General features: G+C 54.6%; 83 protein-coding genes, 7 tRNA genes, 1 other RNA gene and 4 pseudogenes (1 of these 95 cut by a window edge). 38 read left to right on the top strand and 57 right to left on the bottom strand.

Going from position 1 to position 115,343, the window contains the following annotated elements:
- The 3 genes from sixA to fadI all read right to left on the bottom strand — a co-directional run.
- A protein-coding gene (sixA, locus tag EPYR_RS06160) for a phosphohistidine phosphatase SixA (RefSeq protein WP_012667537.1) crosses the window boundary here: on the bottom strand, positions 1-222 show its 5' end (the start). Its footprint begins 261 nt before the window's first position; 222 of the gene's 483 nt are visible here — the first part of the coding sequence; its start codon is at positions 220-222; its stop codon lies off the left edge, out of view.
- Between the two features lie 169 nt (positions 223-391).
- Positions 392-2,539, bottom strand: coding sequence for a fatty acid oxidation complex subunit alpha FadJ (gene fadJ / locus EPYR_RS06155; protein WP_012667536.1), 2,148 nt, complete (start codon positions 2,537-2,539; stop codon positions 392-394).
- Positions 2,539-3,849 (bottom strand): acetyl-CoA C-acyltransferase FadI, encoded by a 1,311-nt coding sequence (gene fadI / locus EPYR_RS06150; RefSeq protein WP_012667535.1) that lies wholly within the window; start codon positions 3,847-3,849, stop codon positions 2,539-2,541. The genes fadJ and fadI overlap by 1 nt, the downstream gene beginning before the upstream one ends.
- A gap of 466 nt (positions 3,850-4,315) precedes the next feature.
- Here fadI and fadL point away from each other — a divergent pair, with 466 nt between their 5' ends.
- Positions 4,316-5,650, top strand: a complete 1,335-nt coding sequence (gene fadL / locus EPYR_RS06145; protein ID WP_012667534.1) for a long-chain fatty acid transporter FadL — start codon at positions 4,316-4,318, stop codon at positions 5,648-5,650.
- A 75-nt stretch (positions 5,651-5,725) separates the two neighbouring features.
- Here fadL and mlaA read toward each other — a convergent pair whose 3' ends face one another.
- From mlaA to EPYR_RS06085, 12 genes are all read right to left on the bottom strand, one after another.
- A complete protein-coding gene (mlaA, locus tag EPYR_RS06140; RefSeq protein ID WP_012667533.1) occupies positions 5,726-6,487 on the bottom strand; it encodes a phospholipid-binding lipoprotein MlaA in 762 nt (253 codons plus the stop codon).
- Between the two features lie 39 nt (positions 6,488-6,526).
- Positions 6,527-7,732 (bottom strand): c-type cytochrome biogenesis protein CcmI, encoded by a 1,206-nt coding sequence (ccmI, locus tag EPYR_RS06135; RefSeq protein ID WP_012667532.1) that lies wholly within the window; start codon positions 7,730-7,732, stop codon positions 6,527-6,529.
- The gene (locus EPYR_RS06130; RefSeq protein WP_012667531.1) at positions 7,729-8,190 is read right to left on the bottom strand and encodes a cytochrome c-type biogenesis protein; all 462 of its coding nucleotides are present in this window, start codon (positions 8,188-8,190) and stop codon (positions 7,729-7,731) included. Before EPYR_RS06130 ends, ccmI begins: the two co-directional genes overlap by 4 nt.
- A complete protein-coding gene (locus EPYR_RS06125; protein ID WP_012667530.1) occupies positions 8,187-8,744 on the bottom strand; it encodes a DsbE family thiol:disulfide interchange protein in 558 nt (185 codons plus the stop codon). Before EPYR_RS06125 ends, EPYR_RS06130 begins: the two co-directional genes overlap by 4 nt.
- On the bottom strand, positions 8,741-10,696 hold the full coding sequence (locus tag EPYR_RS06120) for a heme lyase CcmF/NrfE family subunit (protein WP_012667529.1): 1,956 nt from the start codon (positions 10,694-10,696) through the stop codon (positions 8,741-8,743). The genes EPYR_RS06125 and EPYR_RS06120 overlap by 4 nt, the downstream gene beginning before the upstream one ends.
- Positions 10,693-11,175: a cytochrome c maturation protein CcmE gene (ccmE, locus tag EPYR_RS06115; protein WP_012667528.1), complete on the bottom strand. Its 483-nt coding sequence runs from the start codon at positions 11,173-11,175 to the stop codon at positions 10,693-10,695. The genes EPYR_RS06120 and ccmE overlap by 4 nt, the downstream gene beginning before the upstream one ends.
- Positions 11,172-11,405 (bottom strand): heme exporter protein CcmD, encoded by a 234-nt coding sequence (ccmD, locus tag EPYR_RS06110; protein ID WP_012667527.1) that lies wholly within the window; start codon positions 11,403-11,405, stop codon positions 11,172-11,174. The genes ccmE and ccmD overlap by 4 nt, the downstream gene beginning before the upstream one ends.
- Positions 11,402-12,145, bottom strand: a complete 744-nt coding sequence (locus tag EPYR_RS06105; RefSeq protein WP_012667526.1) for a heme ABC transporter permease — start codon at positions 12,143-12,145, stop codon at positions 11,402-11,404. The genes ccmD and EPYR_RS06105 overlap by 4 nt, the downstream gene beginning before the upstream one ends.
- A gap of 90 nt (positions 12,146-12,235) precedes the next feature.
- Positions 12,236-12,895, bottom strand: coding sequence for a heme exporter protein CcmB (gene ccmB, locus EPYR_RS06100; RefSeq protein ID WP_012667525.1), 660 nt, complete (start codon positions 12,893-12,895; stop codon positions 12,236-12,238).
- On the bottom strand, positions 12,895-13,509 hold the full coding sequence (gene ccmA, locus EPYR_RS06095) for a cytochrome c biogenesis heme-transporting ATPase CcmA (protein ID WP_012667524.1): 615 nt from the start codon (positions 13,507-13,509) through the stop codon (positions 12,895-12,897). The genes ccmB and ccmA overlap by 1 nt, the downstream gene beginning before the upstream one ends.
- A 553-nt stretch (positions 13,510-14,062) precedes the next feature.
- Positions 14,063-15,271 carry an IS256 family transposase gene (locus tag EPYR_RS06090; RefSeq protein WP_014538728.1) on the bottom strand — a complete coding sequence of 403 codons (1,209 nt, stop codon included), beginning with the start codon at positions 15,269-15,271 and terminating at the stop codon, positions 14,063-14,065.
- Between the two features lie 261 nt (positions 15,272-15,532).
- A complete protein-coding gene (locus EPYR_RS06085; RefSeq protein ID WP_012667522.1) occupies positions 15,533-16,324 on the bottom strand; it encodes a Cthe_2314 family HEPN domain-containing protein in 792 nt (263 codons plus the stop codon).
- Positions 16,325-16,470: 146 nt separating this feature from the next.
- On the opposite strand from EPYR_RS06085, the gene EPYR_RS06075 reads away from it, so the two are divergent.
- A protein-coding gene (locus EPYR_RS06075) for an IS3 family transposase (RefSeq protein WP_104945024.1) occupies positions 16,471-17,606 on the top strand; the annotation gives its coding sequence in 2 pieces (ribosomal slippage) (positions 16,471-16,717 and positions 16,717-17,606; 1,137 coding nt in all).
- A gap of 33 nt (positions 17,607-17,639) precedes the next feature.
- Here EPYR_RS06075 and EPYR_RS06070 read toward each other — a convergent pair.
- The 6 genes and pseudogenes from EPYR_RS06070 to EPYR_RS06045 form a co-directional block, all read right to left on the bottom strand.
- Positions 17,640-17,981, bottom strand: a pseudogene (locus EPYR_RS06070) (helix-turn-helix domain-containing protein); the annotation flags it as partial.
- Between the two features lie 188 nt (positions 17,982-18,169).
- Positions 18,170-18,244 (bottom strand) — tRNA-Arg (locus EPYR_RS06065).
- Positions 18,245-18,354: 110 nt separating this feature from the next.
- Positions 18,355-19,614: a sensor histidine kinase gene (locus EPYR_RS06060; protein WP_012667520.1), complete on the bottom strand. Its 1,260-nt coding sequence runs from the start codon at positions 19,612-19,614 to the stop codon at positions 18,355-18,357.
- Positions 19,614-20,066, bottom strand: a complete 453-nt coding sequence (locus tag EPYR_RS06055) for a putative pterin-binding protein (protein WP_012667519.1) — start codon at positions 20,064-20,066, stop codon at positions 19,614-19,616. The genes EPYR_RS06060 and EPYR_RS06055 overlap by 1 nt, the downstream gene beginning before the upstream one ends.
- A gap of 5 nt (positions 20,067-20,071) precedes the next feature.
- The gene (locus EPYR_RS06050; protein WP_012667518.1) at positions 20,072-20,503 is read right to left on the bottom strand and encodes a GNAT family N-acetyltransferase; all 432 of its coding nucleotides are present in this window, start codon (positions 20,501-20,503) and stop codon (positions 20,072-20,074) included.
- A 9-nt stretch (positions 20,504-20,512) separates the two neighbouring features.
- A complete protein-coding gene (locus tag EPYR_RS06045; RefSeq protein WP_049779070.1) occupies positions 20,513-21,292 on the bottom strand; it encodes a response regulator in 780 nt (259 codons plus the stop codon).
- Between the two features lie 412 nt (positions 21,293-21,704).
- On the opposite strand from EPYR_RS06045, the gene EPYR_RS21010 reads away from it, so the two are divergent.
- On the top strand, positions 21,705-22,004 hold the full coding sequence (locus EPYR_RS21010; protein ID WP_011078074.1) for a transposase: 300 nt from the start codon (positions 21,705-21,707) through the stop codon (positions 22,002-22,004).
- A 3-nt stretch (positions 22,005-22,007) separates the two neighbouring features.
- On the top strand, positions 22,008-22,856 hold the full coding sequence (locus tag EPYR_RS21005; protein ID WP_331387094.1) for an IS3 family transposase: 849 nt from the start codon (positions 22,008-22,010) through the stop codon (positions 22,854-22,856).
- A gap of 17 nt (positions 22,857-22,873) precedes the next feature.
- On the opposite strand, the gene EPYR_RS06030 is transcribed toward EPYR_RS21005, so the two are convergent.
- The 3 genes from EPYR_RS06030 to EPYR_RS20995 form a co-directional block, all read right to left on the bottom strand.
- Positions 22,874-24,042 (bottom strand): IS3 family transposase gene (locus EPYR_RS06030; protein ID WP_104945030.1). Its coding sequence is split into 2 segments (ribosomal slippage): positions 22,874-23,793 and positions 23,793-24,042, totalling 1,170 coding nucleotides; the frame shifts between segments, so codons are not numbered across the junction.
- Between the two features lie 56 nt (positions 24,043-24,098).
- A complete protein-coding gene (locus EPYR_RS21000) occupies positions 24,099-24,638 on the bottom strand; it encodes an IS3 family transposase (protein WP_014538725.1) in 540 nt (179 codons plus the stop codon).
- Positions 24,639-24,824: 186 nt separating this feature from the next.
- Positions 24,825-25,124, bottom strand: coding sequence for a transposase (locus tag EPYR_RS20995; RefSeq protein WP_011078074.1), 300 nt, complete (start codon positions 25,122-25,124; stop codon positions 24,825-24,827).
- Between the two features lie 278 nt (positions 25,125-25,402).
- Here EPYR_RS20995 and EPYR_RS20250 point away from each other — a divergent pair.
- Positions 25,403-25,657: pseudogene (locus EPYR_RS20250) on the top strand (transposase); the annotation flags it as partial.
- A gap of 85 nt (positions 25,658-25,742) precedes the next feature.
- On the opposite strand, the gene EPYR_RS06005 reads toward EPYR_RS20250, so the two are convergent.
- Positions 25,743-31,544, bottom strand: coding sequence for a hypothetical protein (locus EPYR_RS06005; RefSeq protein WP_014538721.1), 5,802 nt, complete (start codon positions 31,542-31,544; stop codon positions 25,743-25,745).
- A 795-nt stretch (positions 31,545-32,339) separates the two neighbouring features.
- The gene (locus tag EPYR_RS06000) at positions 32,340-33,584 is read right to left on the bottom strand and encodes a mechanosensitive ion channel family protein (protein WP_012667510.1); all 1,245 of its coding nucleotides are present in this window, start codon (positions 33,582-33,584) and stop codon (positions 32,340-32,342) included.
- Between the two features lie 128 nt (positions 33,585-33,712).
- Between EPYR_RS06000 and EPYR_RS20990 the strand changes: the two are divergent.
- Positions 33,713-33,952: pseudogene (locus EPYR_RS20990) on the top strand (oxalate/formate antiport family MFS transporter); the annotation flags it as partial.
- A 121-nt stretch (positions 33,953-34,073) separates the two neighbouring features.
- Here EPYR_RS20990 and EPYR_RS05995 read toward each other — a convergent pair.
- The 4 genes from EPYR_RS05995 to EPYR_RS05980 all read right to left on the bottom strand — a co-directional run bounded on the left by EPYR_RS05995 (position 34,074) and on the right by EPYR_RS05980 (position 37,280).
- Entirely contained in the window at positions 34,074-34,958 is an 885-nt protein-coding gene (locus tag EPYR_RS05995) for an SMP-30/gluconolactonase/LRE family protein (protein WP_012667509.1), read from the bottom strand.
- Positions 34,959-35,442: 484 nt separating this feature from the next.
- Positions 35,443-35,724, bottom strand: coding sequence for a hypothetical protein (locus tag EPYR_RS05990; protein ID WP_012667507.1), 282 nt, complete (start codon positions 35,722-35,724; stop codon positions 35,443-35,445).
- A gap of 255 nt (positions 35,725-35,979) precedes the next feature.
- Positions 35,980-36,789, bottom strand: a complete 810-nt coding sequence (locus EPYR_RS05985; RefSeq protein ID WP_014538719.1) for a hypothetical protein — start codon at positions 36,787-36,789, stop codon at positions 35,980-35,982.
- A gap of 44 nt (positions 36,790-36,833) precedes the next feature.
- Positions 36,834-37,280, bottom strand: a complete 447-nt coding sequence (locus EPYR_RS05980; RefSeq protein WP_012667505.1) for a universal stress protein — start codon at positions 37,278-37,280, stop codon at positions 36,834-36,836.
- A 502-nt stretch (positions 37,281-37,782) separates the two neighbouring features.
- Here EPYR_RS05980 and EPYR_RS05975 point away from each other — a divergent pair.
- Positions 37,783-39,798: a pentapeptide repeat-containing protein gene (locus EPYR_RS05975; protein WP_226060726.1), complete on the top strand. Its 2,016-nt coding sequence runs from the start codon at positions 37,783-37,785 to the stop codon at positions 39,796-39,798.
- A gap of 135 nt (positions 39,799-39,933) precedes the next feature.
- On the opposite strand, the gene alaC is transcribed toward EPYR_RS05975, so the two are convergent.
- Entirely contained in the window at positions 39,934-41,169 is a 1,236-nt protein-coding gene (alaC, locus tag EPYR_RS05970) for an alanine transaminase (protein ID WP_012667503.1), read from the bottom strand.
- Between the two features lie 221 nt (positions 41,170-41,390).
- Here alaC and EPYR_RS05965 point away from each other — a divergent pair.
- A pseudogene (locus tag EPYR_RS05965) lies at positions 41,391-41,681 on the top strand (LytTR family DNA-binding domain-containing protein); the annotation flags it as partial.
- Positions 41,682-41,708: 27 nt separating this feature from the next.
- Here the strand turns inward: EPYR_RS05965 and glk are convergent.
- Both glk and EPYR_RS05955 read right to left on the bottom strand, forming a co-directional pair.
- Positions 41,709-42,674: a glucokinase gene (glk, locus tag EPYR_RS05960; RefSeq protein ID WP_012667501.1), complete on the bottom strand. Its 966-nt coding sequence runs from the start codon at positions 42,672-42,674 to the stop codon at positions 41,709-41,711.
- 165 nt (positions 42,675-42,839) lie between these two features.
- A complete protein-coding gene (locus tag EPYR_RS05955) occupies positions 42,840-44,492 on the bottom strand; it encodes an alpha-keto acid decarboxylase family protein (protein ID WP_012667500.1) in 1,653 nt (550 codons plus the stop codon).
- A gap of 195 nt (positions 44,493-44,687) precedes the next feature.
- Here EPYR_RS05955 and EPYR_RS05950 point away from each other — a divergent pair, with 195 nt between their 5' ends.
- A complete protein-coding gene (locus EPYR_RS05950) occupies positions 44,688-45,677 on the top strand; it encodes an aldo/keto reductase (protein WP_012667499.1) in 990 nt (329 codons plus the stop codon).
- A 227-nt stretch (positions 45,678-45,904) separates the two neighbouring features.
- A complete protein-coding gene (locus tag EPYR_RS05945) occupies positions 45,905-46,273 on the top strand; it encodes a DUF2502 domain-containing protein (RefSeq protein ID WP_012667497.1) in 369 nt (122 codons plus the stop codon).
- Positions 46,274-46,309: 36 nt separating this feature from the next.
- Here EPYR_RS05945 and EPYR_RS05940 read toward each other — a convergent pair whose 3' ends face one another.
- Positions 46,310-47,551, bottom strand: a complete 1,242-nt coding sequence (locus tag EPYR_RS05940) for an Nramp family divalent metal transporter (protein ID WP_012667496.1) — start codon at positions 47,549-47,551, stop codon at positions 46,310-46,312.
- A gap of 439 nt (positions 47,552-47,990) precedes the next feature.
- Here EPYR_RS05940 and EPYR_RS05935 point away from each other — a divergent pair, with 439 nt between their 5' ends.
- Positions 47,991-49,175, top strand: coding sequence for a NupC/NupG family nucleoside CNT transporter (locus EPYR_RS05935; RefSeq protein ID WP_012667495.1), 1,185 nt, complete (start codon positions 47,991-47,993; stop codon positions 49,173-49,175).
- Positions 49,176-49,417: 242 nt separating this feature from the next.
- On the opposite strand, the gene EPYR_RS05930 is transcribed toward EPYR_RS05935, so the two are convergent.
- Together EPYR_RS05930 and EPYR_RS05925 are read right to left on the bottom strand one after the other, a co-directional pair.
- Positions 49,418-49,493: transfer RNA gene (locus EPYR_RS05930), tRNA-Ala, on the bottom strand.
- 51 nt (positions 49,494-49,544) lie between these two features.
- Positions 49,545-49,620 (bottom strand) — tRNA-Ala (locus EPYR_RS05925).
- A 348-nt stretch (positions 49,621-49,968) separates the two neighbouring features.
- Here EPYR_RS05925 and EPYR_RS05920 point away from each other — a divergent pair.
- Positions 49,969-50,757 carry a formate/nitrite transporter family protein gene (locus EPYR_RS05920; RefSeq protein WP_012667494.1) on the top strand — a complete coding sequence of 263 codons (789 nt, stop codon included), beginning with the start codon at positions 49,969-49,971 and terminating at the stop codon, positions 50,755-50,757.
- A 152-nt stretch (positions 50,758-50,909) separates the two neighbouring features.
- Positions 50,910-51,260, top strand: coding sequence for a YfeC-like transcriptional regulator (locus EPYR_RS05915; protein ID WP_012667493.1), 351 nt, complete (start codon positions 50,910-50,912; stop codon positions 51,258-51,260).
- A gap of 47 nt (positions 51,261-51,307) precedes the next feature.
- Here the strand turns inward: EPYR_RS05915 and gltX are convergent, their stop codons facing one another.
- Positions 51,308-52,717, bottom strand: a complete 1,410-nt coding sequence (gene gltX, locus EPYR_RS05910) for a glutamate--tRNA ligase (protein ID WP_012667492.1) — start codon at positions 52,715-52,717, stop codon at positions 51,308-51,310.
- Between the two features lie 258 nt (positions 52,718-52,975).
- Between gltX and EPYR_RS05905 the strand changes: the two genes are divergently transcribed.
- The 6 genes from EPYR_RS05905 (at position 52,976) to EPYR_RS05885 (ending at position 54,061) form a co-directional block, all read left to right on the top strand.
- Positions 52,976-53,051: transfer RNA gene (locus EPYR_RS05905), tRNA-Val, on the top strand.
- Positions 53,052-53,108: 57 nt separating this feature from the next.
- Positions 53,109-53,184 (top strand) — tRNA-Val (locus EPYR_RS05900).
- 31 nt (positions 53,185-53,215) lie between these two features.
- Positions 53,216-53,291, top strand: a tRNA-Val gene (locus EPYR_RS05895).
- Between the two features lie 4 nt (positions 53,292-53,295).
- Positions 53,296-53,371: transfer RNA gene (locus EPYR_RS05890), tRNA-Lys, on the top strand.
- A gap of 30 nt (positions 53,372-53,401) precedes the next feature.
- Positions 53,402-53,526: non-coding RNA, RtT sRNA (locus EPYR_RS18995), on the top strand.
- 199 nt (positions 53,527-53,725) lie between these two features.
- Positions 53,726-54,061: a FlxA-like family protein gene (locus EPYR_RS05885; protein ID WP_012667491.1), complete on the top strand. Its 336-nt coding sequence runs from the start codon at positions 53,726-53,728 to the stop codon at positions 54,059-54,061.
- Here the strand turns inward: EPYR_RS05885 and EPYR_RS05880 are convergent.
- Complete coding sequence (locus EPYR_RS05880) at positions 54,058-54,978, bottom strand: LysR family transcriptional regulator (RefSeq protein ID WP_012667490.1); 921 nt, start codon at positions 54,976-54,978, stop codon at positions 54,058-54,060. The genes EPYR_RS05885 and EPYR_RS05880 overlap by 4 nt on opposite strands.
- Positions 54,979-55,072: 94 nt before the next feature.
- On the opposite strand from EPYR_RS05880, the gene EPYR_RS05875 reads away from it, so the two are divergent.
- Positions 55,073-56,098: a bile acid:sodium symporter family protein gene (locus tag EPYR_RS05875; protein ID WP_012667489.1), complete on the top strand. Its 1,026-nt coding sequence runs from the start codon at positions 55,073-55,075 to the stop codon at positions 56,096-56,098.
- Positions 56,099-56,172: 74 nt separating this feature from the next.
- Here EPYR_RS05875 and EPYR_RS05870 read toward each other — a convergent pair whose 3' ends face one another.
- The 3 genes from EPYR_RS05870 to zipA all read right to left on the bottom strand — a co-directional run bounded on the left by EPYR_RS05870 (position 56,173) and on the right by zipA (position 59,400).
- Positions 56,173-56,391, bottom strand: a complete 219-nt coding sequence (locus tag EPYR_RS05870; protein WP_014538713.1) for a DUF3820 family protein — start codon at positions 56,389-56,391, stop codon at positions 56,173-56,175.
- Entirely contained in the window at positions 56,369-58,405 is a 2,037-nt protein-coding gene (gene ligA, locus EPYR_RS05865; protein ID WP_012667487.1) for an NAD-dependent DNA ligase LigA, read from the bottom strand. Before ligA ends, EPYR_RS05870 begins: the two co-directional genes overlap by 23 nt.
- 65 nt (positions 58,406-58,470) lie before the next feature.
- The gene (zipA, locus tag EPYR_RS05860) at positions 58,471-59,400 is read right to left on the bottom strand and encodes a cell division protein ZipA (protein WP_012667486.1); all 930 of its coding nucleotides are present in this window, start codon (positions 59,398-59,400) and stop codon (positions 58,471-58,473) included.
- A gap of 220 nt (positions 59,401-59,620) precedes the next feature.
- On the opposite strand from zipA, the gene cysZ reads away from it, so the two are divergent.
- Both cysZ and cysK read left to right on the top strand, forming a co-directional pair.
- Positions 59,621-60,382, top strand: coding sequence for a sulfate transporter CysZ (cysZ, locus tag EPYR_RS05855; protein ID WP_014538712.1), 762 nt, complete (start codon positions 59,621-59,623; stop codon positions 60,380-60,382).
- A 217-nt stretch (positions 60,383-60,599) separates the two neighbouring features.
- On the top strand, positions 60,600-61,571 hold the full coding sequence (gene cysK / locus EPYR_RS05850) for a cysteine synthase A (RefSeq protein WP_012667484.1): 972 nt from the start codon (positions 60,600-60,602) through the stop codon (positions 61,569-61,571).
- 34 nt (positions 61,572-61,605) lie between these two features.
- Here the strand turns inward: cysK and EPYR_RS20590 are convergent, their stop codons facing one another.
- Positions 61,606-61,890 (bottom strand): BTB/POZ domain-containing protein, encoded by a 285-nt coding sequence (locus EPYR_RS20590; RefSeq protein ID WP_041473983.1) that lies wholly within the window; start codon positions 61,888-61,890, stop codon positions 61,606-61,608.
- 73 nt (positions 61,891-61,963) lie between these two features.
- Here EPYR_RS20590 and ptsH point away from each other — a divergent pair, with 73 nt between their 5' ends.
- From ptsH to crr, 3 genes are all read left to right on the top strand, one after another.
- Positions 61,964-62,221: a phosphocarrier protein Hpr gene (gene ptsH / locus EPYR_RS05840; RefSeq protein WP_004158914.1), complete on the top strand. Its 258-nt coding sequence runs from the start codon at positions 61,964-61,966 to the stop codon at positions 62,219-62,221.
- Positions 62,222-62,426: 205 nt separating this feature from the next.
- Positions 62,427-64,154, top strand: a complete 1,728-nt coding sequence (gene ptsI, locus EPYR_RS05835) for a phosphoenolpyruvate-protein phosphotransferase PtsI (RefSeq protein ID WP_012667483.1) — start codon at positions 62,427-62,429, stop codon at positions 64,152-64,154.
- Positions 64,155-64,197: 43 nt separating this feature from the next.
- On the top strand, positions 64,198-64,701 hold the full coding sequence (crr, locus tag EPYR_RS05830; protein WP_004158920.1) for a PTS glucose transporter subunit IIA: 504 nt from the start codon (positions 64,198-64,200) through the stop codon (positions 64,699-64,701).
- Positions 64,702-64,815: 114 nt separating this feature from the next.
- Here the strand turns inward: crr and EPYR_RS05825 are convergent, their stop codons facing one another.
- From EPYR_RS05825 to EPYR_RS05780, 10 genes are all read right to left on the bottom strand, one after another.
- On the bottom strand, positions 64,816-66,177 hold the full coding sequence (locus EPYR_RS05825; protein ID WP_012667482.1) for an ATP-binding protein: 1,362 nt from the start codon (positions 66,175-66,177) through the stop codon (positions 64,816-64,818).
- Positions 66,174-66,854, bottom strand: coding sequence for a response regulator transcription factor (locus tag EPYR_RS05820; protein WP_014538710.1), 681 nt, complete (start codon positions 66,852-66,854; stop codon positions 66,174-66,176). Before EPYR_RS05820 ends, EPYR_RS05825 begins: the two co-directional genes overlap by 4 nt.
- Positions 66,855-67,036: 182 nt before the next feature.
- A complete protein-coding gene (gene cysM / locus EPYR_RS05815) occupies positions 67,037-67,915 on the bottom strand; it encodes a cysteine synthase CysM (RefSeq protein ID WP_012667480.1) in 879 nt (292 codons plus the stop codon).
- A gap of 79 nt (positions 67,916-67,994) precedes the next feature.
- Positions 67,995-69,083 carry a sulfate/thiosulfate ABC transporter ATP-binding protein CysA gene (cysA, locus tag EPYR_RS05810; protein WP_012667479.1) on the bottom strand — a complete coding sequence of 363 codons (1,089 nt, stop codon included), beginning with the start codon at positions 69,081-69,083 and terminating at the stop codon, positions 67,995-67,997.
- The gene (gene cysW, locus EPYR_RS05805) at positions 69,073-69,948 is read right to left on the bottom strand and encodes a sulfate/thiosulfate ABC transporter permease CysW (RefSeq protein ID WP_012667478.1); all 876 of its coding nucleotides are present in this window, start codon (positions 69,946-69,948) and stop codon (positions 69,073-69,075) included. Before cysW ends, cysA begins: the two co-directional genes overlap by 11 nt.
- Positions 69,948-70,781, bottom strand: coding sequence for a sulfate/thiosulfate ABC transporter permease CysT (gene cysT / locus EPYR_RS05800; protein ID WP_012667477.1), 834 nt, complete (start codon positions 70,779-70,781; stop codon positions 69,948-69,950). The genes cysW and cysT overlap by 1 nt, the downstream gene beginning before the upstream one ends.
- Positions 70,781-71,797: a sulfate ABC transporter substrate-binding protein gene (locus EPYR_RS05795; RefSeq protein ID WP_012667476.1), complete on the bottom strand. Its 1,017-nt coding sequence runs from the start codon at positions 71,795-71,797 to the stop codon at positions 70,781-70,783. The genes cysT and EPYR_RS05795 overlap by 1 nt, the downstream gene beginning before the upstream one ends.
- 287 nt (positions 71,798-72,084) lie before the next feature.
- Positions 72,085-72,705 carry an RpoE-regulated lipoprotein gene (locus EPYR_RS05790; protein ID WP_012667475.1) on the bottom strand — a complete coding sequence of 207 codons (621 nt, stop codon included), beginning with the start codon at positions 72,703-72,705 and terminating at the stop codon, positions 72,085-72,087.
- A gap of 72 nt (positions 72,706-72,777) precedes the next feature.
- Positions 72,778-73,233 (bottom strand): DUF2919 domain-containing protein, encoded by a 456-nt coding sequence (locus EPYR_RS05785; protein WP_012667474.1) that lies wholly within the window; start codon positions 73,231-73,233, stop codon positions 72,778-72,780.
- An 84-nt stretch (positions 73,234-73,317) separates the two neighbouring features.
- Complete coding sequence (locus EPYR_RS05780; protein ID WP_012667473.1) at positions 73,318-73,743, bottom strand: GNAT family acetyltransferase; 426 nt, start codon at positions 73,741-73,743, stop codon at positions 73,318-73,320.
- Between the two features lie 196 nt (positions 73,744-73,939).
- Here EPYR_RS05780 and amiA point away from each other — a divergent pair, with 196 nt between their 5' ends.
- The 4 genes from amiA (at position 73,940) to tkt (ending at position 79,124) form a co-directional block, all read left to right on the top strand.
- Entirely contained in the window at positions 73,940-74,818 is an 879-nt protein-coding gene (gene amiA, locus EPYR_RS05775) for an N-acetylmuramoyl-L-alanine amidase AmiA (protein WP_014538709.1), read from the top strand.
- A gap of 46 nt (positions 74,819-74,864) precedes the next feature.
- Positions 74,865-75,773 (top strand): oxygen-dependent coproporphyrinogen oxidase, encoded by a 909-nt coding sequence (gene hemF / locus EPYR_RS05770; RefSeq protein ID WP_012667471.1) that lies wholly within the window; start codon positions 74,865-74,867, stop codon positions 75,771-75,773.
- A gap of 328 nt (positions 75,774-76,101) precedes the next feature.
- On the top strand, positions 76,102-77,052 hold the full coding sequence (tal, locus tag EPYR_RS05765; RefSeq protein WP_012667470.1) for a transaldolase: 951 nt from the start codon (positions 76,102-76,104) through the stop codon (positions 77,050-77,052).
- Between the two features lie 71 nt (positions 77,053-77,123).
- Positions 77,124-79,124 (top strand): transketolase, encoded by a 2,001-nt coding sequence (gene tkt / locus EPYR_RS05760; protein ID WP_012667469.1) that lies wholly within the window; start codon positions 77,124-77,126, stop codon positions 79,122-79,124.
- Positions 79,125-79,201: 77 nt separating this feature from the next.
- On the opposite strand, the gene nudK is transcribed toward tkt, so the two are convergent.
- From nudK to EPYR_RS05745, 3 genes are all read right to left on the bottom strand, one after another.
- Entirely contained in the window at positions 79,202-79,783 is a 582-nt protein-coding gene (nudK, locus tag EPYR_RS05755; protein ID WP_012667468.1) for a GDP-mannose pyrophosphatase NudK, read from the bottom strand.
- 111 nt (positions 79,784-79,894) lie between these two features.
- Positions 79,895-81,343, bottom strand: a complete 1,449-nt coding sequence (gene ansP / locus EPYR_RS05750) for an L-asparagine permease (protein WP_012667467.1) — start codon at positions 81,341-81,343, stop codon at positions 79,895-79,897.
- 328 nt (positions 81,344-81,671) lie between these two features.
- Positions 81,672-81,947, bottom strand: coding sequence for a YdgH/BhsA/McbA family protein (locus EPYR_RS05745; RefSeq protein WP_012667466.1), 276 nt, complete (start codon positions 81,945-81,947; stop codon positions 81,672-81,674).
- 356 nt (positions 81,948-82,303) lie between these two features.
- Between EPYR_RS05745 and EPYR_RS05740 the strand changes: the two genes are divergently transcribed.
- The 3 genes from EPYR_RS05740 to acrD all read left to right on the top strand — a co-directional run bounded on the left by EPYR_RS05740 (position 82,304) and on the right by acrD (position 87,263).
- Positions 82,304-83,284 (top strand): histidine kinase, encoded by a 981-nt coding sequence (locus EPYR_RS05740; protein ID WP_012667465.1) that lies wholly within the window; start codon positions 82,304-82,306, stop codon positions 83,282-83,284.
- A gap of 17 nt (positions 83,285-83,301) precedes the next feature.
- Positions 83,302-83,931: a response regulator gene (locus EPYR_RS05735; protein ID WP_012667464.1), complete on the top strand. Its 630-nt coding sequence runs from the start codon at positions 83,302-83,304 to the stop codon at positions 83,929-83,931.
- Between the two features lie 218 nt (positions 83,932-84,149).
- Entirely contained in the window at positions 84,150-87,263 is a 3,114-nt protein-coding gene (gene acrD, locus EPYR_RS05730; protein ID WP_012667463.1) for a multidrug efflux RND transporter permease AcrD, read from the top strand.
- Positions 87,264-87,359: 96 nt separating this feature from the next.
- Here the strand turns inward: acrD and ypfM are convergent, their stop codons facing one another.
- On the bottom strand, positions 87,360-87,419 hold the full coding sequence (ypfM, locus tag EPYR_RS20245; RefSeq protein ID WP_004158969.1) for a protein YpfM: 60 nt from the start codon (positions 87,417-87,419) through the stop codon (positions 87,360-87,362).
- A gap of 842 nt (positions 87,420-88,261) precedes the next feature.
- Between ypfM and EPYR_RS05725 the strand changes: the two genes are divergently transcribed.
- Positions 88,262-89,863 (top strand): colicin-like pore-forming protein, encoded by a 1,602-nt coding sequence (locus tag EPYR_RS05725; protein ID WP_012667462.1) that lies wholly within the window; start codon positions 88,262-88,264, stop codon positions 89,861-89,863.
- Between the two features lie 171 nt (positions 89,864-90,034).
- On the opposite strand, the gene EPYR_RS05720 is transcribed toward EPYR_RS05725, so the two are convergent.
- Positions 90,035-90,229: a hypothetical protein gene (locus EPYR_RS05720; RefSeq protein WP_012667461.1), complete on the bottom strand. Its 195-nt coding sequence runs from the start codon at positions 90,227-90,229 to the stop codon at positions 90,035-90,037.
- Positions 90,230-91,146: 917 nt separating this feature from the next.
- Between EPYR_RS05720 and EPYR_RS05715 the strand changes: the two genes are divergently transcribed.
- The 5 genes from EPYR_RS05715 to EPYR_RS05695 all read left to right on the top strand — a co-directional run bounded on the left by EPYR_RS05715 (position 91,147) and on the right by EPYR_RS05695 (position 115,270).
- Complete coding sequence (locus EPYR_RS05715) at positions 91,147-91,527, top strand: ArsC family reductase (RefSeq protein ID WP_012667460.1); 381 nt, start codon at positions 91,147-91,149, stop codon at positions 91,525-91,527.
- Positions 91,528-91,529: 2 nt separating this feature from the next.
- Positions 91,530-92,657, top strand: a complete 1,128-nt coding sequence (gene dapE, locus EPYR_RS05710) for a succinyl-diaminopimelate desuccinylase (RefSeq protein WP_012667459.1) — start codon at positions 91,530-91,532, stop codon at positions 92,655-92,657.
- A 10-nt stretch (positions 92,658-92,667) separates the two neighbouring features.
- Positions 92,668-92,856 carry a YpfN family protein gene (locus tag EPYR_RS05705; RefSeq protein WP_012667458.1) on the top strand — a complete coding sequence of 63 codons (189 nt, stop codon included), beginning with the start codon at positions 92,668-92,670 and terminating at the stop codon, positions 92,854-92,856.
- Between the two features lie 589 nt (positions 92,857-93,445).
- The gene (locus tag EPYR_RS05700; RefSeq protein WP_041474171.1) at positions 93,446-114,532 is read left to right on the top strand and encodes a non-ribosomal peptide synthase/polyketide synthase; all 21,087 of its coding nucleotides are present in this window, start codon (positions 93,446-93,448) and stop codon (positions 114,530-114,532) included.
- Positions 114,533-114,820: 288 nt separating this feature from the next.
- The gene (locus EPYR_RS05695; protein WP_012667204.1) at positions 114,821-115,270 is read left to right on the top strand and encodes a DcrB-related protein; all 450 of its coding nucleotides are present in this window, start codon (positions 114,821-114,823) and stop codon (positions 115,268-115,270) included.
- The last annotated feature ends 73 nt before the right edge of the window (positions 115,271-115,343 follow it).

Here is a 115,343-nt window from a genome sequence, read left to right as displayed (position 1 = left end):
GTCCTCTCCGTCAGGCAGGGGCAGCGCCTCACGCACTGCGCTCAGCGTCTGCTGTGCACGTAGATAAGGGCTGACTAAAACCCGCTCGATGTCCACGGACTGGCCGTTAAGCCATGTCGCCATCTGACGAGTTTCATCACTGCCGCAGTGGGTCAGAGGCCTAACCGAATCACTCGCTGCTTCTAAGGCAGCATCGCCGTGACGCATTATAAAAACTTGCATATAGCACCGATGTTGTTAAACAAAAACGCCGGGGGCAACGCCTTCCGACTCTTCATTCTGAGAATGAACGCTGTGTTGTACCCCAATGCCTTGACGTGAGTCAACCGATTGTTTACTTAATGAGCGCCAGACATCACCGCACTCCCCCCCACTTGCCGCAGCGGTGAGTCTAACCAGCTGAATCGGCGGGTTTGTCAGATTTAACATCGCTTTGATAAAAGGTTTTGCCTTCAACCGCCATTTTTTCCAGCAGTGAACAAGGCGCAAAACGCGAACCGTGCTGCTGCACAAGCAGCGTTAAACGATTGACCACTTCACCGATACCCAACTGGTCCATATAGCGGAACGGCCCGCCAAGAAAAGGCGGAAAGCCAATGCCCAATACCGCGCCGATATCACCATCGCGCGCGCTGGCGATCCCCTGCTCATCCAGCGTTCGTGCTGCCTCATTCAACAACATCATCACACAGCGTTGGGCGATATGCGCCGCGCTAAGATGCTGTTTTACCTTGACGGGCAGCAGGCGGTACAGCGTGCTGTCGACGCGTTTTTTTCTGCCTTTCTGTTGATACAAATAGAACCCGCGCCCGTTTTTCCGTCCTTTGCGCCCATCCTGCCATAGCGCTTCCAGTCCCGCTGGCAGCGCGAAACGTTCGCCCCATGCATGTTGAAGGATCGGCATAATCTGTGTACCCACATCCAGCCCGACCTCGTCCAGCAGCTGTAACGGGCCAAGCGGGAAACCGAACTGCACCAGCGACCGGTCGATATATTCAACCGGCTCCCCCTCCAGCAGGCAGTGCAGCGCTTCGATAATATAGGGGGCAAGAATACGGTTAACGTAGAAGCCCGCCCGGTCGGCGACGACGATTGGCGTCTTGCCCTGTTTTCGTGCCAGCATCACCGCTGTGGCGAGGGTTTCTCTGGAGGTGCCCGCATGCGGGATCACCTCCACCAGCGGCATTTTCTCCGGTGGGCTGAAGTAATGCAGGCCGATAACGTTCTCTGGCCGCTGCGCGGCGGCGGCAATATCCGCTATCGGCAACGAAGAGGTATTGGAGGCAAACAGCGTTTGTACGCTACAGTTCGCTTCGATTTCCGCCACCATTTTCTGCTTCAGCGCCAGGTCTTCAAATACCGCTTCGATGACCATATCGCACTGCCGGAAGCCCTGGTAATCGGTGCTGCCGGTGATTAATGCCATCTGCTGCTGGCGCTGTGCCGCACTCAGGCGGCGGCGCTCCACCGCGCGGGTCAGCACCTGCCAGCTGGTTTTCAGCGCATGGTTAATGCCGTTGGCATTGACGTCTTTGATGCGCACCGGCAACCCGGCACGCGTCGCAGTAACGCAGGCAATCCCCCCGCCCATCAGGCCACCGCCCAGTATGCCAATGCGTTTCAGTTCATGGGGTTCAACACCAAAATGCGCTTTTTTTAGCGCAGTGTTGGCAAAAAACAGGCTGCGCAGCGCGGCAGACTGCGGGGTCATCACCAGTTCACCAAAGGCCTGTGCTTCGGCTAAATAGCCGTTGCTGCCTGGCGTCAGCCCGCAGCGCACCACGCTGAGAATTTTTTCCGTAGCCGGATAGTTGCCGTGGGTTTTCGACCGCGTCCGGCGCTGTGCGAGCATAAACAGCAGCGAGCGGCCGGGCGCGCGGGTTAACAGCCGTTCGCTAAAGGGTAAAGGCTTCGCTGCCGCAAGCGGTTGTAGCACCCGCTGTACCGCCGCTTCCAGCAGAATAGCGTGATCCACCGTCTCGTCCACCAGCCCGCAGCGTAATGCGGCACGCGCCCCCAGCGTTTTGCCCGTCAATATCATATCCAGTGCCACCCGGATGCCCGTCACGCCCGGCAGGCGCTGCGTCCCGCCGGAACCCGGCAGCAGGCCCAGCTGAACTTCCGGTAAGCCAAGCCGGGTTTTGTCATCCTGCGTACAGATGCGGCGATGGCAGGCCAGCGCCAGTTCAAGCCCGCCGCCAAGGCAGGCACCGTGGATCGCCGCGACGACCGGAAACGGCAGTGCGGCTATCTCCGCCATCGCCTTTTGACCGGCCTGAGCCAATGCGGTCGCCTGCTGTACGCTATGACAGGCGGCGATCATGTTGATATCCGCCCCGGCGATAAAACTGTCGGGCTTACCGGAAATCAGTACCAGCCCGGCCAGATGCGGGTTGGCCCGCGCCTGCTGGACAAGCGCCAGAATATCTGCGGCAAATTCAGCTTTCAGGGTGTTAACCTTCTCATACGGTACATCGATGGTGATGACGCCGACCCGATCCGGGCGCAGAGTAAGAGTCAATGCAGATGGCAGATCCATTATGCAACCTCCAGAACCATCGCCGCACCCAGCCCACCGGCCGCGCAAGCGGTCACCAGCCCCAGCCCGCCACCGCGACGACCCAGTTCGTTTAGCGTCTGGGTAATCATTCGCGCCCCGGTAGCGGCAAACGGATGGCCATAGGCGATAGAGCCGCCCAGCACATTGAACCGCTCCGGATCTACCTCTCCCAGAGCCTGCGGACGATTCAGCACCTCACGGGCGAAGCGCCGATCGGTAAACATCTTCAGGTTGGCAAGGGTTTGCGCCGCGAAGGCTTCGTGCATGTCGATCAGACTCAAATCGGCGAGAGTGATGCCAGCGCGATCCAGCGCCAGCGGCGAGGCATACGACGGCCCCAGCAGCATGTCTCTGGTCACGTCTATGGCGCAGAAAGCATAGCTGCGCAGATAGCCAAGTGGCGTGATATCCAGCGCCCTGGCGCGCGATTCCGTCATCATGATCACCGCCGCCGCGCCGTCGGTAAGCGGCGTACTGTTAGCGGCGGTCACCGTGCCGTGGCGGCGGTCAAACGCCGGGCGCAAACGTGCATAATCTTGCAGCGTTGAATCAGCACGCACATTGTTATCCTGTTCGAACGGCTGTTCCCACGGCGGGACACAGGCCATCATCACCTCATCATTCAGCAAGCCCTGCTGCCAGGCGCTTGCGGCGCGCTGATGAGAACGCCAGGCCAGCGCGTCCTGCTGTTCACGCGTGATGCCATGACTTTTCGCCATCTGTTCGGCGCTGTCGCCCATGCGCAACCCGGTGGAGTATTCGGCCACCGCTGGCGCTACCGGCAGCAGGTCGCGTGGGCGCAGCTGGCTGAACAACTTTAGCTTTTGTGCAAGGCTACGCGCTTTATTGACATCCAGCAGCAGCCGCGCCAGTTTTTTGCTGACGCCTATCGGCAGCACCGATGACGAATCCGCGCCGCCGGCAATCCCCGCCTGAATAGTGCCGGCCATCAGGCTTTCCGCCACGTTGACCACCGCCTGAAAACTGGTGGCACAGGCGCGGCTGACGCTGTAAGCGTCGGTGTGGGCGCTCATGGCGCTGGCAAGCACGATTTCACGGGCAATATTGGGCGCTTCCGGCATCTGTACCACCTGACCGAAAACCAGTTGTTCAATCACTTCGGGAGGGATTTCGCTACGCGCCAACAGTTCACTGACCACCATGCGCCCCAGCTCCAGTGCCGGGATGCCGTGGAAGGCCGTCGCCTGGCGGGCAAACGGGGTGCGTAGCCCGTGGGTGATAGCGATGCGGTCGGCCTGACGCGCCAGCAAAGGGAATGCCTTACTCATGTTTATCACCTGTATCCTGTTGCCATCACTGTCAGAGAGGTCTGGTCCGGTCAGTGTTAACCAAAATAACAGCGCACGCTACGGCGGGATGATAAAAGTGCGGGAACGCACACAGTTGAGGCGGCAGCGTAATTTGTAAAGGTGACCGTTTAGACCCGGCATAATTTCGTCTCCGGCACTGAGCGGTCATCAGGCACTTGAGTGACAGAAATCACACTCTTATTTGATGCAAAACAATTCTGTAGGAAAGGAACTGCTATCAGATGTCAGTTTTTTGTTAAGCAGATCTCTTTTTCAACATCATTTTGCCTTAATGAAAAAAACCATATTGCAACTTGCTTACTGGTCATACCTATACTGGCAGCACTGGTCTGATTTGTTCGCCGTGTTCCAGTCCCTACAATCCCTTTTCTTTGTTACTTATGGTAACAGATCTTAATAATAATCAAATAATGAGGTTGTGGTTATGAACCATAAAAACCTGCTTGCTAAATCTGCCCTCACAGCAGCAGTGGCGTTAGTTTCTTCCCATGCTCTGGCGGCTGGCTTCCAGCTTAACGAATTCTCAACCGTTGGTTTAGGCCGTGCTTACTCTGGCGAAGGCGCAATGGGAGATACTGCGGCTTCCGCCAGCCGCAACCCGGCCACCATGGCATTAATGGATCGCCCGATGTTTTCCATCGGCGCGGTGTTTATCGATCCGGATGTCAACGTTGACGGGCAGTCCGGTTCCGGTAATAGCCTGAGAGCCAATAACATCGCCCCTACGCAGTGGGTTCCCAATATCCACTATGTGCAACCTCTTAATGACCGCTGGTGGGTGGGTGCTTCTGCTACCAGCAATTATGGTCTGGCGACAGAATTTAACGATGGTTATGCGGGCGGTCCGTTTGCCGGCAAAACCGATCTGATGACCATGAACCTTAATCTGAGCACCGCTTATCGTCTCAATCAGCACTTTAGCTTCGGCATCGGCTTTGACGCCGTGTATGCCCGGGCAAAAATCGAACGCACTATCGGTGAACTGGGGGGGTTATTGCCCGCTTACGGCCTGCCTGCTGCGCCAGCAGATACCCAGGTTGCCCATCTGAAAGGCGATGAATGGGGATACGGCTGGAACGCCGGAGTGCTGTACGAAGTTGACGATAATAACCGCTTTGGCCTGAGCTACCGCTCGGAAGTTAAAATTGATTTTGACGGTAATTACCGCAGCGCTGTTCCGGTAGCGTATAACGCGATTGGCTCGCAGTTTGGCTTACCGACGGGAACCGGCGGCAATACCATCCCCGGCTCCCTGTCGCTGCATCTGCCGGAAATGTGGGAAGTCTCCGGTTACCATAAGGTCGCACCTCAGTGGGCGGTACATTACAGTATGGCCTATACCAGCTGGAGCCAGTTCCAGGAGTTGAAAGCCACCGGCAGCAATGGCCAGGAACTGTTCTATAAAGATGAGAGCTACCACGATGCCTGGCGCATTGCGTTGGGCACCAGTTACTTCTACGATGAAAACTGGACCTTCCGCACCGGTATTGCATTCGATGACAGCCCGGTTCCGGCAGATAAACGCTCCATTTCCATTCCCGATCAGGATCGTCTGTGGCTAAGCGCCGGCACCTCCTATGCATTTAATGAAAATGCCTCGGTAGATGTCGGCGTCTCTTATATGCATGGTCAGAAGGTAACGATTAAAGAAGGCAACGATCCGGTTGCCAGCCGCCTGAATGGTCAGCCGACCCCTTATGTCTTTAATTCCAGCGGCAAAGCCTGGTTATATGGTGCAAGCTTTAACTATAAGTTCTGATTCAGCCCAACATAGCAGACAGAAAACCCCGCATTTCGCGGGGCTTTTTATGGCGCATCATTTACTGCGCATCAATTACTGAGCATCAATATCGCCAATATCGCTTTGGATCGCCGCCGCGTTAGGGTTTTCCTGCGGGATTAACTTGCCGTCACTGGCAAGGAAATCATGATGCTGGAAGTAGGCGGCGCGTATAAACGCATAGGGATCGTTTGAGTTTTTGACGATGGCATCCGAGTCCAACAGCCGGGCGCGGGTTTCAATCCCTTCCACCACCCACTTACCGGCAGACATCCACCATGTCATCCAGCTAAACGGCGGATAAACATAATCCACCAAGCCACCCACGTTTTCACGCGGCGTAAAGCCACCGTAGCCTGGGATTTCGACATAGGTGCCGTAACCCACGCCGTAATGACCAAGGGTACTACCGAAAGCGCGGTTCTCTTCTTTCGCCAGTTTCGGGTTGGCCATGCTCGCTACGTCAATCAGTCCGCCCATCCCTAACAGGGTATTAAGGAAGAAGCGATTGAAGTGAACCATCGCCTTATACGGGTTACCTTCAATGAAATAGTTGACCATTGAGGCGGGTTCACCAAGGTTACTGGTGAAATTGCTCAGCCCGTTGCGGGCAGGGAGCGGTAAATAATCACGCCATGCAACGGCAACCGGACGCACAACATACGGATCCAGTACATTGTAGTTGAAGTTGAACATGGTGCGGTTGAAGCCTTCCAGCGGATCGGCATGACCTGCTGGTTCATCCGCCGTTGGCGAACTGGCACAGCCCACCATCAGTATGCTTGCCAGTGCTAAGCCCGTCAGGCGATAGTTCATAGTTGTCTCCCCGTACTGCTTTTTGTGTATTCTCGCCCGCTACTGCCGGTTTATGTCAACGGCAAGCTGCTGCTGCCCCGTGAATGGTGTTACCGCACTCAGACCGTACCAGTCACCCGGTTGCGGATGAGCGCTACCGTCGCGTGAAATGCGGACGCGCACCTGCAACTGACGCTGCGCGGATAACAGCCGATCCGGCATCATGGCGTTACTGTCGTCCAACGTGAGTGATAAAGGAAAATGACTCAGCGGCACTTCTTTTACCGCTACCGGGATCGGCGAGTTGCCGTCAGTAACAGAAATATACAACACTCCGCGCAACGGCAACATTTTTTCTGCCGCATCTGACAATCTCACCGTTAATGCCAGCCGGTTTTCCTGCCCTCCCAGGGCGCTTTTGGCTTCGGCAATACTGCGCTGGATCAGGGCAACCCGTCCATCGTCAGCCGCTAACAGCTGCAGCATTTTCTGCCAGATATCCATCGCCTGGGCGTAGTTTTGCAGGCTGAAGTTATTAAATGCCAATAATCCCAGCAGCTGTAGATTACGCCGATCGTGGCTGACCATCTCGTTTAGTATGGCGCTCGCCTCGCGGTTATCCTGCGGGTCGCCGGAACGGGCCAGCACCTCTGCATAGCTCATCCTCGCGCCGGTATCGTTAGGTGACAGCTGCAATGCGCGACGAAAGGCCTGCGAGGCAGTGGAGGCATTATTCAGCACCATGCCGAGGCGTCCGAGCAGCATCCAGTCGTTAAAATTATCCGGAGACTGCTGTAACTCACTGCGAACCCCAAGAGCCAGCCTTGCCAGCTGCTCCATCGTCAGCGGACGAGCATTGGGGTTCATCGCCCGGGCGCGCAGTACGGGCAGCTCGTTTTGCACCTGCTGCCAGGCCAGCAGCTGTTGCAGACCACCTGCTTTAAAGTAGACGCCGCAGCAGACTAACAGCAATACCAGCACCCCGGGCAGCAATACCCAGCGGCTAATCTGGCGCCGTTGGGCGGCTGGCTGTTCGGGTATGTCCATCAGCAGGGCTTGTTGCAGTTCGTGTATTATTTCCGGCCGGCCATCGACCACGCCCTGTGCTTCATCGTCTTCCAGTTCGCGCAGACGCTGATGATAAAAGCGCTGGTTTAACGTGTCGCGATCGGGAGCGCTGCCGGTGCTGCTACGGCTGCCTGCCAGCACGACCAGTGTGCAGCTCGCCAGCAGCAGCAGCGCAATAAGGAGCCAAAACCCGCTCATGATTGCTTCCCGTTTTTGTGCAACAGCGCATTAAGCCGCCGTTGCTGCTCTGCATCCAGTACAGGCGCTGTCCGCCGCTGGCGGCTGCGCAGAACGATCGCCAGCGCGCCGATGAGGACAAACAGCGCCGGGCCAGCCCAGAGGATCAGCGTTGATGGGGTGAGCGGCGGCTGGTAGGAGACAAAATGACCATAGCGCGCCACCATATAGGCTTTGATTTGCTCTGGCGTCTGCCCGGCGCGCAGCAGCTGATACACCTTAAGCCGCATATCCCCGGCGATCATCGCGTTAGAATCGGCAATGCTGTTGTTCTGACATTTCGGGCAGCGCAGCGATTCGGTCAGATGACGGTACTGCTGCTCCTGGGCAACGGAGTCAAACGGGTAAATATCACCGTTATCGGCCTGAGCCAGGCTGCTGAACAACAGCGTGACCAGCAGGATCAGGTAACGCTTCATGCTGCGCCCTCCTGACTGTACTTTTGCCACAGCGGCTTCACTTCCTGGTTCCACACCCGCTCATTCAGGTAACCGGCATGGCGATAGCGGATTATGCCGCGACCGTCGATAAGGAAAGTTTCCGGTGCGCCGTACACGCCGAGATCCAGCCCGAGCATGCCGTCCCCGTCATACAGGCTTAAGCCATAAGGATTTCCCAGCGTGTTGAGCCAGTGAATGGCTTTCTGACGATCGTCCTTATAGTTCAGCCCCACCACGCGCACTCCCTGGGCGGCCAGCGAGTTGAGATACTGATGTTCCGCACGGCAGGTCGGGCACCAGGTGGCCCAGACGTTCAGCAGCAGCGGCTTACCGTCCTTCAGCACCGACTGGTCAAAGGTTTTCCCTGGCTCCCCCAGCGATTCCAGCTTAAATACCGGCACCGGCTTTCCCAGCAGCGCCGATTCCAGACGCGTCGGATCGTCGCCGTCGGCATTACGATTGAGCTGCCACAGCAGCGCGGCGGCCAGCAGCAAAAATAGCACCAGCGGAATAGAGAGAACTTTCTTGCTCATTGCGGCTCCATTAGCGTTTGTTTACGCGTGCGGTAGCGCGGGTCCAGCAGGCATAAAACGCCACCCAGCGCCATAAATACGCCGCCAAACCAAATCCAGCGTACGAAAGGTTTGTAATAGAGGCGTACTGCCCATGAGTTACCGTCCAGCTCTTCGCCCAGTGCGGCATAGAGATCGCGGGTAAAACCGCCGTCAATCGCCGCCTCTGTCATCATGGTGCGCGCCACGCTGTAGTAGCGTTTTTCTGCGCGCAGCGTGGCTTCGTAATGGCCGTTGCGCGTGACGTCAATCAGGCCAACGCCGCCGGAATAGTTTGGCCCCTGTAAGCGATCGACATCGCGAAACGTGAAGTGATAATTGTTGATATCCACGCTGTCCCCTGTCTTCATACGCACATCGCGCTCCACGCTGTAGTTCTGGCTGAAGGCAATGCCAATCACCGTCACCGCCACGCCGAGATGGCCCAGCACCATGCCCCAGTGACTGCGCGACAGATGGCGCAAACCGCTGACGAAGCGATGACGGTGGGTGGCGCGTTCGTGCAGCTCCATCAGCGTCAGGATAATCACCCACAGCGCCATCAACAGCCCGACTACCGTCATCGCCTCAATGCGATCCTGCATCAGCCACGGCAGCAGAACCGACAGCAGCAGCGTCACCACCAGCGCCAGCGACAGCCGTTTCCACAGTTTCTGCGGCTCGTCACGCCGCCAGCGCACCAGTGGCCCGATGCCCAGCAGCAGCGCCAGCGGGGCCATCAGCCAGGTAAACAGCGTATTAAAGAACGGTGCGCCGATGGATATAGTGCCCAAACCAAGCTGTTTATGCACCAGCGGCAACAGCGTGCCGAGCAGCACCACCAGCATGGCGGCAATCAGCAGCACGTTATTCCCCAGCAGGAAGGATTCACGCGACCAGACTTCATTCTGCACCCGGCTGCGCACCTTGCCGCCTTTGATAGCGTACAGCAGGAGCGACCCGCCGATGAAGATGATCAGCAAAGCGAGAATAAACATGCCGCGCGCCGGATCGGAGGCAAAGGCATGCACCGACACCAGCACCCCGGAGCGCACCAGGAAGGTGCCCAGCAGGCTGAGGGAAAAAGCGGTAATCGCCAGCAGCACGGTCCAGGCTTTGAAAGTGCCGCGTTTTTCAGTAACGGCCAGCGAGTGGATCAGCGCTGTACCGGCCAGCCACGGCATAAACGAGGCGTTTTCTACCGGATCCCAGAACCACCAGCCGCCCCAGCCGAGTTCGTAGTAAGCCCACGCTGAACCCAACACAATGCCAATAGTGAGAAAGACCCAGGCTGCCGTGGTCCACGGACGCGACCAGCGCGCCCAGGCCGTATCCAGCCGCCCGGACATCAGCGAAGCAATGGCAAAGGCAAATGCCACGGAGAAACCGACGTAGCCCATATACAGCAGCGGCGGATGGAAGATCAGTCCGATATCCTGCAGCATCGGATTAAGATCGCTGCCCTCGATCGGAAAATCCGGCAGCGTGCGGCTAAACGGATTAGAGGTAAGCGTGATAAACAACAGGAAACCGAGGTTGATGATACCCATCACCGCCAACACGCGGGCAACCGCTTCCAGCGGCATAGTGCGGCTGAGCAGCGCCACCGCCAGCGTCCAGCCGCTGAGCAGTAGGACCCATAGCAACAGCGAGCCTTCATGCGCCCCCCAGGTAGCAGCCATGCGGTAATAAACCGGCAGCAGCGTGTTGGAGTGCGTCGCCACATAGGTGACGCTAAAATCATTCACCACAAAAGCATGCACGAGGATCAAAAAGGCGGCGGCGATACAGGCAAACAGCGCGTATGACAGTGGCCGTGCCATGCCCATCAGCCGCAAATCCTGGCGCGCCGCGCCCCATAGCGGATAAACGCTAAGCAGTAATGACAGCGCCAGCGCCAGACACAGCAGGAAACTTCCAATCTCAGGGATCATGACGGCCTCGCGCTGTTATCGCCGGCCACTTTGGCTGGAAGGGGCGGCTTCATCGCATCTTTTATTTCCGGCGGGGTGTATTTTTCATCATGCTTCGCCAACACCTCTTTGGCGATAACGAGAGTTGCGTCCTGTAACACGCCCTGTGCCACCACGCCCTGCCCTTCCCGAAACAAGTCCGGCAGGATGCCATCGTAGCTGACACTAATCACCCCGCTGGCATCATACAGTTTAAATGCCACCTGCAGCGTATTCGGATCCCGCTTAACGCTGCCCGGCATCACCACCCCCCCCACGCGCAGACGCTGGCCCGCTTCCGGCTTCAGCTGCTGCTGCCCTTTGCCATTAATCATTTCGCCTGGGGTATAAAACAGATCGATGTTGGAACGCAGCGCGTACATCACCAGCGCCGTTGCCAGCCCCAGTCCGGCCAGTACCACCATCACCAGTACCAGGCGATTTTTACGACGGGGATTCATGCTTGCTCTCCGCTAACGGCCTGTGTCGCTTTTTTCACTTTTGCCGCCTGAATGCGCTGCTCACGCGCCCGACGCTGACGGATATCGTCCAGCAGACGACGGCGCTGCCAGCAGGTATGCACAACCAGGGCTGCGAGAGGGATAAGGGTAAAGGCGACGGCCAGCCAGACGTAGAGAGCATAGCCCCCCATGGCGAAGAAATCTTGCCAGGAAGAGAAAGCAGGCGTCATATTTTACGCCCTCCCTTTGCGGCCAGTTCCCATACCCACGGGCGGTGGCGTTCAGCCTGCAACAGCAGATTGCGCAGACGCATCAGCGTCAGGGCGATCAACACCAGCAGATAGCCGAGGATAGACCAGCGCAGCGGCATGCGCATGCTGGGATCGATAGCCTGCTGTAAAACGCCGGAAGAGCCTTGATGCAGCGTATTCCACCACTGCACCGAGTAGTGGATCACCGGCAAATTGACCACGCCGACCAGGATCAGAATACCCGCCGCACGCCCTGCCATACGACGATCGTCAACCGCGTGATAGAGCGCTATCGCTCCCATATAAAGGAACAGCAGCACCAGTTCGGAGGTCAGACGCGCATCCCAGATCCACCAGGTTCCCCACATCGGTTTTCCCCAGGCGGAGCCGGTTACCAGCGCGATAAAGGTCAACACGGCTCCTACCGGGGCCATCGCCATTGCAGCGAGGTCGGCGGTTTTCCACTGCCAGACCAGCCCGATCAGCGCGGCTATCGCCATTGAGGCATAAATACCCATCGACCATATCGCGGCAGGCACATGGATATAGATAATACGATAGCTGTTGCCCTGCTGATAATCAGGAGGAGCAAAGCCGAATCCCCACGCCCAGCCAAGCAGCAATGCCGCTACGCCGGGAACGGCAAACCACGGCAAAAAACGGCCGCATAACGAGTAAAGCCGCTCCGGCTTACCCAGTTGATGTATCCATTTCCACATTGTTTTTATTGCTCACCATAAAGGTTGATACGTGCTGATTAACCAACGCTACTAACCGCATGCGATGTCGCATACTTCGTTATCGGCCAGTTAGTTTAAGCTCACGCGCAATGCTGCTGCAGTGGCAAAAGGCGCAATCGCGGCGCTGCCTGCCAAGATAGCTCCGAGAATTGCAAGATAGCCGTTTATCGCCAGCCCCTGCGCTGCGGCATCAATGGCCGCGCTGGAAAAAATCAGCACCGGTACCGCCAGCGGCAGCACCAGAAGGCTGAGTAAAACTCCACCGCGATGCAGCCCCACCGTCAGGCCGACGCCAATCGCGCCCAGCAGGCTGAGCGTTGGCGTACCGAGTAATAATGTTAGCGCCACCGCACGCCAGCTGGCGAAATCCAGCGCCAGAAACAGCGCAATCAGCGGCGACAGCAGCAGCAGGGGCAGTCCGGTAACCAGCCAGTGGGCGGTGACTTTACTTATTACCGTCAAGGGGAGCGGCAGGGGAAGCAGCAGCAGCTGTTCCAGCGACCCATCGAGAAAATCATCGCGGAACATCCGTTCCAGCGCCAGCAGTGAGGAGAGCAGCGCCGCTACCCAGACGATACCAGGAGCGATACGCGCCAGCAGCTGCGGTTCCGCCCCCAATCCCAGGGGAAACAGCGTTATTACAATCAGAAAAAACCACAGCGGGTGAAGGATTTCCGCAGAGCTGCGAAAAGCAATCCGCAACTCCCGTTTCAGCACGGGCAGGAACATCAATAGCCCCCCGCGCTGAGGCAGATGCGGCGCATATCGCGTACCGATGCGGGCAGCTCCTGGTGGGTAGTCAGAACCACGGCACCGCCCAGCTGCGTATGGCGCACAAACAGCGCCATCAGCTTTTCCACCCCGGATTTATCTATCGCCGTAAACGGCTCATCAAGGATCCACAACGGCACCTGGCTTAGCCAGAGCCGGGCCAACGCTACACGACGCTGCTGACCGGCCGAAAGTTGTGCTGCGGGCAGTTCTTCATAACCGGTCAGGTTTACCTGCTCCAGCGCGTGCCACAGTTCATGCTGCGGACGCTGTGCATACCAGAAACTCAGGTTTTCGAAGGGGGTCAGCAGCGCTTTAATTCCGGGCCGGTGGCCAAGGTACAACAGGCTGGCATAATAATTCTCACGCTGGCGCTGAATAAGCTGCCGTTGCCAGAGCACCTGGCCCTGTTCGGTACGGCTCAGGCCAGCGAGAATACGCAGAAGAGAGGTTTTCCCCACGCCATTAGGCCCTTCAACCTGCACAATATCGCCCGGCGATACGGTGAAACTGAGGTCGCTAAACAGGGCTCGCTCGTCGCGCAGACATGTCAGATTTCGGGCTGCCAGCATAGAAGGTAAGTCGTATCTTGTTAAATTTATTGGTGGATAGTAGCACAAACATTGTGATTACTGCATCAGGCCAGACACAGGCTCAGCACGCTTTAACCCTTACCCATTAGATTAACGCCGCATTCCACCGCCACGTTATCACCCTTCTGGCTTTAAGCGCTGACAGCTTAGCGAGCGGCATATTACCCGCTACGCTGAGATGCAAACCCATTGCTTTAGAGTAGAAAAATGCATAGCACACAGAACGATAACAACCAGGTAGAAAGCGAAGGCAGAAGCAAAGCAAAACCCTGAAAAGGCAACAGGTGAGGATGATTAAGTTGTGAGCGGCATGTTAAGCAGATGTAAGCAGTGCCATTAGATGCAGAGAAGGCTAAAAGGACGCTGCTCTAAGGCGTTCTGTCGGGTGAAAGCACCCCGGAGCTGGGTGGCATGGGGCTGTTAAATCCTCTGACTTACCGCCCCCGTGCGACATGGGTGGTGTGATCCTACCCACGTAATGTGGACACAGCCCTAAGGANCCTGTAAATAATTCTGTGTAACTGCCACCGTATTAAAGGTGATCGCTCAGGCGNTCACCGAACTCGATAATAAAACGNCTCATTGCCAGCCGCCAGTTCTGGATCGGCATATTCCATTTTTTTGACGCCGACTGGATCGCCAGATAAATGACCTTTCTCACCGAGTCATCTGTCGGGAACACCTTTCGCTTTTTGATGGCTGCGCGGATCACGCTGTTCAGTGATTCGATGGCGTTCGTGGTGTAGATAGCCTTACGGATATCGGGCGGATAGCCGAAGAACGTATTAAGATTTTCCCAGTGTGCACGCCAGCTTTTGCTGATTTGCGGGTATTTGTCATCCCAGACGTCCGCGAACGCATCCAGCGCCATCAGCGCGGCTTCTTCCGTCGGAGNCTGATACACCGTTTTCAGCCCGCCGGTGACGGCCTTGTAGTCCTTACATGACACGTACTTCAGGCTGTTGCGCACCTTATGGATGATGCAGAGCTGGATATGCGTCTGAGGATAAACGCTGTTTATCGCATCCGGGAAGCCCTTCAGTCCGTCCACACAGGCAATCAGGATGTCCTGAAGGCCCCGNTTTTTAAGCTCTGTCAGCACGCTGAGCCAGAACTTCGCGCCTTCGTTTTCTGCCAGCCACATGCCCAACAGCTCTTTCTGGCCTTCGGTATTAATGCCCAGAGCGAGGAAGACGGCCTTGTTAATCACGCTGCCATCGTGACGAACTTTCACCACGATACAGTCAAGATAAACAATGGGATAAAGTGCATCCAACGGGCGGTTCTGCCATTCAGCAACCTGCTCTTTAACGGCATCCGTGACTTTTGAAATCAGCGTGGGCGACACGTCCGCATCGTACATTTCCCTGAACGTGGCGACGATGTCTCGGGTCGTCATGCCTTTGGCGTACAGGGACAAAATCTGGCTGTCCATCTGCGTGATACGCGTCTGGTTTTTCTTTATCAGCAGAGGTTCAAAGGTGTTTTCACGGTCACGCGGTGTGCTGAGTTCAATCTCGCCGTCATCGCACAGCAGAGTTTTTGACGAATAGCCGTTGCGGGTATTGGAGCCTGCTTTTGGGGCGTTTTTCTCGTGCCCGAGGTGGTCAGTCAGCTCAGCATTGAGTGCTGTTTCAACGGTAAGCTTCGTCAGCATGCGGGAAAACGCATTGAGNTCGGCTTCGGTTTTAAGGCCTTTAGCCAGTTCAGCCGCAAGGGCCTTGAGTTTCTTTTCGTCCATAATGTGCCTGTCTCCGTTGTTGGAATGAACATATCAAAAACAGGCAGATACACAATTTAAATTACAGGNTCGCAACATACATTCCCATTGTTGGATTATTTTCGAATGGAACAGAAATGAAAACTAAAACATTAAGCATAATCTTTAAAAATGGAAGGGTGGCGACTTGGTCCTTATCAGAGGGAAATAATTCTGTACATAATGGACTGTGAATCAAGTAGAGCGGCCAACCGCTCTATTTATTAATCACAATATATTTAACTATTGTTTTTTCCTATGATAATCATGAAAATGTCCTGAAACGCCACTTCTGGAGTTCTTAGATAGAAAGTCATGATGGTCACGATAATAGTCATAAAGCTCATTGACTAAGCTTATACAAGATTTAAGAGCAGTTTCGACTTCATTAATTACAATGGAGCTTATTTTATCTCTCGCTGAATTGAAAACTGATATTAAGTCATAACCTTCCATGACTTGCCCAGGTTTTTCCATCCAGGCTGCGGTTTTAAAAAAATCATCATCTTCTGTATACAATTTACAAAAGCCTTTATGAGCTCTTTCATTTCTATCTTCGCGTAATGGTAGGCCAGAAGAATCCAAGACCTTTAAATTCATCAAAACATTAGGATGAGAATCTCTTAGTCTAGATTTGAGTTTTTTTATATTTAACTCATGGTCTTTAATTTTTAACTCAAGAACTTCATTTACAAAGTGAAAACAAATATCTCTTAGGCTTGAAAATCTGAATAGCGTTAAATCAACAATAGATTTCAGCCACTCATACCTATTAATGTCTTTGACAATGGATTTTATAGGTAAGTCTTGAACTCCAAGCATTTGTGGAATAACTCTTAAATCAACAAATTGTTGCTCTAACGCCTCAAATCTTACATAAGTTAAATGTGCGTAAGCCATATGAGGATCTGCTTCAGAAAACTCTTTCCAGTTCTTATAAGGATGATCATGTAAAAAATAAGTATTTATTGAATCATAAAGGACTCCTTTAAAGATAGACTCTTCTAAGCCCCACCAATAATAACTATCATTCATAGATCCCACCTAAAAATATTATTCATGTCATCCTGCCTTAATCATTNTGGACTGCCCCTATGCCAGTAGACGATCCTACCGTATATTTGGACTGCCCCTATGCCAGTAGACGATCCTACCGTATATTTTGAGCATAGGAGGAACGTATGGGCACACCACGATTTACACCTGAATTTAAAGAAGAAGCCGTCCGTCAAATAACGGAACGCGGCTATTCCGTCGCTGAAGTTTCNGACCGTCTGGGCGTCTCTGCACACAGTCTCTACAAGTGGCTTCGGGCTGTCAAACCTGATAACAGCGAACAGCATGCCCGGGATTTACTGGAAGCCAAAAGCGAGATCCTGAAACTACGGGCGCAGCTAAAACGCACCGAAGAAGAACGGGATATCCTGAAAAAGGCCGCGCGGTACTTTGCAAGGGAGCCCGACTGAAGTACCGCTTTATCAATGAGCACCGCACTGTATGGGGTGTGATGACGATGTGTCGGGTACTTCATGTCGCCCGGGCCGGGTTCTATGCGTGGCTGCACAACCCGGTCTCGGCGCGTGATAAAGATAACCAGCGTCTGCTGACGCTTATCCGTGACTCATATTCACTGAGCGGAGGCGTATACGGTTACCGGCGGGTTCATGGCGACCTGAACGAAATCGGGGAAACCTGCGGTAAAAACCGGGTGGGCCGTATTATGCAACTGAACCGGATTAAAGCCGTGCGCGGCTATAAAGCTCCGCGTCGTATTGCTGGCAGACCTTCAGTGGTTGCCCCTAATCGCGTGCAGCGGCAGTTTACTGTTGTCCGGGCCAATCAGGTCTGGGTGACCGATATCACCTACATCCGCACCTGGCAGGGCTGGTTGTATCTGGCGGTGGTTATCGACCTCTTTGCCCGTAACGTGGTGGGGTGGTCGATGAAGCCCACCCTCTCACGCGAACTGGCACTGGATGCGCTCATGATGGCGGTCTGGCGACGAAAACCGGACGGCGAGGTGATTGTGCATAGCGATCAGGGCAGCCAGTACGGCAGCGACGACTGGCAACGGTTTTGCCGGGCCAATAACCTGGTCCCGAGTATGAGCCGGCGTGGTAACTGCTGGGATAATGCCGTGGCCGAATCGTTCTTCAGTTCACTGAAAAAAGAACGGATCAGAAAGCGGATGTATAAAACACGGGATCTGGCCCGCGCGGATATCTTCGATTACATTGAAGTGTTCTACAACCGGGCCCGGCGTCACAGCCATCTCGGTGGCGTCAGCCCGGAGGCCTTTGAACAGGCCTCGTCGTGAGGACAGAATTTGTCTACCGTTGTGGGGTCAGTCCAGTTCGGTACTCCAGCGNGAACGCTGATAACCAAAATCGCCGGGAGAATGCTTAACAAGCTCACGCAGCAATGCGCAAATATGCTCGAACGGCCAGCGCCTCCCACGTCCTGACGGCAATGACTTCAGTCCTTCAGCGCCAGACAGCGTGAACCAGTTAATCCAGCGACCAATCGACGAACGGGCACAGCAGAGCGTTCTGGCAACATGACTGACGGTGTCACCACGATGCAGCATCAGCATGGCGGTGAGCCGCCGGGCGTGGTTTTTGTCCTTTGTTTTATGGATCGTTTTCTGCATGAAGCGTCGTTCAGTTCTGGGTATTGGTGCTATGATCGGCATTGCTCAGTCCGGNTGGTGATTTGAGATATTCAGCGATTGATCAGATCGCATAATCCGGACTGAGTTCCCCATAAGTGATCTACTATTCCGAACAGTTATTTAGAGACGCAGGAATACTATAGAAAGGATCTAACTTATTGAAATAGATAGTGCTAATAGACTTTGAGATACTTTGGGAGGTTAACAAATGGTGTCCCCTGCAGGAATCGAACCTGCAACTAGCCCTTAGGAGGGGCTCGTTATATCCATTTAACTAAGGAGACGTTGAGCTACGGTGAGTTGCTTACTCAACCGGGACGATATCTTAGCGTAAAAGCTCATGTTTTTTCAAGCTTAACCTTTTATCGCCCACATATCTGTCACAGATGTAAAGCTATTCAGGTTCTACAGCAATGCGCACCAGAAATGTTGAACCCGTATTCAGGCGCGATCTGGCTCTGATTTTGCCATTAAAAATTTTGACGTAATTCTTAATAATGGTCAGTCCCAAACCCAGTCCTTGCCGGGTCTCTTTTTCAGCACCCTGATTGAAAGGGCGATAAAGCGTGTTGATATTCTTTATATCAAAACCACATCCGTTATCCTTCACGTACAGATAAAGGAAGGAATTAACGAGTTTCAGCGATAGGTAAATAGTGCCATTTTTAGTGTTTTTGTTAGCATTATCCATTAAGTTTATGATAATCGACAGCAGCTTCTGTTTATCAGAGCGGATTCGCCCGTTTTTTGATGTGCAATTGATGGTTATCGCGTTGCCATTGGTATTATCAAAGGACGATGTCACTTCATGAATCAGATCCTTCAAATAAAAGGTGGATTCGTTGAGTTGTATATTACCTATCTCAATTTTTGAGTATTCAAGGATTTCTCTGGTCTGATGAAATATTTTATTTGAATGCAGCTTGATATTGTTGATGTATCTGGTAGCACCGAATACATCGTTGTGAATGTCTATCATTTCTGAAGATAGCTGTATTTTTTGAATGGAACTGGATAGTTCATGATATATTGCTGAAATGAATACATTTTTCTTTAGCAGCGTTTCTTTCAATTTAGTAATGTATCGCCACAAAAGCATAATCAGTATAAAAGAGAGAAATATACATAACAAAGCATAGTATTTAGTGTAGGACGAGTTATCTTTAATAATGTCTTTAGTTGCGTTGAAGTGACTTATTTGAATTTTGTAAATAATCTCCTGCAGGTCTGTCAGGGTCGGTTGCATATCATTCATAAAAGCAAGGATCTTTGCTTTTTCAATTGCGCCCGTTGAATATTCAGAATAGAGAGTGCCTAACAGGTTACTTTGGTTTTTTAGTTTTTTTAATAAAATAAGAAATTCGTCATCGTAGAAAAAATCTTCGGGTTCATTAGATTTGTTTTCAATAATCTTTAATTTAGAATCAAAAATTTTCTTTTTAATCAAAAATTCATCACCGTTATCAGTACCCAGTAATGCCACTTTCATGCGTTCAAATGCAAGGATCGTAATTTCGGCAGTTGAATAGTTATCCAGATTAGGCTCGATAGTTTTATACTGTTCTCTTACGCCATTAAATTTATTGATCGTGCTGAAAATCATTACGGTAAAGATCAATGCAAGGATAATGACATAAAGATACGTTCTTTTCATTAGAAACCCTCGATGGTTTTAACCTGCCAAACGGTTTTTGCGTTAACTTCTAAGGTTTTCAGCTCATGGTAAATGTCTCTTGGATAGATAATTGCATAGGGTCCCATTTCAGACATATCCATATATTCATTATTTTTTTTATAGGCAAGTATGACTTGATATTTAAGAAGCTCCGCAACAGGCAATGTGTAGCTATAATCATCCCATGCGAACACGCGTATCACGTCTGAGCTAACGTGATAGTTTTTTAGCAGATCGCTGAGTTTTACCCCGGTAAATATGCTCTGTGGCGTGAAGTTGGTTGAAGTCTTGATTTTCAAAGACGGTAATTTCTCTAGATCAGCGGTAGTGATGTTAATTTTAGTACCCTGATTGATTAATACCAACGTGTCTTCTTCAGCTAACCCGAAGCTGCTGAATAATATTGAAAGTATGAAAAAAATATATTTCATTATTTTCACCGGTGTTTTTTTAAAATTAGCTGACCAAACTCATCCGTTCCCGATGGTTGCCATCCTCTTTGCTGATAGAAAATTTCAGCTTTTGATCCACGATCGGTTGTTAAACTGATCTCTGCCGTTTCCTGGTCAAAAAACCATTGGGTAACCAGTAATAAAAGCTGCGATCCTATGCCCTTATTGTGATATTCAGGCTTAACAAAAAGCCCGCCCACCAAAGGATCTGGAACAAATATGCCAAGTGCGTATCCGACATATTCATCACCTGCTTTGCAGATCCACCCGCCACCCTGGTTGATGTCTTCCAGAACCTGTTGCCTCTGCATATAGCCGATTTGATGGTCGTGCAGCTGATTTTCATGCACTGAAAATCTGATTTCGTAGATGTCTTTCAGATGCTGCTCAGTTAACTTATGAAAAGTGATGCTCATTAACGTGCCTCAGTCTTTGAAAAATAAGTTGTTCAAAAGGATGGAAGAAATAATAAAGGTTCTGGTTGGCTTCTCTATTATTTCTACGCCATATTTCATTATAGCTTTACCAATGTCTTTTTCATGCTGATTTAACTGGCCGGTAAGCAGGATAATAGTACACTTTTCATTCTTTTCTCTGATAGCTTCAATCACCTGTTCTGAGTTTTCTCCGTAATCCAATAGCCAGTCAATAATGAAGCAGTCAAAAGTCTGTTTCGACATGACTTTCAGAATTTCATCTTTGGTCTGAAACGTCTCTGCTTCAATACCAAATCTGCTGCAAACTGACTGTAATAATTCAAGGATATCCGCATCGTTATCGAGTATTGCTATTTTAGGCGCGGGCAAGAATTCAAGTTTTTTTACCCGGTGCGTATTGGCGTTTTTTCTTTTTTGGCTGGCGTCAATAACATAATTTTGGCCATCTTTGACAGCATAGTTTTCGTCAGTACTGACCGTTACTGCGACTTCTGGATCGACATCAACATTGCATCTTACATGCATATCGTTCATGACAAAAACACAGTTATAATCCCTGCTGCCATCAAATGAGTCGTTGAAATATCGATATATTTTCTTTATCTCCGTAATCGATATACTTCTTTTTTCATCGAGCTTCTGCTTGGCACTGTTGTATTTGATGCCGAGTATTTCTGCCAGGGTTGAAGATTGTTTTCTTTTATCCACACCTTTTTTTTCAAGCAAATCGCGGACTTTTTCAAGGTTTGTTGTTTTTTTGTCCATTATCGTCATCAGTTGAAGGGTTATGAGTGTGAGTGCAGTTGAGTGTCTACCGCAATGCATTAGCAAATCTTACAGGATTGGCCTGTGAGAATAAATTTTTTTTACTAACCTATCTCATTGATTTTATTGCATATTGATATTATCACTCAAAAAGAACACAAAATGACACTCAAATCCTACTCGATTCATTCTCTTTTTTGATGTTAGTATGCGTTCGAAACATCATAATAATTCTTAGAATATACCAGAAAACAAGGGAAGCCAGACGGCAACAGGGTAGTGCATAATTGTTGACACCAGGGATACCATCCAATGATATGTCTTACTTTACTCAGCGTTGACACGGTCACCTGATCCTACCCGCCAATAGTGGACACGCGACTAAGTGAGTAAACTCTCAAGCAAGAGGTGACTCATGACAAAACCAGCATCAACCAGCAAAAAGCCACGCAAACAACATACGCCTGAATTTCGCAACGAAGCCCTGAAACTTGCTGAGCGTATCGGTGTGGCTCCAGCTGCCCGTGAACTCCGTCTGTATGAATCGCAGCTTTATGCCTGGCGCAGCAAGCTCAAAAATGCACATTCCTCTTCTGAACGTGAGCAGGAAATGTCTGTTGAAATTGCCCGCCTTAAGCGGCAACTGGCGGAGCAGGCTGAGGAGCTGGCCATTCTCCAAAAGGCCGCGACATACTTCGCGAAGCGCCTGAAATGAAGTATGTCTTTATCGAAAAAAATCGGGCTGAGTTCAGTATCAAGGCCATGTGTCGTGTGCTTAGAATTGCCCGAAGCGGCTGGTATGTCTGGTGCCTGCGTCGCCATCAAATCAGCCCGCGCCAGCAGTTCCGCCTCATCTGCGATAAGGCCGTCGGTAAGGCATTTACTGAGGCAAAACAGCGTTATGGCGCACCTCGTCTTGCTGACGAGCTGCCGGAGTACAACATCAAAAACCATTGCCGCCAGCCTGCGACGTCAGGGGCTGCGGGCGAAAGCGGCCCGCAAGTTCAGTCCGGTCAGTTATCGTGAACACGGCCTGCCCGTGTCAGAGAACCTGCTGAAACAGGATTTTTACGCCAGCGGCGCAAACCAGAAGTGGGCAGGTGACATCACCTACTTACGTACAGATGAGGGCTGGCTGTATCTGGCGGTGGTCATTGACCTGTGGTCGCGTTCCGTCATTGGCTGGTCGATGTCGCCGCGTATGACCGCACAACTGGCCTGCGACGCACTGCAGATGGCGTTGTGGCGGCGAAAACGTCCTGAAAAAGTGATTGTTCACACTGACCGTGGTGGGCAGTACTGTTCATCGGATTATCAGAGCTTGCTGAAATGTCATAATCTGCGCGGGAGCATGAGCGCAAAAGGCTGCTGTTATGACAATGCCTGCGTGGAAAGCTTCTTTCATTCGCTGAAGGTGGAATGTATCCACGGAGAACGCTTTGCCAGCCGGGAAATAATGCGGACAACGGTGTTTAATTATATCGAGTGTGATTACAATCGGTGGCGTCGTCACAGTGCCTGTGGCGGCCTTAGTCCTGAACAATTTGAAAACCAGAACCTCGCTTAGGGCTGTGTCNGAAGTGGTCAACAAAAACTGGCCACCGCGTTAGAGTTTTTCCAGTATCGATTTTCTGATTCGTTTGGTGGCAACCCACCATTATATTCGTGCGGCCTGAGTGCGCTGTAATATCCAACGATGTAGTCCGTTATGGCGTGAGTCGCATCGCTGAAGCTTACGTAACCTGTCACTGGCACCCATTCGTTTTTCAGACTCCGAAAGAAGCGTTCCATTGGGCTATTATCCCAACAGTTTCCACGCCGGCTCATACTCTGCCTGATCCGGTAGCGCCACAGTAACTGCCGGAACTGCCTGCTCGTATAATGACTGCCCTGATCGCTGTGGAACATCACTCCTGCGGGCTTACCGCGAGTTTCCCATGCCATTTCCAGTGCTTTCATGGTGAGTCTACTGTCCGGCGAGAACGACATTGCCCAGCCCACTGGCTTTCTTGCAAACAGGTCGAGAACAACAGCGAGGTATACCCAGCGTTTGCCTGTCCAGATATAGGTCACATCACCGCACCACACCTGGTTTGGCTCTGTTACGGCGAACTGTCGCTCAAGGTGATTCGGGATAGCAACGTGTTCATGACCGCCACGCTTATACCGGTGAGTCGGCTGCTGGCGACTGACCAGCCCCAGTTCTTTCATGAGCCGGCCAGCAAGCCAGCGCCCCATCTGATAGCCTCTCTGGGTTGCCATTGTGGCGATGCTTCTTGCTCCGGCCGAACCGTGGCTGATGCCATGTAGCTCAAGTACCTGACTTCGTAACACAGCCCGTCTGCCGTCTGGTTTTTCAGGACGATTTTTCCAGTATTTATAGCTGCTGCGATGAACCCCAAACACATGGCAGAGAGTGGCCACAGGATAACGCGCCCTGAGTTTCCCGATTATCGAGAACCGTTCAGGGAGTCTGACATCAAGAGCGCGGTAGCCTTTTTTAATATTTCGTTTTCCATTTCAATACGTTGTAGCTTTTTCTTCAGCTCACGTATTTCGATTTGTTCCGGTGTTATCGGAGAGGCTTTTGGTGTTTTGCCCTGCCGCTCATCACGCAGTTGCTTGACCCATTTTGTCATCGTGGAAAGACCGACATCCATAGCCTTAGCGGCATCAGAGACGGTGTAGTTTTGATCAACAACCAACTGAGCGGATTCACGTTTGAATTCAGGACTAAAATTTCTTCTTTTCATTGGAGCACCTGTGTTGTTCTGAGGTGAGCATATCACCTCTGTTCAGATGGCCAAATTCAGTAAACCACTTCAATACATTCCACCTTCAGCGAATGAAAGAAGCTTTCCACGCAGGCATTGTCATAACAGCAGCCTTTTGCGCTCATGCTCCCGCGCAGATTATGACATTTCAGCAAGCTCTGATAATCCGATGAACAGTACTGCCCACCACGGTCAGTGTGAACAATCACTTTTTCAGGACGTTTTCGCCGCCACAACGCCATCTGCAGTGCGTCGCAGGCCAGTTGTGCGGTCATACGCGGCGACATCGACCAGCCAATGACGGAACGCGACCACAGGTCAATGACCACCGCCAGATACAGCCAGCCCTCATCTGTACGTAAGTAGGTGATGTCACCTGCCCACTTCTGGTTTGCGCCGCTGGCGTAAAAATCCTGTTTCAGCAGGTTCTCTGACACGGGCAGGCCGTGTTCACGATAACTGACCGGACTGAACTTGCGGGCCGCTTTCGCCCGCAGCCCCTGACGTCGCAGGCTGGCGGCAATGGTTTTTGATGTTGTACTCCGGCAGCTCGTCAGCAAGACGAGGTGCGCCATAACGCTGTTTTGCCTCAGTAAATGCCTTACCGACGGCCTTATCGCAGATGAGGCGGAACTGCTGGCGCGGGCTGATTTGATGGCGACGCAGGCACCAGACATACCAGCCGCTTCGGGCAATTCTAAGCACACGACACATGGCCTTGATACTGAACTCAGCCCGATTTTTTTCGATAAAGACATACTTCATTTCAGGCGCTTCGCGAAGTATGTCGCGGCCTTTTGGAGAATGGCCAGCTCCTCAGCCTGCTCCGCCAGTTGCCGCTTAAGGCGGGCAATTTCAACAGACATTTCCTGCTCACGTTCAGAAGAGGAATGTGCATTTTTGAGCTTGCTGCGCCAGGCATAAAGCTGCGATTCATACAGACGGAGTTCACGGGCAGCTGGAGCCACACCGATACGCTCAGCAAGTTTCAGGGCTTCGTTGCGAAATTCAGGCGTATGTTGTTTGCGTGGCTTTTTGCTGGTTGATGCTGGTTTTGTCATGAGTCACCTCTTGCTTGAGAGTTTACTCACTTAGTCGCGTGTCCACTATTGGCGGGTAGGATCAGTTCACGTCATTGCAAAAAACCAGAGAGTTGGCGTGGCTGGCAAGAAAAGATGCCTCGGGAGGTACAGACCCAAGCGAGAAGAAAAAGTAGGTTGTTAGCAACTTTACTTTTGCAACAATCTACACTGAATGGTATGAGCATAAAAAGCAGGTTTGGTCTGCCTCCTATGCAGATGAGATTTCGCGCATGTTTAGGGATGACAACTGTGAAAGTCTTCATAAGTTCTTCGGCTATCCGCCAGATATCCGCAAGGCTATCTACACCACAAACGCCATTTAATCGCTGAACAGCGTGATCCGCGCAGCCATNAAAAAGCGAAAGGTGTTTCCGACAGACGACTCGGTGTGAAAGGTTATTTATCTGGCGATCAAGGGTGCTTAAAAATGGANTATGCCGATCCAGAACTGGCGGCTGGCNATGAGCCGTTTTATTATCGAGTNCGGTGACCGCCTGAGCGATCGCTTTTAACAGGGTGGCATTTACAGGATCCGTCAGACGTATCGATGGCGGTGTGGCTTTAATATTTCCCTGCCGCGTGCGCGCCAGCATCCACTCATCGCTTAATATAAAGCCAGTGGACATTTGAACCGCCGTTAAGCGGAAAATACCATTTGTTGACTGAGGGGATCCCTTCAGTTTGCAGAAGAAAGTGGCCATTTCCAGCAATATAATAAACCGATCCCACTTTTCCATACTCAGACCAATTTTTAGGGTTAGCCAGGGTTCCCCGGTTTTCCCCACCGTACAGCCAGTACCAGTTGTCCATCTTGCCAGAAGGGAAGTCCCAACCGTTGGACGAAGGTATTCCTTCTTTTCTTAAAATATAAAACAGATTGCTGGCGGAAGAATAATAGACTTCACCAGCAACGCCTTTGTCATCAAGACCTTTAGAAGCGGTGTAGCTACCCGCTTCGAAAGAGATAAAGTTCCAGTGTCCATCAGACTTACCGACAGCTGGGAAAAGCCAGTGATTGTCCGGGGGCCTGCCCTCAGCTTTCAGAGTCAAAAACCCATACCCGGGCTGATAATATACCGAGCCAGCTTTTCCATATTCATTCCACTTTTTAGGCGATTGCAGGGTTCCTTTATGATCCCCGGCGTAGATCCAGTAAGCGTTATCTGCCCTGTCAGCAGGAAAATACCAGCCGAGTTTCGCGGGTTTCCCCGCTTTTTTCAGGATATAAAATAAACTATTTTTGTCGGAATAGTAGACTTCCCCCGCCATACCTTCGTCACTCTGCCGCTTGGGGGCGATCCAGGAACCGGCTTCCCAGGAAATAAATTGCCAGTGTTCGTCAGACTGACCGTCAGGCGGGTAATACCATTTATTGTCGGATGGACGGCCTTCTGTTTGCAGAATCAGATAGCCGTGTCTGAAACTATGATATACAGATCCCCGTTTTCCATACTCACCCCATGCTTTGGGAGAGTGCAGAATACCTTTGTTCTCCCCGCCGTAAATCCAGCGGGCGTTATCCGTCTTGTCGTGAGGGAAAGACCAGCCGGCGGCTGAAGGAGTTCCTTCTGTTTTCAAGATGTAAAAAGACAATTTTTCATCATCGTAATAAATTTCTCCAACCGTACCTTTATCATTCTGACATTTGGGGGTGCTGAAGGATCCAGACTGATGGGATATGAATTCCCAATACTCGTTCGACTTTCCTTCACTTGGCAAAGTCCAGTGATAATCTGACGGCCTGCCATCATTTTTCAGGGTCAGATAGCCATACTCAGGTTGATAATAGACCGAGCCGACTTTTCCGTAATCGGTCCAGGCTTTAGGTGAGTCCGGAGTTCCCCTGTTTACCCCGGCGCAGATCCAGTTAGCATTATCTTCTTCATCAGGCGGGAATTGCCATCCTTCGATGGAGGGCTTACCCGCTTTTTTCAGGATATAAAACGGCTGGTTTTTATCTGAATGATAAACTTCGCCAGCAATGCCTTCTTCATACAAATGTTTAGGGGCAATGAAGGATCCCATCTTCAGGGAAATGAATTTCCAATAGTCGTTGGACTTACCTGGATGTGGAAAGCTCCAATTATATTTGGACGGGCGACCTTCTTTTTTTAGCGTTAGATAACCATATTCAGCCTGATAGTATACTGAACCTACTTTTCCATATTCGTTCCATGCTTTAGGTGAGTCGAGGGTTCCCCTGTTTTCTCCTGCGTAGAACCAGTTAGCGTTATCTTCCTTGCCAGAAGGGAAAGACCAGCTGTTGGCGGAATCAGTAATCTCATTTCTTAGGATATAAAACGACTCTGTTTCTACAGAAAAATAGACCTCTCCGGCCTTGCCTTGCAAATTCCGATTTTTGGGGGCGATAAAGGAACCCCGATCAAAAGATATGAATTTCCAGTGTTTATCAGACTGGCCGCCATTAGGCAAATTCCATTGACTTGATGACGGCCGACCTTCCGTTTTGAGGGCCAAATAGCCATATCCAGGTTGGTAGTATAAAGAACCCGCTTTGCCATACTCGTTCAATGCCTTAGGTGATTGCGGGGTTCCTCTGTTTTTCCCGGCACAAATCCAGTTCTCGTCATCTTGTCCATTCGCAGGAAAAGGCCAGTTTTGCAAAGATGGATTACCACTGGCTCTCAAAATATAAAACAGCTGGTATTTATGAGAGTAATAAACTTCTCCGGCCCTGCCCGGGGTATCGGGTTGCCTGGGGGCATTAAAGCTACCTTGTTCCCAGGATATCAGCTTCCAGTGTTTATTGGACTTGCCGCCATTGGGGAATTTCCATTTATTTTCAGATGGCCGACCTTCGGTTTTAAGGCTGAAATAGCCATAGCCGGGTTGATGATAAACTGAACCGGCTTTACCGTACTCGCCCCAGTTTTTGGGGAATTCTGCCGTTCCGGCGTTTTCCCCGCCGTAAATCCAGTTCTCATCATCGGTTTTATCGGGAGGGAAATGCCAGCCGTGTCGAGCTGGCTTGCCATCTTTTCTCAGAATGTAATATAATTTTTTTTCGGTGGAGTAATAGACTTCTCCAGCAGAGCCCTCAACACCCGGCAGTTTAGGTGCTTTGAATGAACCCACTTCGTAGCATATAAAATTCCAGTGTTCATTGGAGTGCCCCACATTAGGGTATGACCAGTTATTGCTCAAAGGGTTGCCATCGGCTTTGAGTGAAAAATAGCCATTTTTATCTTCATAATATACTGAACCCGCCTTCCCATACTCATTCCAGTGCTTGGGGGAGTCAAGTGTACCCTGATTATTTCCGGCGTATATCCAGTAAGCATTATCCGTCTTGCCAATTGGAAAGAGCCAGCCCTGACTCGGTGGATTACCCTCTTTTCTCAATATATAGAAAGACTCACTATCGGCTAAGAAATAGACGTCACCGGCATCGCCGTTATCATTCCATTTTCTGGGCGTTTTGAAGGTGCCAGCCTCACGGGTGATAAATTCCCAGTGTTTATCAGACTGGGCGTTCATCGGAAAGTACCATTGAAGGTCGGAAGGTCTGCCGTCGGTTTTGAGGCTAAAATAGCCCTGTTTCTCGGCATAGAATACGGAGCCTGTCTTGCCATACTCGTACCAGTCTTTAGGTTGTGCCAATGTTCCTGGATGACGGCCTGCGTACAGCCAGTTTTCATCGTTAAGCGCATCATCTGGATAGTGCCAGAAATGACTTGAAGGGATTCCCTCCTTCCTTAATTCAAAGAATGTGTTGCGCTCGGTATTGATAAAAATATCACCAACAAAACCAAACTCATGCCATTCTTTGGGAGAAAGATACATATTTTCGCTGGATATTCCCAGAACATATGCAAGGTCAAGTAATTCGGTAGTGTTGATTTTTTTTATAAAATCCGCGTCAATACATGACTTGTCCGGGCTGGTAGATTGTAAAGTCAAAGAAAAATTATCATCGTTTAGTGCTTTACTAATATATGAATCGAGGTACTCGCTGGCCTCTGGGCTGACAAATAAAACCTCCATGCAAAGCTCGAAGAAATCCTGGCTATTTTTAGGTTTGTATATGAGGATTTCATCACGAATAATCGCTTTATCACCATCACGGAGACCGTAGAAAAATTCATTGTTTTTGATAAAATTCTCCGTATCTGTTTTCCCCAAAACCAACTTACCCAGATCAAGCAGGAAAAGATTAAAATAGCGTGAATTCCGTTTTATCCTTGGCGCTATTAAAGGTGATGGCTCAAAAATTGTATTGACCAGATAGAAGTATATAGCCTTTATTTTATTTATAAAACTAATGTTTCTTTCAAAAATTTCTGCTGAAATATTCTCCAGGTGATTTAAGGGAGTGGGAAAATAAACAACTCTGTCTTTGTTAGCTGCGTCATGCCCCGTGCGATACTTACCACGCCAGGCCACCACTTTTTTACCCATTTTAGCTGAGATGATTCTTCCACTGGAGGGAAAACCGGTGGCGCCAAAACAGGATTCAATCTCAATGGAATTGATTCTGTTGAGGTCAATATCTTTTGATATTGCAAGACCTCTTATAATACTGACAATCTCGGAAGGGGATTTGTAGTTAATGCTATTGGGGCCTCCATGCGCCCGAATGCGCAAACTATCACCGAATATATAAAATCTTGAGTCTCTTCCCAGCAATGCCTGAACTCTGGTTTTTTCGAGGTCGAACGCAACTGGCTTTACCCAAAGGTTTTTTTCTTTAATGTTACCTTTAAGCTCGGCTAATTTATATATTGTTCCTGCCCCGCCGACTTTCAGTGCGGGTTCCAAAAGTTCGGGGATAAAAAATTCATCCTCATTGAGGCGCAAAGAAAAAATGCCGTCCTCATAACTTTCCCCCGGCTTTTGAGTCAGGAAGATCATGCCGCCGGGTGGGATATTGGATGCTATATCCTCACCGTTCAACCACCCTTTCTTACCCTTGATATATTGACGTACGGAGCCTTTGTTGAGCATTTCACTATGCAGGGCTGATACCAAATCGGGTGGTATATCCCCGGTTCTTGATAAAACCACCGCTATTGCATGAGCATTACCCTCACTGTAGGCTTCTTTTCCCAAATTTAATACTGAATCTTTATAGCTTTTATAAAAGGGTAACTGAGTGTTTTTTACAAAACCGGCTGACACCTGAAACATCTCTCCTTTAATGCTTAAAAGCGATCCACCTTCGAACCCCCCCAACTGCTCTGCTGTCAACGTAATATCTTCACAAGCAAATTCCCCGGAAAATATCTCATTATGAACACCTGTAAACAAACCATTCCCAGCAGCCAGCATGGCGTATTTGGCCTCTACTTCACTGCCTTTATTTTGCGTGAAGACGACAACCTGCCCTGATTTGAGATGTAATAATTGGTTGGTATCTTTAATGCTAACTTTATTCTCGATATGATTTATAATAAGGTTTAACCGTTCACTATTTCCACGCATTAATTCCAGACTTTCACCTTCCACCCAACCAGACCTGGCCAGCACTGCAGTAATGAAGTTCACCGATGAGATATCTTTCCCCACGTTTTTTGCTACATTCGTGGAAGCGTTCAGTATTTTACGGCTTACTTCAAAAACTGATTCATCACCTGGATTGACGGGACTCAATATTACCGAGTTTTTTTGGTGTACCCAGATTTTCTTATCGCGAAGATAATTGATGTATTGCTTTCTTAACGCCAGGCTTTTTTGCTCTAATTCATAAATGTAGACTCCATATGAATCCCTGTTCATTTTGAACTCACCGCCGTTAACTTCTACTATTACAGCCCCTTTTTCAATTTTCAATTTCTCAGGAATTATCCCTCCTGGCCTTCCATCTCTTTCTTTGCTTAGCAAATTTATACCATGTGCATCAAGTGATGCAGAAAGCATTTGGAAAACAGATAATAACTCTTTGTTAACTTCAATAATGACATCAAAAGAAATTTTTTTTCCTTCCAGTTTGTCTGCTATTGTTTTCAGAACGGGAGGCGCAATGTTTTGCAAAATCATTAATGGAATAAATTCCGGGAATGAATGAAGTATTGTTTCAGAGACTGCGTCGACGTAATGCAATATATTCAGGAGAAACATTTTTTCCGAGGCTTTTGGGCACCCTACCTTCAGTAAAGAATAATCGTAGACGATCTGCCACTCTTCCCCCATTTTTTTGGCAGGACTACTCAAAGTATCAGCGATGTTGCGAAGAACGTCTGAGAAACTCAATATTTCACGCTCTTTTGCACATGAAAAATCAAACAACCGCTTTTTACTTATGCCGGATTCCGTCACTGTTGTGGTGAATGTCTGTGGTTTGGGCTGATTCGCCCGCGCATGTCTGTGTGCATTTATCGATCTATGATATGGGTCGGTATGATTGTTGACTGACCCGGATGAACCGACTGTATCGGTCATTGCTGAGGAAACAGGGGTTGCACCCGCTTTATCCGGGGGCAAAGTCGCTGAGGGTTCCTCACCCTGGCTGAACTGCCTCCAACACAGCCCGATACCGGCTAACAGCGTGACAGCGCCGATGATGCGTCCAGCCTTACTGTTAAGTGAAAAGGGAAGTGTCTGAAACTGGTTTTCGCTCTGAGCATCGCGCCCGGCTTGCGCTTTTTGATAAAGTATTTTGCCCTGAGTAGCCACCTCCGCCAGTTCAATATCCTCCCCGCCGAGATTGCTATCACCGCGTAGCAGCCGTTTCTTCAAAGCTCCCAGTAGCCCGCATGCAGGTTTACTGCCTGAACTGTTGCTGCATTGACGTGACAGGCCCTCACGTACTTTTTTTTACCGATTCAAGCCCAATGGTGAGTGGTGATGTCTCGCTATCCCTGCGAGGTACTTTTGAATGAACCCTGACGGCAGTGAGCCGAGATTCTGATGCCGGATTTTCTCTGGTTAAACCTATCATGTCGCCACCTCCTGTGGTCGAAAAATCACCACCGCATAGCCAGCGGTTATTAATGCTATCGGTTAACCGTCAAAGGGATAGGGTTAAAAGTAACAGGAAACGCTCAAATGCGGATTCTGAACTGAAAGATACGCTTGCAGGCCGGGCGCAGGCTGTAAGCCAACTGCGGGAGGGTCACTGGTTACGCACTCAGACACCATTAAACGCTGATAATGGCCTTATGGATCGTGTATTCTGCTGAGCTGACCGAAGGGGAACGTGGCCATCCCCCCCTCATACCATTGCCAGCGGCTTACTCAATATAAGCTCTTGCCTGCTATGGCGCGCACATCGCTGCCGGTAGGTGCCTGGTGAATGCGCAGGCCAAACTCGCCCACTACGGCAAACACATGGTCAAAAATATCGGCCTGAATGCTTTCGTATTCCAGCCATACCACGGTATTGGTAAAAGCGTAGATTTCCAGCGGTAAGCCTTCTGCTCCCGGCGCCATTTGGCGCACCATCAATGTCATGTCCTGCCGAATGGACGGGTGCTGACGAAGATACTCGGTGAGATAGGCGCGGAAAGTGCCGACATTCGTCATCTTACGCTGGTTCAGCACCGAGGCTGGCCCCGCATTCTGTCCGTTCCAGCTGGCAATTTCCTCCTGACGGGACGCCATATAAGGCGATAGCAGGCGGGCATAAGCCAGTTTTTCCTGCTCGTCCGTGGTCAGAAAGTGGATGCTGGTAGTATCAATGTTAATACAACGCTTAATACGACGGCCGCCAGAGGCCGACATGCCACTCCAGTTTTTAAACGCGTCGGAAACCAGTGCATAGGTCGGGATAGTGGTGATGGTGTTATCCCAGTTACGTACTTTTACCGTGGTCAGCCCGATATCCGTCACCGCGCCGTCAGCCCCGTATTTCGGCATCTCCAGCCAGTCTCCAAGCCTGAGCATATTGTTGGCAGAAAGCTGAATACCCGCCACCAGCCCGAGGATTGGGTCTTTGAATACCAACATCAGGACGGCGGCCATCGCGCCCAGCCCGCTGATCAAAATTGCCGGAGATTTTCCAATCAGCAGCGAGATCATCATAATGCCAACGACAATAGCACCGATAAGCTTAACGCCCTGTAGCAATCCCTTAAGCGGGAAATGTGCGGCAAATGAGAAACGGTTCGATAAACTGTTCACCACATCCAGCAGCGAGAAAAATGACATCAGGGCGTAGAGCATCACCCATAACTGTGCACAGGCTGTCAGAATGGCGGCTGCATCACTGCCTTTTTGCAGCCAGAGCACCGCCTGAACATTGACGATGACCCCTTGCAGGGTAAATGCCAGTCGGTGAAACAGCTTATGCTCCGTAAGGATGTGCAGCCAAAGATGCTGGCTGGCCTGAGCGCGTTTTTCACAGGCGGCCAAAACGATGCGATGCAGAATAAAGTGAATGACGACGGCCGTCAGAAAAATAATAGCGAAAATAATCGTCAGCGAAATGGCGTGATTAGGCTCGATACCGTACTGCTTGAGTTGTGCAATCAATTGCTTCATAGCGTCTCCTTAAAACCAGCGGCGATCATGCCCTGAGAAGCGGACAGGTTCAACCCTTGTCGGCGATAGTTGATAACCTCCGCGTCTGAATGCAGTTATCACCATGGAAAAAAGGGGGTATTTTGCGCATCGATATTGCCTGCGTGGCCTTTAGTTTTGGCGGCACAATCACCGTTTACCCGTCACTGGTGAGCGACTTCTTCGGACTAAATAACCTGGCCGAAAACTACGGGGGGGTTTACCTGGGCTTTGTTATCGGCAGCGTAATGGGATCGCTTGTCGCCTCACTGTTTAGTGGTTTTACCGTGACGTTTAGTCTGTTTAGGGTAGTGCTGATGATATCATTATCACTGTCCGTTGCTGTCCGCCACTGTCCATTGCCCATCAATATCGGCGTAAAAGGAAAGCGAAAATCTCCTGACTACCCGCTGAAAATCAATGTGCCCGTGCCGGTTGCCGCAGCGGGCGTTTCAACGTTTTTAGCGGGAGTTAATGTTGATGGAACAGCGGCTCAGGAAGACCTGCAACCGCAACCCGTACGGCAAACAGATCGCCGGATTGCGGGTACTGCGCCAACTCCTCCGCGCTGCGATCCTCTCTTGACGTGGTGATATACAGAGTCTTCAGATCCGGGCCACCAAAGGCGACCATCGTTGGCCAACGTACCGGTAGCCGGATCTCATCAACAATGTCCCCGCTGCGCGTATCGATACGCACAACACGCCCGCCGTCAAACATCGCCGCCCAGTAATATCCCTCGCTATCCATCGCCGCACCGTCAGGGCTTCCCCCCTGCTGCGCATCAAAACGCCGAAATACCTCACGCTGGCCGATTTCGCCAGTAACGGCATCCAGCGGATAACGGTAAAGCACCCCATGTGGCGTATCGCTTTGATACATCCACAGGCGGTCGGGAGTAAAAGCCAGTCCGTTAGAGATCATAATATCGTCGGCCTGCTCGGTAAGTTTGAGCTGATTGTCTACGCGGTATAGCCTTGCTCCGTTGCGATCCTGCGGCTCCCACAGGCTGCCAAACCAGAAACGGCCAAACGGATCAACCCGGCCGTCGTTAAAGCGACTGCGCGGAGCATCCCCAGGGTTGCTGGCGATACGCCGGGTAATTTCGCCACGCTGATTGAGAAAACAAACGCCGCTACGCAGCGCGGCTATCAGTCCACCGTCTTTACACAAGCCAATACAGCCAATATCCTCTGCAACCGGCCAGACCTGATGTTCACCGCTGGACGGGTTGAAGCGATGTAAAGCAGGGGCAATAATATCAACAAACCACAGCACCTGTTGCTCTACGCTCCACAGCGGGCATTCCCCTAATTCAGCCTGTACGGATAAAACATTTTCTACCTGGTAGGCCATCTTCAATTCCTTGCTGGTATGTTTATTCGGCTAAAGTCTAGGTTATTTTTTACAGGCTGTAGCAGGATAAAGCAGACCGATTTGGCAGCCAGCCCTGCAAACAGGGTCGCGATGAAGGAAGAACTTCAGCTTAATGAATTAATTTGCAATACCCTGAGGGACAGCCCCTACACTCGCGGCATCGTTCCTCCATGTTTCTTACGTTGCCTTGTAGCCAGTAAATAAGAACAGGAGAATCGTCATGACGAGTCTCATTAAAGCAATCACTGTTATCGCGATGATTCTTGTGCCAAGTGGCTGTGTTGTTGCCCGGCCTTATCATCGCATGAGTTGCTATGGTGGCTATTATCACGGTGATTACTATTGTGGGTACCCGCACCGGGTCAGGTAAGGCTGACGTCAGCGGGCAAGGCCTGCGTACGGCAAGATAATAACAGGCAGTTAGCTTATGCCATCATGGGCGGGCATATTGCCCGCCCCCATACTAGCTTTTAATACGGTAATTACATTGGTACCAGGCTTTCATTAATCCGGGAACGTGGCTTTCCTGCGGATTAAGCGCTTCTACTTTATCAAAGCCCCGTTCGGAACAGAATTGCTCGACGTCTTTTAGCATAGCGGATTTATCAACCTGCCCAGGTTTGAAACGGTACTGTACGCTATTGACGGCCGGATCTTCATCGACCTTTTCATAAGCCCCTGGCTTGCTGGAAGTGCAGCCAGCTAACAGTAACAGCGCTAATGCACCGATCGCTTCTTTTTTCATCATGACTCCTTTTTTCCGGTGGCGCATCATAACAACCCCCACGGCGGCGGCCATCAGACACCGGCGCATTTGCACAATTTTACTTAACTTATGCAATGTTTCACCGATTGAATTGATTCAGGGAGCCGTATGGCATTGTCTGGATATCAATGAGAATATGCTTACAGACACGACGATATGTCTGCACAACACCGGGAATTATTTCCAAAAAAACTAAAAATATTTCTGCCCGCCATAAGCGGGCTTTTTTTTTCTTTAGTGACCTGTACCGCCAATAATGATACGCAGAACACTTGCCGAATCCTTATCAGTAAGTGCCAGAACAGACTGGTACAGATCAATCGTCATGTCACACAGTTTAGTTTCATCTGCACCCGCCTCACCCGGCAGGTTCATCATCTGCAGATCGCTTCCCCAGCGGTCATATAGCCCCTGAACCACCTTTTGCAGCTGCAATCGTCCGCGAGGTAAATCAATCTGCTGCCCGGCACCATTACTGTGCTGCAGCAGGCGATCCATTGCCAGCAGCTCACGCTCCATTAAAGCCGGCAGCAGCAGTTCACTGATATTCACTCCGCCCTTAACCTGTGGAAACAGGAAGCGGAAACACGCGTCGGGGCTGCGCTGTCGGATCAATTTCATCTCCTCCAGCGAGATCTTCATATATTCAATCAAATCTTCATCACGGGCGGCATCAATACGCTGGTTCAGCAGCTCTGCGGCCAGCGGGCGCAATTGTGCAACCGCCTGCCGCAGTGGCGTCCCTGCACGCAGCAGGCCTGCCAGCTCATCGCCGGCCTGTTGATACAGCGCGGGCTGCTGCTGTTTAATCGTTCGCCAGACGGGGGAAGAGGCCAGCTGCGTGCGGGCAGCCGCAATCATGGCATCTTGCTGACGCTCTTGAGCTATCCAGTGGTAATACCCGATATTGCCCACCAGCGGTGGCAGCAAAAACAGCAAAATGGCCACAGGAGCGGACAGTTTTTTGCCTTTCCACAGCCAGCCAGTCAACACCAGCCAAAACACCGTGGAGAAGACAGAGGCCAGAATCACGTTTGAAGTCAAAATGGTTTCCTGCAATCATCGGTCAGGACGCGTCACCGGTTCGATTAATCAACGCGCACATCGACCAGTACCGGGCAGCTGGCGCGTTCGATAACGGCAGCGCTGCACGAGCCTTTTAGCAGGCGATTAACCGGCGACAGATGACGACGGCCCATGATAATCATCGCCGCCTGCAGGCTATTCGCTTCGGCAACAATGGTTTGTGCCGATTTGCCGGCCACTATGCGCCCGCTCGCCGTGACTCCGGCACGCTGCAGCTCGGCCAGCGCCTGACGCACGACCGCTTCTGCCGTGTTTTGCTCATCCCGCGTCAGTCCAGGATCGCCGGGGTCCTCACCCGCTTTAATCTCCAACGGCCCACAGGCGTAATCGCTGTCGATGCAGCACACCACCACCACTTGCGCCTGTAAAGCCAGCGCCTGGATGCTGGCCAGCGCAATCACTTTACGGGCAATCACCGAGTTATCAATGGCGACTAAAAGCGTTTGCATCTGCGTCTCCTGTCAGTCGGCTTTAGCGAGTTTCCTGGCTCGTTAAGCAACGTGACTTTGCATTTTTTCCATGCGGGTAATGGCCTGAATAATGCCAATGCATATGCTTTCGATAAGACGAGGGTTTCAGCATATTCGACCATAACTGTAGCACTGTTCGGCATGGTGGGCATACTGCAGCGTATTGCTGCCCGGTCATGTGGAGGATGATATCGCGATAACACCGTAAAGGGTGGGTGAGAATAAATAATAAAAATCTGATGCGTAACATCAGCAATCTATGTCCGTCAAACGTTGGTATAAAGTAAGTCATAATACCGAAAGCTGTTGGGTAAGATTAAGCAACGGCCTTTTACACAGTTTATTTAATTGAATAACTTACCTGACAGCAACAGGAAAATGAAGTCCGATTAAATAATCTTAAATAACAGACCCTGAGCGTTTATTTATATTAACACGGCTAAATTAGGGTATATTTATACTTTTAACTTTGGATAATCACATGATTAGCCCACTACTTTACCTCACAGCTAATATCTTAAAAAAACCAAAGGAAGTCGTGCGACTTGCAAATAAATCCCCCACTGTTGAAAACATAGAATTTGCTAATAAAATTTTGAATGTAGAAGCCGAAAATGCCTTATTTCGACGAAAAAAATCATCAAATGAAACGCAGGCCCAGGCTCGCTTATTCCTCTGCATGCATCTGCTGGACGAACTTGAATCCATCACTATAAATAAGGCAGAAGGCATCCATTCAATAGTACGAAGCGGTTTTTTATCACCAGCCGGGAGCGCCAGGGTAAATATAAGAATAAGAGAAAAATTCACCGGTTCAAATTTGTCTTATTCAAATCTTAAAAACAAAGACTTGAGAAGTTGTGATTTTCGGGGTTCAAATGAGATGAAAAACCCAGGTGAGTTTGACATATTATTAGAGAAAAGGCCTGATTTTTCAGGTTCCACGTTAGATGGCGTTGACTTAAGCGATATCTTTTTATTCAACCCTGTTTTCAAGAATGCCAGTATGATAGGAGCAAAATTTACTATCCGGCTAACAAATCCATTTCAAAATACACACCATTTCGGCTTATGTGATGGTGACTTTACAGGGACTATACTTGACAAGGCCGTCATCAATCTTCATCTCCCCTCTGTCTTGAGCCTTTCGGAAGCGGACTGGTTACTTAATGATTACGGACCTCACGCCTCTCTTTTTCATATGTTAAAAACCATAAGTAGAGAATACTCTGGAATAAAGACAAAAATCATTAAAGAAATAGTCAACCTGATAGTCAGATCCAGAGTAGATATCAATTTAATTCCATTCGTTTTGGATTCACTACTCAATAACATCGCATCTGAAAACTGCTATTTAGACGATGGTGAAATTTATCTTTTTTTTAAAAAGCTAGTGGAAAACGTGATTGAAAATGCTGATAAAAAGGTCAATCTAAAAAGACTGTCCCCCAAAATCCTGTCAAGTCTCATAAAGAGATTTGACTCATTCTCAAATGACGTCAAAACAAAAGAGTATATGATTAAATGCAATGGGTTCTTCATTCAATTAATGGCTATTTGCACTCATCATGAAGACCCAGAACTAGTGGCAAGCGCCAGAGAAACCTATAATAAGTATCTTCAACTGGATGCTGTAAAACCCTTTACAGCAAAAACAGAATTCGGCAACAGTGAAACAGAGCCTGACTGGTCTGATAGGGGTAATTTTAATTTCATCCTTATCAATGGTCATAAAACCATGATTATTGACCATGAAAATCTTTGCGCAATGCTACATGTAAATAATAGTAATTTAAATGCCAACTGGAATAAATTCTTTCTATATGAAAATAATAAAATCGTTACGCAAGGTGAGCTGAATCATGAGGATATTTTTTTTACCGAGTTCAGAATATTTAAGGATGAATTTCAAAAGGAACTGTCAACAAGCAGTTTTAAAAAGCTCATAGAAATCCTCGATCTTGGTATTTATCGCCATCGATTTGAATCAACGCTATCGCGCATGTATGCGGATGATAAAGACAAAATTAAAACTGCAGAGGATATGCGGCAGCTGACAGAAATATTTGAGAAGGTATTGACCTATACTGTGGATGAAGACAAAAACTACCTGTGCAATCTTGAGCAAGCGCATTTTGAAAAAATCATCAAAGCCTACGGTCTTAGCAATATGAATCACAGGGAAAATGCCAGAATTCTGTTCAGTCTTGCCACGTTGTTCACCAGGTACTCATCCAAATACTTTCTTGGAGCGGAATTTGATTCACCAAAAGCATTGAGGGATTATGCCAATGCATTGATGCATAAAGCCAACCTGTTAGATCCGCAAGTCACAGGGGGTAATTTTGATAAATGGAATAATGCGCTAATCGGGTCTGTAGAAAGTGGCTATGAACGAGAAACATGTACGTACAATATTCACCAACAAATGTTCGAACATGCAGAGGCTAATTTCCCGGCGGTTTTATTCAAGATCACGCCGCCGGGTTGGAGATAGCACCCATTCAAGCCTGTATTTCAGCGGGTCTCACTTTTCTTCTGTTAGCCTGAGCGAACGTTTTTATTGGCCGAGGCTGGAAAAGCCGCGTCGGTTAAGGTGCCAGGCATATAGCCCGGCTGGCACCTGTTGACCTTAAAGCGACTCTTCGCCAGTTCCGTCCGCTGCTGGAAACACGCCTTCAGCACGGAACATCGCCTTGATCCCTCTGACCGCCTGACGAATACGATCGCTGTTTTCGATGAGTGCAAAACGCAGATGCGTATCGCCGTAATCGCCGAAACCAATGCCTGGTGACACGCACACTTTTGCCTCCTGCAACAGCAGTTTGGCAAATTCCAGCGATCCCAGATGCGCGTAGCGGTCGGGAATTTTTGCCCAGACATACATGGACGCTTTCGGGTTATCCACCATCCAGCCTGCTTCATGCAGCCCTTTTACCAGCACATCACGACGGCGTTTATACTGTTCAGCAATGTCAAGAACGCACTGCTGATCCCCTTCCAGCGCCGCGATGGCCGCCACCTGTAGCGGGGTGAAAGTACCGTAGTCGTGATAGCTTTTTATACGCGCCAGTGCCGCCACCAGCTCCTTGTTCCCCACCATAAAACCAATGCGCCAGCCGGCCATATTGTAACTTTTCGACAGGGTAAAGAATTCAACTGCCACATCGCGCGCACCGGGTACCTGCATAATCGAAGGCGCTTTCCAGCCGTCATAAACAATGTCAGCGTAAGCAAGGTCATGAATAACCAACACGTTGTACCGCTTCGCCAGCGCGATAACCCTTTCGAAAAAATCCAGTTCCACGCATTGCGCGGTCGGATTGGAAGGGAAACCGAGGATCATCATTTTCGGCTTCGGGTAGCTTTCACGAATGGCGCGCTCCAGCTCGTTGAAGAAGTCTACGCCTGCCACCAGCGGTACAGATCGCACCTGAGCACCGGCAATCACCGCGCCGTAAATGTGGATAGGATAGCTGGGATTCGGCACCAGTACCGTATCACCGTGGTCGAGCGTAGCCAGCATCAGATGCGCCAGCCCCTCTTTCGAGCCAATAGTCACTATGGCCTCAGATTCCGGGTCAATCTCCACCTGATAGCGGTCGGCGTACCAGCGCGAAATAGCACGGCGCAGGCGAGGAATACCGCGCGACGTGGAATAACCGTGCGTGTCGTCACGCTGTGCCACAGTACAGAGTTTTTCCACGATGTGGGGGGGCGTCGGGCCATCAGGGTTGCCCATACTGAAATCGACAATGTCTTCACCACGACGGCGAGCTGCCATCTTCAGTTCTGCGGTGATGTTAAAAACATACGGCGGCAGTCTTTCAATACGGGAAAAACGGCGTGGGGATGAGTTGTCAGTCATGGCGTCCTCTGATTCACGTAAGCGCCCGGACCGTCCGAGCGACGCAGGCCATTAACGTGGCCGAATCATGAACATAACTTGCCCGCACTTCCCTTGTCGAGAGGCAGAATAAAATATTTTAATCAGCCGGATTTTTCACTGCCCAGCCTGTTTATTCAGCCGCTGGTGAAAAATGCCATTGTTCACGGCATCCATCCTTGCCGGGGAAAAGGCGTGGTGACGTCAGCTATATCAACGATATCTACTATGCCGAAGCGCATGAGAAGCTGACTTTTGTTTACACGCGGCATGAAGAGTACGTCATGTCGATGAATATGAGCGAGTTTTGCGGCAGCCTGCCGGGCGAGCTTTTTTTCCGCCGTCACCGCTCATACTGCATCAACCTCAGTAAAATCCACGAGTCCGAACCCTGGTTTAACAACACCTGGATCCTCAAACGGCGCGATCGTGCGTTTCAGGTGACGGTCAGCCGCAGTAGGGTGAAGGAGCTTCGCCAGCTGATGCGGCGGTAAAAGGCCGCAACAGTAAAGCGCCGGGCGTTACAGCACGCGGCCCAGCGTCTGACGCAGATGCCCGCCGGCACCCAGTAACCCAGGATAATTGTGGGTGATGAGATAGACCGGGATTGGCGCGACATAATCCTTGAAGCGCCCCTTATCTTCAAACGCCGCGCGGAAGCCGGATGCTTTAAAGAATTCAAGGAAGCGCGGCACGATGCCGCCGGCAATATAGACGCCGCCAAAGGTGCCGAGGTTAAGCGCCAGGTTGCCGCCAAAGCGCCCCATAGCCACACAGAACATCGACAGCGCCCGACGGCAGTCGGTACAGGTGTCCTGCAATGCGCGCTCGGTCACATCGCGTGGTTTCAGATTTTCTGGCAGGCGATGGTCTGACTTAACAATCGCCCGATAGAGGTTAACCAGGCCGCTGCCGGAGAGAATTCGCTCGGCGGATACGTGGCCCAACTCTTCGCGCAGCACTTCAAGTATCAGATCTTCTTCCTCGCTATTGGCGGCAAAATCAACATGCCCCCCTTCGCCAGGCAGACTGACCCAGCGTTTGTCCACATGCACCAGATGCGCAACGCCGAGGCCGGTTCCGGCACCATAAACGGCAACGGGTTTATCCGCTACCGGCACGCTGCCACCGAACTGCATCAGATCTTGCTCTGTCAGCATCGGGATGGCCATTGAGACGGCGGTAAAATCGTTAATGATCTCCAGCGAATCAAAGGCCAGGTTCGCTTTCAGGCTACTGGTTGAAAATGCCCAGTCATGGTTGGTCATTTCAACCCAGTCTTCGGTAATCGGGCAGGCGATGGCAATACAACCGTGTTTGATATCCTGCTGTTGTTCCGCCAGATAAGCACGGATCACCGCCTCCAGGCTGCCATAATCGGCAGTGGAGAACGTTTTGGCCTGGGAGATGGCACCGTTTTCAATTTCACATAGTGCCAGGCGCGCATTCGTGCCGCCGACATCCCCCACCAAAGCATACTTAGTCATTGTTATGTTGCTCCGCTTACGTCAATTAGACACACTATAAATTTCCCCCGTTAAAACAACAACGCCCACCGGAAAAAAGGTGAGCGTTAAATGCCTGCGCTACATTAACGGGGTTCGCCACTGTTGCCCAGGGGCAACAGTCTGAATTGCGGGTAAAAGAACGGTTCAGCTATTGTTGCGCTGGTTCAGGGCGCGACTCACCGACGCCAGCAGCGGAGGCACATCAAGCTTTGGCAGTACCACCTCCACCAATGAGAGTTGCCTGGCCTCTTCCAGCAGCTTCATGACTTCGCGTAGCTGAACCGTTTGCGTCACTCGCCAGCTCTGAGGCTGGCTGTCAACACCCAGCGTTTGCGGCAGGCGGGTCCAGTCCCAGCGGGCAATATCGTTATAACGCTGCTGCGCCCCGTGTATCGCCCGCTCTACGGTATAGCCGTCATTATTTAACAGGAAGACCACTGGATGTTGACCATCCCGCAGCATGCTGCCTAACTCCTGCACCGTCAGCTGGGCGGAGCCGTCGCCAATAATCAGCACCACCCGCTGCTGCGGCAATGCTGTTTGCGCGCCAAACGCTGCGGGTAACGTATAACCTATCGACCCCCACAGCGGCTGTACCAGCAGGCGAACATCCTGCGGCAGGCGCAGGGCGGCCGCGCCAAAAGCTGCCGTTCCCTGATCGGCCAGCACAATGTCGCCAGGGCGCAGAAAGTCCTGTAGCGCATGCCAGAAGGTATTTTGCGTCAGGCTGTCTGACGGCTGCTGTTCGCTGACCGGTGGAGCGACAATGCCGTGCTGCCAGCCCTGGCCATATTTCAGCGCCAGCTGATGCAGTGCCTCAAGCGCCGCCGCCATCGGTACAGGCTCAAATTGCCGCCCCGCCACGCTGCTGGCATGCAGGCCGACGTCAATATTCTTACTGCGCGTAATCTGCTGGGTGAAACCGGCGGTAATGCTATCGGTGTACTTAACGCCCACGCTAATTAACACGTCACTGTTTTCAATCACCGCCCGCGTGCTGTCAGCGCTGGATGCCCCGGCATAGGTCCCGGCAAAGCCAAAGAGCATTTCCGGCAGCACGCTTTTCCCCATCAGTAACGTGGCATAGGGCATCGGTATTTCCTCAAGCCAGCGCTGCAACCTATGCTGCTGCTGAGCACGATCGGCAAGAAAATCGGCCAGCATCGCCACGCTGCGCGCTGCCGCCAGCAGGGATTCTGCCGCATCGACAAAGGCCGCCAGCTGAGCCTTATCGCAATCCAGCCGCAGCTGAAGCGGCGAAGAAGGGGGAGAGAGAGGGCTTTCAGCCACATTTGTCGCCAGCAGCAAATAGACCGGGCGGCGCTTTGTCAGCGCCTCAATCAACACCCGATCGATTTCAGCGGCGGCGTTGCCGGGGGTCAGTACGCTGCTGGCGACAGAAATCTCCTGTTGCATACGAAAAAAGTGACCAAAGTCACCGTCACCAAGGGTGTGATGCAGCAGCTCTCCCTTGTTTTGCGAAGTTTGTGACGGCGCGCCAACAATGTGGATCACCGGCAAATACTCCGCACTGCTGCCCGCCACACCGTTTATGGCGCTGAGTTCCCCCACGCCAAAAGTGGTCAGCAGCGCGCCAGCCCCCCGGCAACGGGCATAACCATCGGCGGCATAGGCGGCATTCAGTTCATTGGCGCAGCCGACCCAGACTAAATCGGGATGATCGATAACATGGTCGAGAAATCGCAGATTGTAATCACCCGGTACACCAAACAGATGGCCAATACCGATCTGGTTTAAACGTGTAAGCAGATAATCGCCAACGGTATAAGTTGTCATCACGCCTCTCCTTTCTGGTATGTGATCTGAGTATTGGCGATATTTTCGATATGTTTATGGAATTATCAGGATAATATGGCAACCGAACGTGACGTTACCGTTTAGTTGCAATCCATCACGCGCTTTAGCCAATGGTAACCCTATACACTGACAGACCGTTTGACTATTCTATCGGTTCTACTACAGGGTTTATTCATGGTCTATCAAGCAAATACCCGACGTTATAATACAATGACCTGGCATCGTTGCGGGCGCAGCGGGCTGAAACTGCCGGCCATCTCGCTCGGTTTATGGCACAATTTTGGTGACGGCTCGCGGTTGGATAACAGTCGTGACCTGCTGCGCCACGCGTTTGATAACGGCATCACTCATTTCGATTTAGCGAATAATTACGGGCCGCCTCCCGGCTTGGCAGAAGAGAATTTAGGCCGTATTTTGCGCGCAGACTTCGCCAGCTATCGTGATGAGCTGCTGCTGTCCAGTAAAGCAGGATATACCATGTGGGAGGGACCATACGGCGACTGGGGCTCACGCAAGTATCTGATTTCCAGCCTCAACCAAAGCCTGAAACGTATGGGGGTTGACTATGTGGACATTTTTTATCACCACCGCCCGGACCCGGAAACGCCGCTGGAAGAAACCATGGCCGCCCTCGATCATCTGGTGCGCCAGGGGAAAGCGCTGTACGTTGGCCTTTCCAATTATCCGGCGGAGTTGGCCGCAGCAGCCATTGCGCTGCTGAAAGAGCTGGGTACGCCTTGTCTTATCCACCAGCCCAGATATTCGATGTTTGCCCGTGCGCCAGAAGAGGGTCTGCTGGACGTGCTGGCACACAGCGGAGTGGGCAGTATCGCCTTCTCTCCGCTGGCCAGCGGCATACTTACCGACCGCTATCTGAACGGTATTCCGCAAGATTCCCGCGCCGCCAGCGGCAGCCGCTTCCTGAGCAGTGAACAGCTGACGCCGGAGAAAATGGACAAAGTAGCGCGCCTGAATGCGCTGGCTGGCAAGCGCGGACAGAAACTGTCGCAGATGGCGCTGGCCTGGGTGCTCAGGGATAACCGTGTGACCTCCGTACTTATTGGTGCCAGTAAAACCAGTCAGATTGATGATGCGGTACAGATGCTGGCGAATCGCGACTTTACGCCAGCCGAGCTGGCGCACATTGACGCTATCCTGGGCTAACAGCAAACAGCTTGCGCCAGCAACGGCGTGAAAAATCGGGCATGCCAGCCGTCGGTTAAAAGCGATGAGGCTGGCAGGCTTATCTGCATCTACCGTGACATGCTTCTCAGAAACCTCTCCAATACCCGTCCTTTCCTAAATTTACAGAATTTCCCAAGCATAACGAAAGAGATATCTTTATATTATGCTGCTGCAGCGGAGAATTGCCTGCTGATAAAGGAGACATCATGAAATGTTTATTGCTTGTGGCGGCTTTGCTGGCAAGTATAGCGCCACAAGCCTTGCAGACAGCTTACGCAGATAGCGCACGTATTCAGCTGGCACCAGGGATGACACTGCATTTGGGCGACCGCGACCGCCATGGTCACTATTGGGACGGCGGCCGCTGGCGTGATTACCACTGGTGGCGCACTAACTATCGCTACAATGAGGGGCGCTGGTGGCGGCATGAGCAATGGCGCCGCCATCAGCAGATGCTTCGCCATCATCAATGGGAAAGAGAACGTCGCTGGCGTCAACACGGGCACCATCATCAATGGCGCCCACACCCGCCAATACTCAGGCAACATGAACGCGATCGTCGCGACCGCTGGTAATCCTCTACGCGGCGGGCCTGCCCGCCGTAGATGCATTTACCCATTCAGGGTGGTTGCGACCAGCAGATAGCCATTGAGCGCCACCACCACCGCAACAATAAAGCGGCCAAAGTTCTGCATCAGCCGGGAATTCACCATATCGCCCATCAGCGCCGGGTTGCCGGTAAACGCCAGTAACGGCACCAGCGCCAGCGCAATACCAAAGCTTAACAGCACCTGACTCATAACCAGGATGCGCGTGGGTTCCCAGCCCGCCAGGATAACAATAAATGACGGCAGCATGGTGATAACACGCCGCACCAGCAGCGGTATGTGAAAGTGGATAAAGCCCTGCATCACCACCTGCCCGGCCATAGTGCCTACCACGGTCGAGGACAGCCCCGCCGCCAGCAGACTCAGGCCAAACACCAGCGCCGCCGCTTTCCCCAGCAGCGGATCGAGCGTCAGATAAGCCTGGTCGAGATCGGCAATGCCGTTGTGGCCGCTAAAGTGAAAAGCCGCCGCCGCCGTGGCCATCATTGCCAGATTAACGAAACCGGCAATCGTCATGGCAATCGCCACATCGAGTTTTGTCGAAGAGTAACGTTCAACACGCGTCCCGTTATCGCCGCTGTTTTGCGTCAGCGAAGAGTGCAGATAGATAACATGAGGCATGATGGTCGCCCCAAGCACGCCCGCCGCCAGCAGCACCGCATCCGCCGTTGGCAACGCTGGCACGGCCATACCTTGCAGCAGATCGACCACTTTCGGCTGTGAGAAGAACAGCTCAATCACATAGGCCGCCGCAACAAACAGCAGTAAGCCACCGATCGCCAGCTCCAACGGTTTCTGCCCACGGTTTTGCAGCATCAGTATCAGAAACGTTGCCACTCCGGTGAGCATCGCGCCCTGCAACAGACTCACGCCGAACACCAGCTTGAAGCCGATGGCGGCACCGATAAACTCCGCCAGATCGGTTGCCATAGCGATAATCTCCGCCTGTACCCAATAGAACCAGACCGCCGGGCGCGGAAAACGATCGCGGATATGCTCGGCCAGATTTTTGCCGGTGGCGATACCCAGTTTGGCGGACATAAGCTGGATGACCATCGCCATCACATTGGCCCAGACCACGACCCACAACAGCTGGTAGCCATAGGAAGCCCCCGCCTGAATATTGGTGGCGAAGTTGCCCGGATCGATGTAGCCGATAGCCGCGATGAAAGCAGGCCCCATTAAGGCAAACTTGATTTTACGATTGCTGCGGACGCTCTGCTCCACTGTGCGGCTTTCCGACATAATTCTGACTCCTGCTGCCTTACGCCTGACGGCAATGTCGCCTTTAATGGACAATGATTATCCAGTAAATCGCTAATGGTTACGGGTATCACTGTGATAGCCAGCGCTATAAGATATAGCATTAGCTATACTTTTAGCACAGGTGCGTCAATGTTACACGCCAGGCAACCTCTTAAAATGTAGGATATTCGGAAATGACTTACCAGCCTACTGCTTATCTTTTAAGCACAGGGGTGCATCACGGCGGTGGAATGGCGGTGTTCTACACCGCCGAAGAGAGCGAGTTTGTTAAATTAAAGTAAAATGATGTGACGAACGTCAAATGACTGAATTCTGCGACGATACGTAATTATTATATTATGGTACAGAACTCGTTTTTCCTCTTCTTGTTACATAGAATGTGCAACCAAATATAATAGCCCTCGAATTTGGAGCAAATATGTCCCGTGTTCTGCACTTTGCTTTAGCACTGGTGGTGGTCACATTGCTGGCTCTGTTGGTCAGCCGTGACCGTAAAAATATCCGTATCCGCTTTGTTATCCAACTACTGGTCATTGAAGTTCTGCTGGCCTGGTTCTTCCTCAACTCTGAAGCAGGTCTGGGATTTGTTAAAGGGTTTTCAGACCTGTTCGAAAAATTGCTCAAGTACGCGGCGCAAGGAACCAATTTTGTCTTTGGCAATATGAGCGACAAAGGTCTGGCCTTTTTCTGGCTTAACGTCCTGTGTCCTATCGTATTTATCTCCGCGCTGATAGGTATTCTGCAACACTTCCGCATTCTGCCCGTCATCATCCGTGCAATCGGTACCGTACTGTCGAAGATCAATGGAATGGGTAAACTGGAGTCTTTTAATGCGGTAAGTTCGCTGATTTTGGGGCAGTCAGAAAACTTTATTGCCTATAAGGATATCCTGGGCAGGATGTCTGAACGCCGTATGTACACCATGGCTGCCACCGCTATGTCGACCGTCTCCATGTCGATTGTCGGCGCTTATATGACCCTGTTACAGCCAAAGTATGTGGTCGCGGCGCTGGTACTGAATATGTTCAGTACTTTTATCGTTTTATCGTTAATCAATCCCTACCGCGTCGACAGTGAAGAAGACCTGAAGCTGGGTAATACGCATGAAGGACAAAGCTTCTTCGAAATGCTGGGGGAGTATATCCTCGCCGGTTTCAAAGTGGCGGTGATCGTTGCAGCAATGCTGATTGGTTTTATCGCGCTGATTTCCGCCATTAACGCTCTGTTTGACACGCTTTTCGGCATCAGCTTCCAGGGCATTCTTGGCTACGCATTTTTCCCCTTCGCGTGGGTGATGGGCGTCCCGAGCAGTGAGGCTTTACAGGTGGGCAGCATCATGGCAACTAAACTGGTTTCCAATGAGTTCGTCGCGATGATCGATCTGCAAAAAATCGCCAGCACGCTGTCGCCGCGCGCTGAAGGCATCTTGTCGGTATTCCTGGTGTCATTCGCCAACTTCTCGTCAATTGGCATCGTTGCCGGCGCGATTAAAGGGCTGCATGAACAACAGGGAAATGTGGTTTCGCGCTTTGGCCTGAAACTGCTGTACGGTTCAACGCTGGTCAGTGTACTGTCGGCCTCAATTGCGGGCCTGGTGCTGTAAACCACGGGCGGGGTTGCCTGGCCCCGCTATTCTCTTCGCAGCCAGTGCCATCCTGATTGTTCTGAACGCCTCGCTACAATAATCCATTTACTGCGCTCTGATCGTCTGCGGACGGAACAGGTAAGCGCGGTAAGGCAGATTGCATGGAACAGGATGGGATGGCAATGCGTTGACAAGAAGACAGCCCAATACAAAAAATCCGCCTGAGCAGATTATTAATAATGTATAAGGCTTTGAAGATTTGGTGGAGATAAGCGGGATCGAACCGCTGACCTCTTGCATGCCATGCAAGCGCTCTCCCAGCTGAGCTATACCCCCACTACAGAAAGTATCAGTTTTTCGGAGCCACCTAATCTGCTGGATAAGATTTGGTGGAGATAAGCGGGATCGAACCGCTGACCTCTTGCATGCCATGCAAGCGCTCTCCCAGCTGAGCTATACCCCCAAGCCGAAAAACCGTGTCGTGTTGACGGCGGGGATAATATGAAACGCTGGGGTTGGTGTCAACGGCAATTTAGTTATCTGCGTGCGATTGCCGAAAAAGCCGCCAAAGCGCTGAACAAAGCGCAATCCTGCTGTTAATTCGTTGTCTCGTTTTTCGGCTTCCCACCCTGACTGAATTCTTGTTAATTACGCGTTAAAAACCCTTCGGAATAAACTTGTTTTTGTGAATCCACCATGCAAAACTGCGGCGGATTTTGGCTGCCAGCCCTATGCTGCGCGGGACGCGTGCGTCACTTCGTTAGCTGCGGAATCTGGCACTTTTCCCGTTATTTATCACACCAGAGTTATTATGTCTTTACACACACCAAAAGAAATTTCGGCTGTCGCAGTTCAGGCAGGCGTTATTAAAAGTCGTACTCCAGTCTCTTCTTTACTTATTCTCGGTTTTCTTGCCGGTGCCTTTATCTCATTCGGCTTTCTGCTGTTCATCCGCGTGGTGACTCAGCTGCCGCCAGAATGGGGTTCATTTGGCACACTGCTGGGTGCGGCGGTATTCCCGGTTGGCATAATCCTTACCGTGCTGGCCGGCGGCGAGCTGCTTACCGGGAACATGATGCTCATGCCGATAGCATGGTTCGCCCGCCAGATCGGTGCCTGCAGCGTCATACGTAACTGGTTCTGGGTGACCATCGCCAATTTCATTGGCAGTATCGCCGTTGCCTGGTTCTTCGGCCATATGTTGGGTTTAACCGAAGGTGACTTTTTGAAGAAAACGGTGGCCGTTGCCAGTGCGAAAGTGAATGCAGATTTCCTGCACGCCTTTATTTCCGGTATCGGTTGTAACTGGCTGGTCTGCCTGGCGACGTGGCTGGCTTTTGCCAGTAAAGATGTGGTGGGCAAGATTTTCGGCATGTGGTTCCCGGTGATGGCTTTTGTGGCCATCGGTTTCCAACACGTTGTCGCAAATATGTTTATTGTCCCTGCCGCTATATTTGCCGGTTATCTTAGCTGGGGCGAATATCTGCCTAATTTTGTCGCCGTATTCCTTGGCAACGCAGTCGGTGGCGCCATCTTTGTTGGGCTGGCTTACTTTGTCGCATTCCGTGCACCAGCCGAAGAAAACACTTTTTCCCGCTAATTATCCCCCGCCCCTGTCACGGCAGGGGCTAATTTTCCTTTTCTTGCTTTTTTTGCTATCTATTATGTCAACGTTAATGATTTGTGTTAGTTGTTCATGTGATGAATTACTGTAATATACTTGAGGACTTATTCGGCAAAAGGGATATAAAAGTGAAAAAGGATTGGTTAACGCCGGAAGAACTGGCACAGCAAACAGGTTTTAGCAGACAGACAATTAATAAGTGGGTTAAGAAAGAGAACTGGACTACCGCACCGAAACCCGGTGTTCAGGGTGGAAAAGCTCGCATGATTCATATTGATGAACGAGTGAAACTTTTCCTTAAATCCACTCGCCATGCCGCAGAGCCTGGTGCTCACTACCGCGTCAATCAGAATTCCCTGCCTACATTGTTAGTCACCTCGGTACAGCAGTTGAGCAGTGACGAACAGGAAAAATTGGCAGCCATGCTGCTACGTGAGGGCATTCAGGGAATATTGCAGCGGCTAGGAATTGGCGCTTGATAAAAACCGGCCAGATTGATGGCCGGTTTTTTTTATTGCCTTTTGAGTTACGCCTCGCGATTGGCGATATATACCAGCGCTTCTGCAATGCGCGCCACGCTGCGCGCCTGGCCAATGGCATGTACAGTCACGTCCAGTGCTGGCGACTGTCCAATACCGGTAACCGCTACGCGCAACGGCATGCCGACTTTACCCATTCCCACTTCCAGTTCATCAGCCGCTGCCTGAATGGCGTGGTGGACACCTTCTACCGTCCAGTCAGTCATGGCTGCGAGCTTCCCTCGCACCACTTCCAGCGGCTGGCGTGCCACCGGGCGCAAATGTTTCTTCGCCGCTTCGGCATCGAACTGGTCGAAATCTTCATAGAAATAGCGGCAGGAAGCCGCCATCTCTTTCAGCGTTTTACAACGCTCACCCAGTAGTTTCACCAAATGTGCCAGCTGCGGGCCGCTGCGGGTATCAATTTTTTCCTGTTCAATGTGCCATTGCAGATGAGTAGCCACATATTCAGGTGCCAGAGAATTGATATATTGATGGTTCAGCCACTGCAGTTTTTCAGTATTAAAGGCGCTGGCAGACTTGCTTACCGCATCAAGTTCGAACAATTGTTTCATTTCATCAATGCTGAAGATTTCCCGATCGCCATGTGACCATCCCAGGCGCACCAGATAGTTCAGCAATGCTTCAGGCAGATAGCCGTCATCGCGATACTGCATTACACCTACCGCGCCGTGGCGTTTTGACAGCTTCTTGCCGTCGTCGCCAAGGATCATTGATACGTGCGCATATACCGGCACATCTGCGCCAATCGCTTTCAAGATATTGATTTGACGCGGGGTGTTGTTGATATGGTCTTCACCACGGATAACATGGGTAATCCCCATATCCCAGTCGTCAATGACCACACAGAAGTTATAGGTTGGCGCGCCGTCAGTACGGCGAATGATCAGATCGTCCAGTTCCTGGTTGCTGAACTCAATCGGGCCACGGATCCGGTCGTCAAAGATAACTGAACCTTCCTGCGGGTTGCGGAAACGCACGACGCAAGGCTCGTTATCCGCATGATGTTCATGGCCGTCACGGCAGCGGCCGTCATAACGCGGCTTTTCGCCATTGGCCATCTGATTTTCACGCAGCGCTTCCAGCCGCTCTTTTGAGCAATAGCATTTATAGGCGCTACCTGCTTCCAGCATCTGGTCGATAACCGCGTTATAACGGTCAAAACGTTTAGTCTGGTAGTACGGGCCTTCATCCCAGTCGAGATGGAGCCAGTTCATGCCATCCATAATGGCATCGATAGCCTGCTGCGTTGAACGCTCCAGATCGGTATCTTCAATACGCAGCACGAATTCACCGCCGTGGTGACGGGCAAACAACCAAGAATACAGTGCGGTACGAGCACCGCCAACGTGCAGATAGCCAGTTGGGCTGGGAGCGAAGCGGGTTTTGATTTTCATTAATGAATGCCTTATTACGCGCAGGCTTTGGCCTGAGTCAGCACAGAATTTTAGTGGCACACATTCTAACACCTGCGTGCGAATCCTCAACGCCAATCCCCGTTTGCTGGCTGCCCCTGGGGCGTAATTGTTTTGGCAACTCTCTGTTTTTGGCTGAAATGAAGGCATGATGGTTATTTTTACGACGAACACACATTTTACGCTGAAAAAGCGTTGACTCAGCTCAATGGTTCCCTATAATGCGACTCCACACAGCGGGGGTGATTAGCTCAGTTGGTAGAGCATCTCCTTTACACGGAGGGGGTCGGCGGTTCGAGCCCGTCATCACCCACCACTCATTAATGAGTGATGCCCGCTAAGATTGAAAAGCAGTACCCGGATATTGAGGTGTGGGTGATTAGCTCAGTTGGTAGAGCATCTCCTTTACACGGAGGGGGTCGGCGGTTCGAGCCCGTCATCACCCACCACAAATCTTTATTCTGGCATCAGTAACGATATGGGTGATTAGCTCAGTTGGTAGAGCANCTCCTTTACACGGAGGGGGTCGGCGGTTCGAGCCCGTCATCACCCACCATATCGGGTCGTTAGCTCAGTTGGTAGAGCAGTTGACTTTTAATCAATTGGTCGCAGGTTCGAATCCTGCACGACCCACCAATGTAGAAAGGCGCCCTAAAGGCGCCTTTTTGCTATGCCGATTCGGGCGGGGTTCGAACCTGTAGCAGGTCGAGTCGAGCGTAGCGAGACAACGTTGCCAGCGGCAACGGCCCGCAGGGCGAGGCGNAGCCGAAGTCATCCTGCACGACCCACCAATGTAGAAAGGCGCCTTTTTGCTATGCGTGATTCGGGCGGGGTTCGAACCTGCAGCAGGTTCGGGTCGAGCGCTGTGAGGCAACACCCCGTCATAACCCCTACCTTTCATTTTCTTATCACTTATTTTACGATTTTCCACCTCAAGTCTGCAGCGTTTCCCACCGATAACCCATACGGTTAATAGCAATGGAGACAAACATGACAACAATTAATGGCAGTGCCCGCGTATCCGTCAGCTCGGGCGGAAGCAGTTCAGTTTCGCAAACCGCCAGTATCAATAAGCAGATCGTCAAACTGCAGGAGCAGCTGAAAAGCCTTAGCGATGAGACGTCCCTGAAAGACGATCAGAAAGTAAAACAGCAGCAGATGATAGAAAACCAGATAGCCATGCTGGAAGCTCAGCTGGCACAGATCCAGCAGCAGCAGGTCGACGAGCAACTGCAGGAAAGCAAAGCGGCAGACAGCGGTAGCAGCAAAGTAGCCGATGGCGTCAATCGCCCGACGCAAAAAAATACATTAAACGCCTATATCTAAAACGGCGAGGTGCTGGCACGTTGCCTTGTCAGCACTTCAGCCTGCTGGCGCACTTCCTGCCAGATTGCCTCTGCGGCTGGCGTCAATGAGCGATTTTTACGTCTCACCAGCATAATAGTACGGTTAATTTCCGGCGTGATACGTTTCACCATCAGCGGTCTGCCCTGCGGTAACGGCAACGCCAGTGCGGGCAGAATGCTGATGCCGATTCCGGCTTCCACCATGGGATAAAGCGTGGCGGGATGGCCAATTTCTTGGGCGATATCTGCCTGCACCTGCTGCAAACGCAGCGCGTCGTCGATCAATACCCGGCTACCGGATGAGTAATCCTGTAATACCAGCGTACGTTGATTCAGCATGTTCCAGTAAACCGTTTGCCGCTGCGCCAGCGGATCATCCTGCCGACACAGCAGTAAAAAAGGTTCTTCAAGGATCGCTTCACACTGTAAATCGTCTGCCTGCAACGGCCCTATCACAATCCCGAAATCAACCTCGGCATTACGAATGCTCTGCAACACCCACTGCTGCGGGCGGTCGCGCAACATGATTTTAATTTCAGGATAGTGTATCTGCCCGCTGGCCAGGCACTGTGGCATCAGATGCGCGGAGATGGTCTGGCTGGCGGCGACGCGCACCGTGCCGCTGCGCTGCTGCCCGTAGCTGCGCACGTCCAGAAGAGTGGTATTCAGCTCTTCCAGCATCCGTTCAAGACGGCTGGCGAGCTGTTTTCCTGCTTCCGTCAACAACACTTCACGGGTGGTGCGGTCAAGCAGGCGAATACCCATTTCATTCTCCAGCTCTTTAATGCTATGGCTGACTGCGGACTGGCTAAGCCCAATTAATTGCCCCGCCTGGCTGAAACTCCCCTGCCCGGCAACAGCAACGAAGACGCGCAGCTGGCGTAAGGTGTAATTCATCTGTTTTTCTCATATATGAATTTAATAAATTAATTTTATTTATAAAACCGTCCAGCGCACAATAGCAACATCTCTGTTTAACCAGGCATAAACAATGGGTATTTTTCGTATCGATCCTCTGATGTTAAAACTGATTATCACCGTGCTGCTGGCATCGTTCCTGCCCGCTCGTGGTCATTTTGTTGATTTCTTCGAGTGGTTAACCACCGCCGCCATCGCGCTGCTGTTCTTTATGCACGGCGCCAAGCTGTCACGCGAAAAAATTATTGCCGGTGGCGGCCACTGGCGTCTGCATCTGTGGGTGATGTTCAGCACCTTCGTGCTGTTTCCGGCGCTGGGAGCCATTTTTGTCTGGTGGCATCCTCTGCAGGTGAGCCACGAGATCTATACCGGATTTATGTATCTGTCGATCCTCCCTGCTACCGTTCAGTCGTCAATAGCTTTGACTTCGCTGGCCGGAGGCAACGTTGCGGCGGCGGTGTGCAGCGCATCGGCATCCAGCCTGTTGGGGGTGTTTATCTCACCGTTGCTGGTTAGCCTGCTGATGAACGTGCACAGCAACGTTCCGGGCGGCAGCCTTGAACAGATCGGTAAGATTATGCTGCAGCTGCTGGTTCCGTTCGTTGTCGGGCATCTTTCCCGCCGCTGGATCGCGAACTGGGTCGAGAAAAACCGCAGCCTGATCGGCAAAACTGACCAGGCTTCGATTTTACTGGTGGTCTATTCGGCCTTTAGCGAAGCGGTGGTAAACGGTATCTGGCACCGGGTAGGCGTGGTGACGCTGGTATGGATTGTCGTCGGCAGCCTTGGCCTGCTGTTTGTGGTGCTGGCGATTAACCTGACCGCCGCCCGCCTGTTTGGCTTCAGCCGTGCCGATGAAATCACCATTCTGTTTTGCGGTTCTAAAAAGAGCCTTGCCAACGGCGTGCCGATGGCCAATATCCTGTTCCCATCCGCCGCAGTGGGCATTATCGTGCTGCCACTGATGATCTTCCACCAGGTACAGCTGATGGTCTGTTCAATGCTTGCGCAACGCTACAGAAAAGCCGGAGAGAAGCAGGCCGTTGCACGCCAGGAGTCCGCCAACCGGGCGGTGAGCGGATCCGGGAAGTCAAGCTAGATCAAAGCGGTGCAGGGATGACGCCTGCGCCGGTCATTGAGGGTTACGCCTGCTTATCGCTGAAACACCAGGTTTTAATGCGGCTGCTTTAACGGATTGATCAATCCCTCTAATCCCTCAATCTTGACAGCCAAAGTCATCTGCATCAGTTCCCCAAGGTGGCCCTGAGGAAACTCATTCTTGCGGGCAAACCACAGCAGGTACTCTTCCGGCAGCTCAATTAACACGCACCCTTTGTATTTGCCAAAGGGCATAACGGTATTCGCCATTTCAATCAGGTGTTTTTTTTCCATACTTTTCACCGAGTAAACGTATCATTTCCTGCTCATCTATCACATCAATGCCCAGCTCCCGGGCTTTGGCCAGTTTGGAACCTGCGGCTTCTCCGGCAACGACCAGATCGGTTTTCTTCGATACGCTGCCGCTGACCTTCGCCCCCAGCGCCTGCAGACGGTCTTTGGCTTCGTCACGGGAAAGGATGCTCAGTGAACCGGTCAGCACCACGGTTTTACCGGCAAACGGACTGTCGATCTCTTCTGCTTTAACCACCATCACCTGCGGCCAGTTTACCCCGGCCTTGTCCACCAGCAGGCGAATGATCTCAAGGTTACTCTCTTCGTCAAGGAAGTTGCGCACATGGCTGGCGACCACTTTGCCGACGTCCTGCACCGCCATTAACGCATCCAGATCGGCCGCCATCAGCGCGTCCAGCGTGCCAAAATGAGCCGCCAGATTTGCCGCAGTGGCTTCGCCGACTTCACTGATGCCCAGCGCATAAAGGAACCGTGCAAAGGTGGTTTGCTTCGCTTTTACCAGCGCGTTCACCACATTCTGCGCCGATTTCGGCCCCATCCGATCCAGCCCGGTCAACTTGCCTGCCGTCAGTTCAAACAGCTCCGCCGGATTTTTGACATATTCTTTGTCCACCAGCTGATCGATAATTTTCTCACCCATACCGTCGATATCCAGCGCCCGGCGAGAAACAAAGTGTTTCAAGGCACCTTTACGCTGCGCGCCGCAAATCAGACCACCGGTGCAGCGCGCCACCACTTCCCCTTCGACGCGTTCGACGTCCGAGCCGCATACCGGGCAGCGTGTCGGGAATGCAATCTCACGCGCGTTGTCGCCTGTCTCCACCACGCTCATGACTTGGGGAATGACATCGCCAGCCCGGCGGATAACCACACGATCGCCGATTTTCAGCCCCAGTCGCTCGATTTCATCGGCGTTATGCAGGGTGGCATTACTCACCATGACCCCGGCAACCAGCACCGGTTCCAGCCTGGCAACCGGCGTAATGGCGCCGGTGCGGCCAACCTGAAATTCGACATCACGCACTGTCGTCATCTGCTCCTGCGCGGGAAACTTAAACGCGACTGCCCAACGTGGTGCACGCGCAACAAAGCCCAGCTGCTCTTGCAGCGCCAGGCTGTCCACTTTAATCACCACGCCATCAATATCGAAGCCCAGCGTCGGGCGAGCCGCCTCAACCTGGTGGTAGAAGTCCAGTACCTCTGCCGGACTGTGGCAAAGGCGCACACGATCGCTGACCGGCAGCCCCCAGGCTTTAAAACGTTGCAGGCGCGCCCTATGGCTGCGCGGCATTTCGCCGCCTTCCAGCAGACCCAGGCCGTAGCAGAAGAAAGTGAGCGGACGTTTCGCGGTGATACGCGGATCAAGCTGTCGCAGAGAACCGGCGGCGGCATTGCGCGGATTAGCAAACACCTTTTGACCGCTGCTACGCGCCTGCTCATTCATTTGCTCGAATCCGACCAGCGGCATAAAAACTTCACCACGCACTTCGAGGCGCTCAGGAATGTTGTCACCACTCAAACGCAGCGGAATAGCCCGGATGGTGCGCACATTAGCGGTAATATTTTCTCCCGTGGTGCCATCACCTCGGGTCGCAGCCCGTACCAGCTCGCCTTTTTCATACAGCAGGCTGACCGCCAGCCCATCCAGCTTCAGCTCGCAGCAAAAGGTGATGTCATCCGTGCTTTTCAGCCGATCCTGCACGCGCTTATTAAATGCCAGATAACTCTCTTCATCAAAGGCATTGTCCAGCGACAGCATCGGCACTTCGTGGCGCACCTGCTCGAAAACACTCAGTGGTGCTGCACCTACGCGCTGGGTTGGTGAGTCGGAGGTCAGCAGTTCAGGGTGCTGCGCTTCCAAATCGCGCAATTCACCCATCAGACGATCGTATTCTGCATCGGGCACTGCCGGTGCGTCCAGCACATGATACTGATATTCATAGTGGCGAAGCAGGGTTCGCAGATGGGTGATTTTGTCTTGCACAGATTCCATAGCGGCACCATCAGAGATGAAAAACCCCCGGCTGTCGGGGGTTTGAAAAGATTAACCGGGGCAAATTAGTGGTTAGCGTCGATGACGTTGCGAATACGCGCTTTGTACGTTTCCAGCTTCTGTGGCGTCATCATGCGGCGCTCATCATCAAGCACCACGCCACCAACATCATCGGCGATCCGCTGAGCGGATTGCAGCATCAGCTTAAAGTTTTGATGAGCATCACCATAGGAAGGCACCATCATAAAGATGGACACGCCCGGGGTAGAGAATTCCGACATATTGTCTGGATTGAACGAACCGGGCTTAACCATGTTCGCCAGGCTGAACAGCACCGGGCCGCTGCCTGCCGGGTTAAGATGCCGGTGGAAGATATTCATCTCGCCAAACTGGAATCCTGCCTGCAAAACGCCTTGCAGCAGTGCTTCACCACTGAGGCTACCGCCAGCATGAGCCGAAACGTGTAGCACCAGCACGGTCTCTTTTTGACGCGTGTCTACTGCCGGTGCTTGCGGGCTGTGCTCGGGCGCTGCTGCCACAGCCGATTCAACCTTATCGGCTGGCGGAGCGGTGGTCGGCCGAACTTTTTCCGGCTGGAGAGCCGGCTGAATCACTTCAGGCTCCGCAGGGTTCTGTGCTAGTGCGGCACCGAACAGCGGATCCTCAGCAGACGGCTCATCGTCCCGATCCTGCGGCTGGTGGTGATATACCGGCTCAGGCTGCGGTTTACTGTGACGCGGCGGCGCATCCCCGGTATCAATTTCACCCAGGGAAGGTTCCGATGTTTCAGGAGGGGGGCGTCGCGTACGCACTTCACCCACGCCTTCTTCGTCATCTTCGAAAGCTTCTTTTCTGTCCTGTTTTAAACGCTTGTGCGGGCGATCGCGAAAAACGGATGAACGCTCTTTACGACTGGTCCACAGGCCATGTAGTAAAAGCGCTATAATGGCGATCGCGCCAACAACGATTAATATCAGACGCAAATCCTGCATCATTGTATTCTCTGTTGTTCCAGTACCTTGCCACCGCGGCAAACTTTATCCTCTAACTGTATTTGCCAGAGTACACAAGTGCAAGTCCGTGCAGTATTTTCTGACAAATATCCCGCTTTAAGGCGGCTTATTTGCTGATTTTTCGCACACCCGACCTGTATTGAGCAGAAAAAGCTGGGGTATGATAGCCACCGCCTTCCCGTTTAAAGGAGAAAAGCAGTTCATGCCACATCACAATTTTGACCATTCGCCTAACGGCGTTCACTATTTCAGCATCGGCTGGAAACTGATTCGCCTGCCGGGTATACGCCGTTTTGTGATCCTGCCACTGGTTATCAATATTGTTCTGATGGCGGGTGCATTTATCTGGCTGTTCCACCGTCTCGGGCAATGGATACCAGAACTGATGGCGATGGTTCCGGGTTGGCTGCAATGGCTGAGCTATCTGCTGTGGCCACTGCTGGTGCTGTCAATCATCCTGGTCTTTAGCTATTTATTCTCCACGGTGGCCAACTGGATTGCCGCCCCCTTTTGTGGGCTACTGGCCGAACAGTTGGAAGGAAGGTTGACCGGTAACCCTCTGCCTGACAACGGCTGGAGTGGACTGATTAAGGACCTGCCACGCGTTATCAAGCGTGAGTGGCAGAAGCTGGCTTACTATCTTCCGCGCGCGCTGGTGCTGCTGGTGCTCTATTTTTTACCGGGGTTTGGTCAGATCGTTGCCCCGGTGCTGTGGTTCCTGTTTAGCGCCTGGATGATGGCCATCCAGTACTGTGATTATCCTTTTGATAACCATAAAGTGAACTTTCGCCAGATGCGTTCGGCCATGCGACAGAACAAAACGATGAATCTGCAGTTTGGTGCGCTGGTCAGCCTGTTCACCATGATCCCGCTACTCAATCTTGTCATCATGCCGGTTGCGGTGTGCGGAGCCACCGCAATGTGGGTGGATCGTTATCGCCCACTGCTGGCCTCGAATCGCTAACCGCATTGGTGTCTGACGCCGGCCGCTTTTACTGGCGTCTGGCCCTCCAGTCGGTGAGCCAGGAAAGCGCCTGGATAGCCATTTGATGCGGCTTATGCCCTTTTTGCAGGACTTATTTCTGCTAAACATATCTATATACGATTTCATCACTTCACGGGCAGAGTGAACAAGGTATGCTCTGTGCGTTCCCAGTATTTCATACAGTTAAGGACGGGCTATGAGTAAGATATATGAAGACAACTCTTTAACAATCGGTCATACGCCGCTTGTTCGACTGAACCGCATCGGTAATGGACGCATTCTGGCAAAAATTGAGTCGCGTAATCCCAGCTTCAGCGTCAAATGCCGTATCGGTGCCAATATGATTTGGGATGCGGAAAAGCGCGGAATTCTTAAGCCGGGTATTGAACTGGTCGAACCGACCAGCGGTAATACCGGTATTGCCCTGGCCTATGTCGCGGCAGCTCGCGGATATAAACTGACGTTGACGATGCCCGAAACGATGAGCGTTGAACGCCGCAAGCTGCTGAAAGCACTGGGAGCGAATCTGGTGCTGACCGAGGGTGCAAAGGGTATGAAAGGTGCCATCAGCAGAGCGGAAGAGATCGTCGCCAGCAATCCGGATAAATTTGTCCTGCTGCAGCAGTTCAGCAATCCGTCCAATCCGGAAATTCATGAGAAAACCACCGGCCCGGAGATCTGGGAAGATACCGATGGCGAAGTAGACGTGTTTATCGCCGGCGTGGGCACCGGTGGCACGTTAACCGGGGTAAGCCGTTACCTCAAAAACACGAAAGGGAAGACAGATCTGATTTCGGTCGCGGTTGAACCCACCGATTCGGCGGTCATCGCTCAGGCGCTGGCCGGGGAGGAGCTTAAACCAGGCCCGCACAAGATCCAGGGTATTGGCGCAGGTTTCATCCCGGCCAACCTCGATCTCAACCTGATAGACCGCGTTATTGCCATCACGAATGAAGAAGCCATTTCAACTGCGCGCCGCCTGATGGAAGAAGAAGGTATTCTGGCCGGTATCTCTTCCGGTGCCGCCGTGGCTGCTGCATTAAAGCTACAGGAAGATGACGCATTCGCGGGAAAAAATATTGTGGTTGTGCTCCCCTCTTCCGGAGAACGTTACCTTTCCACCGCGCTGTTTGCCGATCTGTTTACCGAGAAAGAGCTACAACAATAATTTTGACATAGCTAATTTGTATGAAAAAGCACCCTCATGGGTGCTTTTTTGTGGAGTACGTCAAACTTTTAGCACCCTGAAGATTGATTTTACCCTCAATCGTCTGGTATTTAAGCTGGCAATTAATTCGATCCGAAAAATTAATCGAAACACAAAATGGATTTGGCTGAATCGATTTATCGGTTTGGCGCAGCAAGACAAATCGCGGCATAATGAGAAGTGGATGAGTGAGACGAAAATCCCTGGTTTTCTCTTTACCTTTGCTCCACCTTACAAGCGCATTTTCAATCAGCCTCGAATCTTGGTCTGCGCGGCTCATTACAGGCTAATGCCCCGTCATCCACCGGGCTTTAGATCAACAACACCAAAACTTATTAAGTTGGGGAAATATTATGTTCCAGCAAGAAGTCACCATCACCGCACCAAACGGCCTGCACACGCGTCCGGCAGCTCAGTTCGTTAAAGAAGCTAAAGCATTTGCTTCTGACATCACCGTTACTTCTAACGGCAAGTCTGCCAGCGCGAAGAGCCTGTTCAAATTACAGACCCTGGGTTTGACTCAGGGCACCGTGGTGACCCTGTCTGCAGAAGGCGAAGACGAGCAGAAAGCCGTCGAGCATCTGGTCAAACTGATGGCCGAACTCGAGTAATCAGTTCGCTATCCAGCACAGCTGTATCAGGCAAATAAATGCAATATTGACCGCGGATCGAGCGTCCGCGTTGTTGCCTTGGTAAAATTATCGCAGGCTTACGCGTTGATTTGCATAATACGTCTGGCTCGCTGGGAGGAATAAACGCCATGTTAATCCGCGCTTTCCCCCTCAGACGATAATCAGAAAGACAAAAGGTAGGGTTATGATTTCAGGAATTTTAGCATCACCGGGTATCGCTTTCGGCAAGGCGCTTCTGCTGAAAGAAGATGAGATTGTTATTAACCGGAAAAAGATTTCTGCCGACCAGGTCGATCAGGAAGTTCAGCGTTTTCTGGACGGTCGTAAAAAGGCTGCCGCGCAGCTGGAAACGATCAAAACCAAAGCGGGTGAAACCTTCGGCGAAGAAAAAGAAGCGATCTTCGAAGGGCATATCATGCTGCTTGAAGATGAAGAACTTGAGCAGGAAATCATCGCTCTGATTAAAGATGAGCACGCCACCGCTGATTCTGCTGCCTATTCTGTTATCGATGGCCAGGCGAAAGCACTGGAAGAGCTGGATGATGAGTATTTGAAAGAGCGTGCTGCCGATGTCCGTGACATCGGTAAGCGCCTGCTGCAAAACATTCTTGGCCTGCATATTGTCGATCTTAGCGCCATTAATGAAGAAGTTCTGCTGATTGCCAAAGATTTGACTCCGTCCGAGACGGCTCAGCTCAACCTGAAAAAAGTCTTAGGTTTTATCACCGATATTGGTGGCCGTACTTCACACACTTCGATCATGGCGCGCTCGCTGGAGCTGCCAGCCATTGTCGGTACCGGTGACGTTACCAGCCAGGTGAAAAACGACGACTTCCTGATCCTGGATGGCGTAAATAACCAGGTGTACGTCAACCCGACGCCGGAAAAAATCGAAGAATTAAAAGCCGTGGCGCATCAGTACCTCAGCGAGAAAAACGAGCTGGCGAAACTGAAAGACCTGCCGGCGATCACTCTCGATGGTCATCAGGTTGAAGTGTGCGCAAACATCGGTACCGTACGCGACGTCGCGGGTGCTGAACGTAACGGCGCTGAAGGCGTTGGCCTGTATCGCACCGAGTTCCTGTTTATGGATCGCGAATCGCTGCCAAGCGAAGATGAGCAGTTCCAGGCTTATAAAGCCGTGGCGGAAGCGGTTGGCGCTCAGGCTGTCATCGTACGAACCATGGACATTGGCGGTGATAAAGACCTGCCGTATATGAACCTGCCGAAAGAGGACAACCCGTTCCTTGGCTGGCGCGCCATTCGTATTGCTATGGATCGTCCAGAAATCCTGCATGCGCAGCTACGTGCTATCCTGCGCGCCTCTGCCTTTGGCAAGCTGCGTATCATGTTCCCGATGGTGATTTCCGTTGAGGAAGTTCGCACCCTGAAAGCGGAGCTGGAAACACTGAAAGCCCAACTGCGCACTGAAGGTAAAGCATTCGACGAGAAAATCGAAGTGGGTATTATGGTGGAAACGCCTGCTTCCGCCGCGATTGCTCATCATCTGGCGAAAGAAGTCGACTTTTTCAGTATTGGAACAAACGACCTGACGCAGTACACTCTCGCAGTAGATCGTGGTAATGACCTGATTTCGCATCTCTACAATCCCATGTCCCCTTCTGTACTGACGTTGATCAAGCAAGTTATTGATGCTTCTCATGCTGAAGGAAAATGGACCGGTATGTGTGGTGAGCTGGCAGGTGACGAACGTGCTACACTACTGTTACTGGGAATGGGGCTGGACGAATTCAGCATGAGTGCTATTTCTATCCCACGCATCAAGAAAATTATTCGTAATACCAATTTTGAAGATGCGAAGGCGTTGGCAGAGCAAGCTCTGGCTCAGCCGACAGCGGATGATTTGATGAACCTGGTGAATAAGTTCATTGAAGAAAAAACACTCTGCTGAGACTGAAAAACGCTGGCACAACATTACTGCTTAGGAGAAGAACATGGGGTTGTTTTCAAAACTTTTTGGCGATAAGTCAGATTCCGCATCGGGTGCTATCGAGATCGTAGCACCGTTATCGGGTGAAATCGTCAATATCGAAGACGTACCGGATGTCGTATTTGCGGAAAAAATTGTTGGCGATGGTATCGCTATCAAACCTACAGGCAATAAAATGGTTGCGCCGGTTGATGGCACCATCGGAAAAATTTTCGAAACCAATCACGCGTTTTCCATTGAGTCTGACAGCGGTATTGAGCTGTTTGTCCACTTCGGTATCGATACAGTCGAGCTGAAGGGTGAAGGCTTCAAGCGAATCGCCGAAGAAGGTCAGAAAGTGAAGAAAGGCGACGTGGTGATCGAATTCGATCTGGCGCTGCTGGAAGAGAAAGCGAAATCAACGCTGACGCCGGTGGTGATCTCCAATATGGATGAGATCAAAGAGCTGGTTAAATTAACAGGCAGCGTTGTTGTCGGTGAGACCCCGGTTATTCGTATTAAAAAATAATCGCGCCCATCATGAAAAAGCCTCCTTAATTACCGGGGGCTTTTTTTATGTCTGTCCATCCAATGCGACCGGCCTTGTCTGAACGCGCCCGGTTAGCGAAAAAACGGGCTTTCATCACACCAATGAAATTTCCCAGTGTGGCAGACGGATTGTCAGCTCCAGCCCCCCTTCGCGAGCATTCATCGCGCTAACCTCACCGCCGTGGGCTAACACAACTTTACGCACGATCGACAAGCCAAGTCCGTAACCTTTACCTGACAGCGGAGAATTAACGCGCACAAACGGGTCAAAAATGCTGGAGAGTTTATCAGGCTCCACTCCCGGCCCTCGATCGCGAACGCAGATCGCCAGCCAGCCGTCTTCATGTTGAAGAGTCATGAGCACCTGCTGTCCCTGGGTTGAGAAACGCAGCGCGTTGCGTACAACGTTTTCTACCGCCGAGCGAATCAGGTTGGCATCCCCTTTCACCGTGTAATCATGCAGCCTGTCGGCGTCCAGCAGGATCTTAACGCCGGGTATCTGCGCCTCATAGCGCGCATCGTTGGCCACCGCCTCCAGCAGCCCCAGCAAATCAAAGTACTGTTCATCTGGCAAATTCTGGTGTTCCGTTCGTGACAAAGTGAGCAGCTCACCGATCATCTTATCCAGTCGACGAGCCTCTTCATCGATCCTGTCAAGTGAAGCAGAGACGGATCCTGGGGTTTGGCGCGCCAGCCCCGTTGCCAGCTGCAGGCGTGCCAGCGGCGAGCGTAACTCATGCGATACGTCGTGCAACAGTTCTTCGCGCGCGCTGACCAGCACCAACAGGCGCTCCACCATGGCATCAAAGTCCCGCGCCACTGCCGACAGTTCATCGTGGCGTAGACGCATCTGCGGGAACAGGCGCACGGAAAGGTCGCCTTTCGCGACGCGGGCAAACCCTGCACGCAGCTGACGCATAGGGCGCGTCAGATTCCAGGCAAGAAACAGACTGAATAACAGCCCGCAAATACCGCCGACAATAAACAGCGGCAGTGGCATGTTCAGAATACTGTGCGGCCGATGTGCCATTCCGCTGTCCGCACGCATTCCAGCCACGTCATAACGCAGTTGGTAGTGGCGACCATCCGCACCTGTCACCGATGCGGTGATGTCTTCGGGGAATTCGCCGGGCGGCAGAAAGTGGTTCAGTTCATTATGCGGCCTTTGCGCAGACGGCAAACCCTCCGTCAGCTGCACCGAAAAAAACCGCCGATCGCCCGCCGGCCAGTCGATCATCATATTATTCAGCGCCTCCATGCCACCGCGCTGCAGCACCGAAGCGGCCGAGGTCATTTGCAGGTTAATAATACGCCTGGTAGCCTGATTTTCCGGGGGGTCATGGTGTTTGCCATACAGGCTAAACCCCAGCCACAGGAGTTGCGTAATGGCAATAAAAGTTAACCAGAACCCCAGCAGAATTTTCCAGAACAAAAAGCCAGGCAAACCCGTTTTCATCGGATGCGGTAACCGATACTGCGCACCGTTTCAATATTGATGGCGTGGTTAGTCAGCCCCGCCAGCTTCTGACGAATATTGCTGATGTGCACGTCCACGCTGCGATCGTAAGCCTCGCGCGGGCGCCCCAGTCCTTTTTCCGACAGCTCATCTTTAGACACCACGCGTTCAGCCGAAAGAAGCAGCAGTTCGAGCAAATTGAACTCTGAAGCGGTGAAATCGAAAGGCTTATCCTGCCATTCGCTGATGCGCGTTGCCGGGTTTAACGTCAGTTCACCCCAGACAATCATCTCATTGTTTTTCGTTGCAGCAGGCGGTTCTTCAACGCGCCTGAGTACGGCGCGCAGGCGGGCAACCAGTTCACGCGGGTAGCAGGGTTTGGGCATGTAGTCATCCGCCCCCATTTCCAGGCCAATCACGCGGTCGATATTATCGCCCTTCGCCGTCAGCATAATCACCGGCAGGCGGCCGTGCTGTCGCACCTGGCGCAGCACATCGATGCCGCTCATATCGGGCAGCATGATGTCGAGGATCATGGCGTTGTAGTCGCCGGAAAGCGCCCCGTCCACGCCCGCTTTGCCGGTTAACGCTAATGATGCATCAAAACCTTCGGCAATCAGGTACTCACTGAGCATGGTGCCCAGCTCAGGGTCGTCATCGACCAGTAAAATTTTCATAGGCGATCTCACAATGATACAGACGCCATTTTCACCTGTTAACGGGCAATACGCAGCCGCTTTTACCCAATCCTTACAGTATGGCAGGTGAAAACCATGCGTACGCCATCCACCAGGCGCATAGTGGGAAATATACATTGGGCCAGAAAAAAGCCCTTCCATGCCGGTTTGTGGATAAATGATCAATAAACGCCGGTAGATAAGTAGCGGTCACCACGATCGCAGATAATAGCGACAATCACGCTGCCGGGATAAGCACGGGCAATACGCAGCGCCCCGGCAACGGCACCACCGGAGCTGACGCCACAAAATATCCCTTCATGCCTTGCCAGCAGACGCATGGTCTCTTCCGCTTCTTGTTGCGACATATCCAGCATCTGATTCACCAGTTCAGGACGAAAAATACCCGGTACATAGGCAGCAGGCCAGCGGCGAATACCTGGAATGCTGCTACCCTCGGACGGCTGTAGCCCCACAATTTCCACGGCCTGATTCTGCTGCTTAAGGAAGCGCCCGACGCCGGTAATCGTACCCGTGGTGCCCATGCTCGACACAAAATGCGTCAGGCGTCCCGCCGTCTGCTGCCAGATTTCCGGCCCGGTGGTGAGGAAATGGCCCAGCGGGTTATCGGGGTTATTAAACTGGTCCAGCACCTTACCTTCACCGCGAGCGGCCATTTCCAGCGCCAGATCCCGCGCCCCTTCCATGCCCAGCTCGCGGCTGACGAGGATCAGCTCAGCGCCGTAGGCGCGCATCGCCGCCTGGCGCTCAACGCTCATGCTCTCCGGCATCAATAGCTTAAGCACATAGCCTTTCATGGCGGCAATCATCGCCAGGGCAATACCCGTATTGCCACTGGTTGCCTCGATCAGCACATCACCGGGGTGGATTTCCCCCCGCAGCTCCGCCTGCTGGATCATCGATAACGCTGCCCGATCCTTCACCGAGCCGGCAGGGTTGTTGCCCTCCAGTTTTAGCCAGATTTCACTGCCGTTATCCGGGATCAGGCGCTGCAGCCGGACTAACGGCGTGTTACCGATGGTGTTTTCGAGTGTGGTCACGTCAGCCTTCCCGGCATGAAATAGCAGAGGCTGGTATCAACCAGCCCCTTGAAGAAATGAGCGTCAGAGAAGGAAAATATCAGGCGCTTTCAGCAAAGGCAACCGGTCGTAATGCGGCATCGCCGCGATACAGGCGTGCATTTTGCAGGCCAACGAATAAACGCTCGCCGCGTTGCGGAGCCACCTGGTCACCGTCCATCACCACGGTCAACGGATCGGCGCTCCATTCGGCAGGCTGCAGAACCAGCTGCCAGTAGTGCCCGCGCGGGCTGATCTCCAAAACCCTCACAGGCAACGGGGTTTCGAGGCTGCCCTGACGGCTGACGTCAATTTCCCACGGTCGCAGAAACAGCTCCACTTTTCCCTGATGCGCCGGGGTGTAAGCCAGCGGCCAGTGATGTGCGCCAACGTGAAACTGAGAACCGTGCACTTCGCCGTCAAAGCGGTTCACTTCGCCGAGGAATTCCAGCACGAAGCGGCTTGCCGGGTCGCGCCACACTTCACCCGGCGTACCGACCTGCTCGATATTGCCCTGGCTCATCACCACCACGCGATCCGCGACTTCCATCGCCTCTTCCTGATCGTGGGTAACAAACACGCTGGTGAATTTCAACTCTTCATGCAGCTGACGCAGCCAGCGGCGCAGCTCTTTACGTACCTGGGCGTCCAGCGCGCCAAAAGGCTCATCCAGCAGCAAAATTTGCGGCTCCACCGCCAGCGCACGCGCCAGCGCGACGCGCTGTTTCTGCCCACCGGAAAGCTGTGCCGGGAAGCGCCCTGCCAGATGACCCAGCTGCACCATCTCCAGCAGACGCGTTACCTTCTGCTTAATTTCAGCAGACGACGGACGTTCGCGGCGCGGCAATACGTTCAGCCCAAAGGCGATATTGTCGAATACCGTCATATGACGGAACAGCGCATAATGCTGGAACACAAAGCCCACCTGGCGGTCACGGGCATGTACCCGGCTGACGTCTTTACCGTGAAAGCTCAGGCGACCGCTGTTTTGGTTCTCCAGCCCGGCGATAATGCGCAGCAGCGTAGTTTTTCCCGAGCCGGAAGGCCCCAGCAGCGCAACCATATGCCCGGAAGGAATTTCCAGAGAGATATCGTTGAGGACTTTTGTCCGGCCGAAGAATTTATTGATGTTGCCGATCTCAATGCTCATGGTTCCCCTCCCGTTGCAAACGCTGCTGCTGGCTCTCTAATCGCCACTGCAGCGCGCTTTTCAGAAACAGCGTCACTATCGCTATCAGAGTTAACAAGGCAGCAGCGGTAAATGCGCCCACGCTGTTGTAATCCTGATGCAGTAATTCAACCTGTAATGGCAGCGTATAGGTTTCGCCGCGAATAGACCCTGACACCACCGAAACCGCACCGAACTCGCCGATGGCGCGGGCGTTAGTCAGCACAACCCCATATAGCAGCGCCCAGCGAATATTCGGTAAGGTCACGCGCCAGAACATCTTCCAGCCGGAAGCCCCCAGCAGCACCGCAGCTTCATCTTCGTGGCTTCCCTGGCTCAGCATGACCGGCACCAGCTCGCGCACCACAAACGGACAGGTAACAAAAATCGTCACCAGCGCCATGCCCTGCCACGAGAACATCAGCTGGATACTGTGCGCATCAAGCCACCCGCCGGCCGGGCCATTCACTCCCCAAAAAAGCAGGTACATCAGGCCTGCCACCACCGGCGAAACGGCAAACGGGATATCGAACAATGTCAGCAGCAGCTGGCGGCCGGGGAAAGTAAAACGCGTTACCAGCCAGGCCAGCAGCGTACCAAATACCAGGTTAACCGGCACCGCAATCAGGGCAATCAGTAACGTCAGCCAGATGGCGTGCAGCATATCGGCATCGCGCAGATTACCGAGCGCCGCTATCAGCCCCTCAGAAAACGCCGTGGCAAATATCGCCACCAGCGGTATGACCAGCAGCAGCAGAGAAATCAATGCGCCGAGTCCTATCAGCATCCATTTACCCCACGGGATGCGTGCACGGCGCACGTCTTTAAAATCGCTGATTTCCGCCATCAGTGACCTCCAATACGACGGCCAAAGCGGCTCTGCAAGGTGTTAATGGCAAACAGCAGCAGCAGCGAAGCGGCAAGGATCACGGAAGCAATCGCGCTGGCTGCCGGATAGTCAAACTCCTGCAAACGGACAAAAATCATTAGCGAAGTCACTTCGGTTTTCCACGCAATATTACCGGCGATAAAAATGACCGCGCCAAACTCGCCCAGGCTACGGGTAAACGACAGCGCCGTCCCCGCCAGCAGCGCCGGGCCTATTTCGGGCAGAACCACGCGCCGGAAGCTCTGCCACGGCGTTGCACCGAGCGTTTCAGCGGCTTCTTCATATTCCGGCCCCAGCTCTTCCAGTACCGGCTGTACGGTACGCACCACAAACGGAATACTGGTAAACGCCATCGCCACGGCGATGCCAAGCCAGGTGTAAGAGACCTTGATATCAAACTGCGCCAGCCACTGACCGTACCAGCCGTTCACGGAAAACAGCCCGGCCAGCGTCAGGCCGGCTACCGCCGTAGGCAGTGCAAAGGGCAGATCCATCAGACCGTCGAGCAGTGCACGCCCCGGAAAGCGGTAGCGCGTCAGGATCCACGCCATCAGCATGCCAAACAGCGCGTTGAAAACAGAGGCTACCCCGGCGGCAACCAGCGTCACCTGGTAAGCGGCCATCACCTGCGGGTTGGTGATCACTTCCCAGTACTGTGCCAGCGACATCTGCGCAAGCTGCATCAGCAGTGCGCTGATCGGCAGCAGCAGGATCAGACAGGTGAAAAACAGGCTGCTGCCCAGACTGATACCAAACCCGGGCAGTACGCGTTTACTTCGTGTTGCCAACATCAATCACGCCTCGCCGCTAAAAGCTTATCCAGTTCGCCACCGCTGGCGAAATGCGTTTTCATCACCCGATCCCAGCCGCCAAAAGCCTGCTCCACGTCGAACAACTCGGTGTGCGGAAAACGATTTTTTTGTTGCGCCATCAGCTGCGGGTTGTTCACCCGATAGTAAAAGCGGGTGATGATTTGCTGGGCAGATGGCGTGTAGAGATAGTTCAGATAGGCTTTAGCCGCCTCTTCGGTGTGGTTGTGACTGATATTTTTGTCGACCCACGCCACCGGGAACTGCGCCAGAATATTGGTGGGCGGCACAACCACCTGATAGCCATCCTGCGCGTACCTGTCGCGAATAGTATTTACCTCGGATTCAAAGCTTATCAGCACGTCACCCAGGCCACGCTCAACAAAGGTGGTCGTTGCTCCACGGCCACCGGTATCGAACACCTCCACGTTTTTCAGCAGCTGCGCCATAAACTTTTCAGTCTTTGCTTTATCGTGGCCGTCGGCTCTTTCGGCCGCGCCCCAGGCGGCCAGCCAGGTATAGCGCCCGTTGCCGGAGGTTTTCGGGTTAGGAAAAATTAATTTCACATCATCGCGCACCAAATCGTTCCAGTCGTGGATATGCTTCGGGTTCCCTTTGCGCACCAGGAAAGCCATGGTTGAATAAAACGGCGAACTGCCGTTCGGCAGACGCTGCTGCCAGTCGGCTGCGATCAGCCTGCCCCTGTCATGCAGGATCTGCACGTCGGTGACCTGGTTATAGGTGACGACGTCCGCTTTAAGCCCCTGCAACATCGCCAGCGCCTGTTTAGAGGAACCCGCATGGGACTGTTTAATGGTCAGCGTATCGCCTGCATGCTGCTGCGCCCACTGCTTTTCAAACGGCGCATTCAGGGCGGCGAACAGCTCGCGCGAGACATCATAAGAGCTGTTAAGCAGCTCGGTGGCCTGCGCCCCCGGACTCAGCACCAACGAAAATGCACAGGCCGTGATTACTTTTTTTATCGTCGGTAGCGCCATTATGTACCCTGAAGATGAGCCGGTTAAGCGGGAAAGTGAGTTGTTAAGTTTATTGATAACCTGCCGTAAAGACGTAGCGGTTTTATATACCGTTTGGTGCTTTGCCATGATAAAACGCTATAAGCTTGTGGCATTGGTTATGCCGCAGATGGGAAACAACCCGGCCTGAATAGTGAAGATTTAACATGCCGTGGAATTTTCTCCCCAGTCACCCAACCTGCAACGTGACGCCACAGCCTGACTGGCTTGCCAGAGGAGATGCTGATATCCGGCGGTTAGCGGTTAAATTAACGCCGCCAGATAATTTTGCTCAGCGTCCAGTTTTTCAGGGTTTGGTCTGCAGGGATCAACTCGTCCGGACCGTGCCAGTCGCCGCTAAACACATAGCTGATGTGCTGACTCCCCGGCGCTTTGCATTCAACGCTGGCGCTATCTGCCCCACTCCCTTTCTGGCAGTTATCGAAGGCTTTTTTAAACAGGTCGCTGAACGGCGTGCCAATTTTCACCCCGCTGACGGTGGCAATCGCACGGTCGGAGATATCAACGCGGCTGACGGTGCTCTGCCCGGTTAACTCCAGCCTGACCTGCTTGTCGCTGTTCACCGCCTGCCAGAAGTGAACGATGTTACCGTCCGCAGTGCGCATCCCCTGGCGTAACTGGTAGTTGCCATTGAGGCCGTCACTCAGCGCTTGCTGTTGCAGCGGGGTATTGCCATTTATGCCGCCCACCCCCCGTTCACTGACCTGTAACGGTGAAGAAAACCAGTTCAACGGTGACAGGCTGGACCACGACCATGAAACGGGGTTCCACCCTGTTGAAGACGAGGTGCTTTCGGGCTGGGAAGGTGAACTGGCGCAGCCCGTTAGCAGCATACAGGCTGCCAGCAACGCCGGTCGAATAGCTTTCATGACAACTCCAGATAGAATGTACAGGATTTATTTATTAACGCGTTAGAGTACTAATCCGCACAAAAGTTTTACTCAATGATTTTCAGCGGGGTCGAAGCAGTCGCGCAAACGCCGGGAATACAACAGCGCCAGCAGCGCCGTACCGTCGGCCAGGGATGTCAGCAACAGCAGATCGGAAACGCGGTTGTGCCAGAGTTGGGAAAACTGTAGCAACAGCGCCAATAGCAGGGTCAACAGCAATACCCAACGCCATGCCTGCCACAGGCGCGGCAAACGTTGACGATAGCCGGTTAACAGCAATCCAAGCGCGGCAGGCACGCCCAGGCACAACCCCAGCCAGAAACCCGCGTTATCGGGGTAGAACAGTTCCAGCAGCGGCGAACCTTGCTGCCCTGAAGCACCTGCCATCACAAACAGCAGCCAGGTACGCGCCTGCAGCAGCAGGATCGCCCAAAAAGACAGCGGTAAGCGCAGCTGGCCTTTACTGTCATAATCATCCGGGAGATATTTCACACCGATCAGTTTCATAGAATGAATACCGTAATTCTCTGCATCATTAACGTGGCGGCACTGATTAATAAGGTGTGCCGCCACGTTAAGGGTGAAGAGAAATCAGTATTCGCGGTCTTCAATCAGGCGCTTGCCTAATAACAGGCTGTCCTGAGTCTCATAATCGAGCTTTTCATAGAAGCCCGTCACCGCGTCGTTTTCTTCACGCACCATTACATTTATTTTCGGGCAGCCCCGGGCGATAAGCTTTTTCTCCAGGCGATTAATCAGCGCGTTGGCGAAACCGCGCCCCTGGTAATCGGGATGCACGCCCAGGTAGTAGGCCGAACCGCGATGACCGTCGTAGCCGCCCATCAGCGTACCGACAATTTCGCCGCCGGCCACGGCCACCAGGAACAGATCCGCATCGTGGTTGAGCTTACGTTCGATATCCATCTCCGGATCGTTCCACGGACGTAACAGATCGCAACGCTCCCAAAGGGTAATCACTTCTTCAAAATCATCTTGCCGGAATGCGCGAATTTCCATCAGATTTGGCCTGTGCTTAGCTTAATTTGTTGATTATCACGCATTCTTCCGTCGGTGCAAGTCCGTTGGTGCACCTTAAGGAAAAAAAGCGCTTATAAGGCGGGTAAGTCTGCCGAAATAATTGGTAAAAGGCTGAAATAGTTCACTTCTCGCCGCCTTAACAAGGTTACGATATAACAATAAGCACTTTTGGCTAATGGATGGTGCAATGAAAAAAAATGTTCCAATGACGCTGCTGACCAGCCGACGCCGGCTACTGCTCTCCGCAATGGGGATCGCGCTGCTGGCAAACAGACCCTCTGGCGCACGCGCAGCAGAATTAGCCCCGCACCAGCCCATACCGTCTGCTTCAATGCCAGCAGGTCGGGCCAACGGCAAAAAAATCGTGATGATCGACCCGGGCCACGGTGGAATTGACTCCGGTGCAGTGGGGCATGAAGGATCGGAAGAGAAACATGTGGTACTGGAGATTGCCAATCACATCCGCCAGCATTTGAGCGCTCATCCGCATATTGAGGTGCGCCTGACGCGCGAAAGTGACCACTTTATTCCGCTGGGTCAACGCGTCGAGATCGCCCATCAGCATGGCGCAGACCTCTTTATGTCGGTGCACGCCGATGGCTATACCAGCCCGAGCGCCAACGGTGCTTCCGTCTTTGCCCTGTCAAATCGCGGAGCCAGCAGCAGCATGGCCCGCTATCTGTCGCAAAGAGAAAATGCCGCTGACAAAGTGGGCGGTGTGACGGCTGCGACAAAAGACCCCTATTTACAGCAGGTGCTGTTCGACCTGGTGCAAACGGATACCATCAACAATAGCCTGATCCTCGGGCACCATTTGCTGAGTCAGATCCGCCCGGTTCACCATCTGCACAGCCAGCATACCGAGCAGGCTGCCTTCGCGGTGTTAAAATCGCCGTCCATCCCGTCCGTACTGGTAGAGACCTCGTTTATCACCAATCCCGCCGAAGAAAAACTCCTGGGCACCACCGCATTTCGTCAGAAAATTGCCGGAGCCATCGCCGACGGGATTGTCAGCTTTTTTAGCCAGAACGAAACCGCCAGACGCACAGGTTGAGGTAAATGACATATAATTCATACGTCTTTTTACACAGGATCCTTTTATGAACACACCGGATATCGCCCAGGTCAAACAGTTCTTACTTAACCTTCAGGATGAAATTTGCCATAAGCTGGAGCAGGCAGACGGCGCCGCCCGCTTTGCCGAGGACAGCTGGCAGCGCCCTGGCGGCGGCGGCGGACGCAGCCGCGTGCTGCGCCACGGGCGGGTATTCGAGCAGGCAGGCGTTAACTTCTCTCATGTGCACGGCGACGCGATGCCGGCCTCCGCTACCGCCCACCGCCCTGAGCTGGCCGGGCGCAGCTTTGAAGCGCTGGGCGTCTCGTTGGTTATTCATCCTGAGAATCCTTATATTCCCACCAGCCACGCCAACGTGCGTTTCTTTATTGCGGAAAAACCCGGTGCCGAGCCGGTATGGTGGTTTGGCGGCGGTTTCGACCTGACACCATTTTATGGTTTCGAAGAGGATGCCGTTCACTGGCACCAGACCGCCTTTAACCTCTGCCAGCCTTTCGGCCCGGAGGTCTGGCCACGCTATAAAAAATGGTGCGATGACTATTTCCACCTCAAGCATCGCAACGAGCAGCGCGGTATTGGCGGGCTGTTCTTTGACGATCTGAATGCGGATGGCTTCGAGCAAAGTTTTCGCTTTATGCAGGCGGTCGGCCGTGGCTTTAGCGATGCTTATCTGCCGATTGTCGAGCGCCGTAAAGGGCTGCCGTGGGGCCAGCGCGAGCGCGATTTTCAGCTCTACCGCCGTGGCCGCTACGTTGAATTTAATCTGGTATGGGATCGCGGCACGCTGTTTGGCCTGCAAACCGGCGGCCGCACTGAGTCGATTCTGATGTCAATGCCGCCGCTGGTGCGCTGGGAATATGACTACCAGCCGCCTGAGGGCAGCCCGGAAGCGGCGCTGTACCGCGACTTTATCGTTGTTAAAGAGTGGCTGTAAGGCGCTGAGCCGTCGGCCACCGCCCGGATTCAACCCGCGCCGCAAAATGAAGCCTTGTGTGCCGCCTGCAAGTTAGTAGCGTCACGTTTTTTCCCGTAACTGCTACACTTTTGGTTGCGGTATTTTTGGCTCTGCTGCCGGACCATTGGGTGAACCCATCGCAACAATCAGAGAAAACGCATTTCTATTGTTACCCGTCTGATGCAATGTTTCGCCTGAAAATATTCAGCCGTGACGCGCAGCCTTGTTGTTTTCTCTGACCCGTAACGACCGCATCGACAGCGTCACGCTTACCCTTGCACCTCAGATTGCTTACCAAGGAGCTTACATGAACCAGTTAGACGCACTGAAACAATTCACCACCGTGGTGGCTGACAGTGGCGATATCGAATCCATCCGTCATTATCATCCCGAAGATGCCACGACCAACCCGTCTCTGATCCTGAAAGCCTCCGCCCTTGACTCGTACAAACACCTGATCACCGATGCCATCGACTACGCGAAAAAGCAGGGTGGCAGCAAAGAGACTCAGATTATTAATGCCAGTGATAAAGTGAATATTAATCTTGGCATGGAGATCCTGAAAAGCATCCCTGGCCGGGTTTCAACGGAAGTAGATGCCCGCCTCTCTTACGATCGCGGCATGTGCGTCACCAAAGCCGAAAAACTGATACGGATGTATGAAGAGCACGGTATCGACAGGTCGCGTATCCTGATCAAACTGGCCTCCACCTGGGAGGGGATCCGAGCCGCTGAAGAGCTGGAGAAAAACGGCATTCACTGTAACCTGACGCTGCTGTTCTCATTTGCTCAGGCCCGCGCCTGCGCCGAAGCCGGTGTGTTCCTGATTTCACCGTTCGTTGGCCGTATCTACGACTGGTACAACAGCCGTAAACCGCTTGACCCGTATGTTGCCGATGAAGATCCTGGCGTGAAGTCAGTGCGCAGCATCTACGAATATTACAAACAGCACCGCTATAACACCGTGATTATGGGAGCCAGCTTCCGTAAAGTTGAGCAGATTCTGGCGCTGGCGGGCTGCGATCGCCTGACCCTTTCACCGAACCTGCTGGAAGAACTGCAGGCCAGCACGGCACCGGTCGAGCGTAAGCTCATCCCCTCTACTGAGGCATTCAACCAGCCAACGCCGCTGACCGAAGCCCAGTTCCGCTGGCAGCACAACCAGGATCCGATGGCGGTAGATAAGCTGGCAGAAGGTATCCGTCAGTTCGCCGTTGACCAGCAGTCGATGGAAGACGTGCTGGCCGCCCGACTGTAATACGCCTTATTGTCAATACATCATCTGACAGGGCGGAGCGCCGCTCCGCCCTGTGAATTTCGGGAGAAACTATGTCTTCACGTAAAGAGCTGGCTAACGCCATTCGCGCACTGAGTATGGATGCGGTGCAAAAAGCCAAATCGGGCCACCCGGGCGCGCCCATGGGGATGGCTGACATTGCTGAAGTCCTGTGGCGTGACTTTCTTCATCACAACCCGAATAATCCGGCTTGGGCCGACCGGGACCGTTTTATTCTTTCCAACGGCCATGCGTCGATGCTGCTTTACAGCCTGCTGCATCTTTCCGGCTACGATCTGCCGATTGAGGAGTTGAAAAACTTCCGTCAGCTGCATTCAAAAACGCCGGGTCACCCTGAAATTGGTTATACGCCTGGCGTTGAAACCACCACCGGACCACTGGGACAGGGGCTGGCAAACGCCGTTGGGCTGGCTATTGCCGAGCGTACGCTGGCAGCGCAGTTTAACCGTGCCGATCATCAAATTGTTGACCACTTCACCTACGTGTTTATGGGCGATGGCTGTCTGATGGAGGGCATCTCCCACGAGGTCAGTTCTCTGGCGGGCACGCTGGGCCTTGGTAAACTGATCGGCTTTTACGATCATAACGGTATCTCCATTGATGGCGAAACCGAAGGCTGGTTTACCGACGACACCGCCAAACGCTTTGAGGCCTATCACTGGCATGTGATCCACGAGATTGATGGCCACAACCCGGAGGCGGTCGCCGCTGCGATTAAAGAAGCGCAGAGCGTCACCGATAAGCCATCGCTGATTATCTGTAAGACCGTTATCGGCTTCGGTTCTCCGAACAAAGCCGGCAAGGAAGAGTCGCACGGTGCCGCGCTGGGTGAAGAAGAAGTGGCGCTGACGCGTAAACAGCTGGGCTGGAACTATCCGCCGTTTGACATCCCGAAAGAGATCTACGCCCGCTGGGATGCCAAAGAAGCCGGTGCGAAAGCCGAGAAAGCCTGGGACGCAAAATTTGCGGCCTATAAAGCCGCGTATCCCGAGCTGGCTGCGGAATACACCCGCCGTATGGCAGGCGGCATGCCGGATAACTGGCAGGCAGAAACGCAAAAATATATCGAGGGTTTACAGGCTAACCCGCAGAAAATTGCCAGCCGTAAAGCCTCGCAAAATGCACTGGAAGCTTACGGTCCGCTGATCAAAGAGTTCCTGGGTGGCTCTGCCGACCTGGCGCCAAGCAACCTGACGCTGTGGTCCGGTTCGAAGTCGATCAAAGAGGATACCGGCGGCAACTACATCCACTACGGCGTGCGCGAATTCGGCATGACGGCGATTGCCAACGGCATCGCCCATCATGGCGGCTTTATCCCCTATACCGCGACTTTCCTGATGTTCGTGGAGTACGCACGTAATGCAGCGCGTATGGCAGCGTTGATGAAAGCGCGCCAGATTATGGTTTATACCCACGACTCTATCGGACTGGGTGAAGATGGACCGACGCATCAGCCAGTAGAACAGATTGCCAGCCTGCGCGTCACGCCAAATATGAGCGTCTGGCGTCCCTGTGACCAGGTGGAAACCGCCGTGGCCTGGAAACATGCCATCGAGCGCCATCACGGACCGACCGCGCTGATCCTGTCGCGTCAAAATCTGGCACAGCCGGCACGCAGCAAGGAACAGCTTGAGAATATCTCGCGCGGTGCCTATGTGTTGAAAGACTGTGACGGCAAGCCGGAAGTGATCCTGATTGCTACCGGTTCCGAAGTGGAAATCACGCTTGGTGCGGCAGAGAAACTGACGGCCGGCGGCCACAAGGTACGCGTAGTGTCAATGCCATCCACCGATCTGTTTGATAAACAGGACGTTGCCTACCGCGAATCGGTGCTGCCATCCACCGTCACGGCGCGCGTGGCGGTCGAGGCCGGTATTGCGGACTACTGGTACAAATATGTCGGACTGAATGGCGCGATCGTCGGTATGACCGGTTTTGGTGAGTCTGCCCCGGCAGAGAAACTGTTCGCCGAGTTTGGCTTTACGGTGGAAAACATCGTCAGTCATGCGGAAGCACTGCTGAAACCGCACTGATCGCGGCGCTAAGCCCATAAAATATCCCGTTCGCTTAACCGGGTTAAGTGAACGGGATAGTCGATAGCGGCAAGCGTTCAGTCCAAATGCAGCCATCCCGCCAGCAAGGCATGCTGTAACAGAATGACCGTTTTCGCATCTTTGATGTGGCCATCTTTGACCCTCTGCCAGGCCTGTGGAAACGTCATTTCCAGCACCTCAATCGCTTCATCCCCTACCCCGCCGCCCGCATTATCGCGCTGAGCATCGCTGTATTGCGCAGCAAAGAAATGCAGCAATTCAGTGACCCCACCGGGGGACATATACAGCTCAAACAGCTTTTCCACCTCGCCAATGGCGTAACCGGTTTCCTCTATAGACTCTTTGTGGATGCACTCTTCCGGGGAGTCATCGTCCAGCAGCCCGGCACAAGCCTCAATCAGTTCCCCTGCGGGATTACCGTTTACCCAGGTAGCAATACGAAACTGGCGCGTCAGCACCACGCTGTTTTTGTCGCGGTTATAAAGCAGGATGGTAGCCCCGTTGCCACGGTCGTAGACTTCGCGTTTATGCTGCAGGACAGTGCCGTTTTTAGCGGTGAGATCGTAGGTGTAATTGCGCAGGATGAACCCGTTTTCTGACAGGATTTTATTTTTAATGACGTTAATCTTGGCTGACATACAGGCTCCGTAAAGGTAATCGGCAGCCTTTGATTCTGGTACGTTTTGTCGCATGGGGCGATGGAATAATCACCCTGAGAGCGGTGCCTGTGCAGCACCGCCCGGCGTTCATCAATGCTTATGTTGTTCCTGCGCCAGCGCATGGACACGCTTACGTGCACCAAACCAGCCAAGGATCAGCACCACGGCTATCAGCGGAATCGATGCGATGGTATAGGTGCCGTTCGGATAGTCAAACGCCATCAGTACCAGTACGCTGAACAGGAACAGCAGCGTCAACCATGAAGTAAACGGAGCCCACGGCAATTTAAAGCTCACCTCTTCCGCCTTGCCTTCTTTTATCGCTTTACGCAGACGCATCTGACAGACCACGATAAAGGCCCAGGAGGAGATGATACCCAGCGCCGCTATGTTCAGGACGATTTCAAACACGCTGGAAGGCACTATATAGTTAAGATACACGCCGATAATGTAGACGCACACGGTGACCAGAATTCCCATATAAGGAACCTGTTGACCGCTCATTTTGGACATAAACTTCGGCGCTGAACCGCCCATCGCCATCGAACGCAAAATGCGTCCGGTTGAATAAAGACCCGAGTTCAGACTGGAAAGTGCCGCACTCAGTACCACAATATTCATTATGCCGCCAACATATGGCACGCCAAGTTTGGAGAAGAAGGTCACAAACGGACTCTGTCCTGCCTGATAAGCATTCCACGGCAGCAGCATAACCAGCAGCACCACCGATCCAACGTAAAACAGACCAATACGCCAGATAACGCTGTTAATGGCTTTTGGCAGCATGATTTTCGGGTCTTTACACTCGCCTGCAGCGGTTCCCACCAGCTCGATGGAAGCAAAGGCAAACACCACCCCCTGAACCAGTACCAGTGCAGGCATCAGGCCGTTGGGGAAGAAACCGCCGTTATCAGCGATCAGGTGGAAACCGGTTGCGTTACCATCCAGCGGCTTACCGCTACCGAGGAACACCACGCCCACCACCAGGAATACGACAATCGCCAGTACCTTGACCAGCGCGAACCAGAACTCCATTTCAGCGAACCACTTCACGCCAATCATGTTCATGGTACCAACGATGGCCAGCGCACCAAGCGCAAACACCCACTGCGGCACGTCGCCAAACGCTCCCCAATAGTGCATATACAGCGCTACGGCGGTGATATCAACAATGCCGGTCATCGCCCAGTTAACGAAGTACATCCAGCCAGCCACATAGGAGGCTTTTTCACCAAGAAATTCGCGGGAGTAAGAGACAAAGCTGCCGCTGGAAGGTCGGTGCAATACCAGCTCACCGAGCGCGCGCAGAATAAAGAAAGAGAAAATACCGCAAACCAGATAGACCAGCGCCAGCGCCGGACCAGCAGCCTGCAGACGCGCGCCAGCGCCAAGGAACAGGCCCGTACCGATGGCGCCGCCGATGGCAATCATCTGAACATGACGATTATCCATCGCTTTATGGTAACCGGAATCATGGGAATTTAACCAACGTCTTCTTGCTGCACGTTTTTCTGCACCCGTTTTTTTGTCTGCTTTCATTTTTAATCCTAGTTGTCTTGTTCACTGTGTGATGCGGTTACCTGTCCCCGGTATCCTTTTTCTTATAGGCCAACCAATCGTTTGCTTTTGTCGGCACATGTCTTAACAATCCCCCTGCTGCCGGAGTTTTCTCGCAACCTCTGTCAGAGAAAATGCGGCGATGCATCCTAACTCTTCTGATTAATTGACGCAAAAAATCCACGCTGGAAATAGTGAACTTGTGTCATCTTTGTCGAATTGCACATAAAAAAACCGACCGCAAAGGGCGGTCGGTCAGTGACAACACGAATGACTACACAGGGATGAAGGGGTAAAGAGGAGGCGTGACTTAGCGGTAGATCTCGGCGTTGCCGAACCACAGACTGGAATCAGCAGGATTAGTCACCCCGATAATCCGGTAGCTGCTGGCCCCCATCGCATCGGCTTTCTTGGCTAGCTTATGGGTAGCGTCATCTAAAGTGCCTCTGGCACCGGATATCGACACGGTGCCCATACTATGCAAACTGCTGGCCTGGCTCTCATTAACCTGAGTAGCGGCCAGCGTTGAGAATGACGTAACAGCAAGCAGAGTGGCTACGATCGGAGCAGATAATTTTTTGTTCATTTTTTCTTCTCAAACTGTGCGGGTTAGTGACACGTTTGATTATTACCCGTTAAATGCAAAGCAGCGTGAACCCCGAGTAAAGGCTTCATTAGTATTGTCGACTAACCCGGGAGAATATCGTTTGAACGTAAAGAGATATGTCTGAGCAAGGCTGATATAGCCAGTTATCAGCCATCAAAACTACCCCTTCAGTAAATTGCCACTAGAAGTTATAATCACGTAACTAAAGCAATTAATGTTACCTGGGTCATTCAGCGTTGCGTCACCAGCAGCCTGCCCGGGCACTTTTTTACAACTCGTTGACTGTGTATAACCTGCCACGTAACGGGTAAATTGAAGTCATAACAGGGAAGGTCATGAAACATGCCAATGTCAGGCAGGCTAACCGCCGTCTCCGGCTGCTTATTGCCTGTTCTGAACTGCTCAGCCACAGCACTCAAGGCCAGCGGGCCTTTCAGCAAACCCTGGCGCTGGTAGTCAGCCACGAAAAACTCGCCTGGCTTGAGCTATCTGCCCCGGAATTTGGCGTACTCAGTGCTGGCAAAAAAGCCGGCCAAACGCGCTGGCACAGTCTGTCATTGCGCCACCCATCGCGACCACCCGGTGGCAAACTGCGCTGGCAGGGCGCGCGCCCACTGCGACCGATCATAAAAAGCCTCGCCGCAATGCTGGCCAACGCGCTGGAGCGCTGGCGCAATCAGCAGCAAATACATGGCCTGTTGATACAGCAGGAACGGGCAACCATTGCCGCTGAACTGCATGATTCTCTGGCGCAGGAACTGACCTTTCAGCGCATCCAACTGGTCAGGCTGAGACGCGCGATAGAGCCTGATGACACGACCGCGCTGGACATCGTCGCCGGGATGGAGCAGTCCCTCACCGGTGCCAGTCGCCAGTTGCGCGAGCTACTGAACAACTTCCGTCTTACCGTCGCCCCCGCCAGCCTGGCGCACGCACTGGAACAGGCCGTCGCCCCGCTTCACCAGCAAAGCAGCGCACATATCACTTTAGCCTGTCAGTTTAGCGGGCAGCTGGCGGCACAACAGCAAATTCATGTCGTGCACATCGTACGTGAAGCGCTGGTTAATGCCGTTCGTCACGCCTCCGCCACGGAAATCAGCGTCGGCAGCAGGCCATTACCCCAAGGCGGCATCGCTATTACGATAAAAGACAACGGCGTCGGCATTGCCAGCCTGGAAGAGCCGGACGGGCATCACGGCCTGAATATCATGAATGAACGTGCCGCACGTTTAAACGGCACGCTGTTAATTGAACGACATGCGAAAGGAGGTACCAGCGTATCTTTGCACTTTACCCCGATGACTGAGATCTTTTAAAACAAGGAAATACTGGCATGGAAGCACAAAAATACAGAGTGTTAATTGTGGACGATCATCCACTGTTGCGCCGTGGTCTGCATCATCTGCTGGCGATGGAGCCGCGTTTTGACCTCATCGCCGAAGCAGGTGATGGCGAAGAAGCCCTGTTCAAGGCCCGGCAACTGCACCCACATCTGATCCTGCTTGACCTGAAAATGCAGGGAATGTCCGGACTTGAAACCTTGAATGCGCTCCATGCAAGCGGCATTGCATCCCGGGTTGTCGTGCTGACCGTTTCGGCTCTACGCCGGGACTTCACGGCGCTGCAGGAAGCCGGAGCAGAAGGATACTTGCTCAAAGACAGCGACCCCGAAGAGCTTTTGGCGCAAATTATTAAGGTGGCTGAAGGTGGAGTGGCCTGGAGCCACCGTCTGCAGGCTCCGGGCGCTCTGGAAAGCTGGAAATGCGACCCGCTTGCCCTCCTCACCGTGCGTGAGCAAGAAGTGCTGAAGGAAGTGGCCAGCGGTTTGACAAATAAGCAGGTCGCAGAGAATCTGGCGATCTCGGAACAAACGGTAAAAGTGCATATACGTAACGTGCTGCGTAAACTCAATGTCAGAACGCGCGTGGCGGCAACCGTACTTTGGCTGGAATTCTGTCGTTAAAGACGGCGGGTGGGGCGGTGAATTGCGCACGATAATTTACATTATCTCCTCAATTTCTTCACGATTATTGGCGCTGCGGCAGGTAGAGTAATTCGCTGCCGCAGCGTATTGAATAATTGATGATATTTGCCGCGCTCCAGACTCAATATGCCGACGGTGAGCGAGGAACAGGGGCACGCATTGATTTTGTTCGGCTAAAAGCTGTGGAGTGAGTTTAAATGGCGAATTTTTTTATCGACCGCCCCATTTTTGCCTGGGTATTGGCGATTCTGTTGTGCTTAACCGGAGGGCTGGCAATCGTCTCTCTGCCGATAGAACAATATCCCGATCTGGCCCCCCCTAACGTTCGTATCACCGCTAACTATCCCGGTGCCTCGGCTGAAACGCTGGAAAACACCGTGACCCAGGTTATTGAGCAGAACATGACCGGCCTTGACAACCTGATGTATATGTCGTCACAAAGTAGTCATACCGGGCAGGCCACCGTTACCTTGACCTTCGAGGCCGGTACCAATCCGGATGAAGCTCGCCAGCAGGTACAAAATCAGCTGCAAACCGCCTTGCGCAAATTACCCCAGGATGTGCAGGCACAAGGCGTCAATGTGAATAAAACCGGCGACACCAATATATTAATGGTGGCTTTCGTGTCGACCGACGGCAGTATGGATAAGCAGGATATTGCCGACTACGTGGCCAGCCATCTTCAGGATCCCCTCAGCCGCATCAATGGCGTGGGTCAGGTGGATGCCTATGGCTCACAGTATGCCATGCGCATCTGGCTGGGTCCGAACAAGCTTATTAACTATGCGCTGACCACCACGGAGGTGGTCGACGCCATTAAATCGCAAAACAGCCAGGTGGCGGTGGGGCAATTAGGCGGTCTGCCATCGGTAGATCGCCAGGCGCTGAATGCCACGATTAACTCACAGTCGTTACTGCAAACTCCGGAGCAATTTCGTGCGATAACCCTGCGCGTGAATGCCGATGGATCGGTGGTGACGCTGGGGCAAGTCGCCCGCATTGAGCTTGGCGCAGAAAAGTATGATTACCTCAGCCGCTACAACGGCATGGCCGCCTCCGGCTTGGGTATCAAACTGGCATCAGGTGCTAATGAGCTGCAAACCGATACTTTAGTACGCGCGCGTCTTGACGAGCTGTCACGCTTTTTCCCTCACGGCCTGAAAGCCGAGATCGCTTTTGAGACCTCGCCTTTTGTGAAGGCATCCATTGAAGATGTGGTGAAAACCCTGCTTGAAGCCGTGCTGCTGGTTTTCTTGGTGATGTACCTGTTTTTGCAAAATTTCCGCGCCACGCTGATCCCCACGATTGCCGTACCGGTGGTGCTGTTCGGCACCTTCGGCGTGCTTTATGCCTTTGGCTACAGCATCAATACGCTGACCATGTTCGCCATGGTACTGGCAATAGGACTGCTGGTAGATGATGCCATCGTGGTGGTTGAAAACGTCGAACGAATTATGACTGAAGAAGGTCTCTCCCCGCGTGACGCCACGCGTAAGTCGATGGGTCAGATTCAGGGGGCGCTGGTCGGTATCGCGCTGGTACTGTCGGCAGTATTCGTGCCAATGGCTTTCTTTGGCGGTACTACCGGTGCCATTTATCGCCAGTTTTCCGTCACCATTGTCTCCGCCATGGTGCTGTCAGTACTGGTGGCGATGATCCTCACCCCTGCCCTGTGCTGCACCCTGTTAAAACCGTTGGCCATGGGACATCACCACGGACAACGCGGCTTTTTTGGCTGGTTCAACCGCACCTTTAACCACAACGCCGAACGCTATAAGCGCGGCGTAGGGAGAATGCTCGTCAAAGGTGGACGCTGGCTGGTGGTGTATCTGGCACTTATCGCCGTCATGGCATTGCTGTTTATGCGCCTGCCCACCTCGTTTCTGCCGCTGGAAGATCGCGGTCTCTTTACCACCCAGGTTCAATTGCCACCTGGCTCAACGCTGCAACAAACCATGACGGTAGTGGAAAAAGTCGAACACTACTATCTGACCCATGAACAAGATAACGTGCAGTCGGTATTTGCCACCGTGGGTGCGGGGCCGGGGGGAAATGGTCAAAACGTGGCACGCCTTTTTGTGCGCCTGAAAGACTGGCAGAATCGCCTCGGCAGTGATAACACCTCCTTTGCGATTATCGACCGCGCCACCAAAGCATTTAGCCGAATTAACGAAGCAAAAGTGGTTGCCAGCAGCCCGTCGGCCATCACCGGACTGGGTAACTCGGCCGGGTTTGATATGGAATTGCAGGACAACGCCGGACTGGGGCATCGCGCATTGATGAATGCGCGCAATACACTGCTGGAAATGGCTCAGAAAAACCCCTCGCTGACGCGTGTGCGTCATAACGGGCTTGATGACAGCCCGCAGCTGCGTATTGATATCGACCAACGTAAAGCGCAGACGCTGGGCGTATCCCTCCATGATATCAACGCCACGCTGCAAACCGGCTGGGGATCGACCTACGTTAATGATTTCCTTGACCGTGGGCGGGTGAAAAAAGTCTATGTGCAGGCCGATGCGCCATTCCGCATGCTGCCTGACGATATCAGCAAGTGGTACGTCCGCAATGCCAGCGGAGGGATGGTTCCGTTTACCGCTTTCGCTCGTTCGCATTGGGAAAATGGCTCACCGCGTCTTGAGCGCTATAACGGCTATCCGGCGCTGGAGATTGTTGGCGAGTCGGCAGCGGGCGTCAGCAATGGTGCAGCCATGGATATGATGGAAAAACTGGTCAGTCAGTTGCCAAACGGCATCGGTTTGCAGTGGACCGGGGCATCGTTGCAGGAACGGATGACCGGCGCGCAGGCTCCGGCGCTGTATGCGCTTTCACTGCTGGTGGTATTCCTGTGTCTGGCAGCACTCTATGAGAGCTGGTCAATCCCCTTCTCGGTGATGCTGGTGGTGCCGTTAGGCGTGCTGGGCGCTCTGATTGCCACCTGGCTGCGCGGGCTGGAAAACGACGTCTATTTCCAGGTTGGTCTGCTGACGGTAGTCGGACTGTCGGCGAAAAACGCCATTCTGATCGTTGAGTTCGCCAATGAGATCAATAGCCGTGGCAGCGAACTGATGGCGGCGACGCTGGAGGCTTCGCGTCAACGTCTGCGCCCGATTTTGATGACTTCGCTGGCATTTATCTTTGGCGTGCTGCCGATGGCCATCAGTCAGGGGGCAGGTTCCAGCAGCCAGCATGCGGTAGGTACCGGCGTATTAGGTGGAATGATCTCCGCCACGGTGCTGGCCATCTTCTTTGTTCCCCTGTTCTTTGTGCTGGTAAGGCGGCGCTTCCCGCTAAAAGATAAGCCGCAATGAGCACAGTAAAAAGGCAGCCTGCTAATGGCTGCCTTTTCACTTTGCTACTGAAAGTAGAAACGCATCAGTGTTGACGCGCTGTTCTTGTTGAACGCGCTACTTACGTAACATCTCTTCAATAAAGTCTTTCCAGTTCCCCAGTTCTAAATCAATCATCATAACCTCCCATTAATTTCTGGCCTATTTTAAGATTAACCTTATAAAAATACCAGATGTGGATCTCGTTCGCTGGCGGCAGTGAAACTTATGGCAGGTATTTACTCAATGGATAACAAGGCATACGGCCAGTTGTCTGACAAAATGGCGATATTGGTCAGCGAACCCAATATTATCGCGTTATCTGGCGATGGCACCGCGCCTGCAAGCCCTTGACAGTTCTGCACGCAGCCGCATCGGCATGAGCAGGCAACAAGAGTCGCGTTTAGCCTTCCCTTCATCAACATAAGGGAATCTGCGGCAACAACCTGAAATTTTCAACCATACATTAACCATACCGCGTTAATAAAGAGATGAGAAATATCGCATCAATCCTGTTCAGATAGCCATTTTACGATATCCAACGGCCATGGAAGAAAGAAAATTATTGTTATGTTAATATTTCCCTCTTCATCACCAGCGATTCTGCTGGAAATATCTCACCCCTTATATGATGCGTATAAATAAAGAAACAGATGACGCGGTGGATTTTATCAGCGCAATAATTTGATTATATGCTCGTTATGCTATTTTACCCCACACCAGAATAGCAGCAGGCATCAGACGCTGGGTGAAGGGGACATAAACTTTTCAGATTAACAGCTTACACAGATTTTCATTCCGGCATTATTCAAACCACGCGCTCCACAATCCTATATATAAGATCAATTTTATTCAAAATAAAAACCACAGGGCTGTAAATTAGCCTGATGCACGAGTTAACACTGGCAGTGCCATTTTTATAAAAGGCTGTGGGAAAATAAAAAACATTTCATTCGCATAATTATATGAGGAAGCAATCTATGGCTACTCTGGCTTATTACCGGGACGGCATCCCTTACGGCACCGATGGGCATGTTATCATCACCATCACCGGCGACCCTGTAGGTGCTGGTTCTCTTATCGGCAGCAACACTGCACGTCCGGTTTATGTTGGCTGGCCAGGCATGGGTAGCCAAATGTCGCACGGAACCGGACCCGTCGCTCACTACGATTCGAACAAACTCGGCCATCACAGCCTGACATCCATTCGGGAAGGGCAAGCGCAAATAAACCAATTGATGACCAAAGCGAGAAGTGCTTATCATCAAAATGGCGAACAGATCGTACGAGAATCAACAGACTTACTGGATTCATTAAGAAAATCAGGACTTATTCATCACGCAGAACTCAACACAGCAGTAGCAGCACTGGAAGAAGCCTTAAAGGCGTTGCAGGCTAACATGGCGTTAAAAAATAATGCGGAGCAGGACGTAAGCGCCAAAACCCAGGCAACGACAACGGCTTTTGAGCAATTTATTGCGCGTGACGATGTTAAAATGCATAACTTCAAAGATGCACGTCCGTTTGTATTTGATTTCGTATTAAGCATCAGCCCGATCTATCACCATATTATAGAACTTTGGAATAGGTTTTACCTGCCCAAACTACAGCAAGAAATGGAAGAAAAAAATAATCTTGTTACTTATTTAGATCGGGTGAAAATAATTTGTGATGATGTTATCAACAAGACAAAACATCTTAATAACGAAAAAATACGTATTGAAAAAAAAGAACAGGTCATAAAAGAACTTGAAGAACATAAAAACAGACCAACCCCGATAGCTGATGCGAAAAATCCGCTTACCGATGTGGCGATCAAACCACTGATGCCGGAACCGGTTGTCATTAAGCCCGTTATTGTTGAGCCGGTAGTTATAGAGCCACCTTTAACCCCCTTTATCACCATCATTCCAGACCTGGCCCTGCAAAAACCGGCAGCCCTGATACCCTTTGTGCCGATAAAAACCACCCCACTTCGCCCACCGCCCGTCCATCCACTTATACCTTTCAAACCGCTTGCCGAAGAAGACAAAGATAACGACGAAACTATCAGTGCCGTTAAATTCACCGCAGACTTTTATAAGGAGTTAACCGAAAAATGGGGGGGAAAGTCAGCAGAAATCGCGCAAGAACTGGCATGGGATGTCAAAGGAAAGCAGATACGCAACGCCGATGAAGCACTGGATTCCTTCGAAAAATACAAGGATGTTCTGAGCAAAAAATTCAGTCTTAAAGATCGAGAAGCCATCAGCAAAGCGCTTGAATCACTTACCCAAGCTGAAATAGCAAAAAACTTTGTCAGATTCAGTAAGGGGTTGGGTTTAGTCAGTTCCGGGATTGATGTTTATGAAACGGCTATGGAATTTAAGAAAGCGATTGATAGCCACAACTGGAGGCCGTTTTATGTCAAGCTGGAAACCCTGTTAGCCGGTAAAGGAGCAAGCGCTCTGACGGCTTTTGCATACAGTCTTATTCTTGCAACGCCGATTGGAATTTTGGGTTTTGCTTTCATAATGACGTTGGTTGGCGTTTTCGTTGACGAAAAGTTTGTAGAGAAAATAAACAGGGCATTAGGTATTTAAGCCCTGCTTAAAGGCCGTCTCACACGGCCTTTTTAATAGCGGCGACACCACCTGCCGATGTTGATTCTCTGAAGGGGAAAATAACCACGGGAAAGGTGGTCATGCAGCGTTCGCGTCACCCGGATAAGGAAAAAAAGGCTATCCGGCACGCCGTGGCGGCCGGGAAGTCAATTATTTAAGAATAACCACTTTGTCATAACCGCCGCTGTCGCTGTCGATATGCGTCTTCGCATCCGGGTGTTCTTTCAACACCGCCTCGACGATATGAGTAAACTCCACGCAGCGGGTGGCTTTTTTTCGGGTCAATACGATAGTCGACCGGGTTTCTTCGACCACATGTGCGTCAGACTCTTTCATGTAGTTCATCGCGCGCTCCTCCTGAAACGGGTTCTTACCCCCCTGTTGAGGGGTGCTTTTAACGATAATGCACCATTAAGTCGATCAGAATATAGATGAAACCCACAAGAAACAGAAGGGTACGTCAGTCTGACTTTGCCTGACAAAGCGTAAAAAGTCTGGTTTAGCATTCAGCCATCAAGCTTTCTGCCGCCGTTCAGCAACTTTATCAGCCTGATTGCTATCAGGTTAGCCGGACCGCTTTAAACCCCCTTTGCGATCGGGGAAAGTCTTAGCCAATATGAGCATGTTATAGAAATTAACGCCAAAAAAATGAAAACAAGTTTGCTCCCCCTGTAATCACTATAAATTAGCGGATCAGAATGAATGCCCGATTATAAATTCGCCTTTGAAAATTCTGCACAGCACGCCATTAATAATGGCAGCAGAACAATGAGTTGATCTGGCTTTCCACAATGAGCATAAAGCAGCCATAATCATCCCAACATTCAATACCATTTTGAATAACGCACATTGACAATTATTACCACTATTAGCCAAATGACAGTGATGCAGTCAGTTCATTAGATCAATATCTCCTGCCTCTGGGATTAAAAAAATAAAACAGAAAGCTGGAGGCGAATGACGACTGGTCAAAACCAGACGGCCCGAGCGGGAACTTATTTAATACTTCCTTCGAACCAGTAAATAAAGACGTCACATTAACAAAATCAACTGGAAGATAACTCATTGATACAACGCCCTCTTATATTAACCCGGTGCCATATAAGATCGCCATGCTTCTAACGAAATCTACATATACGATTTTTACCTCAAGCTCGACTAAATAATAAACACAATGATTCATATGGATTTTCATTGTGGTTTTCATGCTTTTTGATCGCCTGTATGCTACAACCCTGATCGGACAGGACAAGGTAATTATCATGACAAACCACATAGAACCCAAATTCACCCTCTATGGCATAAAAAACTGCGATACGATAAAGAAGGCGCGCAGGTATCTTGAAACCAGCGGCGTGGATTACCAATTCCATGACTATCGCGTTAACGGGCTGGACGCAGAATTACTGCAAGGCTTTATCGATAACCTGGGCTGGGAAGCGTTGCTTAATACGCGTGGAACCACCTGGCGTAAACTGGATGAGTCAGAACGTAAAGCGGTGAATACCCCCGCCGGCGCGCTGGCATTAATGCTGGCGCAGCCCGCAATCATTAAACGCCCGTTGCTCTGCGCCCCGGACGGCTCTATGCTGTTGGGCTTCAATGAAACCACTTACCAATCGTTTATCATGGAGAAATCATAATCATGCATTGTCCGGTCATTGAGCTAACGCATCAGCTTATTCGTCGCCCTTCCCTCAGCCCCGATGATGCCGGTTGCCAGGAGATCCTTATCGCTCGCCTGCAGGCGCTGGGCTTCACCATTGAGCCAATGAATTTCAGCGATACGCTCAATTTTTGGGCGTGGCGTGGTGAAGGTGAAACTCTGGCCTTTGCCGGCCATACCGACGTCGTCCCCACCGGCGATGTAAAGCACTGGCAAACCCCCCCGTTTGAACCGGCTATCCGCGAAGGTATGCTGTTTGGCCGTGGTGCGGCCGATATGAAAGGTTCGCTGGCAGCGATGGTCGTGGCTGCTGAACGTTTTGTTGCCAGCAATCCGCACCACAAGGGGCGGCTGGCGTTTCTAATAACCTCTGATGAAGAAGCCAGCGGCACCAACGGGACGGTCAAAGTCGTCGAGGCGCTGATGGCGCGACATGAACGCCTGGATTACTGCCTGGTGGGCGAACCCTCCAGCACTGAAGTGGTGGGTGATGTGGTGAAAAATGGCCGCCGTGGTTCCATCACCGCCAATCTGACCGTTCACGGGGTTCAGGGCCATGTGGCCTATCCACACCTTGCCGACAACCCGGTGCATCGTGTCATCCCTGCCCTGAATGAACTGGTGGCAACCGAGTGGGACAAAGGCAACGAATTTTTCCCGCCCACCAGTATGCAGATAGCCAACGTGCAGGCCGGAACCGGCAGCAACAACGTGATCCCCGGTGACTGCTTCGTTCAGTTCAATTTCCGTTTCAGCACCGAACTGACTGATGTCATTATCCAGCAGCAGGTGAAGGAACTGCTCGACCGCCATCAGTTGCGCTATAGCATTGAGTGGAAACTCTCCGGCCAGCCGTTCCTTACCCCGCGCGGCAAGCTGGTCGATGCGGTGGTCAACGCGGTTGAGCACTATAATGAAATCAAACCCCAGCTGCTTACTAACGGCGGTACTTCCGATGGGCGCTTTATTGCACGTACGGGAGCGCAGGTGGTTGAACTGGGTCCGGTAAACGCCACCATTCATAAAATCAATGAATGCGTAAAGGCCGCCGATCTGCAGCTGCTTAGCCGCATGTATCAACGGATCATGGAACAGCTGATCGCTTAAAGGTGAAAAGATGGCATGGTTAAAAGAGTACTGGTGGGTTCTGGTGATCCTGCTGATGGTCGGCATTCTGATGAACGTTTATAAAGATCTGAAACGCATCGATCCGAAAAAGTACATGGAAAACAAGCCTGATCTGCCGCCGCATCGTGATTTTAATGATAAATGGGATGACGAAGACGACTGGCCTAAGAAGCCATAACGCTTTATTTCCCAATCCATTTCTCTTAATGATCCCATACCCAACCCCGGTATCACTGCCGGGGTAACGCCCTACCGGCCCCTTGACGCCGGGTTGCCGCATCCCGGCTGAACGCTGTTCGTCTTTGCCTGCATAGCTCCTGATAAAACTCACCTGACTCCTTCTTACCACACCACGTTTTTCAGTTTCCTGCATGCCCCCACACGCCTCCCCCTTTACGCGTAAGTGACGAATAAAAGTTTTCGGAAAAAGGGAATTTTCTCTTATGTATTACCACCTATAATTTAGCAAATAAACCTGTGAACCAAGGCCGAGCCAGAGTCCTACGAAATTAAACGCTGGTTTTACTTATAGATAAATATGGAGAAACTGGATGTTATCCTATCCGCTTACGTATTTGCGCCACTTATTGTCCGGCACGGTAAAAACCAGCCTGAATCCTTTACCCCACTGACAGAAAAACCCATTTCGCCGATGAAACGGTCAACAAGACATCAATGCAGAAACGCCGCTGTCGGTGCGTTATCCCCTTCGTGCTCTGTCATGCAGATTAAATATCGCAAACTATAAATAAGGTCATAACATCAGTATGAATGCGAATAACCCAGCCTCACCTTCTACTTTTGACAGTAACAACTTGAAACTGACCTCATCAACCCTCGCGCAGGAAGAAATTTTCCTGATAGAAGAGACGCATCAGCAGGCGAATTGCTGGCTTTCATTTGCACTGGATATCAACGGGCAGCTGGACGTCGATAAGCTGGCACAAGCGCTGGAACATTTGTGTCAGCAGGTTCCCCTGCTGCAAACGCGTCTGCTGTATCAGGATGGCCGTTTATGGCAACAGCCTGCTCCGGCAAGTCTGCCAGCGTTGGAATTGACCGATTTGCGCGGCCACGCTGCGCCTGAAGCGGAATTTCAGCAGCTGCTGGTGCAAACCCCGCCGGGCAAACGATGCACAGACGGCTCGCTTTCGCATTTCAAACTATGCCAGCTTGGCGACGCACGCTATAGCCTCGCAGCCTGGCTTCATCACAGCCTGATCGATGTGCGCTCATGGACAATCCTTAAATCCCTGCTGGCAGACAGCTACAACGCCTTGATGACTGGCTCGTCGCTGCCGACATTTCCCTGGCTGAATCCTTCCCTGCTGGCCGGGGAGGAGCAAGCCTGGCTGACCTCCTCCAGCAGCAAGGAAGATGCCGTATTCTGGCAGCAATACGTCAGCAGGTTGCCCTCTGCGGCCATGACGCAGCGTATTATTGGCGAAGAGAGAAGAGCGCTAAACGTACGTCATACCCAGCGCCTGCAGGAAGAAAAACGCGCACGTATACGGTCAGCGGCCAGCCAGCAGGAAGTCAAAGAGCCTGTTATCTACCTCAGTGCGGTTGCGCTGCTGATGCGCCATCTCACCGGTCAAGAAACGGTCAGTCTCAGCCTGCCGGTGAAAGGCACCTGGAACGCCGAACAGCCCGGCATGACCTCTAACGTTGTTCCGCTGATCCTCAACCTCCCTGCACAGGCAACCGTGAAGCAAGTGCTGGCGACCGTTGGGCAAGAACTAAGACGGGTATTGCCACATCAGCGCTACCGCGCACAGGCCATCCAGCGCCACGCCGGGATAAGCGCCCGACAGGGGTTCGGACCGCATGTGAACATTATGCTGTTTGACCAGGGAGCCACTTTCCAGCATTGCCAGACGCAAGCGCATTTCGGACGCCATATCGACAGCAGTGACATGCACTTTACTTTCTGGGGCGACTCCCGGCATGGTGGAGTGGACATCCTGCTGGATGACGCGATTGAAGGTCATCGGCCAGGAGAGCTTGCCGCCGTTGGCAGCCAGCTCGACTTTTACCTTGAACAGCTCGCCGGGGCGGCGGATATGCCGCTTTCACAGCTGGACGAAGCGGCCGAACTGCACGCTCATCCGCAGCTGGCGCAGAGTTTTTATGCCCTGCGCCGTCGCCCTGCCGATGCCGGTGTACTGCGTTGGGACCGACAGGTTAATCAGCTGCTGAGCCAGTTTTATGCCGGTCAGTGTGTCGGCGCGGGCAACGGCCCGCTGCCGGTCAGTAAAATATGGCTGGATAACACCCTTGTCAGCTTCAGTAAACTTCATCCGGTAGCCAATGCGGTTAAGGCTGCGCCGGGCACCCTGCTGGCGGCGGATAGCCACGGCTGGCAGATTGCCGTCGCCGATGGTGCAGTGCACATTCAGGGCTTTACCACGCTTGATGGAGCCGCCTGCTGTCCGGTTGCCCTGGCGCAAGCCTCAGGTATCAGACCCGGATCGACGCTGAAAATCATCAGCGAAAATGAAGCCCGACAGCTAACCCGGCAATGGCAGAATTCGGTTGAACGCCAGGCCTGGTGGAGCGAACGCCTGAAGCAGCGTGACGGCGGCTGGTTATCAGCGGCACGGCCTGAACAACCTCATGTACTGCCGCGCTGGCAGACAACGGAATGGGCAACGATCGACACTGAACAGGAGAATGCACTGCCTGCACTGCTTACAGCCTGGCTGGTTTATATCGCACGAGATACCCGGCTGGCATTGCCACCTGTCGGCGTACGGTTAAGTTCCCAAGGCCAACCCGCGCCTGAAGCGCTGTTTGCTGCGGTCGTCCCCTTTGCCGTTCCTGTCGATCTCTCCTTACCATTCAGCCAGATCGCCGATGCCGTCAGTGAGGAATACAGCGCTCTGCACAGTCATCTCCCCTGCCCGGCGGAGTGGCTGCAAAGCAACGATGAGAAATCCCGCGCTTTCGCCCTCCGCGTGGTGAATAATACCGCCCCGGTGGACACAGATTGTCCGCCGGTCAGTTTGCTGGAGCTGCAGTGGCACCACGAGCTGAAAGCGGCACGCTGGGTTTATAACGCCAGCTTCCTGAGCACTGAAGAAGCAGAGCGTCTGACGCCTCGTCTGCAAGCGCTGCTAAGCGCAGCGGCGCGCACCGAAAACGCCGACATGCCCGCAGCGGCTTTACCGCTACTGACCGCCGCCGATCGCCAGCTGCTGGATAGCTGGCACGCGCCTGCCAGCGCTCCCCCCCCGGCGCAATACCTGACGCAGATGTTTGAAGCCCAGGCGGAGCGGAGCGCCACAGCCGTTGCGCTGGTGAGCGGCGGGCAGCAACTCACTTACGCCGGGCTTAACCAGCGCGCCAACCAGCTGGCTCATTGCCTGCTGGCGCGTGGCGTTTCACCGCAGCAACGTATCGCTTTCTGCCTGGAGCGCGGCGTTGATATGGTTATCGCCATGCTGGGCATTCTCAAAGCGGGGGCGGCTTACGTCGCGCTCGACCCCGCCTATCCGGGCGAACGCCTGCACTATATTCTGCAGGACGCCGCGCCGGTCTGTCTGCTGACCGATGCGCTGGGACGTCAGACGATGGCAAACTCTTCCGTTGCTGCGCTGGCGCTGGACGCAGCTCTGCTGCGCGACTATCCCGACCATAATCCCGAACTGCACCATCCTGCCCTGACGCCGCAAAGTCTGGCGTACATTATCTATACATCAGGCTCGACGGGGCAACCGAAAGGCGTGATGATCAGCCATGAGAATATGGTTAACTTCCTCTGCTGGAGCCAAAGCGCATTCAGTCAGGCGGAGATGATGCGCACCTACAGTGCCACCTCGCTTAACTTCGACCTTTCAGTCTATGAATGTTTTGCTCCGCTCATACGCGGCGCGGCGGTGCATATCGGTGAAAACGCGCTGGCGCTGGCCGCCAACAGTGATATCACGCTGCTGAACACCGTTCCTTCCGCCGCCCAGGCGCTGCTGAATAACCGGCAGTTCCCTGAAGCATTAGCCAGCCTGAACCTGGCGGGCGAAGCCCTGAGTGCCAGCCTGATTAAACGCATTTTTGCTGAAACCCACATTCAGCAGCTGTGCAATCTGTATGGCCCGTCGGAAACCACCACCTATTCAACATGGCACCGCTATACGCGGGACGGAGCGATAAGCGAGACCATTGGTCGCCCGATAGCCAATACCCGAATCTACCTGCTGGATGAGGCGATGCAGCAGGTGCCACCAGGATCGGTAGGTGAGATCTGGATTGGCGGTGCCGGGGTGGCGCTGGGCTACTTTAACCGCGCCGAACTGACCGCAGAACGCTTCCTTGACGACCCGTTCAGCCCGCTGCCCGCTGCCCGCATGTACCGTACCGGCGACCTCGCCCGCTACCAGAGCGACGGCAGCCTGATTTACCTCGGACGCAACGATGACCAGGTGAAAATTCGCGGCTTCCGCATCGAGCCGGGCGAAATCGCCGCACGCCTCAGCGAGCACCCGGACGTGCGCGAAGCCGCCGTCACCGCTCAGCTGCGCCCCGGCACCGAGCCGCGCCTGGTGGCTTACGTCGTCCCGCGCCCGACCGCAGATAATCCGTCCGCCGCCGCGCTGCGCGCCTTCCTCGCCGGACGCCTGCCCGACTATATGCTGCCCGCCGCCTGGCTCACCCTGCACGCCCTGCCCCTGACCCCCAACGGCAAGCTTGACCGCCGCGCCCTGCCCGCGCCCGACGACGACGCCTTTGCCCGCGCCGACTTCGAAGCGCCTCTCGGCGCGGCCGAACAGGCCCTTGCCGACCTGTGGAGCGAACTNCTCGGCGTCAGCCGCGTTGGCCGCCGCGATGACTTCTTCGCCCTCGGCGGCCACTCCCTGCTGGCGGTGAAACTCAGCAGCCGCCTGCGCCAGCTCAACGACAGCNCCCTGTCGGTACAGCAGATTTTCGCCCACCCGCTGCTGGCAGAGATGGCAGCCGCCGTCAGCGACGCGCCGCGTGACGCCCTGCCCGCATTTATCCGCGCCGACCGCGACCGCCCGCTGCCGCTCTCCTTTGCCCAGCAGCGCCTNTGGTTCCTCTGGCAGCTTGAGGAAGACCCCGCCACCTACAACATGCCCGCTGCCGTCACGCTGCACGGCGATGTCGACGCCGGTGCCCTGCACCTCGCTCTCGGCGACCTCTTCGCCCGCCACGAGGCCTGGCGCATGACCTTCAGCGAGCAGGATGGCCAGCCCTTCGCCCGCCTGCTGCCGCCGGACGCCGTACCGCCGCTGGTGCACCACGACCTGCGCGACCGTTGCGACCATCAGGCGCAGCTGCAGCGGCTCTGCGAAGAAGAGGCCCATCAGCCCTTCTCGCTGGCGCACGGCCCGCTGGTGCGTGCGCGTCTCGTGCTGCTGCCCGGCGACCGTACCTGCCTGCTGATCACCCAGCACCATATCGTCTCCGACGGCTGGTCGGTCGACCTGATGTGGCGCGANCTGAGCGCCTGCTATAACGCCCGCCGCGCCGGACAGGTCGCCGCCCTGCCGCCGCTGCCGCTGCAGTTCCCCGACTATGCCGCCTGGCAGCGCCGGTTCCTCACCCCGCAGCGCCTGTCGCTGCAGGCCGACTACTGGTATCAGCAGCTGCACGGTGCGCCTGACCTGCTGCCGCTGCCGACCGACCGCCCGCGACCGCCGCAGCAAAGCTACCCCGGTGCGGCGGCTGCCGTCGACTTCGGCCCTGAGTTCAGCGCCGCGCTGCGCCGCTTCAGCCGCCAGCACGGCGTCACCCCTTATATGACNGTGCTTGCCGCCTGGTCGGTGGTGCTCGGCCGCCTCGCCGGCTGCGACGACCTGGTGATTGGCACCCCGGTTGCCGGCCGCGACCGCGCCGAGCTGGAGCCGATGATCGGCTTCCTGGTCAATACCCTCGCGCTGCGCATCCGCCCGCAGCACGATACCGGCGTCCCCGCCCTGCTGGACCAGGTGCGCCGGCAGGTGCTCGACGGCCAGGCGCATCAGGAACTGCCGTTCGAGCAGGTGGTGGAGCGCCTTAACCCGCCGCGCCAGCTCGCCCACGCCCCGCTGTTCCAGGTGCTGCTCGCCTGGCAGACCGCCCCGGCGCAGCCCGCGCTTGACGGCCTGCTCATCAGTCCCGCGCCGGACGCCTACGCCCGCATCAAGTTCGACCTTGAGCTGTCGCTGGTCGACGACGCGCACGGCATCCACGGCGCGCTGCGCTATGCCACCGCGCTGTTTGACGCCGACACGGCGCAGCGCCACGCCGGCTATCTGCTGCGCGTGCTGGAAGCNATGCTGGCGCAGCCGCAGCAGCCGCTGGCGCGCCTGCCGATGCTCGGGGAAGAGGAGCGCCGCCGGCTGCTGCTGGACGCCAACGTCACCCCGGCCGGACGCGACACGCGCTGCCTGCATCAGCATCTGGAGCAGCATGCTGCCCGCTGCCCGCACGCCGTGGCGCTGGCCTGGGACGGCGGCACNCTCAGCTACGGCGAGCTTAACGCCCGCGCCAACCGCCTCGCCCACCGCCTGCTGGCCGACGGCGTGCAGCCCGACAACCTGGTGGCGCTGTGCGCCGACCGTTCGCCGCAGCTGATGATCGGCCTGCTGGCGATCCTCAAAGCCGGCGCTGCTTATCTGCCGCTCGATCCCGCCTATGCCGGAGAGCGCCTGGCCTATATTCTCGACGATGCCCGCCCCGCGCTGCTGCTGGCCGATGAGGCCGGACGCACAGCGCTTGGCGACACCGCCCTGAACGCCATCGCGCTGGAGAGTGCGGCCGACGACGACGCCTGGCCGGCGGAAAACCCGGACTGCGCCGTTGCCCCGCACCATCTCGCCTACGTCATTTACACCTCCGGCTCCACCGGCCAGCCGAAAGGCGTGATGGTCGAACACCGCCAGGTGGATCGCCTGTTCCACGCCACCGCACCAACCTTCAGCTTCAGCGAGCGCGATACCTGGTGCCTGTTCCACTCCTTCTCGTTCGACTTCTCCGTCTGGGAGATCTGGGGCGCGTGGTACTACGGCGGACGGCTGGTGATCGTCCCGGCGGCGGTCACCCGTTCNGCCCCCGACTTCGTGCGCCTGGTGTGCGAGCACGGGGTCACGGTACTTAACCAGACGCCGTCGGCGTTCAGNACCTTTGCCCGCGCCGAGGCCGACAGCGGCCTGAGCCATCAGCTGCGCTGGGTGATTTTCGGCGGNGAGGCGCTGGAAACCGCCAGCCTGCGCGAATGGTATCAACGCNACGCGGAGGATGCGCCGCAGCTGGTCAATATGTACGGCATCACCGAGACCACCGTGCACGTTACCTGGCACCTGCTGACCCGCGCCGATACCGNACTGACGCACAGCCCGGTTGGCCAGCGCATCGCCGATTTACGCCTCTACCTGCTGGACGAACGGCAGCAGCCGGTGCCGACCGGCGCTACCGGTGAGCTGTACGTCGGCGGAGCCGGGGTGGCTCGCGGCTACCTGAACCGCCCCGAACTGAGCGCGGAGCGCTTCCTGCCCGACCCGTTCAGCCCGCNTCCCGGCGCACGCATGTACCGCGCCGGTGACCTGGCCCGCTANCTGCCCGACGGCAGCCTGGCCTATCTGGGACGCAACGATGACCAGGTGAAAATTCGCGGCTTCCGCATCGAGCCGGGCGAAATCGCCGCCCGCCTGGGTGAACACCCGGACGTGCGTGAAGCGGCGGTGATCGCCCGCACCCGGCATGGCGAACCGCAGCTTTTGGCCTACATCGTCACGCAGCAGCCGCTGGAGGATCTCGCCGCCGTACTGCGCACCTTCCTCGCCGACAGGCTGCCCGCCTATATGATCCCGGCGGCGTATATTGCCATACCTGAGCTGCCGCTGACCGCCAACGGCAAGCTTGACCGCCGCGCCCTGCCGGGGCCGGACGACAGCGCCTTTGCCCGCAGCNCCTTTGAAGCACCACAGGGCGAGGTCGAGCAGGCGCTGGCCGCTATCTGGCAGGAGCTGCTGGCGGTGGATCGCGTCAGCCGNTTTGATAACTTCTTCGCCCTCGGCGGCCATTCGCTGCTGGCGGTACGCCTGATGGAGCGGCTGCGCCGCCAGCAGCTGCCCGCCAGCGTGCAGGCGGTATTTACCACCCGCACCCTCGCCGAGCTGGCCGCCACCCTCGGTCAGCAGCAGGAGGTCAGCGTGCCGCCGCTGCTGCTCACGCCGGACTGCCGTCAGGTCACCCCCGACCTGCTGCCGCTGATCTCCCTCAGCCAGGCGGATATTGACAGCCTCACCGGACGTCTGCCCGGCGGCGTTGCTGCCATCCAGGACATCTACGGCCTTTCGCCGCTACAGGAAGGTATCCTGTTCCATCACCTGATGAGCGACAAAGGCGACCCTTACCTGCTGATCGCCCAGCTGCGCTTTGACGACCGCGCCGCCCTGCTGCGCTATGCGGCGGCGCTTGACCAGGTGGTGGCGCGCCACGACGTGCTGCGTACCGCTTTCATCTGGGAAGGACTGAGCGAACCGGCCCAGGTGGTGCTGCGCAAGGTGGAGTCGGTGCTGACCGAGCTGGAGCTGGACGACAACGCCCCGGCGCTGGATCAGCTGCTGGCACGCTTCCATCCGCGCCACTACCGTCTGGATCTCGGCCAGGCCCCGCTGCTGCGCCTGATCGCCGCNCGCGACGGTGACGGCCGCTGGTACGCCGTGCAGCTGTGGCATCACCTGATCGGCGACCATACCGCGCTGGCGATCCAGCAGGAAGAGATCGCCGCAGTCTGCGAGGGACGCGGTGACAGCCTGACGCCGGCGGCTCCCTACCGCAATCTGGTGGCTCACGCCCGTCTTGGCGTCAGCCAGCAGGCGCAGGAGGACTTTTTCAGCGCGATGCTCGGCGACATTGACACGCCCACGCTGCCCTTCGGGCTGGGCGACGTGCATGCCGACGGTCAGGGAGTGCGCGAGGCGCACCTCGCGCTGCCGGATGCCCTGAGCCGTGGCCTGCGCGAACAGGCGCGCCAGCTTGGCGTCAGNCTGGCCAGCCTGTGCCACCTCGCCTGGGGCCAGGTGCTGGCGCACACCAGCGGCAACAGCCAGGTGGTGTGCGGCACCGTGCTGCTCGGCCGCCTGCAGGCCGGGCCGGAAGCCGACCGCATCCTCGGCCTGTTTGTTAACACGCTGCCGCTGCGGCTGGATATCGACCAGCGCGGAACGCGTGAAGCGGTCCAGGAGACGCACGCCGCCCTGAGCCGCCTGCTGGGTCATGAACATGCCTCGCTGGCGCTGGCGCAGCGTTGCAGCGGCATCGCCGCCCCGGCTCCGCTGTTCAGCGCCCTGCTGAACTACCGTCACAATGACACCGACGTCACGCAGCCCCTGATTAACGGGGTTGACATCCTGACTATGGAAGAGCGCACCAACTATCCGTTCGTGCTTTCAGTCGAGGACAACGATCGTTCGCTGGGGCTTACCGCCCAGAGCGTGGCGGCCGTGCCGCCGGAGCGCATCTGCGCCCTGATGCAGCAGGCGATGCTGTCGTTGCTTACCGCGCTACAGCAGTCGCCCGAAACCCCCGTTCGCCATCTGAACATCCTGCCGCCGGAAGAGCGCCGCCGGCTGCTGCTGGACGCCAACGTCACCCCGGCCGGNCGCGACACGCGCTGCCTGCATCAGCACCTTGAGCAACATGCCGCCCGCTGCCCGCACGCCGTGGCGCTGGCCTGGGACGGCGGCACCCTCAGCTACGGCGAGCTTAACGCCCGCGCCAACCGCCTCGCCCACCGCCTGCTGGCCGACGGCGTGCAGCCCGACAACCTGGTGGCGCTGTGCGCCGACCGTTCGCCGCAGCTGATGATCGGCCTGCTGGCGATCCTCAAAGCCGGCGCTGCTTATCTGCCGCTCGATCCCGCCTATGCCGGAGAGCGCCTGGCNTATATTCTCGACGATGCCCGCCCCGCGCTGCTGCTGGCCGATGAGGCCGGACGCACAGCCCTCGGCGACACCGCCCTGAACGCCATCGCGCTGGAGGGCGCGGCCGACGACGACGCCTGGCCGGCGGAAAACCCGGACTGCGCCGTTGCCCCGCACCATCTCGCCTACGTCATTTACACCTCCGGCTCCACCGGCCAGCCGAAAGGCGTGATGGTCGAACACCGCCAGGTGGATCGCCTGTTCCACGCCACCGCACCAACCTTCAGCTTCAGCGAGCGCGATACCTGGTGCCTGTTCCACTCCTTCTCGTTCGACTTCTCCGTCTGGGAGATCTGGGGCGCGTGGTACTACGGCGGACGGCTGGTGATCGTCCCGGCGGCGGTCACCCGTTCNGCCCCCGACTTCGTGCGCCTGGTGTGCGAGCACGGGGTCACGGTACTTAACCAGACGCCGTCGGCGTTCAGAACCTTTGCCCGCGCCGAGGCCAACAGCGGCCTGAGCCATCAGCTGCGCTGGGTGATTTTCGGCGGTGAGGCGCTGGAAACCGCCAGCCTGCGCGAATGGTATCAACGCNACGCGGAGGATGCGCCGCAGCTGGTCAATATGTACGGCATCACCGAGACCACCGTGCACGTTACCTGGCACCTGCTGACCCGCGCCGATACCGNACTGACGCACAGCCCGGTTGGCCAGCGCATCGCCGATTTACGCCTCTACCTGCTGGACGAACGGCAGCAGCCGGTGCCGACCGGCGCTACCGGTGAGCTGTACGTCGGCGGANCCGGGGTGGCTCGCGGCTACCTGAACCGCCCCGAACTGAGCGCGGAGCGCTTCCTGCCCGACCCGTTCAGCCCGCATCCCGGCGCACGCATGTACCGCGCCGGTGACCTGGCCCGCTANCTGCCCGACGGCAGCCTGGCCTATCTGGGACGCAACGATGACCAGGTGAAAATTCGCGGCTTCCGCATCGAGCCGGGCGAAATCGCCGCCCGCCTGGGTGAACACCCGGACGTGCGTGAAGCGGCGGTGATCGCCCGCACCCGGCATGGCGAACCGCAGCTTGTCGCTTACGTCACCCTGCATCAGCCGTGCGACGCGCTGGCCGAAACCCTGCGCGACCACCTGCAAACGCGCCTGCCGGCTTATATGATCCCGGCGGCGTATATTGCCATACCTGAGCTGCCGCTGACCGCCAACGGCAAGCTTGACCGCCGCGCCCTGCCGGGGCCGGACGACAGCGCCTTTGCCCGCAGCGCCTTTGAAGCACCACAGGGTGGGGTTGAGCAGGCGCTGGCCGCTATCTGGCAGGAGTTGCTGGCGGTGGATCGCGTCAGCCGNTTTGATAACTTCTTCGCCCTCGGCGGCCATTCGCTGCTGGCGGTACGTCTGATGGAGCGGCTGCGCCGCCAGCAGCTGCCCGCCAGCGTGCAGGCGGTATTTACCACCCGCACCCTCGCCGAGCTGGCCGCCACCCTCGGTCAGCAGCAGGAGGTCAGCGTGCCGCCGCTGCTGCTGACGCCGGACTGCCGTCAGATAACCCCGGAGATGCTGCCGCTGATCGCCCTCAGCCAGGCGGAAATCGATCGCCTGACGGCGCGCCTGCCCGGCGGCGTTGCTGCCATCCAGGACATCTACGGCCTTGCACCGCTGCAGGAAGGTATCCTGTTCCATCACCTGATGAGCGACAAAGGCGACCCTTACCTGCTGGTCGCCCGGCTGCGCTTTGACGACCGCGCCGCCCTGCTGCGCTATGCGGCGGCGCTTGACCAGGTGGTGGCGCGCCACGACGTGCTGCGCACCGCCTTTGTCTGGGAGGGCCTGAGCGAACCGGCCCAGGTGGTGCTGCGCAAGGTGGAGTCGGTGCTGACCGAGCTGGAGCTGGACGACAACGCCCCGGCGCTGGATCAGCTGCTGGCACGCTTCCATCCGCGCCACTACCGTCTGGATCTCGGCCAGGCCCCGCTGCTGCGCCTGATCGCCGCACGCGACGGTGACGGCTGCTGGTACGCGCTGCAGCTGTGGCATCACCTGATTGGCGACCATGCCGCGCTGGCGATCCAGCAGGAAGAAATTGTAGCTTTCTGCACCGGTCGCGCAGACAGCCTGCCGCCGCCAACGCCTTACCGTAACCTGATAGCCCAGGCTCGCCTTGGCGTCAGCCAGCAGGAGCATGAGGCATTCTTCCGCGATATGCTTGGCGATATTGACACACCCACGCTGCCTTTCGGATTGAGCGACGTGCACGCCGACGGACAGGGGGTGAGCGAGGCGCATCTTACGCTGCCGGACGCCCTGAGCCGTGGCCTGCGCGAACAGGCGCGCCAGCTTGGCGTCAGNCTGGCCAGCCTGTGCCACCTCGCCTGGGGCCAGGTGCTGGCGCACACCAGCGGCAACAGCCAGGTGGTATTCGGCACCGTGCTGCTCGGCCGCCTGCAGGCCGGGCCGGAAGCGGACCGCATCCTCGGTCTGGTGATCAATACCCTGCCGCTGCGGCTGAATATCGACCAGCGCGCCACGCGTGAAGCGGTACAGGAGACGCACGCCGCCCTGAGCCGCCTGCTGGGCCATGAACATGCTTCACTGACGCTGGCGCAGCGCTGTAGCGGTATCGCCGCCCCGGCTCCGCTGTTCAGCGCCCTGCTGAATTACCGTCATAATCAGGAAAGCGATGGCAGCCTGCCAATGCCAGCCGGCACCACCCTGCTGAGCGGTGAAGAGCGCACCAACTATCCCTTTGTGATGGCCGTGGATGATGATGGCCTGTCGCTCGGCCTTAGCGCCCAGGTCACCTCTCAGATCGATCCTGAACACGCCTGTGGCTGGATGGCCCAGGCGCTCGCCTCACTGCTTACGGCGCTGGAGAAAGAGCCGCTGGCTCCTGTGCGTCAACTGCGCGTGGTGCCTGCCGCAGAGCGCACGCTGCTGCTGGAAACCTTAAACCAGCCGAACCGGCCTTATCCGGCGAACCGTTGCCTGCACGATGAGTTTGAAATGCAGGCAGCCGCTAACCCGCAGACGATCGCACTGACCTGTGGTGAACAGCGGCTCAGTTATGGCGAGCTGAATGCCCGCGCTAATCGGCTGGCGCACTATCTGATGGAGGCCGGCGTCGGCCCCGATCGCCGTGTTGCGCTGTGCGTGTCGCGCAGTCCGTCGATGATCGTCGCTCTGCTGGCGATCCTGAAAGCGGGCGGCGCTTATGTGCCGCTTGATCCGAGCTATCCGGCGGAGCGACTCGCCTACATTATTGAAGACGCCCAGCCGGTCATGCTGTTGCATGATGATACCGGACGTGAAGCATTGGGTGAGGTGGATGTCCCTGCCCTGTCGCTGGAGGAAAGTCTGCCGGGGAGCTGGCCGCAACATAACCCGCTGCGTCGTGATACCGCACTCACTGCGCATCACCTGGCCTATATCCTCTATACCTCCGGTTCGACCGGCAAGCCAAAAGGGGTGATGCTCGACCATGCCGCCGTGCAGTGCCGTCTGGACTGGATGCAGCAGGCCTATGGGTTCTGCACTGACGATGTTTTCCTGCAGAAAACCACCTTCAATTTCGATCTGTCCGTCTGGGAGATATTCTGTTCGCTGCAGTGCGGCGCACGCCTGGCGTTGGCCAGCGATGCAGACGTTAAGGATCCGCAGCGCATGGCGGATCTTGTCAGCCGTGAAAAGGTCACCATCGCGCAGTTTGTTCCCTCCACGCTGGCACCTTTCCTTGCAACCCAGTCGGCTGACAACGCCAGCCCGCTGCGGCTGGTGATTTTTGGTGGCGAGGCGCTGACGCCGGAACACCTGAAACAGTGCCAGTCGGTATTGCCACGCGTGGCGTTCAGAAATATGTATGGCCCCACGGAGGCGGCGATCGATGCGCTCTTCTGGCCGTGCCCGGATCATTACGACGGCAGCCAGATTGCCATCGGCCGGCCGATGGGCTGGACCGCCGCCTACGTGCTTGACGAGCAGGGAGAACCGGTGCCATTTGGCGCGGTGGGCGAACTCTATCTCGGCGGTGCCGGGGTGGCGCGCGGCTACTTTAACCGCGCCGAACTGACCGCAGAACGCTTCCTTGACGACCCGTTCAGCCCGCTGCCCGGCGCGCGCATGTACCGTACCGGCGACCTCGCCCGCTACCTTAACGACGGCAGCCTGATTTACCTCGGACGCAACGATGACCAGGTGAAAATTCGCGGCTTCCGCATCGAGCCGGGCGAAATCGCCGCCCGGCTCAGCGAGCACCCGGACGTGCGCGAAGCCGCCGTCACCGCTCAGCTGCGCCCCGGCNCCGAGCCGCGCCTGGTGGCTTACGTCGTCCCACGCCCGACGGCGGATAATCCCTCCGCCGCCGCGCTGCGCGACTTCCTCGCCGGACGTCTGCCCGACTATATGCTGCCCGCCGCCTGGCTCACCCTGCACGCCCTGCCCCTGACCCCCAACGGCAAGCTTGACCGCCGCGCCCTGCCCGCGCCCGACGACGACGCCTTTGCCCGCGCCGACTTCGAAGCGCCTCTCGGCGCGGCCGAACAGGCCCTTGCCGACCTGTGGAGCGAACTGCTCGGCGTCAGCCGCATAGGCCGCCGCGATGACTTCTTCGCCCTCGGCGGCCACTCCCTGCTGGCGGTGAAACTCAGCAGCCGCCTGCGCCAGCTCAACGACAGCNCCCTGTCGGTACAGCAGATTTTCGCCCACCCGCTGCTGGCAGAGATGGCAGCCGCCGTCAGCGACGCGCCGCGTGACGCCCTGCCCGCATTTATCCGCGCCGACCGCGACCGCCCGCTGCCGCTCTCCTTTGCCCAGCAGCGCCTNTGGTTCCTCTGGCAGCTTGAGGAAGACCCCGCCACCTACAACATGCCCGCCGCCGTCACCCTGCACGGCGATGTCGACGCCGACGCCCTGCACCTCGCTCTCGGCGACCTCTTCGCCCGCCACGAGGCCTGGCGCATGACCTTCAGCGAGCAGGATGGCCAGCCCTTCGCCCGCCTGCTGCCGCCGGACGCCGTACCGCCGCTGGTGCACCACGACCTGCGCGACCGTTGCGACCATCAGGCGCAGCTGCAGCGGCTCTGCGCGGAAGAAGCCCATCAGCCCTTCTCCCTGTCGCGCGGTCCGCTGGTGCGCGCGCGCCTCGTGCGCCTGCCCGCTGAACGCTGCTGCCTGCTGGTCACCCAGCACCATATCGTCTCCGACGGCTGGTCGGTCGACCTGATGTGGCGCGANCTGAGCGCCTGCTATAACGCCCGCCGCGCCGGACAGGTCGCCGCCCTGCCGCCGCTGCCGCTGCAGTTCCCCGACTATGCCGCCTGGCAGCGCCGGTTCCTCACCCCGCAGCGCCTGTCGCTGCAGGCCGACTACTGGTATCAGCAGCTGCACGGTGCGCCTGACCTGCTGCCGCTGCCGACCGACCGCCCGCGACCGCCGCAGCAAAGCTACACCGGTGCGGCCGCGCCCGTCGACTTCGGCCCTGAGTTCAGCGCCGCGCTGCGCCGCTTCAGCCGCCAGCACGGCGTCACCCCTTATATGACNGTGCTTGCCGCCTGGTCGGTGGTGCTCGGCCGCCTCGCCGGCTGCGACGACCTGGTGATTGGCACCCCGGTTGCCGGCCGCGACCGCGCCGAGCTGGAGCCGATGATCGGCTTCCTGGTCAATACCCTCGCGCTGCGCATCCGCCCGCAGCACGATACCAACGTCCCCGCCCTGCTGGACCAGGTGCGCCGGCAGGTGCTCGACGGCCAGGCGCATCAGGAACTGCCGTTCGAGCAGGTGGTGGAGCGCCTTAACCCGCCGCGCCAGCTCGCCCACGCCCCGCTGTTCCAGGTGCTGCTCGCCTGGCAGACCGCCCCGGCGCAGCCCGCGCTTGACGGCCTGCACGCCAGCCCCGCGCCGGACGCCTACGCCCGCATCAAGTTCGACCTTGAGCTGTCGCTGGTCGACGACGCGCACGGCATCCACGGCGCGCTGCGCTATGCCACCGCGCTGTTTGACGCCGACACGGCGCAGCGCCACGCCGGCTATCTGCTGCGCGTGCTGGAAGCAATGCTGGCGCAGCCGCAGCAGCCGCTGACGCGCCTGCCGATGCTCGGGGAAGAGGAGCGCCGCCGGCTGCTGCTGGACGCCAACGTCACCCCGGCCGGACGCGACACGCGCTGCCTGCATCAGCATCTTGAGCAGCATGCCGCCCGCTGCCCGCACGCCGTGGCGCTGGCCTGGGACGGCGGCACCCTCAGCTACGGCGAGCTTAACGCCCGCGCCAACCGCCTCGCCCACCGCCTGCTGGCCGACGGCGTGCAGCCCGATGACCTGGTGGCGCTGTGCGCCGACCGTTCGCCGCAGCTGATGATCGGCCTGCTGGCGNTCCTCAAAGCCGGCGCTGCTTATCTGCCGCTCGATCCCGCCTATGCCGGAGAGCGCCTGGCCTATATTCTCGACGATGCCCGCCCCGCGCTGCTGCTGGCCGATGAGGCCGGACGCACAGCNCTCGGCGACACCGCCCTGAACGCCATCGCGCTGGAGAGTGCGGCCGACGACGACGCCTGGCCGGCGGAAAACCCGGACTGCGCCGTTGCCCCGCACCATCTCGCCTACGTCATTTACACCTCCGGCTCCACCGGGCGCCCCAAAGGGGTGATGATAGAGCACCAACAGCTCACTCACCTGTGCTTTGCCCAGCAGCCAATGCTGGCCGTCACCCCGGATAGCCGGGTGCTGCAATTTGCCTCCATCAGCTTCGACGCCAGCGTGTTTGAGGTGGCGATGGCCTTCAGTCAGGGCGCCAGGCTGACGCTGATCGGCGAAGAGGTGCGCCGTGATGCCGCCATGCTGATGTCATTTATTCAGCAGCAGGGGATCACCCATGCCACGCTGCCTCCGGCTCTGTTCAGGGGCGTTGATGCTGCGCCGCTGGCTCACGCTCGGTGCCTGGTGTTTGCCGGTGAAGCGCCGAGCGCCGCACTGCTCAATACGCTTGGCCCGCGCACCCGCGTGCTCAACGCTTACGGCCCGACCGAGGCGGCGGTCTGCGCCACGGCCTGGGTGGTGGATCGCCCGTGCGAGGAGGGTTATATCCCTGTCGGACAGCCCATTACCAACAGCCGCATTTATCTGCTGAATGACGATCTGCAGCCGGTGCCGACGGGCGCAACCGGCGAGATCTATATTGGCGGACTGGGCGTCGCACGCGGATATATCAACCAGCCAGAACTGACCGGGGAACGCTTCCTGCCCGACCCGTTCAGCCCACAGCCTGGCGCACGGATGTACCGCAGCGGTGACCTGGCGCGCTACCTGCCCGATGGCAACCTGGCCTATCTTGGCCGTAACGATGACCAGGTGAAAATTCGCGGCTTCCGCATCGAGCCGGGNGAAATCGCCGCCCGCCTGTGCGAACACCCGGACGTGCGCGAGGCCGCCGTGCTCGCCCGTACACGGCACGGCGAACCGCAGCTGCTCGCCTGGGTGACTCTGCATCAGCCGTGTGACACGCTGGCCGAAACCCTGCGCGACCATCTGCAAACGCGCCTGCCTGACTGGATGATCCCGGCCGCCTATATCGCCCTGGCGCAGCTGCCGCTGACCGCCAACGGCAAGCTTGACCAGCGCGCCCTGCCGGGGCCGGACGACAGCGCCTTTGCCCGCAGCGCCTTTGAAGCACCCCAGGGCGAGGTCGAGCAGGCGCTGGCCGGGATCTGGCAAGAGCTGCTGGCGGTGGAGCGCGTCAGTCGCTTTGACAACTTCTTCGCCCTCGGCGGCCACTCGCTGCTGGCGGTGCGCCTGATGGAGCGGCTGCGCCGTCTGCAGCTGTCCGCCAGCGTGCAGGCACTGTTTACTACCCGCACGCTCGCCGAGCTGGCCGCCACCCTCGGCCAGCAGCAGCAGGAGGTCAGCGTGCCGCCGCTGCTGCTGACGCCGGACTGCCGTCAGGTCACCCCGGAGATGCTGCCGCTGATCGCCCTTACCCAGTCCGCCATTGACCGACTGACGGCGCGCATGCCCGGCGGCGTAGCCGCCATCCAGGATATCTACGGCCTGTCGCCGTTACAGGAAGGTATTCTGTTCCACCATCTGCTGGCGACGGGTGGCGATCCTTACCTGCTGCTGGTTCAGCTCAGCTTTGACAGCCACGCCGCCCTGTTGCGCTATGCGGCGGCGCTTGACCAGGTGGTGGCGCGCCACGACGTGCTGCGTACCGCTTTCNTCTGGGAAGGACTGAGCGAGCCGGCCCAGGTGGTGCTGCGCGAGGCAGATTCGGTGTTGACCGAAGTGGAACTGGACGACGGTACCCCGGCGCTGGCGCAGCTGCTGTCGCGCTACGATTTGGCGCACTTTCGTCTGGACCTCAGCCAGCCTCCGCTGGTGCGCCTGATCGCCGCCCGCGGGGATGATGGCCGCTGGTATGCGCTGCAAATGTGGCACCACCTGATCGGCGATCACTCCACGCTGGCCATTCAGCAGCAGGAGATCGCGGCAATCTATGCCGGACAGGGTGACAGCCTGCCGCCGCCGACGCCTTACCGCAATCTGATTGCCCTGGCGCGGCTGGGGGTCAGTCAGCAGGATCATGAGCAGTTCTTCCGCAAAATGCTGGGCGACATCGATACGCCAACGCTGCCGTTTGGCTTAACCGGGGAGTACAACGATGCCTGCCAGGTAACAGAAGCGCACCAGCGTCTGCCGGTGGCGCTTAACCAGCGCTTACGCGATTTGGCACGCAGACTGGGCGTCAGCCTCGCCAGCCTGTGCCACCTTGCCTGGGGCCAGGTGCTGGCGCACACCAGCGGCAACAGCCAGGTGGTGTTCGGCACCGTGCTGCTCGGTCGCCTGCAGGGTGGCCGCGACGCGGAAAGCACCATGGGGCTGTTTATCAACACGCTGCCGCTGCGGCTGGATATCGACCAGCGCGGCATTCGCCAGGCGGTAGAGGAGACCCATAAGGCGCTTAGCGAACTGCTGATGCACGAACATGCCTCGCTGGCGCTGGCGCAGCGNTGCAGCGGCATCGCCGCCCCGGCNCCGCTGTTCAGCGCCCTGCTGAACTACCGCCATAGCGATGCACGCAACATGCAGCAAACGCCGGAGGGCATGCAGATACTCGACGCGGAAGAGCGCACTAACTATCCGTTTGTGCTGTCAGTGGAAGATTTCGGCGATGCGCTCGGCCTTACCGCGCAGACCACGGCGATGGCAACGCCGGAACAGGTCTGCGGCTGGATGAGCCAGGCGCTAACCTCTATTGCGGATGCGCTGGAAACAGCCCCGGATACGGCGGTGAAATCGCTGGATATCCTGCCGGCGGCGGAGCGGCATTTCATGCTGGAAGAGCTGAACCAGACCCGGGTGATATGGCCGACCAGCCAGCCGGTTCAGGTGCTGTTTGAGCAGCAGGCGGCGCAAAACCCCGCTGCGCTGGCGCTGACCTTTGAGGAGCAAACCCTCAGTTATGGCGAGCTTAACAGCCGGGCAAACCGACTGGCACATGCGTTGCTGGCCAGGGGCGTCGGGCCGGATGGCCTGGTGGCTATCTGCGCCGCACGCAGCCCGCAGCTGATGGTTGCGCTGCTGGCGGTGCTGAAAACCGGTGCCGCTTATCTACCGCTCGATCCGGACTATCCGCAGCAGCGCCTGCACTATATCTTGCAGGATGCTGCCGCGCCGCTGCTGCTGGCCGACGCGGCCGGATGTGCAGCGCTGGGTGAACATCAGGTCGATACCCTTGCGCTCGATATTCCACTGGAGGGAGAGTGGCCGCTCAGCAATCCTCAGCACATTGCGGATGAGGACTCGCTGGACGATCTGGCGTATGTGATCTACACCTCCGGCTCTACCGGCAACCCCAAGGGAGCCGGAAACAGCCACCGCAGCCTGATCAACCGGTTGTTGTGGGCAGCGGATGAGTACGGCCTGGACGCCAGCGACCGGATCCTGCAAAAAACGCCTTTCGGCTTTGACGTTTCAGTCTGGGAGCTTTTCCTGCCGCTGATCGTCGGTGCTTCGCTGGTCATTGCCAGGCCCGGCGGTCACAAAGATCCCGCTTACCTGGCTGAACTGATTGAACAGCAGCGGGTGACCACTGCCCACTTTGTTCCTTCCATGCTGGCGCTGTTCTTACATCACCCGGTCGGGCGCTGCGATGACTGCCTGCGCCGCCTGGTCTTCAGTGGAGAGGCGCTGCCCGCCGAACTGCTGAAAGAGGTATTGGCCGCATTGCCAACGGTGACCTGTTTCAACCACTACGGCCCTACCGAAGCCGCGATTGATGTCACCTCCTGGCGCTGTCACGCGTTACAGCAGCAGCAGCCGGTGCCCATTGGCCGCCCGATTGCCAACAGCCGCATCTACCTGTTGAACGACGAACGGCAGCCTGTGCCTTTCGGAGCCTGCGGCGAGCTGTATATTGCCGGCACGCCGGTTGCACGCGGTTACCACCATCGTGCTGAGCTGACGGCGGAGCGCTTCCTGGCCGATCCGTTCAGCGAGCTTGCCGGTGCACGCATGTATCGCACCGGCGACCTGGCGCGCTACCAGCCCGATGGCAGTCTGGTCTATCTCGGCCGCAACGATGACCAGGTGAAAATTCGCGGACTGCGTATTGAACCCGGGGAGATTGCGGCGGCGATTCAGGCGCATCCTGAGGTGGATGCAGCGGCGGTGATCGTCGATTATCGCCGTGGGGAGCCGCAGCTGGTCGCCTATGTGGTGTTACCTCCACACAGCCTGCTGAACGCTGCCGATCTGCGTCAATCGTTGAATGACAGCCTGCCGGATTATATGGTGCCAGCCGCCTGGGTGATGCTGGACAGCCTGCCTCTTTCCCCTAACGGCAAGCTGGCGCGCGATCGACTGCCGCTGCCGGATGAGCACGCCTTCATTCGGGCAGAAAACGCCGCTCCCGCCACGGCGGCCGAAGCGATTGTGGCCGATATCTGGAGTGACCTGCTCGATGTTGAGCAGCCTGGCCGCTTCGATAACTTCTTCGACCTCGGTGGCCATTCGCTGCTGGCGGTGCGCGTGGTCGAACGCCTGCGTCCGTATGGCAGTATCGGTGTAGATACCCTGTTCGCTAAACCGCTGCTGTGGGAATTTGCCGCAGCGGTGGCCGCGCACGATGAAAGCGTGCAGTCACGCGCGGTTGCCGTGCGCAGTGCAGGAAAAGAGCCACCGGTTTTCTTTATGCCTACCGGCCTTGGCGATTATACCTACGCTTTCCGACTGGCGCGTGACATCAGCACTGACTGCCCAGTTTATGCCCTGCCCTGGCCTGAACACGCATCGGCCCAGCCGAAAACGCTGGGTGCGCTGGCAAGGCACATGGTGGAAATCGTGCGGGAAGTTCAGCCGAAAGGGCCTTATACGCTGTTCGGCTACTCTTCCGGCGGGCTGCTGGCCCATGAAGTCGGCGTGCAGTTGCAGGAGGCCGGAGAGAAGGTGGCGCTACTCGGCCTGATCGATACGCTCGCCGGGGCTGCGCCCGCGCCTGCCTTTAACCCGTGGCTGGTGAATATGTTCCTGTTTAATGCACCCGTGCTGGCGCAGCAGTGGGATAGATCGCTGATTGAAGAGCTGATGCAGCTGGACAGGGATGCGGTTTATCAACGCGTTAAGCAGTTAAATCTGCCGGAAACACAGCAGCTGTTTGCCGTATCGCCTGAACGCTGGCAGCAAAGCTATCATTATCAACAACTGTGCAGCGGCGCGTCGCAGCGCCCGGTGCTGCCGCGTGTTCATCTGATTGCGGCGGAGGAAACCTTACCGGTGCCGGATGTCGATCCGCTGCTGCTCGCCGATGCAGCCAGGTTTAACCAGTTTGTCGCGCAGACGGCCCGCCTGGAGGATCTGGGCTGGAGCGCGTTGTACAATGATGGTCAACTGAGCGTTGAGAGGGTAAATGGCGATCATGCCAGCATGATGAGCGATAAGGAAAACCGCCGTCTGCTGGCGCAGCGCATCAGTCAGGTTCTGACGTCACGTCACTAACCTGCTGCGCACAAGCGCCGTATCGCCCTGATACGGCGCTTGTGTCATCGGCAGCTCGTCACCTGTGCTTCGTCATGATCCGGCTTGACGGCGGGACTTTCTCCTCAGGCTGGTCAGCATAACCGGCACACAACAAAAAGCCGTCTGCAAGGACAACAATCTGAAGCCGGGAAACCGGCTTTCTCATCTGTTTTGTCAGCCGTTTTTTTGCTCAAAACCGAACGATGGATTTTATTTGCGCCTGTCTTATGCGATGCTTAAACCCGGTTAATCAAAAGGATGCAGGCCATGCCCGATTTTTCCCGTTGTACCTTCACGGAAGGCAGCGTGACGCTGCCGGAAGGCTACAGCGACCGCACCGTNAACGTGCTGCTGGCCGGCGACGATGCGTCCCCCTCCCTCAATATCTCGCGCGACACGCTNCAGCCCGGTGAAGCCGTGGCGGACTACATCACCCGCCAGCTTGCCACCCTGTCCGCCAGCCTGAAAGGCTGGGTGCTGAAGGGGCGCGAACCGGCGACGCTGGGCGGGGAACAGCTGCCCGGCGAAAGCGTGTCGGCCAGCTATCTGCGCGACGGCCAGCGAATCTGGCAGCGCCAGGCGGTGTTTGCGCTGGCGGAAGGGCGCGTACTGGTGTTTACCCTGGCGCAGCCGCGTAAGCCGTCGCCGCAGGATGAAGCCCTGTTGCAACAGGTGCTGGCAAGCTACCGTCAGCCTGTGGATATCCGCCAGGAATAAAAGGAATTTATCATGAGTGAAGCCGCACGCGTTGGCGATGCCACCGGCCATTCCTCCGCGCTGGCCGGGATGA

The organism is Erwinia pyrifoliae DSM 12163 (assembly GCF_000026985.1).
In the GTDB taxonomy this organism is placed as follows: Bacteria; Pseudomonadota; Gammaproteobacteria; order Enterobacterales; family Enterobacteriaceae; genus Erwinia; species Erwinia pyrifoliae.
This window is presented reverse-complemented; position numbering and strand designations above follow the sequence as displayed.

Bases quoted from the DNA above. Each gene is read 5' to 3' on its own strand.
- fadJ (WP_012667536.1), bottom strand. From the start codon at position 2,539: ATGGATCTGCCATCTGCATTGACTCTTACTCTGCGCCCGGATCGGGTC.
- fadI (WP_012667535.1), bottom strand. From the start codon at position 3,849: ATGAGTAAGGCATTCCCTTTGCTGGCGCGTCAGGCCGACCGCATCGCT.
- fadL (WP_012667534.1), top strand. From the start codon at position 4,316: ATGAACCATAAAAACCTGCTTGCTAAATCTGCCCTCACAGCAGCAGTG.
- mlaA (WP_012667533.1), bottom strand. From the start codon at position 6,487: ATGAACTATCGCCTGACGGGCTTAGCACTGGCAAGCATACTGATGGTG.
- ccmI (WP_012667532.1), bottom strand. From the start codon at position 7,732: ATGAGCGGGTTTTGGCTCCTTATTGCGCTGCTGCTGCTGGCGAGCTGC.
- EPYR_RS06130 (WP_012667531.1), bottom strand. From the start codon at position 8,190: ATGAAGCGTTACCTGATCCTGCTGGTCACGCTGTTGTTCAGCAGCCTG.
- EPYR_RS06125 (WP_012667530.1), bottom strand. From the start codon at position 8,744: ATGAGCAAGAAAGTTCTCTCTATTCCGCTGGTGCTATTTTTGCTGCTG.
- EPYR_RS06120 (WP_012667529.1), bottom strand. From the start codon at position 10,696: ATGATCCCTGAGATTGGAAGTTTCCTGCTGTGTCTGGCGCTGGCGCTG.
- ccmE (WP_012667528.1), bottom strand. From the start codon at position 11,175: ATGAATCCCCGTCGTAAAAATCGCCTGGTACTGGTGATGGTGGTACTG.
- ccmD (WP_012667527.1), bottom strand. From the start codon at position 11,405: ATGACGCCTGCTTTCTCTTCCTGGCAAGATTTCTTCGCCATGGGGGGC.
- EPYR_RS06105 (WP_012667526.1), bottom strand. From the start codon at position 12,145: ATGTGGAAATGGATACATCAACTGGGTAAGCCGGAGCGGCTTTACTCG.
- ccmB (WP_012667525.1), bottom strand. From the start codon at position 12,895: ATGTTCCTGCCCGTGCTGAAACGGGAGTTGCGGATTGCTTTTCGCAGC.
- ccmA (WP_012667524.1), bottom strand. From the start codon at position 13,509: ATGCTGGCAGCCCGAAATCTGACATGTCTGCGCGACGAGCGAGCCCTG.
- EPYR_RS06085 (WP_012667522.1), bottom strand. From the start codon at position 16,324: ATGAATGATAGTTATTATTGGTGGGGCTTAGAAGAGTCTATCTTTAAA.
- EPYR_RS06060 (WP_012667520.1), bottom strand. From the start codon at position 19,614: ATGAAAAGAACGTATCTTTATGTCATTATCCTTGCATTGATCTTTACC.
- EPYR_RS06055 (WP_012667519.1), bottom strand. From the start codon at position 20,066: ATGAAATATATTTTTTTCATACTTTCAATATTATTCAGCAGCTTCGGG.
- EPYR_RS06050 (WP_012667518.1), bottom strand. From the start codon at position 20,503: ATGAGCATCACTTTTCATAAGTTAACTGAGCAGCATCTGAAAGACATC.
- EPYR_RS21010 (WP_011078074.1), top strand. From the start codon at position 21,705: ATGACAAAACCAGCATCAACCAGCAAAAAGCCACGCAAACAACATACG.
- EPYR_RS21005 (WP_331387094.1), top strand. From the start codon at position 22,008: ATGTCTTTATCGAAAAAAATCGGGCTGAGTTCAGTATCAAGGCCATGT.
- EPYR_RS21000 (WP_014538725.1), bottom strand. From the start codon at position 24,638: ATGGCGCACCTCGTCTTGCTGACGAGCTGCCGGAGTACAACATCAAAA.
- EPYR_RS20995 (WP_011078074.1), bottom strand. From the start codon at position 25,124: ATGACAAAACCAGCATCAACCAGCAAAAAGCCACGCAAACAACATACG.
- EPYR_RS06005 (WP_014538721.1), bottom strand. From the start codon at position 31,544: ATGACCGATACAGTCGGTTCATCCGGGTCAGTCAACAATCATACCGAC.
- EPYR_RS06000 (WP_012667510.1), bottom strand. From the start codon at position 33,584: ATGAAGCAATTGATTGCACAACTCAAGCAGTACGGTATCGAGCCTAAT.
- EPYR_RS05995 (WP_012667509.1), bottom strand. From the start codon at position 34,958: ATGGCCTACCAGGTAGAAAATGTTTTATCCGTACAGGCTGAATTAGGG.
- EPYR_RS05990 (WP_012667507.1), bottom strand. From the start codon at position 35,724: ATGAAAAAAGAAGCGATCGGTGCATTAGCGCTGTTACTGTTAGCTGGC.
- EPYR_RS05980 (WP_012667505.1), bottom strand. From the start codon at position 37,280: ATGCAAACGCTTTTAGTCGCCATTGATAACTCGGTGATTGCCCGTAAA.
- EPYR_RS05975 (WP_226060726.1), top strand. From the start codon at position 37,783: ATGATTAGCCCACTACTTTACCTCACAGCTAATATCTTAAAAAAACCA.
- alaC (WP_012667503.1), bottom strand. From the start codon at position 41,169: ATGACTGACAACTCATCCCCACGCCGTTTTTCCCGTATTGAAAGACTG.
- glk (WP_012667501.1), bottom strand. From the start codon at position 42,674: ATGACTAAGTATGCTTTGGTGGGGGATGTCGGCGGCACGAATGCGCGC.
- EPYR_RS05955 (WP_012667500.1), bottom strand. From the start codon at position 44,492: ATGACAACTTATACCGTTGGCGATTATCTGCTTACACGTTTAAACCAG.
- EPYR_RS05950 (WP_012667499.1), top strand. From the start codon at position 44,688: ATGGTCTATCAAGCAAATACCCGACGTTATAATACAATGACCTGGCAT.
- EPYR_RS05945 (WP_012667497.1), top strand. From the start codon at position 45,905: ATGAAATGTTTATTGCTTGTGGCGGCTTTGCTGGCAAGTATAGCGCCA.
- EPYR_RS05940 (WP_012667496.1), bottom strand. From the start codon at position 47,551: ATGTCGGAAAGCCGCACAGTGGAGCAGAGCGTCCGCAGCAATCGTAAA.
- EPYR_RS05935 (WP_012667495.1), top strand. From the start codon at position 47,991: ATGTCCCGTGTTCTGCACTTTGCTTTAGCACTGGTGGTGGTCACATTG.
- EPYR_RS05920 (WP_012667494.1), top strand. From the start codon at position 49,969: ATGTCTTTACACACACCAAAAGAAATTTCGGCTGTCGCAGTTCAGGCA.
- gltX (WP_012667492.1), bottom strand. From the start codon at position 52,717: ATGAAAATCAAAACCCGCTTCGCTCCCAGCCCAACTGGCTATCTGCAC.
- EPYR_RS05885 (WP_012667491.1), top strand. From the start codon at position 53,726: ATGACAACAATTAATGGCAGTGCCCGCGTATCCGTCAGCTCGGGCGGA.
- EPYR_RS05880 (WP_012667490.1), bottom strand. From the start codon at position 54,978: ATGAATTACACCTTACGCCAGCTGCGCGTCTTCGTTGCTGTTGCCGGG.
- EPYR_RS05875 (WP_012667489.1), top strand. From the start codon at position 55,073: ATGGGTATTTTTCGTATCGATCCTCTGATGTTAAAACTGATTATCACC.
- EPYR_RS05870 (WP_014538713.1), bottom strand. From the start codon at position 56,391: ATGGAAAAAAAACACCTGATTGAAATGGCGAATACCGTTATGCCCTTT.
- ligA (WP_012667487.1), bottom strand. From the start codon at position 58,405: ATGGAATCTGTGCAAGACAAAATCACCCATCTGCGAACCCTGCTTCGC.
- zipA (WP_012667486.1), bottom strand. From the start codon at position 59,400: ATGATGCAGGATTTGCGTCTGATATTAATCGTTGTTGGCGCGATCGCC.
- cysZ (WP_014538712.1), top strand. From the start codon at position 59,621: ATGCCACATCACAATTTTGACCATTCGCCTAACGGCGTTCACTATTTC.
- cysK (WP_012667484.1), top strand. From the start codon at position 60,600: ATGAGTAAGATATATGAAGACAACTCTTTAACAATCGGTCATACGCCG.
- EPYR_RS20590 (WP_041473983.1), bottom strand. From the start codon at position 61,890: ATGAGCCGCGCAGACCAAGATTCGAGGCTGATTGAAAATGCGCTTGTA.
- ptsH (WP_004158914.1), top strand. From the start codon at position 61,964: ATGTTCCAGCAAGAAGTCACCATCACCGCACCAAACGGCCTGCACACG.
- ptsI (WP_012667483.1), top strand. From the start codon at position 62,427: ATGATTTCAGGAATTTTAGCATCACCGGGTATCGCTTTCGGCAAGGCG.
- crr (WP_004158920.1), top strand. From the start codon at position 64,198: ATGGGGTTGTTTTCAAAACTTTTTGGCGATAAGTCAGATTCCGCATCG.
- EPYR_RS05825 (WP_012667482.1), bottom strand. From the start codon at position 66,177: ATGAAAACGGGTTTGCCTGGCTTTTTGTTCTGGAAAATTCTGCTGGGG.
- EPYR_RS05820 (WP_014538710.1), bottom strand. From the start codon at position 66,854: ATGAAAATTTTACTGGTCGATGACGACCCTGAGCTGGGCACCATGCTC.
- cysA (WP_012667479.1), bottom strand. From the start codon at position 69,083: ATGAGCATTGAGATCGGCAACATCAATAAATTCTTCGGCCGGACAAAA.
- cysW (WP_012667478.1), bottom strand. From the start codon at position 69,948: ATGGCGGAAATCAGCGATTTTAAAGACGTGCGCCGTGCACGCATCCCG.
- cysT (WP_012667477.1), bottom strand. From the start codon at position 70,781: ATGTTGGCAACACGAAGTAAACGCGTACTGCCCGGGTTTGGTATCAGT.
- EPYR_RS05795 (WP_012667476.1), bottom strand. From the start codon at position 71,797: ATGGCGCTACCGACGATAAAAAAAGTAATCACGGCCTGTGCATTTTCG.
- EPYR_RS05790 (WP_012667475.1), bottom strand. From the start codon at position 72,705: ATGAAAGCTATTCGACCGGCGTTGCTGGCAGCCTGTATGCTGCTAACG.
- EPYR_RS05785 (WP_012667474.1), bottom strand. From the start codon at position 73,233: ATGAAACTGATCGGTGTGAAATATCTCCCGGATGATTATGACAGTAAA.
- EPYR_RS05780 (WP_012667473.1), bottom strand. From the start codon at position 73,743: ATGGAAATTCGCGCATTCCGGCAAGATGATTTTGAAGAAGTGATTACC.
- amiA (WP_014538709.1), top strand. From the start codon at position 73,940: ATGGATGGTGCAATGAAAAAAAATGTTCCAATGACGCTGCTGACCAGC.
- hemF (WP_012667471.1), top strand. From the start codon at position 74,865: ATGAACACACCGGATATCGCCCAGGTCAAACAGTTCTTACTTAACCTT.
- tal (WP_012667470.1), top strand. From the start codon at position 76,102: ATGAACCAGTTAGACGCACTGAAACAATTCACCACCGTGGTGGCTGAC.
- tkt (WP_012667469.1), top strand. From the start codon at position 77,124: ATGTCTTCACGTAAAGAGCTGGCTAACGCCATTCGCGCACTGAGTATG.
- nudK (WP_012667468.1), bottom strand. From the start codon at position 79,783: ATGTCAGCCAAGATTAACGTCATTAAAAATAAAATCCTGTCAGAAAAC.
- ansP (WP_012667467.1), bottom strand. From the start codon at position 81,343: ATGAAAGCAGACAAAAAAACGGGTGCAGAAAAACGTGCAGCAAGAAGA.
- EPYR_RS05745 (WP_012667466.1), bottom strand. From the start codon at position 81,947: ATGAACAAAAAATTATCTGCTCCGATCGTAGCCACTCTGCTTGCTGTT.
- EPYR_RS05740 (WP_012667465.1), top strand. From the start codon at position 82,304: ATGAAACATGCCAATGTCAGGCAGGCTAACCGCCGTCTCCGGCTGCTT.
- EPYR_RS05735 (WP_012667464.1), top strand. From the start codon at position 83,302: ATGGAAGCACAAAAATACAGAGTGTTAATTGTGGACGATCATCCACTG.
- acrD (WP_012667463.1), top strand. From the start codon at position 84,150: ATGGCGAATTTTTTTATCGACCGCCCCATTTTTGCCTGGGTATTGGCG.
- EPYR_RS05725 (WP_012667462.1), top strand. From the start codon at position 88,262: ATGGCTACTCTGGCTTATTACCGGGACGGCATCCCTTACGGCACCGAT.
- EPYR_RS05720 (WP_012667461.1), bottom strand. From the start codon at position 90,229: ATGAACTACATGAAAGAGTCTGACGCACATGTGGTCGAAGAAACCCGG.
- EPYR_RS05715 (WP_012667460.1), top strand. From the start codon at position 91,147: ATGACAAACCACATAGAACCCAAATTCACCCTCTATGGCATAAAAAAC.
- dapE (WP_012667459.1), top strand. From the start codon at position 91,530: ATGCATTGTCCGGTCATTGAGCTAACGCATCAGCTTATTCGTCGCCCT.
- EPYR_RS05705 (WP_012667458.1), top strand. From the start codon at position 92,668: ATGGCATGGTTAAAAGAGTACTGGTGGGTTCTGGTGATCCTGCTGATG.